Annotated in this window: 105 protein-coding genes and 2 pseudogenes (1 of these 107 running past the window's edge); 48 read left to right on the forward strand and 59 right to left on the reverse strand. The window is 67.9% G+C overall.

From position 1 onward, the window contains the following. Positions 1-105: 105 nt before the first annotated feature. Positions 106-1,269, reverse strand: coding sequence for a methionine adenosyltransferase (metK, locus tag ACFO0J_RS11610; RefSeq protein ID WP_376813252.1), 1,164 nt, complete (start codon positions 1,267-1,269; stop codon positions 106-108). A 287-nt stretch (positions 1,270-1,556) separates the two neighbouring features. Here metK and ACFO0J_RS11615 point away from each other — a divergent pair, with 287 nt between their 5' ends. The 5 genes from ACFO0J_RS11615 to xerC all read left to right on the forward strand — a co-directional run bounded on the left by ACFO0J_RS11615 (position 1,557) and on the right by xerC (position 5,993). After that, a complete protein-coding gene (locus ACFO0J_RS11615; protein WP_376813253.1) occupies positions 1,557-2,429 on the forward strand; it encodes a lysophospholipid acyltransferase family protein in 873 nt (290 codons plus the stop codon). Between the two features lie 80 nt (positions 2,430-2,509). Next, positions 2,510-3,400 carry a lysophospholipid acyltransferase family protein gene (locus ACFO0J_RS11620; RefSeq protein ID WP_376813254.1) on the forward strand — a complete coding sequence of 297 codons (891 nt, stop codon included), beginning with the start codon at positions 2,510-2,512 and terminating at the stop codon, positions 3,398-3,400. A gap of 34 nt (positions 3,401-3,434) precedes the next feature. Then, a complete protein-coding gene (dapF, locus tag ACFO0J_RS11625) occupies positions 3,435-4,307 on the forward strand; it encodes a diaminopimelate epimerase (RefSeq protein ID WP_376813255.1) in 873 nt (290 codons plus the stop codon). Positions 4,308-4,324: 17 nt separating this feature from the next. Next, positions 4,325-5,005 carry a DUF484 family protein gene (locus ACFO0J_RS11630; protein ID WP_376813256.1) on the forward strand — a complete coding sequence of 227 codons (681 nt, stop codon included), beginning with the start codon at positions 4,325-4,327 and terminating at the stop codon, positions 5,003-5,005. A 25-nt stretch (positions 5,006-5,030) separates the two neighbouring features. Continuing rightward, positions 5,031-5,993, forward strand: coding sequence for a tyrosine recombinase XerC (gene xerC, locus ACFO0J_RS11635; protein ID WP_376813257.1), 963 nt, complete (start codon positions 5,031-5,033; stop codon positions 5,991-5,993). 28 nt (positions 5,994-6,021) lie between these two features. Here xerC and ACFO0J_RS11640 read toward each other — a convergent pair whose 3' ends face one another. Genes ACFO0J_RS11640 through ACFO0J_RS11655 form a run of 4 tightly spaced genes read right to left on the reverse strand, consistent with a single transcriptional unit; the run spans position 6,022 to position 8,940 of the window. Further along, positions 6,022-7,164: a metal ABC transporter solute-binding protein, Zn/Mn family gene (locus tag ACFO0J_RS11640; protein WP_376813258.1), complete on the reverse strand. Its 1,143-nt coding sequence runs from the start codon at positions 7,162-7,164 to the stop codon at positions 6,022-6,024. After that, positions 7,164-8,066 carry a metal ABC transporter permease gene (locus ACFO0J_RS11645; protein ID WP_376813259.1) on the reverse strand — a complete coding sequence of 301 codons (903 nt, stop codon included), beginning with the start codon at positions 8,064-8,066 and terminating at the stop codon, positions 7,164-7,166. The genes ACFO0J_RS11640 and ACFO0J_RS11645 overlap by 1 nt, the downstream gene beginning before the upstream one ends. Then, entirely contained in the window at positions 8,066-8,806 is a 741-nt protein-coding gene (locus ACFO0J_RS11650; RefSeq protein ID WP_376813260.1) for a metal ABC transporter ATP-binding protein, read from the reverse strand. The genes ACFO0J_RS11645 and ACFO0J_RS11650 overlap by 1 nt, the downstream gene beginning before the upstream one ends. Beyond that, the gene (locus ACFO0J_RS11655) at positions 8,797-8,940 is read right to left on the reverse strand and encodes a hypothetical protein (RefSeq protein ID WP_376813261.1); all 144 of its coding nucleotides are present in this window, start codon (positions 8,938-8,940) and stop codon (positions 8,797-8,799) included. The genes ACFO0J_RS11650 and ACFO0J_RS11655 overlap by 10 nt, the downstream gene beginning before the upstream one ends. Positions 8,941-9,001: 61 nt before the next feature. Here ACFO0J_RS11655 and ACFO0J_RS11660 point away from each other — a divergent pair, with 61 nt between their 5' ends. The 6 genes from ACFO0J_RS11660 (at position 9,002) to hslU (ending at position 14,282) form a co-directional block, all read left to right on the forward strand. Beyond that, complete coding sequence (locus ACFO0J_RS11660) at positions 9,002-9,469, forward strand: Fur family transcriptional regulator (RefSeq protein WP_376813262.1); 468 nt, start codon at positions 9,002-9,004, stop codon at positions 9,467-9,469. A gap of 146 nt (positions 9,470-9,615) precedes the next feature. Beyond that, on the forward strand, positions 9,616-10,467 hold the full coding sequence (locus ACFO0J_RS11665) for a helix-turn-helix transcriptional regulator (RefSeq protein ID WP_376813263.1): 852 nt from the start codon (positions 9,616-9,618) through the stop codon (positions 10,465-10,467). Between the two features lie 148 nt (positions 10,468-10,615). After that, on the forward strand, positions 10,616-11,725 hold the full coding sequence (locus tag ACFO0J_RS11670; protein ID WP_376813264.1) for a CobW family GTP-binding protein: 1,110 nt from the start codon (positions 10,616-10,618) through the stop codon (positions 11,723-11,725). Between the two features lie 77 nt (positions 11,726-11,802). Next, on the forward strand, positions 11,803-12,243 hold the full coding sequence (gene dksA / locus ACFO0J_RS11675; protein WP_376813265.1) for an RNA polymerase-binding protein DksA: 441 nt from the start codon (positions 11,803-11,805) through the stop codon (positions 12,241-12,243). 160 nt (positions 12,244-12,403) lie between these two features. Further along, entirely contained in the window at positions 12,404-12,937 is a 534-nt protein-coding gene (gene hslV, locus ACFO0J_RS11680; protein ID WP_376813266.1) for an ATP-dependent protease subunit HslV, read from the forward strand. Between the two features lie 28 nt (positions 12,938-12,965). After that, entirely contained in the window at positions 12,966-14,282 is a 1,317-nt protein-coding gene (gene hslU / locus ACFO0J_RS11685; RefSeq protein ID WP_376813533.1) for an ATP-dependent protease ATPase subunit HslU, read from the forward strand. Positions 14,283-14,284: 2 nt separating this feature from the next. Here hslU and ACFO0J_RS11690 read toward each other — a convergent pair whose 3' ends face one another. Continuing rightward, positions 14,285-14,647, reverse strand: coding sequence for a copper-binding protein (locus tag ACFO0J_RS11690; protein WP_376813267.1), 363 nt, complete (start codon positions 14,645-14,647; stop codon positions 14,285-14,287). Between the two features lie 145 nt (positions 14,648-14,792). Here ACFO0J_RS11690 and ACFO0J_RS11695 point away from each other — a divergent pair, with 145 nt between their 5' ends. Together ACFO0J_RS11695 and ACFO0J_RS11700 are read left to right on the forward strand one after the other, a co-directional pair. Beyond that, positions 14,793-15,227, forward strand: coding sequence for a GNAT family N-acetyltransferase (locus tag ACFO0J_RS11695; RefSeq protein ID WP_376813534.1), 435 nt, complete (start codon positions 14,793-14,795; stop codon positions 15,225-15,227). Between the two features lie 62 nt (positions 15,228-15,289). Continuing rightward, entirely contained in the window at positions 15,290-15,841 is a 552-nt protein-coding gene (locus tag ACFO0J_RS11700; protein WP_376813268.1) for a cob(I)yrinic acid a,c-diamide adenosyltransferase, read from the forward strand. Here ACFO0J_RS11700 and ACFO0J_RS11705 read toward each other — a convergent pair. After that, positions 15,832-16,359 (reverse strand): carboxymuconolactone decarboxylase family protein, encoded by a 528-nt coding sequence (locus ACFO0J_RS11705; RefSeq protein WP_376813269.1) that lies wholly within the window; start codon positions 16,357-16,359, stop codon positions 15,832-15,834. The genes ACFO0J_RS11700 and ACFO0J_RS11705 overlap by 10 nt on opposite strands. Before the next feature lie 87 nt (positions 16,360-16,446). Then, the gene (locus tag ACFO0J_RS11710) at positions 16,447-17,772 is read right to left on the reverse strand and encodes an aspartate aminotransferase family protein (protein ID WP_376813270.1); all 1,326 of its coding nucleotides are present in this window, start codon (positions 17,770-17,772) and stop codon (positions 16,447-16,449) included. An 85-nt stretch (positions 17,773-17,857) separates the two neighbouring features. Between ACFO0J_RS11710 and ACFO0J_RS11715 the strand changes: the two genes are divergently transcribed. Further along, positions 17,858-18,721 carry a MurR/RpiR family transcriptional regulator gene (locus tag ACFO0J_RS11715; protein WP_376813271.1) on the forward strand — a complete coding sequence of 288 codons (864 nt, stop codon included), beginning with the start codon at positions 17,858-17,860 and terminating at the stop codon, positions 18,719-18,721. A gap of 10 nt (positions 18,722-18,731) precedes the next feature. Continuing rightward, on the forward strand, positions 18,732-19,769 hold the full coding sequence (locus tag ACFO0J_RS11720) for a C45 family autoproteolytic acyltransferase/hydolase (RefSeq protein ID WP_376813272.1): 1,038 nt from the start codon (positions 18,732-18,734) through the stop codon (positions 19,767-19,769). Here ACFO0J_RS11720 and ACFO0J_RS11725 read toward each other — a convergent pair. The 4 genes from ACFO0J_RS11725 to ACFO0J_RS11740 all read right to left on the reverse strand — a co-directional run bounded on the left by ACFO0J_RS11725 (position 19,753) and on the right by ACFO0J_RS11740 (position 23,201). After that, complete coding sequence (locus ACFO0J_RS11725) at positions 19,753-20,070, reverse strand: c-type cytochrome (protein ID WP_376813273.1); 318 nt, start codon at positions 20,068-20,070, stop codon at positions 19,753-19,755. The genes ACFO0J_RS11720 and ACFO0J_RS11725 overlap by 17 nt on opposite strands. Positions 20,071-20,126: 56 nt before the next feature. Further along, positions 20,127-21,212 (reverse strand): copper-containing nitrite reductase, encoded by a 1,086-nt coding sequence (gene nirK, locus ACFO0J_RS11730; protein ID WP_376813274.1) that lies wholly within the window; start codon positions 21,210-21,212, stop codon positions 20,127-20,129. 201 nt (positions 21,213-21,413) lie between these two features. Next, entirely contained in the window at positions 21,414-22,238 is an 825-nt protein-coding gene (locus tag ACFO0J_RS11735; protein ID WP_376813275.1) for a formylglycine-generating enzyme family protein, read from the reverse strand. A 66-nt stretch (positions 22,239-22,304) separates the two neighbouring features. After that, positions 22,305-23,201, reverse strand: coding sequence for a LysR family transcriptional regulator (locus tag ACFO0J_RS11740; protein ID WP_376813276.1), 897 nt, complete (start codon positions 23,199-23,201; stop codon positions 22,305-22,307). A gap of 113 nt (positions 23,202-23,314) precedes the next feature. On the opposite strand from ACFO0J_RS11740, the gene ACFO0J_RS11745 reads away from it, so the two are divergent. Together ACFO0J_RS11745 and ACFO0J_RS11750 are read left to right on the forward strand one after the other, a co-directional pair. Further along, entirely contained in the window at positions 23,315-23,929 is a 615-nt protein-coding gene (locus ACFO0J_RS11745; protein ID WP_376813277.1) for a nitroreductase family protein, read from the forward strand. Then, positions 23,926-24,774, forward strand: coding sequence for an EamA family transporter (locus ACFO0J_RS11750; RefSeq protein WP_376813278.1), 849 nt, complete (start codon positions 23,926-23,928; stop codon positions 24,772-24,774). Before ACFO0J_RS11745 ends, ACFO0J_RS11750 begins: the two co-directional genes overlap by 4 nt. 57 nt (positions 24,775-24,831) lie before the next feature. On the opposite strand, the gene ACFO0J_RS11755 is transcribed toward ACFO0J_RS11750, so the two are convergent. From ACFO0J_RS11755 to ACFO0J_RS11775, 5 genes are all read right to left on the reverse strand, one after another. Then, a complete protein-coding gene (locus ACFO0J_RS11755) occupies positions 24,832-25,623 on the reverse strand; it encodes an enoyl-CoA hydratase (protein WP_376813279.1) in 792 nt (263 codons plus the stop codon). Beyond that, positions 25,589-26,326: a lipoyl(octanoyl) transferase LipB gene (gene lipB, locus ACFO0J_RS11760; RefSeq protein WP_376813280.1), complete on the reverse strand. Its 738-nt coding sequence runs from the start codon at positions 26,324-26,326 to the stop codon at positions 25,589-25,591. The genes ACFO0J_RS11755 and lipB overlap by 35 nt, the downstream gene beginning before the upstream one ends. A 7-nt stretch (positions 26,327-26,333) precedes the next feature. Beyond that, entirely contained in the window at positions 26,334-26,609 is a 276-nt protein-coding gene (locus ACFO0J_RS11765; protein WP_376813281.1) for a DUF493 family protein, read from the reverse strand. 7 nt (positions 26,610-26,616) lie between these two features. Beyond that, on the reverse strand, positions 26,617-27,864 hold the full coding sequence (locus ACFO0J_RS11770; RefSeq protein WP_376813535.1) for a D-alanyl-D-alanine carboxypeptidase family protein: 1,248 nt from the start codon (positions 27,862-27,864) through the stop codon (positions 26,617-26,619). A gap of 100 nt (positions 27,865-27,964) precedes the next feature. Next, positions 27,965-28,609, reverse strand: a complete 645-nt coding sequence (locus ACFO0J_RS11775; protein ID WP_376813282.1) for an alpha/beta hydrolase — start codon at positions 28,607-28,609, stop codon at positions 27,965-27,967. A gap of 50 nt (positions 28,610-28,659) precedes the next feature. Here ACFO0J_RS11775 and ACFO0J_RS11780 point away from each other — a divergent pair, with 50 nt between their 5' ends. Together ACFO0J_RS11780 and ACFO0J_RS11785 are read left to right on the forward strand one after the other, a co-directional pair. After that, the gene (locus ACFO0J_RS11780) at positions 28,660-29,532 is read left to right on the forward strand and encodes a biotin--[acetyl-CoA-carboxylase] ligase (protein WP_376813283.1); all 873 of its coding nucleotides are present in this window, start codon (positions 28,660-28,662) and stop codon (positions 29,530-29,532) included. Continuing rightward, positions 29,529-30,353: a type III pantothenate kinase gene (locus tag ACFO0J_RS11785; protein WP_376813284.1), complete on the forward strand. Its 825-nt coding sequence runs from the start codon at positions 29,529-29,531 to the stop codon at positions 30,351-30,353. Before ACFO0J_RS11780 ends, ACFO0J_RS11785 begins: the two co-directional genes overlap by 4 nt. A 9-nt stretch (positions 30,354-30,362) precedes the next feature. Here ACFO0J_RS11785 and ACFO0J_RS11790 read toward each other — a convergent pair whose 3' ends face one another. Genes ACFO0J_RS11790 through ACFO0J_RS11825 form a run of 8 tightly spaced genes read right to left on the reverse strand, consistent with a single transcriptional unit; the run spans position 30,363 to position 39,591 of the window. Further along, positions 30,363-31,844, reverse strand: a complete 1,482-nt coding sequence (locus ACFO0J_RS11790; protein WP_376813285.1) for an N-acyl-D-amino-acid deacylase family protein — start codon at positions 31,842-31,844, stop codon at positions 30,363-30,365. After that, the gene (locus tag ACFO0J_RS11795) at positions 31,841-32,824 is read right to left on the reverse strand and encodes a MurR/RpiR family transcriptional regulator (protein ID WP_376813286.1); all 984 of its coding nucleotides are present in this window, start codon (positions 32,822-32,824) and stop codon (positions 31,841-31,843) included. The genes ACFO0J_RS11790 and ACFO0J_RS11795 overlap by 4 nt, the downstream gene beginning before the upstream one ends. Before the next feature lie 18 nt (positions 32,825-32,842). After that, positions 32,843-34,114: an amino acid deaminase gene (locus ACFO0J_RS11800; RefSeq protein WP_376813287.1), complete on the reverse strand. Its 1,272-nt coding sequence runs from the start codon at positions 34,112-34,114 to the stop codon at positions 32,843-32,845. Between the two features lie 41 nt (positions 34,115-34,155). Then, the gene (locus ACFO0J_RS11805) at positions 34,156-35,133 is read right to left on the reverse strand and encodes an ABC transporter ATP-binding protein (protein ID WP_376813288.1); all 978 of its coding nucleotides are present in this window, start codon (positions 35,131-35,133) and stop codon (positions 34,156-34,158) included. Next, the gene (locus ACFO0J_RS11810; RefSeq protein ID WP_376813289.1) at positions 35,130-36,146 is read right to left on the reverse strand and encodes an ABC transporter ATP-binding protein; all 1,017 of its coding nucleotides are present in this window, start codon (positions 36,144-36,146) and stop codon (positions 35,130-35,132) included. Before ACFO0J_RS11810 ends, ACFO0J_RS11805 begins: the two co-directional genes overlap by 4 nt. Beyond that, positions 36,143-37,048 carry an ABC transporter permease gene (locus tag ACFO0J_RS11815; protein ID WP_376813290.1) on the reverse strand — a complete coding sequence of 302 codons (906 nt, stop codon included), beginning with the start codon at positions 37,046-37,048 and terminating at the stop codon, positions 36,143-36,145. Before ACFO0J_RS11815 ends, ACFO0J_RS11810 begins: the two co-directional genes overlap by 4 nt. Then, on the reverse strand, positions 37,045-37,998 hold the full coding sequence (locus ACFO0J_RS11820) for an ABC transporter permease (RefSeq protein WP_376813291.1): 954 nt from the start codon (positions 37,996-37,998) through the stop codon (positions 37,045-37,047). Before ACFO0J_RS11820 ends, ACFO0J_RS11815 begins: the two co-directional genes overlap by 4 nt. An 18-nt stretch (positions 37,999-38,016) precedes the next feature. After that, complete coding sequence (locus tag ACFO0J_RS11825; RefSeq protein WP_376813292.1) at positions 38,017-39,591, reverse strand: ABC transporter substrate-binding protein; 1,575 nt, start codon at positions 39,589-39,591, stop codon at positions 38,017-38,019. Between the two features lie 150 nt (positions 39,592-39,741). Between ACFO0J_RS11825 and ACFO0J_RS11830 the strand changes: the two genes are divergently transcribed. The 5 genes from ACFO0J_RS11830 to galU all read left to right on the forward strand — a co-directional run bounded on the left by ACFO0J_RS11830 (position 39,742) and on the right by galU (position 42,852). After that, positions 39,742-40,128, forward strand: coding sequence for a RidA family protein (locus ACFO0J_RS11830; protein WP_376813293.1), 387 nt, complete (start codon positions 39,742-39,744; stop codon positions 40,126-40,128). Positions 40,129-40,155: 27 nt separating this feature from the next. Next, positions 40,156-41,124: a 2-dehydro-3-deoxygalactonokinase gene (locus tag ACFO0J_RS11835; RefSeq protein ID WP_376813294.1), complete on the forward strand. Its 969-nt coding sequence runs from the start codon at positions 40,156-40,158 to the stop codon at positions 41,122-41,124. Next, positions 41,121-41,771 (forward strand): 2-dehydro-3-deoxy-6-phosphogalactonate aldolase, encoded by a 651-nt coding sequence (locus ACFO0J_RS11840; RefSeq protein WP_376813295.1) that lies wholly within the window; start codon positions 41,121-41,123, stop codon positions 41,769-41,771. The genes ACFO0J_RS11835 and ACFO0J_RS11840 overlap by 4 nt, the downstream gene beginning before the upstream one ends. A 68-nt stretch (positions 41,772-41,839) precedes the next feature. After that, the gene (locus ACFO0J_RS11845) at positions 41,840-42,013 is read left to right on the forward strand and encodes a hypothetical protein (protein WP_376813296.1); all 174 of its coding nucleotides are present in this window, start codon (positions 41,840-41,842) and stop codon (positions 42,011-42,013) included. Beyond that, positions 42,013-42,852, forward strand: coding sequence for a UTP--glucose-1-phosphate uridylyltransferase GalU (gene galU, locus ACFO0J_RS11850; protein ID WP_376813297.1), 840 nt, complete (start codon positions 42,013-42,015; stop codon positions 42,850-42,852). Before ACFO0J_RS11845 ends, galU begins: the two co-directional genes overlap by 1 nt. Before the next feature lie 3 nt (positions 42,853-42,855). Here the strand turns inward: galU and ACFO0J_RS11855 are convergent, their stop codons facing one another. Both ACFO0J_RS11855 and waaC read right to left on the reverse strand, forming a co-directional pair. Further along, positions 42,856-44,181 (reverse strand): 3-deoxy-D-manno-octulosonic acid transferase, encoded by a 1,326-nt coding sequence (locus ACFO0J_RS11855; protein ID WP_376813298.1) that lies wholly within the window; start codon positions 44,179-44,181, stop codon positions 42,856-42,858. A 40-nt stretch (positions 44,182-44,221) separates the two neighbouring features. Continuing rightward, entirely contained in the window at positions 44,222-45,226 is a 1,005-nt protein-coding gene (gene waaC / locus ACFO0J_RS11860; protein ID WP_376813299.1) for a lipopolysaccharide heptosyltransferase I, read from the reverse strand. Positions 45,227-45,291: 65 nt separating this feature from the next. Here waaC and ACFO0J_RS11865 point away from each other — a divergent pair, with 65 nt between their 5' ends. Beyond that, positions 45,292-45,813 (forward strand): gamma carbonic anhydrase family protein, encoded by a 522-nt coding sequence (locus ACFO0J_RS11865; protein WP_376813300.1) that lies wholly within the window; start codon positions 45,292-45,294, stop codon positions 45,811-45,813. Positions 45,814-45,867: 54 nt separating this feature from the next. Here the strand turns inward: ACFO0J_RS11865 and ACFO0J_RS11870 are convergent, their stop codons facing one another. The 4 genes from ACFO0J_RS11870 to ACFO0J_RS11885 all read right to left on the reverse strand — a co-directional run bounded on the left by ACFO0J_RS11870 (position 45,868) and on the right by ACFO0J_RS11885 (position 49,914). Further along, complete coding sequence (locus ACFO0J_RS11870) at positions 45,868-46,923, reverse strand: glycosyltransferase family 4 protein (RefSeq protein WP_376813301.1); 1,056 nt, start codon at positions 46,921-46,923, stop codon at positions 45,868-45,870. 16 nt (positions 46,924-46,939) lie between these two features. Beyond that, positions 46,940-48,307, reverse strand: coding sequence for a bifunctional UDP-N-acetylglucosamine diphosphorylase/glucosamine-1-phosphate N-acetyltransferase GlmU (glmU, locus tag ACFO0J_RS11875; RefSeq protein WP_376813302.1), 1,368 nt, complete (start codon positions 48,305-48,307; stop codon positions 46,940-46,942). A gap of 181 nt (positions 48,308-48,488) precedes the next feature. Continuing rightward, positions 48,489-49,058, reverse strand: coding sequence for a PhaM family polyhydroxyalkanoate granule multifunctional regulatory protein (locus ACFO0J_RS11880; RefSeq protein WP_376813303.1), 570 nt, complete (start codon positions 49,056-49,058; stop codon positions 48,489-48,491). Positions 49,059-49,098: 40 nt separating this feature from the next. Then, a complete protein-coding gene (locus ACFO0J_RS11885; RefSeq protein WP_376813304.1) occupies positions 49,099-49,914 on the reverse strand; it encodes an NUDIX hydrolase in 816 nt (271 codons plus the stop codon). Positions 49,915-50,266: 352 nt separating this feature from the next. Here ACFO0J_RS11885 and coxB point away from each other — a divergent pair, with 352 nt between their 5' ends. The 5 genes from coxB (at position 50,267) to ACFO0J_RS11910 (ending at position 54,345) form a co-directional block, all read left to right on the forward strand. Then, positions 50,267-51,427 carry a cytochrome c oxidase subunit II gene (coxB, locus tag ACFO0J_RS11890; protein ID WP_376813305.1) on the forward strand — a complete coding sequence of 387 codons (1,161 nt, stop codon included), beginning with the start codon at positions 50,267-50,269 and terminating at the stop codon, positions 51,425-51,427. A gap of 85 nt (positions 51,428-51,512) precedes the next feature. Continuing rightward, positions 51,513-53,126, forward strand: a complete 1,614-nt coding sequence (gene ctaD / locus ACFO0J_RS11895; protein ID WP_376813306.1) for a cytochrome c oxidase subunit I — start codon at positions 51,513-51,515, stop codon at positions 53,124-53,126. 10 nt (positions 53,127-53,136) lie between these two features. Continuing rightward, positions 53,137-53,253 (forward strand): cytochrome oxidase small assembly protein, encoded by a 117-nt coding sequence (locus ACFO0J_RS11900; RefSeq protein ID WP_376813307.1) that lies wholly within the window; start codon positions 53,137-53,139, stop codon positions 53,251-53,253. After that, entirely contained in the window at positions 53,250-53,444 is a 195-nt protein-coding gene (locus tag ACFO0J_RS11905; RefSeq protein WP_376813308.1) for a DUF2970 domain-containing protein, read from the forward strand. The genes ACFO0J_RS11900 and ACFO0J_RS11905 overlap by 4 nt, the downstream gene beginning before the upstream one ends. A gap of 25 nt (positions 53,445-53,469) precedes the next feature. Beyond that, positions 53,470-54,345, forward strand: coding sequence for a cytochrome c oxidase subunit 3 (locus tag ACFO0J_RS11910; RefSeq protein ID WP_376813309.1), 876 nt, complete (start codon positions 53,470-53,472; stop codon positions 54,343-54,345). A gap of 94 nt (positions 54,346-54,439) precedes the next feature. On the opposite strand, the gene ACFO0J_RS11915 is transcribed toward ACFO0J_RS11910, so the two are convergent. After that, a complete protein-coding gene (locus ACFO0J_RS11915) occupies positions 54,440-54,655 on the reverse strand; it encodes a twin transmembrane helix small protein (RefSeq protein WP_376813310.1) in 216 nt (71 codons plus the stop codon). Between the two features lie 35 nt (positions 54,656-54,690). Between ACFO0J_RS11915 and ACFO0J_RS11920 the strand changes: the two genes are divergently transcribed. The 5 genes from ACFO0J_RS11920 to ACFO0J_RS11940 all read left to right on the forward strand — a co-directional run bounded on the left by ACFO0J_RS11920 (position 54,691) and on the right by ACFO0J_RS11940 (position 58,761). Further along, on the forward strand, positions 54,691-55,470 hold the full coding sequence (locus ACFO0J_RS11920; RefSeq protein ID WP_376813311.1) for an SURF1 family protein: 780 nt from the start codon (positions 54,691-54,693) through the stop codon (positions 55,468-55,470). Beyond that, entirely contained in the window at positions 55,467-56,084 is a 618-nt protein-coding gene (locus ACFO0J_RS11925; RefSeq protein WP_376813312.1) for an SCO family protein, read from the forward strand. Before ACFO0J_RS11920 ends, ACFO0J_RS11925 begins: the two co-directional genes overlap by 4 nt. Then, positions 56,084-57,121, forward strand: a complete 1,038-nt coding sequence (locus ACFO0J_RS11930; protein WP_376813313.1) for a COX15/CtaA family protein — start codon at positions 56,084-56,086, stop codon at positions 57,119-57,121. Before ACFO0J_RS11925 ends, ACFO0J_RS11930 begins: the two co-directional genes overlap by 1 nt. Positions 57,122-57,149: 28 nt before the next feature. Beyond that, positions 57,150-58,061 (forward strand): heme o synthase, encoded by a 912-nt coding sequence (gene cyoE / locus ACFO0J_RS11935; protein ID WP_376813314.1) that lies wholly within the window; start codon positions 57,150-57,152, stop codon positions 58,059-58,061. A gap of 91 nt (positions 58,062-58,152) precedes the next feature. Continuing rightward, positions 58,153-58,761 (forward strand): SCO family protein, encoded by a 609-nt coding sequence (locus tag ACFO0J_RS11940; RefSeq protein ID WP_376813315.1) that lies wholly within the window; start codon positions 58,153-58,155, stop codon positions 58,759-58,761. 10 nt (positions 58,762-58,771) lie between these two features. On the opposite strand, the gene ACFO0J_RS11945 is transcribed toward ACFO0J_RS11940, so the two are convergent. From ACFO0J_RS11945 to ACFO0J_RS12020, 16 genes and pseudogenes are all read right to left on the reverse strand, one after another. Beyond that, a complete protein-coding gene (locus tag ACFO0J_RS11945; RefSeq protein ID WP_376813316.1) occupies positions 58,772-61,417 on the reverse strand; it encodes a cation:proton antiporter in 2,646 nt (881 codons plus the stop codon). A 262-nt stretch (positions 61,418-61,679) separates the two neighbouring features. After that, complete coding sequence (rpoH, locus tag ACFO0J_RS11950) at positions 61,680-62,585, reverse strand: RNA polymerase sigma factor RpoH (RefSeq protein WP_376813317.1); 906 nt, start codon at positions 62,583-62,585, stop codon at positions 61,680-61,682. 114 nt (positions 62,586-62,699) lie between these two features. After that, positions 62,700-63,554, reverse strand: coding sequence for an endonuclease/exonuclease/phosphatase family protein (locus tag ACFO0J_RS11955; RefSeq protein ID WP_376813318.1), 855 nt, complete (start codon positions 63,552-63,554; stop codon positions 62,700-62,702). A gap of 9 nt (positions 63,555-63,563) precedes the next feature. Next, a complete protein-coding gene (gene aspS, locus ACFO0J_RS11960; RefSeq protein WP_376813319.1) occupies positions 63,564-65,354 on the reverse strand; it encodes an aspartate--tRNA ligase in 1,791 nt (596 codons plus the stop codon). Between the two features lie 31 nt (positions 65,355-65,385). Continuing rightward, complete coding sequence (locus ACFO0J_RS11965) at positions 65,386-66,036, reverse strand: DUF502 domain-containing protein (RefSeq protein WP_376813320.1); 651 nt, start codon at positions 66,034-66,036, stop codon at positions 65,386-65,388. Positions 66,037-66,048: 12 nt separating this feature from the next. Further along, entirely contained in the window at positions 66,049-66,336 is a 288-nt protein-coding gene (locus ACFO0J_RS11970) for an FmdB family zinc ribbon protein (RefSeq protein ID WP_376813321.1), read from the reverse strand. Positions 66,337-66,378: 42 nt separating this feature from the next. Beyond that, positions 66,379-67,656: a putative Na+/H+ antiporter gene (locus ACFO0J_RS11975; RefSeq protein ID WP_376813322.1), complete on the reverse strand. Its 1,278-nt coding sequence runs from the start codon at positions 67,654-67,656 to the stop codon at positions 66,379-66,381. A gap of 30 nt (positions 67,657-67,686) precedes the next feature. Then, on the reverse strand, positions 67,687-69,300 hold the full coding sequence (locus ACFO0J_RS11980; protein ID WP_376813323.1) for a GMC family oxidoreductase: 1,614 nt from the start codon (positions 69,298-69,300) through the stop codon (positions 67,687-67,689). Positions 69,301-69,423: 123 nt separating this feature from the next. Then, a complete protein-coding gene (gene ubiA / locus ACFO0J_RS11985; protein ID WP_376813324.1) occupies positions 69,424-70,377 on the reverse strand; it encodes a 4-hydroxybenzoate octaprenyltransferase in 954 nt (317 codons plus the stop codon). Beyond that, a complete protein-coding gene (locus ACFO0J_RS11990) occupies positions 70,374-71,579 on the reverse strand; it encodes an aminotransferase-like domain-containing protein (RefSeq protein ID WP_376813325.1) in 1,206 nt (401 codons plus the stop codon). Before ACFO0J_RS11990 ends, ubiA begins: the two co-directional genes overlap by 4 nt. Positions 71,580-71,785: 206 nt before the next feature. Continuing rightward, positions 71,786-73,843, reverse strand: a complete 2,058-nt coding sequence (locus ACFO0J_RS11995; protein ID WP_376813326.1) for an autotransporter outer membrane beta-barrel domain-containing protein — start codon at positions 73,841-73,843, stop codon at positions 71,786-71,788. 110 nt (positions 73,844-73,953) lie between these two features. Next, on the reverse strand, positions 73,954-74,658 hold the full coding sequence (locus tag ACFO0J_RS12000; RefSeq protein WP_376813327.1) for a response regulator transcription factor: 705 nt from the start codon (positions 74,656-74,658) through the stop codon (positions 73,954-73,956). After that, a complete protein-coding gene (locus ACFO0J_RS12005; protein WP_376813328.1) occupies positions 74,643-76,541 on the reverse strand; it encodes a sensor histidine kinase in 1,899 nt (632 codons plus the stop codon). The genes ACFO0J_RS12000 and ACFO0J_RS12005 overlap by 16 nt, the downstream gene beginning before the upstream one ends. A 34-nt stretch (positions 76,542-76,575) precedes the next feature. Continuing rightward, positions 76,576-77,451, reverse strand: coding sequence for a peptidoglycan DD-metalloendopeptidase family protein (locus ACFO0J_RS12010; RefSeq protein ID WP_376813329.1), 876 nt, complete (start codon positions 77,449-77,451; stop codon positions 76,576-76,578). Next, positions 77,438-80,071: a cyanophycin synthetase gene (cphA, locus tag ACFO0J_RS12015; RefSeq protein WP_376813330.1), complete on the reverse strand. Its 2,634-nt coding sequence runs from the start codon at positions 80,069-80,071 to the stop codon at positions 77,438-77,440. The genes ACFO0J_RS12010 and cphA overlap by 14 nt, the downstream gene beginning before the upstream one ends. 157 nt (positions 80,072-80,228) lie before the next feature. After that, positions 80,229-82,367 (reverse strand): annotated as a pseudogene (locus ACFO0J_RS12020) (cyanophycin synthetase); the annotation flags it as partial. Positions 82,368-82,376: 9 nt separating this feature from the next. Here ACFO0J_RS12020 and ACFO0J_RS12025 point away from each other — a divergent pair. From ACFO0J_RS12025 to ACFO0J_RS12035, 3 genes are all read left to right on the forward strand, one after another. Continuing rightward, positions 82,377-82,538: a hypothetical protein gene (locus tag ACFO0J_RS12025; protein WP_376813331.1), complete on the forward strand. Its 162-nt coding sequence runs from the start codon at positions 82,377-82,379 to the stop codon at positions 82,536-82,538. A gap of 74 nt (positions 82,539-82,612) precedes the next feature. Then, positions 82,613-84,871 (forward strand): cyanophycin metabolism-associated ABC transporter, encoded by a 2,259-nt coding sequence (locus ACFO0J_RS12030; protein WP_376813332.1) that lies wholly within the window; start codon positions 82,613-82,615, stop codon positions 84,869-84,871. Further along, on the forward strand, positions 84,861-85,421 hold the full coding sequence (locus ACFO0J_RS12035) for a cyanophycin metabolism-associated DUF1854 family protein (protein WP_376813333.1): 561 nt from the start codon (positions 84,861-84,863) through the stop codon (positions 85,419-85,421). The genes ACFO0J_RS12030 and ACFO0J_RS12035 overlap by 11 nt, the downstream gene beginning before the upstream one ends. 1 nt (position 85,422) lies before the next feature. Here ACFO0J_RS12035 and ACFO0J_RS12040 read toward each other — a convergent pair whose 3' ends face one another. The 4 genes and pseudogenes from ACFO0J_RS12040 to ACFO0J_RS12055 all read right to left on the reverse strand — a co-directional run bounded on the left by ACFO0J_RS12040 (position 85,423) and on the right by ACFO0J_RS12055 (position 88,742). Continuing rightward, a complete protein-coding gene (locus ACFO0J_RS12040) occupies positions 85,423-86,544 on the reverse strand; it encodes a hypothetical protein (RefSeq protein WP_376813334.1) in 1,122 nt (373 codons plus the stop codon). A 116-nt stretch (positions 86,545-86,660) separates the two neighbouring features. Further along, a complete protein-coding gene (locus ACFO0J_RS12045; protein WP_376813335.1) occupies positions 86,661-87,584 on the reverse strand; it encodes a patatin-like phospholipase family protein in 924 nt (307 codons plus the stop codon). Between the two features lie 90 nt (positions 87,585-87,674). Continuing rightward, positions 87,675-87,800: pseudogene (locus ACFO0J_RS12050) on the reverse strand (SDR family NAD(P)-dependent oxidoreductase); the annotation flags it as partial. Between the two features lie 12 nt (positions 87,801-87,812). Continuing rightward, the gene (locus ACFO0J_RS12055; protein WP_376813336.1) at positions 87,813-88,742 is read right to left on the reverse strand and encodes a LysR family transcriptional regulator; all 930 of its coding nucleotides are present in this window, start codon (positions 88,740-88,742) and stop codon (positions 87,813-87,815) included. Positions 88,743-88,894: 152 nt separating this feature from the next. Between ACFO0J_RS12055 and ACFO0J_RS12060 the strand changes: the two genes are divergently transcribed. Genes ACFO0J_RS12060 through ACFO0J_RS12070 form a run of 3 tightly spaced genes read left to right on the forward strand, consistent with a single transcriptional unit; the run spans position 88,895 to position 91,713 of the window. Beyond that, on the forward strand, positions 88,895-89,314 hold the full coding sequence (locus ACFO0J_RS12060) for a RidA family protein (RefSeq protein ID WP_376813337.1): 420 nt from the start codon (positions 88,895-88,897) through the stop codon (positions 89,312-89,314). A 60-nt stretch (positions 89,315-89,374) separates the two neighbouring features. Continuing rightward, the gene (locus ACFO0J_RS12065) at positions 89,375-91,042 is read left to right on the forward strand and encodes an HAL/PAL/TAL family ammonia-lyase (RefSeq protein ID WP_376813338.1); all 1,668 of its coding nucleotides are present in this window, start codon (positions 89,375-89,377) and stop codon (positions 91,040-91,042) included. Then, positions 91,039-91,713, forward strand: a complete 675-nt coding sequence (locus tag ACFO0J_RS12070; RefSeq protein WP_376813339.1) for a GntR family transcriptional regulator — start codon at positions 91,039-91,041, stop codon at positions 91,711-91,713. The genes ACFO0J_RS12065 and ACFO0J_RS12070 overlap by 4 nt, the downstream gene beginning before the upstream one ends. A gap of 4 nt (positions 91,714-91,717) precedes the next feature. Here ACFO0J_RS12070 and ssb read toward each other — a convergent pair whose 3' ends face one another. Both ssb and ACFO0J_RS12080 read right to left on the reverse strand, forming a co-directional pair. Next, positions 91,718-92,206, reverse strand: coding sequence for a single-stranded DNA-binding protein (ssb, locus tag ACFO0J_RS12075; protein ID WP_376813340.1), 489 nt, complete (start codon positions 92,204-92,206; stop codon positions 91,718-91,720). Positions 92,207-92,381: 175 nt separating this feature from the next. Next, positions 92,382-93,578, reverse strand: coding sequence for an MFS transporter (locus ACFO0J_RS12080; protein WP_376813341.1), 1,197 nt, complete (start codon positions 93,576-93,578; stop codon positions 92,382-92,384). A 148-nt stretch (positions 93,579-93,726) separates the two neighbouring features. Between ACFO0J_RS12080 and uvrA the strand changes: the two genes are divergently transcribed. Next, a complete protein-coding gene (uvrA, locus tag ACFO0J_RS12085; RefSeq protein ID WP_376813342.1) occupies positions 93,727-96,585 on the forward strand; it encodes an excinuclease ABC subunit UvrA in 2,859 nt (952 codons plus the stop codon). Positions 96,586-96,609: 24 nt separating this feature from the next. On the opposite strand, the gene ACFO0J_RS12090 is transcribed toward uvrA, so the two are convergent. Then, positions 96,610-99,333: a diguanylate cyclase gene (locus tag ACFO0J_RS12090; RefSeq protein WP_376813343.1), complete on the reverse strand. Its 2,724-nt coding sequence runs from the start codon at positions 99,331-99,333 to the stop codon at positions 96,610-96,612. Positions 99,334-99,480: 147 nt separating this feature from the next. Between ACFO0J_RS12090 and ACFO0J_RS12095 the strand changes: the two genes are divergently transcribed. From ACFO0J_RS12095 to ACFO0J_RS12115, 5 genes are all read left to right on the forward strand, one after another. Further along, the gene (locus ACFO0J_RS12095) at positions 99,481-100,164 is read left to right on the forward strand and encodes a response regulator (protein WP_376813344.1); all 684 of its coding nucleotides are present in this window, start codon (positions 99,481-99,483) and stop codon (positions 100,162-100,164) included. Further along, on the forward strand, positions 100,148-101,578 hold the full coding sequence (locus tag ACFO0J_RS12100; RefSeq protein WP_376813345.1) for a sensor histidine kinase: 1,431 nt from the start codon (positions 100,148-100,150) through the stop codon (positions 101,576-101,578). The genes ACFO0J_RS12095 and ACFO0J_RS12100 overlap by 17 nt, the downstream gene beginning before the upstream one ends. Before the next feature lie 89 nt (positions 101,579-101,667). Beyond that, positions 101,668-102,648: a Bug family tripartite tricarboxylate transporter substrate binding protein gene (locus ACFO0J_RS12105; protein ID WP_376813346.1), complete on the forward strand. Its 981-nt coding sequence runs from the start codon at positions 101,668-101,670 to the stop codon at positions 102,646-102,648. 18 nt (positions 102,649-102,666) lie between these two features. Further along, on the forward strand, positions 102,667-103,104 hold the full coding sequence (locus ACFO0J_RS12110; RefSeq protein ID WP_376813347.1) for a tripartite tricarboxylate transporter TctB family protein: 438 nt from the start codon (positions 102,667-102,669) through the stop codon (positions 103,102-103,104). Next, positions 103,101-104,654 (forward strand): tripartite tricarboxylate transporter permease, encoded by a 1,554-nt coding sequence (locus ACFO0J_RS12115; protein ID WP_376813348.1) that lies wholly within the window; start codon positions 103,101-103,103, stop codon positions 104,652-104,654. The genes ACFO0J_RS12110 and ACFO0J_RS12115 overlap by 4 nt, the downstream gene beginning before the upstream one ends. A 34-nt stretch (positions 104,655-104,688) precedes the next feature. Here ACFO0J_RS12115 and ACFO0J_RS12120 read toward each other — a convergent pair whose 3' ends face one another. The 4 genes from ACFO0J_RS12120 to ACFO0J_RS12135 form a co-directional block, all read right to left on the reverse strand. Beyond that, positions 104,689-106,041 carry a CoA transferase gene (locus ACFO0J_RS12120; RefSeq protein ID WP_376813349.1) on the reverse strand — a complete coding sequence of 451 codons (1,353 nt, stop codon included), beginning with the start codon at positions 106,039-106,041 and terminating at the stop codon, positions 104,689-104,691. A 149-nt stretch (positions 106,042-106,190) separates the two neighbouring features. Beyond that, positions 106,191-107,330, reverse strand: coding sequence for a deoxyguanosinetriphosphate triphosphohydrolase (locus ACFO0J_RS12125; RefSeq protein WP_376813350.1), 1,140 nt, complete (start codon positions 107,328-107,330; stop codon positions 106,191-106,193). A gap of 49 nt (positions 107,331-107,379) precedes the next feature. Next, positions 107,380-108,462 (reverse strand): 3-dehydroquinate synthase, encoded by a 1,083-nt coding sequence (gene aroB / locus ACFO0J_RS12130; RefSeq protein WP_376813351.1) that lies wholly within the window; start codon positions 108,460-108,462, stop codon positions 107,380-107,382. 15 nt (positions 108,463-108,477) lie between these two features. After that, on the reverse strand, positions 108,478-109,086 hold the full coding sequence (locus ACFO0J_RS12135) for a shikimate kinase (protein WP_376813536.1): 609 nt from the start codon (positions 109,084-109,086) through the stop codon (positions 108,478-108,480). Between the two features lie 159 nt (positions 109,087-109,245). Here ACFO0J_RS12135 and ACFO0J_RS12140 point away from each other — a divergent pair, with 159 nt between their 5' ends. Next, positions 109,246-111,626: the 5' portion of a penicillin-binding protein 1A gene (locus ACFO0J_RS12140; protein WP_376813352.1), read on the forward strand. It continues 76 nt past the right edge of the window; 2,381 of the gene's 2,457 nt are visible here — the first part of the coding sequence; the start codon lies at positions 109,246-109,248; its stop codon lies off the right edge, out of view.

Raw genomic sequence — 111,626 nt, forward strand, 5'->3', positions numbered from 1 at the left:
CTTCGACATGAAAAACACCCCAAAGGTTGGATCGGTGTCCAACTTTTGGGGGGCAGTTCATTGGGGGGCGCATTTTGCCTTGGGACGGCCCGTCGGCAAAATAGATCAGGCGGCGGCCTTGAGCGCCTGGATCTTGTCGGTGGCTTCCCAGCTGAATTCCGGTTCGCTGCGGCCGAAGTGGCCGTAGGCGGCGGACTTGGTGTAGATGGGGCGCAGCAGGTCGAGCATGTTGACGATGCCCTTGGGGCGCAGGTCGAAATGTTCGCGCACCAGGCGCGCGATCTGGTCGTCGGGGATCACGCCCGTGCCTTCGGTGTAGACCGTGATGTTGATCGGCTCGGCCACACCGATGGCGTAGCTGACCTGCACCTGGCACTGGCGGGCCAGGCCGGCGGCCACGATGTTCTTGGCCACGTAGCGCGCTGCATAGGCGGCGGAACGGTCGACCTTGGACGGATCCTTGCCGGAGAACGCGCCGCCGCCGTGCGGGCAGGCGCCGCCGTAGGTGTCGACGATGATCTTGCGGCCCGTCAGGCCGCAGTCGCCCTGCGGACCGCCGATGACGAACTTGCCGGTGGGGTTGACCAGGAATTTGGTCTTGTCCGTGAGCAGGCCGTCGGCGAAGACCGGGCGGATGATGTGTTCGATGACGGCGTCGCGGATGTCGGCCTGGGAGATGTCGGGATGATGCTGGGTGGACACCACCACGGTATCGACCTCGGCCGGCTTGCCGTCGACGTAGCGGAAGGTGACCTGGGATTTGGCATCCGGGCGCAGCCAGGGCAGACGGCCGTCCTTGCGCAGTTCGGCCTGGCGCTGCACGATGCGGTGCGCGTACCAGATCGGCGCGGGCATCAGGTCGGGGGTTTCGTCGCAGGCGTAGCCGAACATCAGGCCCTGGTCACCGGCGCCCTGGTTCAGGATGTCTTCCGGCGAACGGTCCACGCCCTGGGCGATGTCGGGGGATTGCTTGTCGTAGGCGACCAGCACCGCGCAGCCCTTGTAGTCGATGCCGTAGTCGGTGTTGTCGTAGCCGATGCGGCGGATCGTGTCGCGGGCGACCTGGATGTAGTCGACGTTGGCGCGCGAGGTGATCTCGCCGGCCAACACGACCAGGCCGGTATTGCAGAGGGTTTCGGCGGCAACGCGGGAGTTCGGGTCTTGTTCGAGCAGCGCGTCGAGGATGGCGTCGGAAATCTGGTCGGCGACCTTGTCGGGGTGGCCTTCGGAGACGGATTCGGAGGTAAAGAGAAAATCGTTGTTTGCCACAGCGATACGTCCTGTAAGAACGCCGGGTTGGCCGGCGAGAGGTTGAACGAAACGCGTTGCACCTCTGGATGTATCGGGGCGCGACGCTTTAGCGGAAAAAAGCCCGGACGGATTGCGCCGTCAGGTGATCGCTCCGCAAGTTGTCGGGTTAACTCAGCGATCCCCGCCATTTTAAGCGAAAATGGCGTTTGTCCCAAAGAAAGCATACCCCCGGTGTGGTGTTTGTGCGATGCGCGCATTCGCGCGGACCGCGTGGCGCGCCGGGGACAAACGCCACTCGATCCCTCATGCCGTTGTTCCTCGTCCGCCTGCTGGCCGCGCTGCCTCTGTCCTGGCTTCAGGCCATCGGCCGGCTGCTCGGCACGGTCGTCTACCTGTTCCCGGGCCGCTATCGCCGCCGCCTGAGGACCCACGCCGCGCAGGCCGGCTACACCGACCCGGCCTTCGGTCGCCGCGCGGCCGCCGAATCCGGCGCCATGATTCTGGAAATCCCCAAAGTCTGGTGGCGCACCCCGCAATGCCTGGCCCTGACGGGCGGCGACCAGGAATCCGTGGTGCGCGAGGCCCTGGCCGAAGGCCGGGGTGTGCTGTACCTGACGCCCCACCTGGGCTGCTTCGAGATCACCGCCCGCCACCTGACGCAATACGGTCCGCTGACGGTGATGTTCCGCCCCTCGCGCAGCCCGGTGCTGGACCCCATCGTCGAGTCCGCACGCGACATGCACAACCTGCGCGCCGTGCCGGCCAACCGCAACGGCGTGCGCGAATTCGTGCGCGCCTTGAAACGCGGCGAGGCCGTGGGCATGCTGCCCGATCAGGTGCCGCGCGAAGGCGACGGTGTCTGGCTGCCCTTCTTCGGCCGCTATGCCCTGACCATGACCCTGGCCGCGCGCCTGGCGCTGCAAACAGGCGTGGCCGTGATCCTGACCGCAGGCGAACGCCTGCCGGGCGGACGCGGCTGGCGCATCCACTACTTGCGCCTGGCCGAACCGCTGCCCGCCACGCCCGAAGCCCTGGCCGCCGCCATCAACCAGGCGATGGAAGCCTTGATCCGGCGCTTTCCGGAACAATATCTGTGGAGCTACAACCGCTACAAGATCCCGGATGATGCCCCGCCCATGCCTGAAGAACCTGCATCGGCGACGCATGGACCGGCTTGAGCGCCCGGTTTCCGCCCGACGGATCCAAAGATTCCCTGAGTACCTGGTCTCCATCGCTGCCCGATCCTGATTTTTCCGATATGGCTTTCGATAAAAAACCCCTGCTGCGCGCCGTCCTGGGCTATTTCGGCCGCTGTTCCGACCGCACGCGGCTGCGCTGGGGACGCCTCCTGGGGCGGCTGACGCCGCACCTGCTGCGCTCCCGCGCTCACATCGTCCGGGTGAACCTGGAGCGCTGCTTTCCCGACCTGGCGCCGGCCGAGCGGGACGCCCTGGCGCACCGCCATTTCCGCCTGCTGGCCCAGTCCGTCGTGGATCGGGGCCTGTGCTGGTTCGGCACGCCCGAGCGCATTCTGGACACGGTCGAACTGCATGGCGAACAGCATCTGCAAACGCTGCTGGACCAGGGGCGCCGCATCCTGATGTTCGCGCCGCACCTCATCGCCCTGGACGCCGCCGCCACGCGCCTGACCCTGTTTCTGAAGGAATCCGCCACGCTGTACACGCGCCAGAGCGACGCCGACGTGGACGAGATCGTGCGCCTGGGACGCGGGCGCTTCAACCAGGTCCACCTGGTCAGCCGCCACGACGGCGTGCGCGGCCTGATCCGGCATCTGCGCAAAGGCATTCCCGTGTACTACCTGCCGGACATGGATTTCGGCCGCCAGGGCAGCGCCTTCATCCCTTTTTTCGGCGTGCCCGCCGCCACCCTGCTGTCGGCCGCCCAGATCGCCGCCGCCTGGGACGCCGCGGTAGTGCCCGTCATCAGCCGCCTGGACCCCGACACGGGCCGCTACCGCGTGGACGTCGGCCCGCCGGTGGAGCGCTTCCCCGGTGAAGACGACCCCGAAACCGCCACCGCGCGCCTGAACACCCTGATCGAAGACGAGGTCCGCCGCGACCCGGCGCAATACTATTGGGTGCACCGGCGCTTCAAGACCCGGCCGGAGGGAGAGCAAGGGTTTTATTAGTCAATCCTTGCGTATTTGAGCGGATAATGTCCCGATGATCTGGAACTTCACCAAAATGCACGGCGCGGGCAACGATTTCGTGGTCCTGGACGGCGTGCGCCAGTCCATCGAGCTGACGCCTGTCCGCGCCCGGGCGCTGGCCGACCGGCATTTCGGCGTCGGCGCCGACCAGATCCTGCTGGTCGAAAACCCGCTGCACCCGGACGCGGACTTCCGCTACCGGATCTTCAACGCCGATGGCGGCGAAGTCGAGCATTGCGGCAATGGCGCGCGCTGCTTCGTGCGCTTCGTGCACGAACAAGGCCTGTCGCGGCGCAATCCGCTGCGCGCCGAAATTTCCACCGGGCTGATCGTGCTGCACGAAGCCGACGACGGCCAAGTCAGCGCAGACATGGGCCGCACCGCCTTTACCCCGCCGGACCTGGCCTTCGATCCGGCCGGCCTGGACACCCGGGGCTGCAGCGAAGACACCCTGTACCGGCTGGATCTCCCGCCCGAGGCGGGCGAGGTCTGGTGCTCGCTGGTGGCGATCTCCAACCCCCATGCCGTGGTCCAGGTGGACGACGTGGACACGCACCCCGTCGCCCGCCAGGGGCCCGCCATCGAATCCCACCCCCGCTTCGCCCAGCGCGTCAACGCCGGTTTCATGCAAGTGATTGACCGCCGCCACATCCGGCTGCGGGTCTACGAGCGCGGCGCCGGCGAGACCCTGGCCTGCGGCACCGGCGCCTGCGCCGCCGCCGTCGCCGGTATCCGGCGCGGCCTGCTGGACAGCCCGGTGCGGGTGGACACTCGGGGCGGCGCCCTGCAAATCGACTGGGACGGCCAGGTACTGCGCATGCAAGGCCCGGCGACCACGGTTTTTCATGGTCAAATCGACATCGACGCCCTGACCGCGACCCTCTGACTCACGGAAAAGCCCATATGACGCAGGATGCCTTCACCGCCCAGGACGTGGCGGACTATCTCAGCCGCAACCCCGATTTCTTCGAGGTGCACGCCGACGTATTCGCCTCGATGAACGTGCCCCACCCTCACCAGGCGCGCGCGATCTCGCTGGGGGAACGGCAGATTCTGACGCTGCGCGCGCGCGTCAAGGAACACGAACACCGGCTGATGCAGTTGCTGCACAATGCCGGCGGCAACGAACGCATCAACCAGTCGCTCATGCAGTGGTGCGCGCGCATGCTGGCCGAGCCCGACGCCGAGCGCATCCCGGCCCACATCATCCGCAGCCTGTCGGATCAGTTCGACCTCAGCGCCATCGCGCTGCGGGTCTGGGACCTGCCGGCGCTGGCGGACAGCGAGTTCGCCCAGGACATCGACGCCGACATCCGCGCCTATGCCGACACGCTGGAGCAGCCTTACTGCGGCCCGCGCAAGGACCAGGAACCCGCCCGCTGGCTGGCGTCCGAACCCGCTTCGCTGGCGATCCTGCCCCTGCGCACGGTGAACGGCGCGGCGCCGGTCGGCCTGCTGGTCCTGGGCTCGGACGATGGCGGCCGCTTCACGCCGGACATGGGCACGGCCTTTCTGTCGCTGATCGCCTCGCTGGCGGGGGCGGCCCTGGGGCGGCTGGCCCGGCCGGCGCCCGAAGCGGCCTGAGGCCGTACGCGGGGGGCCGGCGCTCATGGACGACGCGCTCACGGAAGCCTGGCTGGCCGAGCTGGGGGCGCAGCAACGCTATTCCGATCACACGATCGCCGCCTACCGCCGCGACCTGCGGGCGCTGCGGCAATGTTTTCCCGGCCAACCGCTGGACGCGCTGGACGAGGCCCGGATCCGCCAGGCCCTGGGGCGGCTGCATGCCTCCGGGCTGCAGCCCCGCAGCCTGGCACGCGCCCTGGCCGCCTGGCGCAGCTACTACGAATGGCGCGCCCCCGCCGCCGGCCTGACGCGCAACCCGGCCCACGGCGTGCGTGCGCCCCGCATTCCGCACAGCCTGCCCAAAGCCCTGTCCGTGGATCAGGCCCAGGCCCTGCTGGACCGCAGCCAGTTGCCGCCCGCCGAAACGCCGGTCGAACGGCGCGACATGGCGATGTTCGAGATCCTGTATTCCGGCGGCCTGCGACTGTCTGAACTGATCGGCCTGGACTGGCAGCCGGTGCGCACGCCGGGCCACGCGTCGCATAGCTGGATTCTGGCCGACGAGGGCGAGGCCGTCGTCCGGGGCAAGGGCGGCAAGACCCGCATCGTGCCGCTGGGGCGCCAGGCCCTGGCCGCCCTGCAGGCCTGGCTGGAAGTCCGCGACGGCATGCTGAACCCCAAGTCCGACGAAGACGCACGGGCCGCGCTGTTCCTGGGCGAACGCGGCCAACGCATCAGCCCGCGCGTGGTGCAGTTGCGTCTACAGGCCCTGGCGCAACGCGTCGGCCTGCCGCTGCACGTGCATCCGCACAGCCTGCGGCACAGCTTCGCCAGCCACTTGCTGCAATCCGCCCAGGACCTGCGCGCCGTCCAGGAATTGCTGGGACACGCCAATATCTCCACGACCCAGATCTACACCCGGCTGGACTTCCAGCACCTGGCCGCCAGCTACGACCAGGCGCATCCGCGGGCGAAGCGCAAGACGGAGGACAAGTCCGGACACTGAGCAGTCCCTGCGGATGAGGCGGGACTGCCTACGGCGCCTGAAACGCCTGCAGCAACTGCTGCGTATTCCAGCGGAACATGCCCAGATAGGTCGAGGCCTCGTGCCCCGGCAAGTCCAGCGTGTCCGCGTACAGCGCGCCGCCCGGCTTCACGCCGGTTTCGGCCGCGATCTGCTGCAAGGCGCGCGCGTTGCCGCCCTGCTCCAGGAACAGCGCCCGGATATGATGCGCGCGGATGCGTGTCACCAGATCCGCCATCGCGCGCGCGGACGGCTCCGCCTCGCTGGACAGGCCGACCACCGACAGGACCTCGATGCCGTAGGCCGCGCCGAAATAGCCGAAGGCGTCGTGCGAAGTCGCCAGCACGCGCCGGTCGGCGGGGACGGCCGCCAGTCGTTGGCGCCAGTCGGCATCGGCCCGTTGCAAAGCCTGCACATAGGCCTCGGCACGCGCCTCGTAGGCGGCGGCGTGGGCCGGATCGGCCTCGGCCAGCCCGCGCGCGATGTTGCGCGCATAGATCACGCCATTGGCCAGATCCTGCCAGGCATGGGGATCGACGCCGCCATGGTCGTGGGCCGCGTGATCGTGATCGTGATCGTGATCGTGATCGTGATCGTGATCGTGATCGTGGTCGTGGTCGTGGTCACCCGCATCATCCACATGCGCGTGGCCATGATCCGCCGCCCCGTGTTCATGCGCCTCACGCGCCGACTCCTCATCATCCAGGCGCCTGGGCTGCACGCCCCGCGAAGCCTCGATCACGGCCCCCTTGAAACCGGCCGCCTCGACCAGGCGCGGCATCCAGGATTCGAAACCCAGGCCGTTGACCACCAGCACCCGGGCGCGGCCCAGGGCGCGCGCATCCTTGGGCGTCGGCTCGAAAGTATGGGCATCACGCATCGGCCCGACGAGCACGTCCAGGCGGATGTCGTCCCCGCCCACCTCGCGCACGATGTCGCCCAGGATCGAGAACGAGGCCACCACGGGCAGGCGGGCGTCCTCGGACGCGCCTGCGGCCTGGACGGCTGACGGCGCGATGCCCACTGCCACGCACAGAGCCAGCGCGGTCCCCGCCAGCCACGCACCGAGCGCGCCCGGCCCTCGCCTCACAACCCGCGCACCGCCCTGCATCACCAAGCGCGGGCCGAGGACAAGCAATCGGTATTCTTTCATCAATGACCTTCCTTCATGGATTGCAACAACCGGGTACGGCGCGCGCGCGATTCACGCAGGGCCAGCAGGACGCCGCCGTGCGGCCCGAACGCGACCGAAATGAAATGGAGCACGCCCGCCGACAAAATGATGGCCGGCGAGGCAGGCACGTCCGCGTAGTAGGACACCAGCAGGCCCGCGTAGGACGCCAGGGCGCCCAGCGCAGCCGCCAGCACCATCTGGGCGCCCACCGGCCGCGCCCAGAACCGGGCCGCCGTCGCGGGCAGCATCATGATGCCCACCACCATCAGGGTGCCCAGCACCTGGAAGCCCGCCACCAGGTTCAGCACCAGCAGCAACAGGAAACCGATATGCGCCCAGGCCCCTGCCCGCCCCTCGGCACGCAGGAAGCCGGGGTCCAGGCATTCCACCGCCAGCACGCGCAGCAGCGCGGCCAGCGCCAGCAGCGTCACGCTGCTGACCACAGTGACCAGAATCAGGGCCGCATCGCTCAAGCCCAGCACCGTGCCGAACAGCACGTGGATCAGGTCCATATTGGTGCCTTTCAGGGACACCAGCAGCACCCCCAGGCCCAGGGACACCAGATAGAAAGCCGCAAAGCTGGCGTCCTCGCGCAGCGGCGTCATGCGCGACACCAGACCAGCCAGCACCGCCACCGCGACGCCGGTGACCAGTCCGCCCAGCGTCATGGCCGTCATGGACAGACCCGCCGTCAGAAAACCGACCGCCACGCCCGGCAGAATGGCGTGCGCCATGGCATCACCCATCAGGCTGAGGCGGCGCAGCACCAGGAACACCCCCAGCGGCCCGGCGGCGAAGGCCAGCGCCAAAGCGCCCGCCAGGGCGCGGCGCATGAAGCCGAATTCAATGAAGGGCTGCGCCAGCAGATTCCACAAGTCCATCAGGCGGCCTCCCCGGCGCACAGGTGGCGGGCCAGGTGCAGATTGGAGGCGCACAGCACCTGGCCGCTCTCGCCCCAGCCCACGACCTGCCCCGCCAGCAGCAGGGTCTGCGGAAAATAGGCGCGCACCATGTCCAGGTCATGCAGCACGGCGATCAGGGTGCGCCCCTCGCCATGCCATTGGTGCAACAGGGCCAGCAGATCCTCGGTCGTGGCCCGATCCACGGCGGCAAAGGGCTCGTCCAGCAGAATCACCCGCGCGTCGCGCAGCATCAGGCGCGCGAACAGCGCACGCTGCCGCTGGCCGCCCGACAGGGTATTCACAGGCTGACGGCCAAAACCGGCCAGGCCCACGGCGCGCAGCGCGGCTTCGACGGCGTCCCGGCCCGCGTCGTCCAGGCCGCGCCAGGCGCCCAGCCGATGCCAGGCCCCCATGGCCACCAGATCGAAGGTGCTGATGGGGAAATCGAGATCCAGTTCGGCCGACTGCGGCAGGCAGGCCAGATCGCCCGCAAGCGCCGGATCGATCCGGATGCGCCCCCGGGCGGGGTTCAGGCGACCCGAGATGGCCTTGACCAGCGTGGACTTCCCGGCCCCGTTCGGCCCCACCACCGCCGTCAAGGAGCCCTGGGGAAACACGCCGCTGGCATCACGCACCGCGATCCGGTCGCGCCAACCCAGCCAGACCTGCTGCAATTCGATGGCAGGCGGCGCCTCGCCGGGTGCCGGGCTCACCACCATTGCAACGCCCATCCGGTCAGCAGCCACAGGAATGCCACGGCCAGCGCGGCGCGGCGCATGCGCTGGCCGGCCGACATCAGCAGGGAAGAACCGCGATAGCGGCCCGGTCTGGAAAACAGGGAAGAGAGGGACATGATGATCCGTGGTCGGCGTCCGGGAGACGTCCAAGGTTTGTTATGTTATAACATAACCATCATGAACACGAAGGCCCATTCCCACACCCACACCGAGATCACCGCGCGCCTGGACACAGCCGAACGGCTCTGCGCCCAGCGCGGTTCGCGGTTGACGCCCCTGCGGCGCCTGGTGCTGGAAACGCTGCTGCGTCATCACGGCAGCCTCAAGGCCTACGAACTGCTCGACGCCCTGCGGGCCGCCCAGCCCGGCGCCGCGCCCCCTACGGTCTACCGGGCGCTGGACTTCCTGACGGAGCAGGGCCTGATCCACCGGCTGGACGCCATCAACGCCTGGAGCGCCTGTACTGACGCGGGCGGCCAGCCCCACGACGTGCTGATCGTCTGCACCCGCTGCGGCAATGTGGCCGAACTCAGCGACCCCGAGCTGGGCCGCCGTCTGGCCGACTGCGTCGCCCAGGCCGGCTTTACCCTGAGCGGCCAGGAAACCGAACTGCGCGCGCTCTGTCCTCGCTGCCGGCAAGGCTGAAACGCCGGCCGCGCGCCGGCCGATTGCTTTACTTCAACGGCGCAGCCCCCTATAGTCCATAAAAAAGCACCTGGGCGGCTCGGCGACGACCGACGGAACGCAAGACGGATGACTGCGGACCGCCCTCTGCACAGGGAGACTTCCACATGGCACTGGATACGAGCAGCCTGACGCGCCTGTCCGTCAATCTGTACGACGCCTGCTATGACGCCGGCGCCTGGCCGCTGGCCGCCCAGGCGCTGCGCGACTGCCTGGACAGCATGGCCGCCACCCTGGTCGTGCGCCAGGGCGCGGACTTCGAGACCGTGCACAGCGATTGCGACGCCGACTTCTCCCAACGGTACTGGCGGGATTTCTCCACGCAGGACCCCATGCTGACCGGCCCCGCGCCCGCCCACCGGATCTATTGCGACCAGACCGTCATGGACCGCTCCCGTTTTCAGCGCTCCGCCCTGTTCAACGACTGGCTGCGGCCGCAGGATCGCCACAGCATCCTGCTGATCAAGATCCCCGACGCACAGGGCGAAATCGCCGCCATCTTCGCGCTCAATCGGGGCGGTTCGCAGCCGTGCTACAGCACCGACGATCTGGCGGCCTGCCGGCAGATCGAACCGCTGCTGACCCATGCCGTCCGTCTCCAGGACCGGATCGCCCAATTGCGCGCGCTCGCGGAAACCAGCCGCCACGCTGCACACGGGTCAAGCCGCCTGGACCTCGACATGGACCGCCGCAGGCGGCCCCTGGATCAGGCCGCGGACATGCTGCTGGATCTGCCGCCTGACATCCGCCCGCATCTGCAATCCTTGTTCGACCTCAGTCCCAAGGAGGCCGATCTGGCCTACGCGCTGATGCGCGGCCTGTCCCTGCGCGAAGCCGCCCAGGAACGCCACGTCGGCCTGCCCACCGTGCGCAGCCAACTGGCCAGTCTGCTGCGCAAGACCGGCACGGCCCGCCAGGGTCAGTTGATCGCGCTGCTGGCTCGGGCAACGGCTGCGTAACATATTCTCCCTGGACGGTCTGCAGCCGAGTTTGCCCTAAACCCGGGCCTATGATGTAATCGCATGCTGATCGCCGCCCCCTTCACTGGAACGGTCACTTCTTCCCGGCATCCGGCTACGAGGACGGCGCATCGCACTCGAGGCCATCATGAACACTGCTCCATCCGCCGATTCTCTGATTCCCGTCACCGTACTCACCGGTTTTCTGGGGGCTGGCAAGACCACCCTGCTGCGCCGCATCCTGACGGAATTCCACGGCCAGCGCATCGCCGTCATCGAAAACGAATTCGGCGAAGAGAACATCGACAACGACCTGTTGGTTCAGGACAGCGACGAACAGGTCGTGGAACTGAGCAACGGCTGCGTCTGCTGCACGGTGCGCGGCGACCTGATCCGCACCCTGGGCGACCTCGCCGCCCGGCGCGCCGCCGGCGGCGTGCGCTTCGACCGCGTGATCATCGAGACCACCGGCATGGCCAACCCCGGCCCGGTCTGCCAGACCTTCTTCATGGACGACGACATCGCCGCCACCTACCGGCTGGACGCGGTCATCACGGTCGTGGACGCCAAGCACGGCATGGCCACGCTGGACCGCCAGGAAGAAGCCCAGCGCCAGGTCGGTTTCGCGGACCGCATCCTGGTCTCGAAAAAAGACCTGGTGAACGAGGCCGACTACCAGGCCCTGCGCGCCCGCCTGGTGCGGATCAACCCGCGCGCCTCCATCCAGCCCGCGAACTTCGGTGAAACCGATCTGCACGCCCTGCTGGACGTCAGCGGCTTCGATCTGGACGCCATCCTGGACATCGACCCGGAATTCCTCGCCGAGGAAGCCGCACACGACCACCACGGACACGACCATCACCACGGCCATGACCATCATGATCATGAGCACGACGACGAAGACGGCCATCACGCCTGCGGCCCCGACTGCGGACACGATCACCACCACGCCCATCACGACGACGAGATCGGCGCCTTCGTCTTCCGATCCAAGCGCCCCTTCGACCCGGAACGCCTGGAAGACTTCCTCAGCGGCATCGTCCAGGTCTACGGACCCGACCTGCTGCGTTACAAAGGCATCCTGTACATCAAGGGCATCAATCGCCGCATGCTGTTCCAGGGCGTCCACATGATGTTCGGCGCCGAACCCGGCAAACCCTGGCCTGCCAGTGAAAAACCGAATACCCGCATGGTCTTCATTGGCCGTAAACTGCCTCAGGACATCTTCACCCAGGGGCTCGAACAATGCCTGGCCTGAACTGCGCAACACCGCTGCCTCACCGGATCTTCCGGACGCGGCGGGCAGGGCCCGGCACATAAAAAAGAGGACACGACATGGCTACCAAATCCAGCACCAAGCCGCAGGGCAAGCCGCTTACGGAAAAAGAGCTGCTGGCGATGCCTGAAAAGGACTACATGAACGACGCCCAACTGGCGTTCTTCCGTGAACGCCTGCATCAGCTCGAACACGAAATCCTCACCAATGCGGGCGCCACGACCGAAAATCTGCGTGAAACCCAGTACGTGCCCGATCCGGCCGACCGCGCCACGATCGAGGAAGAACACGCGCTGGAACTGCGCACCCGCGACCGCGAGCGCAAGCTGCTGAAAAAGGTTCAGCAGTCCATCTCCCGCATCGACGCCGGCGAATACGGCTGGTGCGAGGAAACCGGCGAACCCATCGGTGTCGCCCGTCTGCTGGCCCGCCCCACGGCCACCTTGTCGCTCGAAGCGCAAGAGCGCCGCGAAATGCGCCAGAAGCTCTACGGGGATTGAATTCGGCGCCTGACCGCACCATGCTGCGTTGCAAATCTCGCGATAGTCGTACTATCGCTGCGATTTGCGCCTTGCCCGGCACGCCCGGGCATCCGAATTCCGACGGCTTGAATTTCCCCCTGGCCGCCCCCATGTGGTCTTCTCCACCCGAGAGGACCGCATGGAACAATTTCACGCCACCACCATCGTCTGCGTCCGGCGCGGCGAAGAAGTCGCCCTGGGCGGCGACGGCCAGGTCACGCTGGGCAATATCGTCATCAAGGGGACGGCCCGCAAGATCCGCCGCCTCTATCACGACAAGGTCCTGGCCGGTTTCGCCGGCGCCACGGCCGACGCCTTCACCCTGCAGGAACGCTTCGAGGCCAAACTGGAAAAACACCAGGGCCACCTGATGCGCGCCGCCGTCGAACTGACGCGCGACTGGCGCACCGACCGCGTGCTGCGCCGCCTGGAAGCCATGCTGATCGTGGCCGACCGCGAACACACCCTGATCCTGACCGGCAACGGCGACGTGCTGGAACCCGAACACGGCATCGCCGCCATCGGTTCGGGCGGCGCCTATGCCCAGTCGGCGGCGCGCGCCCTGCTGGACGCCACCGACCTGCCCCCCGCCGACGTCGTCAAGAAATCCCTGGAAATCGCCGGGGAGCTCTGCATCTACACCAACCAGAACCACATCGTCGAAACGCTCTAGGCCATTCCCCATGTCTGACGCTACCCCCATGACCCCCAAGGAAATCGTCTCGGAGCTGGACAAGCACATTGTCGGCCAGGACAAGGCCAAGCGTTCGGTCGCCGTGGCGCTGCGCAACCGCTGGCGCCGCCAGCAGGTGCCCGAGCCCCTGCGCCACGAGATCGTCCCTAAAAACATCCTGATGATCGGCCCCACCGGTGTCGGCAAGACCGAGATCGCCCGTCGTCTGGCCCGCCTGGCCAACGCGCCCTTCATCAAGATCGAGGCCACCAAGTTCACCGAAGTCGGCTACGTGGGCCGCGACGTGGACACCATCGTGCGCGATCTGGTCGAGGTCGCCATCAAGCAGACGCGCGAAACCGAGACGCGGCGCGTGCGCACCCAGGCCGAGGACGCCGCCGAAGACCGCATCCTGGACGCCCTGCTGCCGCCGCCGCGCAACGCCCACGGCGAACCCGAGCGCGAGGAAAACAACACCCGCCAGATCTTCCGCAAGCGCCTGCGCGAGGGCAAGCTGGACGATACGCAGATCGACATCGAGGTCGCCCAGACATCGCCGCAGATGGAAATCATGGCGCCGCCGGGCATGGAGGAAATGACCGAGCAATTGCGCGGCATGTTCGCCGGCCTGTCCCAGGGCAAGACCAAGTCGCGCAAGCTGTCCGTCAAGGAAGCCTTCCGCCTGCTGGTCGACGAAGAAGCCGCGCGCCGCATCAACGAGGAAGAACTGCGCACCCACGCCGTGACGCTGGCCGAACAGCACGGCATCGTCTTCCTGGACGAGATCGACAAGATCGCCGCGCGCCAGGAACAGGGCGGCGCCGACGTCTCGCGCCAGGGCGTGCAGCGCGACCTGCTGCCGCTGGTCGAAGGCACGACCGTCAATACCAAGTACGGCATGGTGCGCACCGACCACATCCTGTTCATCGCCTCGGGCGCCTTCCACCTGTCCCGGCCGTCGGACCTGATCCCGGAACTGCAGGGCCGCTTCCCGATCCGGGTGGAACTGGATTCCCTGTCGACCGAGGACTTCGTACGCATCCTGGGCGAGACCGACGCCTCGCTGACCAAGCAGTACCGCGCCCTGCTGGCCACGGAAGACGTCACCCTGGAATTCACCGAAGACGGCGTCCACCGCCTGGCCGAACTGGCCTTCGCGGTCAACGAGCGCACGGAAAACATCGGCGCCCGGCGCCTGTACACGGTGATGGAAAAGCTGCTGGAGGATCTGTCCTTCGAGGCGGCCAGCCCGGGCGCGGAAACCGTGGTGATCGACGCCGCCTACGTGAACGACAAGCTGTCCGAGGCCGCCGGCAGCCAGGACCTGGCGCGCTACGTGTTGTAGGACTAGTTTTTCTTCAACTCAACGATCCGGTACTGGCCGCCGGTCCGCTCGGCCGTGAAACTGACCTTGTCGCCCACCGCGATCCCCGCCAACAGCGCGGGATCCGTGTGGTAGACCAGGGTCATGGCAGGCAGGTCGAGCTTGCCGATGGCGCCATGGCGGATGGCGATCTTGCCGTCGGTCGCATTCACCCGCACGACCTCGCCGCTGGCGCTGGCGCTGGCCTGGACAGGCGCCGCCTGCGCGGCGGCGGGCGGGCTCCAGATACTGGCCGCCGCCAGCACCAGCGCACCTGCCGGGGCGCCTGCCACGGCCAGGGCGCCGAAAGCCGCCGCAAACCGGGCGCACAGAGCACGAAAACGCATGGGCTAAACTCCTTGGTTTTCCCGGGGATGTTCCGCCAGGGCATCCCCAGCATACCGCGAAACAGAGACTCTCTTGCCTACCCCCGTCCCCGGCTACGACCTGCGCCCCGCCACCGCATCCGACATCCCCGCCATCCACGCCCTGATGCTCGAAATGGCGGAATTCGAGAAGCTGACCGATATTTTCCAGGCCACGCACGAGAGCCTGAACCACAGTTTCTTCGGCCCGGAGCCGGCTGCACGCGGCCTGGTCATCACGACGACCGAGGATCCGGCCACGCCCATCGCCTACATCATGTGGTTCCACAACTACTCCAGCTTCCTGGACCGGCGCGGCCTGTACCTGGAGGACGTGTACATCACCCCCGCCCACCGGGGACGCGGCCTGGGCGGCTGGGTGCTCAAGCACCTGGCGGCGCTGGCCGTGGAACTGGGCTGCGGCCGCTTCGAGTGGGTGGTGCTGGACTGGAACGAGAACGCCATCGAGTTCTACAAGCACCACGGCGGCGAGATCCTGGACGACTGGCGCGTGGTGCGCGTCACCGGCGACGCGCTGCGGCAGTTGGCCGGACAAGACTGAGCTGGTCTGAGCAGGACCGGGCACGCGCGCCTCACTTTCCATCAAACCCATCGGGAGTTCCCATGTCGATCCGCGTTTCCATCGTCTCCACCCGCACCGGCGATGACGGCACCACCGGCCTGGGCGACAAGACCCGCGTGCCCAAAGACGCCCCGCGCATCACCGCGCTGGGCGACGTGGACGAGCTGAACAGTGCGATCGGCCTGTGGCGCACGGAGGCGCTGCCGGCCGAGGTGGACGCCCTGCTGAACCGCATCCAGCACGATCTGTTCGACCTGGGCGGCGAACTCTGCATCCCGGACTGGACGGCGCTCAAGAACGAGCACGTGCTGCGGCTGGACGAAGCCCTGGCGCACTACAACGCCGAACTGGGTCCGCTGCAGGAATTCATCCTGCCCGGCGGCTCACGCGCCGCCGCCCACGCCCACATGGCCCGCACCATCGCCCGTCGGGCGGAACGGTCCGTGGTGACGCTCGCGCGCCAGGAAACCGTGAACCCGCCCGTGCTGCATTACCTGAACCGCCTGTCCGACCTGTGCTTCGTGCTGGCGCGCTATCTGAACCGGGCGGCGGGGGTGCCCGATACGCTATGGGAGCGGGACGATCAGCGCTGATCGTCCGAATGCACCTGCAGCGCCTCTAAAAAGCGCGACACCATGTTGTAGGCCGCGATGGTGGCCGTCAGCTCCACCAGTTCCTGGTCCGGGAAATATCCCCGCACGGCCTGGAACACGGCATCGGGCACCTGCACGGCGCGCGTCATCACGTCCGCGTACGCCAGCACGGCGCGTTCGCGCGCATCGAACAGATCCGCCGGGATGGTGTCCAGGGCCAGCGCATCGAGCTGGTCCTGACGCAGCCCCTCGCGCAGGGCGATGGGCGCGTGCTGATCGGCCTCGTAGGGTGCGCGGTTCAGGTGTGCGATGCGCATGATGACCAGTTCGCGGGTCGCGCCGTCCAGGCTGCAATGGTGGCGGATGGCGGTCAGATAGGTCAGCCAGCCCTCCGCCGCAGGAGGACTGTGCAGCAGCATCTGGTACAGGTGCAGCACGCTGCCGCGCTCGGCGACGATGCGGTCCGCCAGCGCGGCCGCCTTGCCCCGGCTCAGGTCGGCGTAGTCGATTCGGGCCATGAAATTCTCCGGAAATATCCCCGGCCCATAGGCCGGAGGCAAAAACAGGACCACGCGGTCCGGGCTCGGCCCGGACACGCGCCACGATCAAACCGGCAGCACCTGGCGCACCGTGCGGTCCAGCCGCGCAACGATCTCGTCGATGTCCGCCGCCGTGCAGATGAAGGGCGGCGCCAGCAGCACGTGATCCCCGTGGACGCCATCGATGGTGCCGCCCATGGGGTACATCATCAGGCCGTTCTCCATGGCCTGGCGCTTCAGCTTCGCATGCGTCTTCAAGGCCGGGTCCAGCACCGACTTGTCGGCCCGGTCGCGCACGAACTCGACGCCCACGAACAGGCCGCGTCCGCGCACGTCGCCAATGTTGGGATGATCGGCGAAGACTTCGCGCAGGCGCGCCCGCAACTGTTCGCCGCGTGCCAGGACATTGGCGAGCAGACCATCGCGCTCGATCACCCGCTGCACCGCCAGGGCGGCGGCGCAGGCCGTGGCGTGGCCCATATAGGTATGGCCGTGCTGGAAGAAGCCGCTGCCGTTCACGATGGTGTCGTAGATGCGGCGGCTGGCCAGCATGGCGCCGATGGGCTGATAGCCCGCCCCCAGGCCCTTGGCGATGGCCAGGATGTCCGGGGCGACGCCGTCCTCGGCGCAAGCGTACAAGTGGCCGGTGCGCCCCATGCCGGACATGACCTCGTCCAGGATCAGCAGCACGCCATGCCGGTCGCAGACTTCGCGGACGCGCTGCAGATAGGTCCGCACCGGCGCCAGTGCGCCGGCCGTGGCGCCGACCACGGTTTCCGCCACGAAGGCCGCCACCCGGTCCGGACCGATTTCCAGGATTTTTTGTTCCAGTTCGTCGGCCAGACGGGACGCGTATTGTTCCTCGGTCTCGTCGGGCCGCTGATCGCGGTAGGGGTAGCAGGGCGAGACGTGATGCGCAGGCGCCAGCATCGGCAGGAAAGGCTCGCGCCGCCAGGCGTTGCCGCCGATGGCCAGCGCGCCCAGCGTATTGCCGTGATAGCTTTGGCGGCGGGCGATGAACTGGCTGCGCTGCGTTTCCCCGCGCTCGACGAAATACTGACGGGCCAGCTTCAAGGCCGCCTCGACCGCCTCGGACCCGCCGGACACGAAATAGACATGGTCCAGATCCCCCGGCGCCCGGCTGACCAGGAAATCCGCCAGGTCTTCGCACACCTGGGTGGTGAAGAAGGACGAATGGGCATACGCCACCTGATCCAGTTGCGCCTTGATGGCGGCGATCACGTCCGGATGTCCATGCCCCAGGCAGGACACGGCCGCCCCGCCCGAGGCGTCCAGGTACTGGCGGCCCTCCTGATCGAACAGGGAAATTCCCTGGCCGCGCACGGCCTGCTTCAGCGTATGCTGGGGGTTGCGATGAAATACATGAGTCATGATGATGCCTCAACGAATGTTTCATGTATCATAGATCACGCAACAGATAAATCAAGCAATCAGGCATTCTTTTTGATGACACGTCATGTCGGCACCACAGTCCCTGGATGAACTCACGCGCCATATCCAAGCCCTGTATCCGGACCTCAGCCCTCAATTCCAGGCAGGCGCCCGCTACCTGATCGACCACCCGACCCAGGTCTCGACCCTGTCGGCGCGCAAGCTGGCCGCCCTGGCCGGAGTGCAGCCGGCCACGCTGGTGCGGCTGGCCCAGCACCTGGGCTACGCCGGCTGGGACGCCCTGAAGACCGTCTTCACCCAGGAACTCCACTACCCCGGCGCCTACTCGGCGCGCGCCCGATCCCTGGTCCACCGCCCGGAATCCGACCAGGCCGCCTGGCAGGCCGCCACCCATCAGCAGATCCTCAATCTGCAGGCGCTGGAAACCGCCAATCAGGCCGTCCTGACCCAGGCGGTGGCCTTGCTGGCGGGCGCCCGGCGCATCATGATCGCCGGCTTCCGGTCCTGCCATCCCGCGGCGCTCAGCCTGCGCTATCTGTGCAGCCTGTTCCGCTCCGGCGCGCATCTCTTGCATGACACCAGCGGCGCGCTGAGCCTGGATGCGTACCATCTGCAGCCCGAGGATACGGCGGTGCTGATCGGCTACGCGCCCTACTCGCGCGAGGTCATCGAGCTGGCCGAGGCGATCCGCCCCCAGGGCTGCCGCGTGCTGGCCCTGTGCGACAGCCGGCTGGCGCCGATGGCGCTGCACGCCGACTGCGTGCTGACCTTCCCCACGCTGGGGCACTCGTTCTTCCCATCCACCGTGGCCCTCCAGGCGCTGGTGGAAATGCTGGCCCAGCAACTGCTGGTCCGCTCCGGCGAGCATGCCCTGACCGAACTCAACCGGACTGAAGCCCGGCTTCACGCCACCGGCGCCTATCAATGAACGACCCGAAATGAACGACGCGATCCCCCTCCGCTCTCCTGAACTGCAGCCGGTCGAAGCCCGCGGCTCACACCGCGAGGTCGGTCGCGCCCTGGGGCGCTGGGGGGCCGAGGCCTGCCACCGTCACCTGATCCATTCGGACGCCTGGGCGCAGATCATGGCCTGCCGCGACCAGCCGGAAATCCCGGCGATGCGGGCGCTGCTGCGCCAGGCTTTTCCCTGGATCGAGGATGAACTGACTGGCCTGGCCGAGGGCCTGGAGCTGCCGCCCGACGAGGTTTTCCTGTGGAACTGCCGCGGCGACCTGTGGGCGCTGGCCCCCGACGGCTGCACCACGGTGCTGGCGCCGCAGCGCCTGAGCCACAACGAGGACGGCGATCCAGGCTTCGCCGGGGCCTGCGGCCTGGTCGATGCGCGCCCCGACGGCGCGCCCGCCTTCGCATCCTTCGTCTATCCGGGCTCGCTGCCGGGCCACACCTTCGCCGTCAATGAAACCGGCCTGGCCATCACGGTCAACAATATCCGCGCCCGCCGGACCAAGGCCGGCATGCCCCGCATGGTCTTGTGCCGCGCGCTGCTGGCTGCGGGATCGGCCGGCGAAGCGGTGTCGATCCTGCAAGCGCACCCGCGCATGGGGGCTTTTCACCTGGGCCTGGGGCAGGCCGGGGCCGCGCACACCTGGAGCGTGGAATTCAGCCACATGGCCGTGTCTGTCCGACCCGTGACCCAGGCAGCGATCCTGCACGCCAACCATGCCGTGCACGGTGCGCAGGAAGACCTGCCTCAGGTCATCACCGCCTCGTCGTCGCACCGCCAGACGCGCGGCGAAGCGCTCCTGGAACAAGGGGCGGAAGCACGGGCCGTCCTGGCCGACACCGGCGACGCCGCCGAGCCGATCCTGCGCCGCTCGCCCGACGACACCGACCAGGAAAACACCCTGGCCACCGCCGACATCGATCTCAGCAAAAACACCGCCCGATGGGCGGTGTACGCTCCCGGCGCGGCCGAGCCGCATTACCGGTTCGAGAACATTACTGCACTCGGCTGACCATGTATTCCACGGCGGCGCGCAGCGCAGCGTCGTCGGCCTTGGTGCCGCCACGCGCGGGCATCGCGCCCTTGCCTTGCACCGCCACGGTCATCATCTCGTCCATGCCCTTGGCGATCAGCGGCGCCCAGGCTTGCTTGTTGCCGAGTTTGGGCGCATTGGCAGCCCCCGTGCTGTGACATGCCACGCAGGCGCTCTTGTAGAGCTTTTCTCCGGCCTGCAGGCTGGCGGCATCACCGGCCATCGACAGAGCCGGCAGCAGGGCCAGGGACAGGGCGGTCACACTCACGATCTTGATCATTTGTCTATCTCCGATATGCGGGGGCGGTCTCCAGGACCGCCCCTGGTACTGATGGCTTACTTCTTGATGGCGGTGGGGGCGACGACCTGCTTCATCAGATCGTTGTTCCACGTGCCTTCGACCTTGACGTGACCGGCAGCGCCCAGTTCAAACGCTTCGATCAGGTTGTGGTTGACGTAGGCGTAGATGCCGGGCTGCTTGAACTTGTAGATCATCGCGCCGGTCGTGCCGCCCGGAATGAACCAGGTTTCCAGATTGACTTCCGGCTTGTTGGCGAACTTGCCCGTGCCCCAGACGTAGTCGCCGTGCCCGCCGATCAGGTGCGGACGCGTGTCGCGGTTGGCCGTGGAGTGGATGAACATCACGGTCTCGCCCACCTTGGCCGTCAAGGCGCCCGCGCCGGTCAGCGCGCCCTTCTTGCCGTTGAAGACGATGTGCGACGGGATCAGGCCGCGCATCACCTCGGTGGTGTCGCCGTAGCTTTCCAGGGCGGTGTCGTACTCCTTGTACTTGCCGTCGGCATCCTTCGGGATGTACAGGTCGAATTCACCGATGGTGTAGACCTTGTCGTACTTGATCGACTTGCCGTTGCCGTCCTTCAGGCCGTCGCGCGGCAGCACCATCAGGGTGCCGCTCATGCCGGACACCACGTGCCAGGGCACCATGCCTTCGGGCGCGCAGTGGTAGATGAACGTGCCGGTGCGGTCGGCCTTGAAGCGCAGGACGGTTTCCTCGCCCGGCTTGATCTTGGTCAGCGCACCGCCGCCCAGCGCGCCGGTGGACGCGTGAAAGTCGATGTTGTGTTCCAGGGCGTTGGTGCCCGGGTTGATCAGGGTGAGCTGAACGTAGTCGCCCTCATGCACCACCATGGTCGGACCCGGCATGGTGCCGTTGAACGTCATGGCCTGCAGGGTCGCGCCGGACTCTTCATCGATGACGATCTTCTTTTCTTCGATGGTCATCGTGAATTCGACGACACGCGGCTTGGCCTTGGTGGCCTGCTCGTGCTCCATCACGTGGGGCGGCGCAACCAGCACGGGCTTGATGTGCTCAAGCTTGTCGGCGGGATCGGCCAACGCAACACCTCCAGCCAGCAACGATGCCAGCGCGGTGGCGGCCATGCACAGACGGAATACCTTCATGTTCAACTCCCTGATTTGACGTTTCGTCTTTGACGTGTCGTTTTGTTCGACAGCTTCATCTTGTCATGGCCTGGGTTAACCCTTATTGCGCTGGATCAACCCCGTTCAGGCGATATTCAGACTTCGATCAAACAGTTGATTTACCGCAAACCTTTCCGCTCCTGGCGAGGCATTCCCGCCACAGCGGGTCTTGCCGCGCGTTCAGTCTTCGCGCACCAGGCGGAAGCCCAGATTGGCCGGCGGCAGGCCGATGGAGCACGCCCCATTGCGCGGATCGCGGATGAAGTCGGCCATGGCGGCGATGTGAGCGCCCGCCAGGATGCGCACGCCGCAGTTCTCGCGCGGCGCCAGCGGCAGCGCGCCTACGCTGTGGCTGGCAAAGCAGGTGTCCGTCCATTCCCAGACATTGCCGCCCATATCGCTCATCCCCAGCGTGTTGACACCGAAATGCCCGAACGGCTGGGGGGGCTTGATGCGGCCCTGGCTGCGGGAAATTTCACGGTCGTATTCGGCCAGCCAGCGCGCGGAGGGATTGTCGGGGTCCGAAGGCAGGGCGCCGTCTTCACGGTAGCGGTCGGCGGCGGCGCGCACCCATTCGGCGTAGACGGGCAGCCGCCAGCGCTGGCCGGTTTCCCGCGACAGCCACTCGGCATAGGCGGTGGCATCGGCCCAGCTGACGCCCACGGCAGGCAGGTCGGCGGCCGCCAGATCCCGGAAGCCCTTGTCCAGGCGCTTGCAGGCGCCCGCCTGCACGCAGCGGGCATATTCCGCCTGGCTGACCTGGCGGCGCATGATGGCGCGGCCGTCCTCGACCCGGCCCTGAACGCGGGGCGCGTCCACCGGACGCCCCTGGTCCAGGAATTCGCCGGCCGCCTGATAGGTGAATGCGCCGCCCGGGATGGCGACGACGTCGATCACGCCGGCCTGCGCCGGTGACGCCATCCAGGCGCCGGCGGCCAGCAGGCAGGCGGCGAGTCGTTGCAGTAAAAGCGCCGGGGCGGGCCGTGCGCCCGAGTTCGTGGTCATGAGTCAGGCTCCATTGCGGGACCCTTTCATTGGACACGCAGATGCGGCGCGGCGCCTTGTCCAAACTCAAATCATCGTCGCATCAAATGTCTCTGCCAGAAAATCCAGGAACACACGGACCTTGGGCGCCAGATGCCGACGCGAGGGGTAGACGGCGTAGAGCGTGGTGGTGACGCTGCGCCAGTCCTCCAGCACCGCCTGCAAGCGCCCCGCCCGCAGATCCCGCTCGACGTAAGGGCGGGGCACCAGGCTCAGGCCAAAGCCCGCCCGCAGCGCATCGCACACCGCCAGACTGGACGACACCGAATACCGGGACCGGACGGTGACCTGTTCGGTCCGCGCGCCTTTGCTGAACGTCCAGGCGTCCGCATGTCCCGACAGGCTGAAGCGCACGCATTCATGCGCCTTCAGGGCGGCAGGCGACGTCGGTGCGCCCCGGGCCTGGAGATAGGCCGGCGCGGCGCACAGCACATGGGGCATGTCGGCCAGGCGGCGGGCCACCAGGCTGCTGTCTTCGAGCTGATCGCTGCCCCGGATCGCCAGGTCGAAGCCTTCCCGGACCAGGTCGACCCGCCGGTCGTCCAGCCGCAGATCAAGGCGCAGGTCCGGATAGCGCCGCAGAAAATCCGGAATGCGGGTGGACAGCCAGGTCATGGTCACGGTCATGGGTGCGCTGACCCGCAGGACGCCGCCGGGGTCGGTGCGCGCCAGGCCCAGGGCCTCGTCCGCCTCGGCCAGGGCGTCCAGGCCTCGCACGACGTGCTCCAGGTAGATCCGGCCCTCTTCGGTCAGTGTCTTGCTGCGCGTCGTCCGCTGGAACAGCCGCGCTCCGAGATGCGCTTCGAGTTCAGCAATGTTCTTGCTGACCGCCGCCGGCGACAGCCCGAGCCTGCGCCCGGCCTCGGCGAAGCTGTCCCGTTCCGCGGCCTCGCGGAACACGCGCAGGGCAATCTGGCGATCCATGGCTTTATTATCAACTGATAGTCAATTATTCATTCATATTTTATGGCATTATCATTCAGCAGAAGATTAAATACACTGGGGCCATGAACCTGAACAACACCCCAGAGCACGCCATGACACATCCCGCCATCGCCCTGATCGAACAACGCGCCTCGGCCAACCATTTCGATCCTTCGCACCAGCTCGAACCGGACGAGATCCAGCGCCTGGTCCAACTGGCCACCCGGGCGCCCACCGCCTACAACCTGCAAAACTGGCGCTTCATCGCAGTGCATACGCCCGAATCCAAGCGCCTCTTGCGCGCGCTGTCCTACGACCAGGCCAAGGTCTCCGAGGCAGCCGCCACCTTCATCGTCTGCGGCCAATTGCCCGACGCGCAGGCGCTCGCCCGCCGGCTGCGGCCTTTCGTCGAATCAGGTCACATGCCCGCCACGATGGCGGCGGCCTGGCAGGCGGACGCGCAGACCAAGTACGCCGACGAGCGGATGGCCCGAGACGAAGCCATCCGCTCGGCCTCCCTGGGCACCGCGACGCTGATCCACGCAGCCACCGCGCTGGGCCTGGCCTCCAGCCCGATGATCGGCTTCGACGAGGCGGGCGTGGCGCAGGCTTTTGGCCTTGCAGACCATGAACTGCCCGTCATGCTGGTGCCCATCGGCCGCGCCGCGCCGGGCAACTGGCCGCAGAAACCCCGCCGGCCGCTGGCCGAAGTCCTGGACATCGCATGAAGACGACCCGCGCAGACCTGTGGCTCACGGCCAGCGCACCCGCCATCTGGGGCAGCACCTACATCGTCACCACCGAGCTCCTGCCGGGCTTCCCCCCCATGACGGTCGCCCTGCTGCGCGCCCTGCCCGCCGGGCTGCTGCTGCTCCTGATCGTGCGGCGGCTGCCCTCCGGCATCTGGTGGCTGCGCAGCCTCGTGCTGAGCGCGCTGAACATCTCGATCTTCCTGAGCCTGCTGTTCGTGGCGGCCTACCGGCTGCCCGGCGGCGTCGCCGCCACCGTGAGCGCCATCCAGCCGCTGCTGGTGGCTTTGCTGGCTCCCGCACTGCTGGGCGGCCCGCTGCGCCCCGCCTCGCTGGTGGCGGCCCTGACCGGCCTGGGCGGCGTGGCCCTGCTGGTGCTGACGCCGGACGCGACGCTCGACGGCCTGGGTATTGCGGCGGGACTGGCCGGCGCGGCCTCAATGGCGCTGGGCAATGTTCTGGCGCGCCGGTGGCAATCGTCCGTCCCGATGCTGACGATGACGGCCTGGCAGCTCAGCCTGGGCGGCCTGATGCTGATTCCCCTGGTCCTGGCCTTCGACCCGGCACCGCCCGCGCCGACAGCGCTCAACGGGCTGGGACTGGCCTGGTTGAGCCTGATCGGCGCCGCGCTGACGTATGCCCTCTGGTTCAGGGGGATCGGCCGCCTGAGCCCGGTGCTGGTGTCCTCGCTACTGTTCCTCAGCCCGCTGACGGCCGTCCTGCTGGGCTGGCTGTTCCTGGGCCAGGCCCTGACGCCGCCGCAGATCGCCGGGGTGATCGTGGTTGCCGGCAGTCTCTGGCTGAGCACCCGGCAACCCAGATAGACCGCCCCCGGGAAACTGCCGCGCCCGGCCTCGCGCCGGGCATGCTTGCGCCTGGCGTCAGCGGCCGCGCCACTGCGGCGGGCGCTTCTGCATGAAGGCGTCGATGCCCTCGCCCACGTCGTCCGCCATCATGTTCTGCGCCATGACGCCGGCCGCGTAGTCGTAGGCCTGATCCAGCGGCAGGCCCAGTTGCCGGTAGACCATGGCCTTGCCGGCACGCACCGCCACCGGGCTCTTGGACAGGATGGCATCCACCAGCCCCTGCACCGCCTGATCCAGCTCGGTATCGGGCACGGCGTGATTGACCAGGCCGCGCTCGACCGCCTGGCGGGCACTGATGAACTGGCCCGTCACTAGCATTTCGAAGGCGTTCTTCAGCGGCACGTTGCGCGTCAGCGCCACCGCCGGCGTGGCGCAGAACAGACCGACGTTGATGCCGGACACCGCCAGCCGCGCGCTGTCGGCAGCCACCGCCAGATCGCAACTGGCCACCAGTTGGCAGCCGGCGGCGGTCGCCGTGCCATGGACCCGCGCAATGACCGGCACCGGGCAGCGCGCGATGGACTGCATCAGCCGGCCGCAACGGCCGAACAGGTCCTGGTAGTACGCCTGATCGTCGGCATGGCTGCGCATCTGCTTCAGATCGTGTCCCGCGCAAAAGGCGCGGCCGCTGGCGGCCAGCACCACGACCCGCAGGTCCGCGTCGTCCAGGCAGGCGTCGAAACACGCCTGCAATGCCGCCAGCATTTCCTCGGACAATGCGTTGAACTGGTCGGGCCGGTTCAGCGTCAGGGTCAGCACGCCGTCGCGGCGTTCAACCAGCACCAGATCGGTCGGGGTCTGCGTCATGTGAGTCTCCTTGTCGGCCCGCGGCACGCCAGGCGGCCGCGAAGATTTCCGCCAGCCGGTTCCCGGTCGCGGTCAGGTCGGCTTCGATGCCGCACGCCCGCACATCCACCGTCTGCAGGCCCTCGTAGCCGCAGGGGTTGATGCCCAGAAAGGGACCGAGGTCCATGGCGACGTTCAGGGCCACGCCATGATAAGCGCGGCCATTGCGAATCTTGATCCCCAGTGCGGCGATCTTGGCCAAGGCGTCTCCCCGGGGCTGCCGCAGCGACGACTGGGGCACGTAGATGCCGGGCGCGCCGGGCTTGCGGCAGGCGTCCGCCACGCCCAGTTCGGCCAGCATATCCAGCACGGTCTGTTCGAGCAGGGTGACGAATTCCCGCACGAAGACGCCACGGCGGCGCAGATCCACCAGGGTGTAGAGCACCACCTGGCCCGGCCCGTGATACGTGACCTGCCCGCCCCGGTTGGCCTGGACCACCGGGATGCCGTGCGGATTGAGGATGTGTTCGGGCTTGCCCGCCTGGCCCAGGGTGTAGACCGGCGCGTGTTCCACCAGCCAGAGTTCGTCAGGCGTGTCGTCGCCGCGCGATTCGGTGAAATCCTGCATGGCCTGCCAGATCGGCAGGTAGGGGGCGGGACGGTCCAGCCAGCGTGTTTGAATGTCCGCCTGCGTATCCGCCGGCCGGTCCGCGGGTGCGTCCATGACTGCCCTACAGCACCACGGACACCATCTCGTGCCCGTGCAGGGCGCGGTACAGCGCGTCCAGCTGCTCGCGCGAGGTGACGCGCACCGTCAGGGTCAGGCCCAGGTAATTGCCGCTGGCGCTGGGGCGGATTTCAATCGTATCGGGATCGAACGCGGGATCGAAGCCCAGCGCGATCTCGGCCATGAGGCGCGCGAAATCGTCGTGCGACTTCCCCATGACCTTGATGGGGAAGTCGCAGGGGTATTCGATCAGGGAGTCTTCGGGGCGGATCGGGTTCATGTCGCCATTATTCGAACATCAGGCGGACTTTGTCCAGCAGCCGGCCAAAGAAACCGGCCTCTTCCACCGAATGCAGCACCAGCAGCGGCCGGCGATCCAGTTCCTTGCCGTCCAGGCTGATCACCAGCGAACCGGCCTGGGCGCCCTCGGTCAGGGGCGCCATCAGCGGCTGGGTGTAGCGCGCCTCGGTCTTGATGTCGTCGGCGCGGCCGCGCGGCACCGTCACCCACAGGGCGTCGGACAGGCCCAGTTCAGCGGTTTCAGTAGCGCCTTCCCAGACGCGCGCGGACACGGCCGGCTTGCCCTTGTCCAGCAGCTTGACCGTGTCGAAGTTCTTGAAGCTCCAGTTCAGCAGCTTCAGGCTGCTTTCGGTGCGCGCGGCATCGCTGGCCGCCCCGACGATCACCGAGACGACACGCCGGCCGTCGCGCAGCGCCGTGGCCACCAGGCAGAAGCCTGCCGACTGGGTGTGGCCGGTCTTCAGGCCGTCGACCGTGGAGTCGGCCCACAGCAGGCGGTTGCGGTTGCTCTGCTTGATGTTGTTGTAGGTGAATTCCTTCTGGCTGTCGTAGTGCCGGTATTGCGGAAAGCGCTGCACCAGCGCGCGCGCCAGGATCGCCAGGTCCTCGACCGTGGTCATGTGGTCGGGGTCGGGCAGGCCAGGGGCGTTGGTGAAGTGCGTGTGCTTCATGCCCAGGGCCTTGGCCTGCTGGTTCATGAGCGCGGCAAAGGCCGATTCGCTGCCGGCGACGGCTTCGGCCAGCGCCACGGTGGCGTCATTGCCCGACTGCACCAGCATGCCCTGCAGCAGATCGTCCACCGACACGTCCGTGTTCGGATTGATGAACATGCGCGAGCCTTCGGTCTTCCAGGCCTTCTCGGACACGTGGACCTTCTGGTCGAGCTTCAGCCGGCCGCTTTCCAGCGCCTCGAAAATCACATAGGCGGACATCAGCTTGGTCAGGGACGCCGGTTCGACGGCTTCCTGGGGATTCTGGGCCGCGATGACCTGGCCGCTGGTGGCGTCCAGCGTCAGCCAGGCCTTGGCGCCCAGGGTCGGCGCGGGAATGTTCGACAAATTGCTGACCATGTCGATCCCGGCCGGGGCCTGCGCCGCCGCAGCCGCGGGCGCCGCGGGCTCGGACGCCGCCTGCGACCAGGCTGCGCCAGGCACCAGCAACGAGCAGGCCAGCGCCAGAGGCGCCAGGCGGGAACGACGGAGGGGCAGGAAGGCAGTCATGGGCATGGGCGGCAAAAATTGGGAAAGAAACGACAAGCGCCCATTATAGGCAGGGCAAAAAACCGCCACGCCCGTGCGCCTCGGGCAATTCGAGACAAAACGCAAGCAACTGAAACTACAACCCGGCCAAGCCGGATTGAACGATCTGCCGCAGGACCAGCAGCTTGCCGTGGAAGAAGTGGCCGGCATCCGGCACGACGGTCATGGGCAATTGATGCGCCCGGGCGAAATCCATGCCTTCGGACAGGGGCACGACCTCGTCGTGCTCGCCATGGACCATGAGCGTGTCGGACGGCATGGACAAGGCGCGGTGGCGGAAACGTTCGACCGCGCAGCCGATCAACATCAGGCGGGCCGGCAGGGGCAGGCCCCGGTCGCCCAGTTCGGCATATAACTGGGCCGCCACCGCCGAACCGAATGAAAAGCCCGCCAGCACCCAAGGCCCCGAGGCCGCCTGCGGCCAGGCCTGGAAGACGTGCTCGACGACGGCCGCCATGTCGGCGGTTTCCCCGTCGCCCCGGTCGAACGCGCCCTGCGACGCGCCCACGCCCCGGAAATTGGGACGGACGGCCAGCAGGCCGTGCTGCACGCACGCACGCGACACCGTGGTGACGATCTTGTTGTCGCGGGTGCCGCCATGCAAGGGGTGCGGATGCAGCACCAGCGCCCAGCCCGATGGCGTGTCTTCCGGGTGATCCACGGTGTACTCGATCAGACCGGCCGGACCCTGGCATGTGGCTTGTTCTGTGCGTAAACTCATGGCTGCGCGGTTTCCGTTTCCCTGTCTGCTCCAGACCTCATTCTACCCATATGACCGGCTCACCCCACGATCCCGCCAGCGCCCTGCCGTCTCCCGAGGCCCTGACCGGCGCCCTGCGCGAGGCCCTGCCGCAATTCCGGCAAGTGGACTGGGTCGAACAAACCGGATCGACCAACGCCGACCTGCTGGCGCGCGCGCGCCGCGAAGGCGGGCCGCCGGACCGGCCCTGGCTGCTGGGCACGCACTTGCAGTCCCAGGGGCGCGGACGCGCCGGCCGCACCTGGCAGAACCGCGTCGATGCCAATCTGATGTTCTCCTGCGCCTTCGACGTGTTCCTGCCGGCCCGCCGCTTGCCGACCCTGGCGCCCCTGATCGGCCTGGCGACCTGCCAGGCCCTGCGCGCACGCCTGGAACCCCATCAGCGTGCGCGCCTGACCATGAAATGGCCCAACGACCTGCTCTGGGACCAGGCCAAACTGGCCGGCATCCTGATCGAATCGACCCGCTCGGGCGCCGCCCAGACCGCCGACCACCACCTCATCATCATCGGCATGGGCCTGAACCTGAACGACGCCCGCGCCCTGTCGCAATCCCTGGACCGGCGCATCGCGGACTGGGCCGAAATCGCGGCCGACGATCCTGTCGCCGCACGCACCTCGGCCGCTGAACTGACCGCCTGCGCGGCACGATCCTGGTACGACGCGCTGAACCACGTCACCGCCCATGGCTTTGCCGACCTGCCCGCCCGCTACGCGGAAGTCGACGGCCTGGCGGGCCGCATGCTGGACGTGCTCGACGACGGCCACCTGCGGCACACGGGCGCGGCCTGCGGCATCGACGCCGACGGCCGCCTGCTGCTGCGCAACGCCGAGGGCGTCCAGGCCATCACGGTCGGCGAGATCTCCGTGCGGCTGCAACGATGACCCTGCTGGTCGACGCCGGCAACACCCGGGTCAAGATCGCCTGGCTGGCGCCCGGGGCCTCCCGGCGCGCAGGCCCGCCCCTGATCCTGGCGCACACCGAACTGTCTGGCTTGGCCACGCGCCTGGATTTCACGCCGCGCCGCATCCTGGGTTCCAACGTCGCCGGCGGCGAGGTACGCGACCGGCTGGAACAGGCCTGCCGCGCCGCCTGGAACCTGCCCGTGCGCTGGCACGACGCCCGCGACGGGCACGATCTGCTGGTGAACGGCTACCGCCAGCCGGCCCGATTGGGGTCCGACCGCTGGCTGGGCTTGCTGGGCCTGCTGCAGCACGTCCGCGACGAACCCGCCTGGCAGGCGGGCGCCCCCTGCGTCCTGGCCAGCTTCGGCACCGCCACCACGATCGATACCCTGGCCTGGCAAGCGCAGGCCGACGGCACACGCCGCGCCGCCTTCATCGGCGGATTGATTCTGCCGGGCGCGGCCCTGATGGCCCGCAGCCTGTCTCAAGGCACGGCCGACCTGCCCCTGGCCCGGGGCGAGCCCGCCGATTTCCCGACCGACACCGATGCCGCCATCATCAGCGGCATCGCGGCCGCCCAGGCCGGGGCGCTGCTGCGCCAGCGGCGTCTGGCCGCCGACACCAGCCCCGGCGCCGAACCGCTGCTGTTCGTCAGCGGCGGCGACTGGCCGCGCGTACAAGGGGAATTGTCTGCCGCACTGGCGCGCACGGCCCCGGCCGCCGCCCAGCCGCACTGGCTGGACAGCCCCGTGCTGGACGGACTGGCCAGCCTGGCGGCCCGGGACGCACTGGCCGGCTGAACCGGCCAGTCAGGCCAGGCCCTGAACCGTCTGGCGCCGCACGAAACGGCCGCCCCGTTGCGGCTGCACCCCGTCGGCCTCTGTGTAGCCGAGCACGCCGTTGACCCAGACCGCCTCCACGCCGTCGCTGACCTGCATGGGAGCTTCGAAGGTGGCGTTGTCCTTGATGCGGGCGGGATCGAACACGACCACATCGGCGGCCTTGCCCTCGGCCAGCACGCCCCGGTCGCCCAGGCGGAAGCGCCGCGCGGACATGCCGGTCATCTTGTGCACGGCCTGCGGCAGGCTGAGCACGCCCTTTTCCCGCCAGTACTGCGCCAGCACGCGCGGAAAGGCGCCCCACAGGCGGGGATGCGGGCGCTCGTCGTTGGGCAAACCGTCCGAGCCGATCATGGACAGCGGATGCGTGATGACACGCTGCACGTCGTCCTCGCGCATCTGGAAATAGCAGGCGTTGCCGGGCTTGAGCGCGACGCAGGCGTCGTATTCGGCCATGCCCCATTCGGCCGCAATATCGCGCAGGTAGCGCCCCGCCACTTCGGGATGCGGTTCGCTGCGGGTGATCAGGATGTCGATCACACCGTCCACCAGGTCTTCGCGCAGCACGGTGGACCCCGCCGTATAGGGATACACATCCATCGCCAGTTCCTGCCGGCCGGCCAGTTCGTCCACCAGCGGCAGGGTCTGCAAAGTCCGGCCCCAGTTGGCCGAGCCCGCGCATTTGTGATGCGACAGCACCAGCGGCAGCCCGGCCTGGCGGGCGGTGCCCGCGGCCTCCATCATGGCCTCCAGAATGTCCTTCAGTTCGTCCCGGATGTGCGTGGCATACACCCCGCCCTGCGCAGCGGCCTCGCGGGCCACGGCCACCAGTTCCGGCACGTCGGCGGCATAGGCCTCGCGGTAGAAGACGCCGCTGGACAAACCCAGGGCGCCCGCGTCCATGGCCTCGCGCATGTCGTCGGCCATCGCGGCGCGCTCCTCGACCGTGGCGGGACGGTCCAGATCCGCCACGTGCTTGATGCGCAGCGCCGTATGCCCCAGCAGCGCGGCGATGTTGACGGCGGGGCGGACGGCATCCACCGCGGCCGCGTAGTCGCGGAAGGTCGCGTAGCGATATTGCCGGTCGCCCAGCAGCGACAAGGGCGCGGGGGGCTGGTCGGTCACCACCGGCGCCAGCGAAATGCCGCAGTTGCCTGCGACCACCGTCGTCACGCCCTGTGAAATCTTGGGCAGCATGTCCGGCGTGTTCAGCACGGCGGCATCATCGTGCGTATGCACGTCGATGAAGCCGGGGGCGATCACCTTGCCCCGGCAATCGTGCATCCAGGGCTTCTCGCCCATCCAGGCCCGCACGTCGGCGCGTGTCTCACGCGCCTGCGCGGGATACACCGCGACGATGCGATCGTCCTGCAGCCACACATCGCCCGTAAACGAGGGTTCGCCCGTGCCATCGACCACGGTCCCGTCCTTCAACCACACTCTGTTGCTCATCGTTTTGCCACCTTGGGTCGCGCCTTCGTGCCGGCCGTGCCGGGCCCGGCGTCCTTGCCGTCGCCGCGCCGCGCCTGCACGGGCTGCTGGAACCCCATGTATTCGTAGCTGTCGAAGCCATGCGTCTCCAGCAGACGCTTGTATTGCTGCATGCCGCCGATCACGCGCGGCCCCAGGATCTGGGCCAGCCGCACCATCAGGATCTCGATGACCATCAGATGCGCCAGATAGGCTTCCGTGCCCACACGCATCACCGCGTCCTGCGGCACCGAGACCGGCAGCAGCAGATCGGCCAGATCGGCCAGCGGCGTATCGGGCTGCGTCAGCGCCACCACCGTGGCGCCATGCTCCTGGGCGAACCGGGCCGCTTCCAGGGTGTAGGGCATGCGGCCCACGTGCGAAATCACGAAGGCCACGCCGCCCTGGCCCAGGGTGGACGCCGACACCAGTTGCTGGTGTGCGTCGAAGATCGCGTTGGCCGTCAGGCCCAGCCGGAACAAGCGGCTTTGCAGTTCCTGCGCCATGAAGGACGAGGCCGCGCCGACGGAATAACAATCGATGCGCGAAGCCTGGGCCATCGTGGCGGCCACGTCGTCGATCCCGCCCGGATTCAGGCTGCGCCCCAGATGGGTCAGCGCGCTGGCGGCGGCATGCGTGATCTTGCTGATGACTGCGTCGGTGGAGTCCCCGGCCTCTACGCTGCGGTGCAAATGCGATCCCGATACCGCCAGCGTCTGCGCCAGCGCGACCATGAACTCGCGCACCGAATCAAAGCCGAAGCGGCGGCACATGCGCACGATGGTGGGCATGGACACGCCGGCCTGCGCGGCCAGTTGCTCGACCGTGGCAAGCACCGCCGCGCCCGGATCTTTCAGGATGACGTCGACCACCTGTCGCTGCGCCTGCGGCAAGGCATCCTTTTGCCGCTGCAAGAGCTGCAAGGTCAGCAGCGGGGCGTTCACCGGCATGATGTCATGCATGAGGGGCACCGGCAGGACTCAGAACCGCGTCTCGACTGCATCGACGATCGTCCAGGCATCGTCCACCACCGGCATCCAGCGCCACTTGTCGAAGGTGGTGCAGGGGTGGGAGATGCCCAGCGCGACCCGGTCGCCCACGGCCGGGACGGCCTGCGACGGATCGAAACGCAGATAGGCGTGCTGGTCGTTCAGGGCGCTGATCTTCCAGGATGCGGGCGCGTCCTGCGCCTGCCGGGCGCCGCGCGGCGCCCAGCGCTGAACGGACGGCAGTTCCAGGTCATAGGAAATGTCGCGCCGGCCGCAGGTCAGCAACGCCAGACCCGGCTCGGGCACGGACTGCACCATGGCCCAGACCTCGAGCGCGGCCTGCAGCGAATCCTGCAAGCCCCCGCGCTGTTCCACCAGCTTGAGCAGGCGCTGATAATTGCCATGATCATGCGTCACGTAGCAGCCTGAACGCAGCACGCCCAGAAACGGCCGCGCCAGACCCGCGCCCTGCAGCAGCGGCATCACCAGATCGAAAATGGCCGAACCGCCGGCGCTCAGGATCGGCTCGTCCGCGGGCAGCAGCCCCTGCGCATCGCAAGCCGCGACGATCTCGACCACGCGGCGCACGAGTTCCGTCACGGCAGGCACGTCGTGCGCGCTGTCGCACTTCGTCAGCCCGCCTTCGTAGCATTCGATGCCGCCCAGGCGCGCCGCCGGGCTGGCCTGGATGGCCCGGGCCAATTCCAGCGCCTCGGCGGACGTCCGCACGCCGGTCCGCTGGCCCGGGATGCCCACTTCCAGCAACACATCGAAAACCCGCCGGCCGCCGCGCCCGCGCGCCCAATCCTCGATGCCGCGCAACTGCGCAAGGGAATCGACCAGGAACCACACCCGCAAACCCTCGTGCCGGGTGAGCAGGGCATCGAGTCCGTCCAGGTCGGCGGGCGCCACGACCTGATTGGCGATGATCGCGCGGCGCATGCCCGCCTCCAGCCCGACGGCAAGCTGATGGATCGTCGCGAAGGTCAGTCCCCAGGCGCCGCCCCGCAATTGCAGATCGAACAACTGGGGCGACATGGTGGTCTTGCCGTGCGGCGCGAAGGCAACGCGACGGCCCTGGGCATAATCCTGCATCCAGCGCACATTGTGTTCCAGGGCCGAGCGGCGGATCACGGCCAACGGGTAAGGCAGATCGTCCGCCAGCACGTTCCAGCCGCGCTCGGCGATGCGCGAAGCCTGCACGGGCGAGGCGGCGAGCGGAAAGCTCTTATGGTGGCGATCAATCAGAAAATCCGGATGCATGACGGTGGTCTCTCTTGTTGCGTATGACGTGTTGCGTGCGTTTATTGCGCCTTCCAGCAAGCCTGCAGATGCCCCTCGCCCACGACGCGCAACTGCATGTCGGCCTGGGCGCACCGGCTTTCCGCCAGCGGGCAGCGGGTGCGGAACACGCACCCGCTGGGCGGGTTCTTGGGGCTGGGCAGATCGCCCGACAGCAAAGGGATTTCGCGGCGTTGCGCCGGATCGGGAATGGGCGCCGCCGCCAGCAAAGCCTGTGTATAGGGGTGACGCGGCCGGGCGTACAAGGCTTCCGTCGGAGCGACCTCGATCACGCGGCCCAGATACAGTACCACTACGCGGTCGCACAGGTATTCCACCACATCCAGATCGTGCGAAATGAACAGCAGCGTCAGGTTCAGGCGCTCTTTCAGTTCGCCCAACAGATTGACCACCTGGGCCTGGATGGACACATCGAGCGCCGACAGCGGTTCGTCGGCGACGATGAAGCGGGGCTCCACCGCCAGGGCGCGCGCAATCCCGATGCGCTGGCGCTGCCCGCCGGAAAACTCATGCGGAAAGCGTTCTGCGTGCTCGGGCCGCAGGCCGACCTGTTCCAGCAGTTCATCGATGCGCTTTTGCCGCGCCGCGCCCGGCGCCAGGCCGTGGGTGGACAGCGCCTCGCCCAGCACGTCGCGGATGCGCATGCGCGGGTTCAGACTGGCATAGGGGTCCTGGAAGATGATCTGGATATCCGCGCGCAGCGGGCGCAAGGCGCCCTGGCTCAGCCGCGCCAGATCGACCTCGCGCGTCTCGTACCGGTAGAGCAGGCTGCCGTCGGTCGGCTCGATCAGGCGGGTCAGCATGCGGCCGATCGTGCTCTTGCCCGAGCCCGATTCCCCCACCAGGCCCAGCGTTTCTCCGGGCAGGATGTCGAACGACACGTTCTGCACCGCGCGCACCGCGCCGGGGCCGACGCCGAACTGCTTGCTCAGGTTCTGGATGCGCAGCAAAGGCGCTGCGGATGCCGGGGTTTGCGTCATGCCGTTTCTCCCGCGCGAATGCAGCGCACCTGGCGCAGAGGCCAGCGGTCCGCGTTGATCACCTCCAGGGCCGGCATCGCCGCGTCACAGGCGTCCAGACGCCGGCTGCAGCGCGGCGCAAAGGCGCAGCCGGGCGGCGGCGCCAGCGGACTGGACACCTGTCCCGGGATGGCGTCCAGCCGGCGGCGCAGCACCCCGGCGCCTGCCTGCCGTTCGCGCTTGCGCGCCACACCCGGCAGGCAGCCCAGCAAGCCCTGGGTATAAGGATGGCGCGGCGCGGCGAACAGGTCGTGCACGCCGGCGGTCTCGACGATGCGGCCCGCGTACATCACGGCGATCGCATCGGCGTATTGCGCCACCACACCCAGATTGTGCGTGATGAACAGGACGCTCATGCCCGTCTCCTGCTGCAGCCGCCCCATCAACGACAGGATCTGCGCCTGGATGGTGACGTCCAGCGCCGTCGTGGGCTCGTCGGCGATCAGCAGGGTCGGATTGCAGGCCATGGCCAGCGCGATCATCACGCGCTGCGCGGCCGCGGGGATCTCCACCAGCTCCAGCATGCGCCGGGCATGGGCCAGGGCGCCGGTCTTGTCCAACCCCATGTGCAGGCGCACCGACTCGGCGATCTGCTCGCCCACCGTCAGCACCGGATTCAGGCTGGTCATGGGCTCCTGGAAGATCATGGCCAGTTCGTTGCCGCGCAAGCCGCGCAGCGCCTTCTGGTCGAGCCGCAGGAGATCGACGCTGCGGCCGTCGCGCAGCACGAAATGCGCCTCGCCCTCGATCCGGGCATGCGAGGTCTTGGCATGCAGCCCCATCAGCGACAGGCTGGTGACCGATTTCCCCGAACCGGATTCGCCCACCAGCGCCAGCGTCTGGCCCGGCATGAGCCGGAAGCTGACGTCCGCCACGCTCTGGATGCGCCCGTCCTCGGTGGCGAAGGAGGTGGACAGCGCGCGCACGTCGAGCCGGGGAGCGGCCTGCGAGGGAACAGACTCGTGAGCCGTCATGATTTCTGCTTCAGTTTGGGGTCGAACAGATCGCGCACGCCGTCGCCCAGCAACTGCAGCGACAAGGCAGTAAGCACGATGGCGATGCCGGGCGCGAGGATGGTCCAGAACGCCTGGTCGGCATATTGCAGACTGCCGGTGATCATAGTGCCCCAGGTGGGGATCTCGGGCGGCACGCCCACGCCCAGAAAGGACAGCCCCGCCTCGGCCAGAATCGCGTAGGCGAAGATGAAGGTCACCTGCACCAGCACCGGCGAGAGCAGATTGGGCAGGATGTGGCGCCACAGAATCATCGGTGTTCTCACGCCCAGCGCCCTGGCGGCGTCGACGAACAGCAGCTCGCGCAGCACCAGGGTGGAGGCGCGCACCACACGCACCACACGCGGCGTGTAGACGATGACCAGCGCCAGAATCACGTTCCACAGAGAAGCCCCCAGGATCGCCACCAGGGCGATGCCCAGCAGGATGTCGGGAAACGCCATCATGGCGTCCACCAGGCGCATCAACGGCGCGTCCAGCCGGCGGAAGTACCCTGCCAGCATCCCCAGCGCCGTGCCCAGCACCACCGCGCCCAGCGCCGTGAAGAAGCCGATCATCAGCGAATAGCGAGCGCCGTGGATGATGCGCAGCATCACGTCGCGGCCCAGTTCGTCGTTGCCGGCCCAATACGCCCACGAAGGCGCATGCAGCCGCATGGCGAGGTTCATGTCGCCGGGGTCGGCGTCGGTCAGCATCGGGTAGAACACCGCCACGACGACCGTCAGCAGCAGGACGAGGGCGGAGACCAGCACGACCCGGCGGGCGAACAGCCGCCGCAGGGCCTTCACCCAGGGCGCGCGCGGCTTGCCTGCCCGCGCGCGGGCGGGCGGGACGCGCTGGACGGAGGAAGACGACGCGCTCATGACGAGCCCCCCAGACGGATGCGGGGGTCGACCACGGTATAGAGCAGGTCGATCGCCAGGTTGATGAACACATAGATCGCGGCGATCACCAGCAAGGTGCCCTGGATCACGGGGTAATCGCGGCGCAGCACCGCGCGCACCACCAGATTGCCCACACCGGGCAGATTGAACACCGTCTCGGTCACCACGGTGCCGCCGATCATCAGCGCCAGGGTCAGCCCCAGCACGGTGACGATGGGCACCAGCGCATTGCGCAGCACGTGCTTGATGAGCACCACGCTTTCGGCCAGGCCCTTGGCGCGCGCGGTGCGCACATAATCCTCGCCCAGGATGTCGAGCACCGAGGCGCGCGTAAAGCGGATCACCAGCGCCGAATTGAGCACGCCCAACACGATGGACGGCAGCAGCAGGTGCTGGACGCGGTCGCCCATCGGCGCCCCCGGATCGCCATAGCCCGAGGCCGGGAACCAGCCCAGGTGCACGGCAAAAACCTGGATCAGGATCAGGCCGAACCAGAAGCTGGGAATGCTGGCGCCCAGCATGGCCACGGTGCTGACGATCTGGTCGCCCCGGCTGCCGCGCCAGACGGCGGCCGCCATGCCGCAGGGCACGCCGATGCCGGCCGCGATCGCCACCGAGAACAGGGCGAGGAACGCGGTCGGTTCGGCCCGCTCGGCCAGCGCATGCAAGACCGGCATCTGCAGGAAAATCGACTGCCCCAGATTGCCGCGCAGCACCTGACCGATCCACAGCACGAACTGCGTGAAAAGCGGCTGGTCCAGCCCATACTGCACGCGCGCGGCAGCGATGTCGGCGGCCGTGGCCTGGTCGCCCAGCAGCAGCGCCACCGGATCGCCCGAGGCCAGGCGCGTCAGCAGGAAGACCAGCACGGCGACGATGGCCAGCACCAGCACCGCGCCGCCCAGGCGCCTGATCAGGAAACTCAGCATCGGAGCGCTCCGGCCCGCCTATTGGGCGAGTGAAGTGTTCCAGAAGAACGGCCAGGTGGCCGGCGTATAACCCTGCAGCTTGGCCGAGCGCGCCGACAGGCCATTGAAGCGGCCCACCTCCACGAACGGCACCTCTTGATAAACCAGTTCCTGCACCTGGCCCCACAGCGGACCGCGCTTGGCCACGTCCGGCTCGCCGTTGAAGGTCGCCAGCGCCGCTTTCTTGGTGTCGGTCTCCCACCAGCCGGGCGCGCCTTCACCCAGTTGCGGCGGCGACAGCATGGGCTCGGGGAACAGACCCGAGTGCGTGACGTAGATGTCCCACAGCTTGGGATCGTTGCGGCGCTGCACCAGCGTCGCCCAGTCCACCACCATCAGGTCGGTCTTGAAGCCGGCGCGCTTGAGGTGCTCTGCCATCACCAGCGCCATGTTGTAGTGGAATTCGTACTGGCGGCTGACCATGATCCGGACGGGCTCGTCCTTGTAGCCGGCCTTGCCGGCCTGGGACTTGGCCAGCTTCGGATTCTTCTGGTTGTAGAGCGCCGCGCCCGCGTCGGAGTAGAAGGGCGTGCCCTTGGGGAAGAAATTGGGCTCGGCGGTGAAGAAACGCGGGTCGCCGAAACCGGCCATCAGCATCTCGGCCTCGCCCATGGCGGTCTGCACCGCCTGGCGCATCGGCTGGCTGGCCAGCACGCCTTCCTTGGTGTTGAACACGATGTAGGGGAAACCGAAGTCCTGCGTCAGGATCGGCACCACGTCAGGCCCGGCCTTTTCCAGGCGGCCTATCGACTCGACCTGCAACAGGTCGGCGTAATGGAACTGGCCGGCGAGCGCGCCTTCCAGGCGCGTCGTCGCATTGGGCACCGGCACGAAGCGCAGCTCATCGAGCAACGCCTCGCGCTTGCCGGCGTAACCGCTGGCGGGCTCGCTGCGCGCCGCATACTCGTCGAAACGCGCGAACACCGTGTACTGGTCGGGCTTGCGTTCCTTGAGCTTGTAGGGCCCGGTGCCGACGATGTCCGTCAGCGGATTGGCGATGGCTTCCTTGGGCATGATGCCGGCCATGCCGCTGGGCATGGCCAGGTGCGCCAGCAGCGGCGCGTAAATGGTCTTGAGCTGGATTTCCACCGTCAGCGGCCCCTGGGCGGCGATGCCGGCCACGACCTGCCCCACGGCCTTGCCGCGCGCGGACACCGCCATCCAGCGTTGCAGCGAGGCCACCACGTCGTCGGCGCTCATGCCCTTGCCGTTGTGGAACTTCACGCCCTGGCGCAGCGCGATGGTATAGGTCTTGCCGTCGGCCGAGATCGCGGGCATGGCATCGGCCAGCATGGGCTGGATGTTCCACTGCCCATCGAAGGTGTAGAGCGGCTCGTAGACGTGCTGCATCACCGTGCCCACCAGATCGGTCGGCGTGGTCATCGGATCCAGGCTCTGCAACTCGCCGATCATGGCGAGGTTGGCGGAACCGCCCCTGACGCTCGCCTGCGCGCGAACGGATTCCAGGGGGAGGCTCATACAGCCGGCCGCCAGCAGGGCGGAGACCAACAGACGACGACGCGTCATTTGCGGAAACAGGGGGTATGCGTTCATGGGCTGTCGCCTTCCATCGAGTCAGACGGTTTAGGAAAATAATTTAGGAAAATAAATTACATCCACAACCACGAAAAACCGTTCTATCATTTAAAAAAGCGTTTTTCGTGCTTTGTTTATGTAATGTTCTTACATTCAGGAGCTTATGTCATGCCGGTAATTACCCTAGGCCAGTCCCCCATCGCATCCGATCGCCAGTCGCGCCCGCTCTCGCCCGCCGTGCGCGCGGGCGATTTCGTCTTCGTGTCGGGCACCGTGCCCACCGACGACCAGGGCCAGGTCGTGCCCGGCGGCATCGAGGCGCAGACCCGCCAGGTGTTCCAGCGCCTGGAAGCCGCGCTGGCGCTGGCAGGCTGCACCCTGCAGGACGTCGCCAAGGTCAATGTATGGCTCGATGATGCGCGCGACTTCGGCAGCTTCAACCGCGTGTACATGGAATGCTTCGGCGATCACCGCCCCGCCCGCTCTACGGTGGAATCGCGCCTGATGATCGACGCCAAGGTCGAGATCGACGTGACGGCCTACAAGCCGCTGTAAGGCTCTGACTGACCCGCGGACCCGCCCGTGCACGACATCCCGACGCCGCCTCCGCGCGGCCCGCAGGACGCCCACCCCCGCCTGCTCGCCATCGACTGGGGCACCACCTCGTTGCGCGGCGTGCTGATCGGCGCGCACGGCCGGATCGTCGCACGGCGCGCGCTGCCGCATGGCATCCTGCACGTGGCGCCGGACGGTTTCGCCTCCGCCTTCGAACAGCATTTCGGCGACTGGCTGGAGCAGGCGCCCGCACTGTGCCTGCTCTCGGGCATGATCGGCAGCCGCCAGGGCTGGCAAGAGGCGCCCTACTGCCCCTGCCCCGCCGGCTTCGATGCCCTGTGCCGCAACCTCGCATGGCTGCCCGCCGTGGGCGGCGTGCCCATCGCCATCGTGCCCGGCATGAGCGTGGCGCCGCTCGGCGGTGTGGACACCGTCGCCGGCGTCCCCGATGTGATGCGCGGCGAGGAGATCCAGGTCTTCGGCGCGCTGCGGCTCATGCAGCGGCGCGACGGCCTGCTGGTGCTGCCCGGCACGCACAGCAAATGGGTACAGGTGCAGGACGGCGTGATCACCCGCTTCAAGACCTTCATGACGGGCGAGCTGTTCGCCCTGCTCACCCGTCATTCCATCCTGAGCCGGACCACGGACGTCCAGGCGTCCCTGAACGAAACCGCTTTCGTGCAGGGCGTGCAACGCGGCCTGCGGGACGAAGCGCTCGGCCACCTGCTGTTCGGCGTGCGCGCGCTCAGCCTGTTCGACACGCTGGATCCCGCCCGGTCGTCCAGCTATCTCTCGGGCCTGCTGATCGGCCAGGAACTGCGCGACATGCGGCCCGCCCCCGGGGACACGGTCGCGCTGATCGGCAATGACGCGCTGGCCCTGCGCTACCGTCTGGCCCTGGCGCAGTTGTCCTGCGACACGGTCGTCTTCGGCGACGAGGCCACCTGGGCCGGCCACCAGGCCGTCCAAACACATTTGACGGAGACCGCCGCATGAACACCCCGCCCCCCCTGCATCAACGCTATGCCGAACTCAAGGCCCGCCTGCCGCTGATCGCCATCCTGCGCGGTCTCCGGCCGGCCGAGGCCGTCACCATCGGCCAGTCGCTGCACGACGCCGGCTTCCTGCTCTGGGAAGTGCCGCTGAACTCCCCCGATCCGCTCGCCAGCATCACGGCCCTGCGCACCGCCTTTCCCGACGTCCTGGTAGGCGCCGGCACCGTGCTCACCCCGGCGCAGGTTCGCGACGTGCACGCCGCCGGCGGGCAACTGATCATCTCGCCCAATGCCGATCCCGCGGTGATCGACGAGACCGTCAGGCTGGGCCTGATCAGCCTGCCCGGCATCCTGACGCCGACCGAGGCCTTCAGCGCACTGGCGCATGGGGCGCACGGCCTGAAGCTGTTCCCCGCCGAGCAAGCCTCACCCGCCGTCGTCAAGGCGCTGCTGGCCGTGCTGCCCCAGGGTTGCGACCTGTTCCCCGTAGGGGGTATCGCCGCCGGCACGATGGCCCCCTGGGTCCAGGCGGGCGCCACGGGGTTCGGGATCGGCTCGTCGCTGTACAAGCCCGGCAAAAGCGCGCCGGCCGTCCAGGAGGACGCGCAGGCCTTCGCGCAAGCGTGGGCCGCGCTGCGAACGGCCTGAGCGCCGTCGGGATATCCGAACCCCGCTGATATACTGGCGGATATCCCTTTTTCCATCCAGGCTGACGCATGCGTTTCCTGCTGATTCTCGCCGTCATCGCCAATCTGGCGCTGCTGGCCTACGGCCAGGGCTTCTTCGGCCCGCCGCCGGCCGAACAGGGGCGCACCCCCCGGCCGCTGTCGCAACGCAACCAGCAGATGCTGACGCTGGGCGCGCCCATTCCTCCCGCCGCCACCCCCTGATGAAACCGATCCGCAAAGCCGTCTTCCCCGTCGCGGGCCTGGGCACCCGTTTCCTGCCGGCCACCAAGGCCATGCCCAAGGAAATGCTGCCGGTCATCGACAAGCCCCTGATCCAGTACGCCGTCGAAGAGGCCCTGGCGGCAGGCATCACGGAACTGATCTTCGTCACGGGCCGCCACAAGCGGGCCATCGAGGACCACTTCGACCGCATGCCCGAACTGGAAGCCGAACTGGAAGCCAAGGGCAAGCAGGCGCTGCTGGACACGGTCCGCACCGTGCTGCCGCCGCACGTCCACTGCATCTATACCCGCCAGGCCCAGCCGCTGGGCCTGGGCCATGCCGTGCTGTGCGCCGAGCCCATCGTCGGCAACGAGCCCTTTGCCGTGCTGCTGGCCGACGACCTGCTGGACGCCGACACCTCCGTCACGCGCCAACTGGTGGACGCGGCGCATCAGCACAACGGCAGCGTGCTCGCCATCCAGACCATCGACCCGGTCGATTCACGCAAATACGGCATGATTGCCGGCACGGCCGTCGACGCGCGCAACACACGGGTCGAGCGCATCGTGGAAAAACCCGCACCGCAGGACGCGCCCTCGAACCAGGCCGTCGTCGGCCGGTACATCCTGGAGCCCGAAATCTTCGACCACCTGCGCCGCACCCGGGCCGGGGTCGGCCAGGAAATCCAGCTCACGGACGCCATCGCCGACCTGCTCAAACAACGCCGCGTGCTGGCCCACCGCTACGACGGGGTCCGCTACGACTGCGGCAGCAAAGAAGGCTTCTTCCAGGCGACCCTGGCGCTGGGCCAGAAATACCACGGCCTGACGCCGGTCTGAGCCTCAGGGCCGCAACAAAGCCTCAACCCCATCCACCACGCGCGCCACTGCCCCGGCATGCTGCCGGACCCAGTCGCGCGCGGTCTCGCCCATGCGGTGCAGGCCGGCCGGATCATCCAGCCAGCGCACGGCCTGGCGCACGGCCTGATCCGGATCGGCCGCCCGGGCGATGGCGCCGGCGGCCAGGGCATCACCCACGGCCTGTTCGAAGTTTTCCGTGTGCGGCCCCACCAGCACCGGCCGCCCCTGGGCGCTGGCCTCGATGAAATTCTGGCCGCCCAGCGGCGCAAAGCTGCCGCCCACGATCGCCACCTGGGCGCAGGCGTAGTACCAGGCCATCTCGCCCAGCGTATCGCCCAGGATCACGACCGCATCGCGGCACGCCTGGACGGCCGGGCTGCTGTCGTCCCCCAGTTCCAGCAGGTGGCTGCGCCGCACGTGCGGCAGGCCGGCGGCCTGCAGCAGTCCGGCGGCATCCTCGAAACGCTGCGGATGACGCGGCACCAGCATGAACAGCAGCGGCGGACCGGAATCGTCGCCGCGTGCGCGCCGCTGTCCGATCTCGCGGCGGATGGCCTCGACAAAGGGCGCATCCTCGCCTTCGCGGGTGCTGGCAATCACCACGACTCGACGGTCCAGCCGGGCGGCAAAGCCCGCGCCCCGCTTCATCCGCTCATGATCCAGCCGCAGATCGAACTTGAAATTGCCCGACACGGCGACCTGCCGCGCGCCGGCCTGCTCCAGGCGCCGGGCATCCGTCAGCGACTGGGCATAGGTGCGCGTCAGCGCACCATAGGCGGGCCGCAAGAGCGCGCCCAGCCGCACCGTACTGCGCAGCGAGGCGGCCGACATGCGGGCGCTGGCCAGCACCAGCGGCACGCCGGCGCGCGCGGCGGCATGCACCAGGTTGGGCCAGACCTCGCGCTCAATCAGCACCCCGACCGCCGGACGGTGGTGACGCATGAAACGGCGCGTCGCCCCCGGAAAATCGTACGGCAGCCAGTCCTGGCGCAGCCGGCCATCGGCCAGTTCCGCCGCATAGACGCGCGCGCCTTCGGCCCGGCCCGTGGCCGTCATGTGCGTCAACAGCACCCGATGGCCGCGATCCAGCAGCGCCCGGATCAGCGGATGGGCGGCCCGGGTCTCGCCCAGGCTGACCGCGTGGACCCAGACGGCGCCGGGTTCGCCTTCGGCACGTCCGTAGCGGCCGAACCGCACCGCGCCCAGCACCGCCCAGCGGCCTCCGGCGCGGCGGGCGCGCAAGGCCATCCAGCCCAACAGCAGGGGAGACAGGAGGACCAGCAGCAGCGAATACAGTACACGCATCATGCGCTCCCGCGCGGCCGGCCGCGCAACGCGTGGACCAAGCTCAGGCCCCGCCCATGAGGGCCGGGGCTTCCGCCCTGGACGGACTGGCACGGGCCTCGTCCAGCGCCTCGGCGATGGCGGCCCGCACGCGCCCGGCATCGGGCGCCTGGCCGCGTTCGCCCAGGCTGGCCGTGTAGGCCGGTCCTTGCAGCGGCGTGCGCACCGGGGTCGAGGCCTTGTAAATGCCGATGGTCGGACGGCCCAGGCCGGCGCTCAGGTGCGTCAGGCCGCTGTCCAGGCCCACCATGATGCGCGCCCGGGCCAGTTGATCCGCCACCTGGCGCAATCCCATGCGAGGCAGGACGACCGCGTCCGACCGCCCCTGGATCAGTTCCCGCGCACGCGCCTGTTCGGCCTCGTTGCCGGCCAGCAGGCGCAGCGCCAGGCCGCGTCCCTGCAGATCATCGAAGACCTGCTGCCAGTCAGCCTCCGGCCAGAGCTTGTCATCGCGGCTGGCCGAGGGCATGATCAGGGCCGCCGGCTCGATCTCCACCCCGTCGGTCAGGGCCTGCAGGCCGAAATCCGGCGGGCCTTCGACCGCGTAGCCGAAGGCCGCCGCCGCCAGGGTCCGCTGGCGGATGATGGCCGGCTGCCAGAATTCCACCCGATGGCGCACGTCGTAGAACAGCGAGGCCAGCGGCTCACGCGCCGATTTCCAGTCCAGCCCGTGGCGCACACCGCGCGCCTGGCGGACCAGCCAGATCGATTTCATCAGGGCCTGCATGTCCAGCACGACGTCATAGCGGCGCTCGCTCAGGGTGGCGCGCAAGGCGGCGCGTTCGCGGCGCGTATCGGTCGCCCACCAGTGCCTGCGCCAGCGTCGGTGCGCGACGCGGATGACTTCGTGCACGGCCGGATGCCAGGAGGGGATGTCGGCGAAGGATTCCTCGGCCAGCCAGTCGATCAATGCGCCCGGCACATGCCGGGCGATGTCGCTGATGGCGGGCAGCATGTGCACCAGATCCCCGAGCGAGGACGTGCGTACGATGAGGATGCGTGTCGTCATGGCGCGATTATAGGGCGGCACGGGCGTGCTACCATCGAAACAAGACCCCGCCCGGAGACTGTCCGATGACTTGCTACGCCCTGGGGGACCTGGTCCCGAACACTGACCCGTCCACCTTTATCGCAACCGAGGCCACCCTGATCGGCGCCGTCACGCTGCAGGCCGGCGCCAGCGTCTGGCCCGGCGCCGTGATCCGCGCCGACAATGCGCCCATCGTCATCGGCGAAAACAGCAACATCCAGGAAGGCGCCGTGCTGCACGTGGACCCCGGCAAGCCGCTGCGGGTCGGTCGCAACGTCACGGTGGGCCACCAGGCCATGCTGCACGGCTGTACGATCGAAGACGGCGCGCTGATCGGCATCCAGGCCGTGGTCCTGAACGGCGCCGTGATCGGCCGCCACAGCCTGGTCGGCGCAGGCGCGCTGGTCACCGAGGGCAAGACCTTTCCGGAACGATCGCTGATCCTGGGCTCACCGGCCAAGGTGGTGCGCACCCTCAGCGACGAAGACGTCGCCGGCCTGGAGGCCAGCGCCCGCAGCTACACCGAACGCGGGCAGCTTTTCCGCGAAACGCTGCGGCCGCTGTAAAACCCGCCGCACGGCTTTGCGGCCGGCCGTCACCGGGTGCGGGTTGCAGGCCTGCTACACCCGCCGCAGCCCGCGATACAGGCTTTCGTAGCGCGCCACCATGGCGGGCACGGCGTATTCCCGCGCCGTCATCTCGCGCGCGCGTTCGCCCATGTCCCGGGCGGCCTGCGGATGATCCAGCACCCAGGCCAGACGGCGCGCCAACGTGGCGGCATCGCCCGCCGGCGCCAGCAGGCCCCGATCCGGGGCCAGGATCTCGCGGTGCCCGCCGACCTCCGTCGCAACCACCGGCAGTCCGGCCAGACAGGCGTCCAGCACGCTGGTGCCCAGGGCCTCGAAGCGCGAACTGCTGACGTAGGCCTCGGCCAGCGCCAGCGCATCAGCCACTCGGGACAGGAAACCCGCGAAGCGGTAGTGATCGCCCAGTCCCAGTTCGGCCACGCGCGCGCGCGCTGCATCGGCCGCCGCGCCATCCGCGCCGCAATGCAGGCACAGCACGTCGGGATGGTCGCGGCGCAGCCTGTCGATCGCATCGATCAGCGTCAGCGGGTCCTTTTCCGGGCTGAGCGCCGCCGCCGTGACCAGCACGCGGCGGCCCTCCAGGCCAAAGCGCGTCCGCAATTCGTCCACGCCGTGCGGATCGGCCGGCACGGCCTCGACCGCGCTGGGGATGACGGTGACGGGCAGGCCCAGCGCCCGGGGCGCCGCGGCGGCGGCCTCGCTGATCGCCACCAGCGCGTCGACACGCGTCCACTTCCAGCGGTGGCGGTCCGCCGCGCCGGGAGCATCAAACGCGGTGCGGCGCGTGAACACCAGCGCGGCGCGCAGCAGCGGCCGCAGGACGGCCAGCAGGCTCATGGCCTGTGCCGTCTGCGCATGCAACACGTCGTAACGCCAGCCCTGCGTCAGCAGCACGCGCGCCAGCCCCGGAGCCCCCCGGCAGCCCATCACCGGAATGCCTTCGGCGGCGGCCCGTTCGGCCAGAGGACCGCCCGCGCGCGCCGCCAGGGCGACCTCGTGGCCGCCCTCGTGCAGGCCGCGCAAGGTGAACAGGGTCTGGCGTTCGCCGCCCCGCCAGCCTTTTTCCAGATTCAGATGCAGGATGCGCATGGCGCCCCAGACGGTGTCAGGACTTGCGCGTCGGCCGCTTCCAGCCCGCCACCGACTGCTGCCGCGCCCGCGACAGGGTCAGTTCGCCCGCAGGCGCGTCCTTGGTCAGGGTCGTGCCCGCGCCCAGCGTGGCGCCCTTGCCGACCCGCACGGGCGCGACCAGTTGGGTGTCCGAGCCGATGAAGGCATCGTCCTCGATCACGGTCTGGAACTTGTTGACGCCATCGTAGTTGCAGGTGATGGTGCCCGCGCCGACGTTGACGCGCTCGCCGATCTCGGCGTCGCCCAGGTAGGCCAGGTGGTTGGCCTTGGATCCTCGGCCCAGACGGGTTTTCTTCAGTTCGACGAAATTGCCCACGTGGGCGTCCGGGCCGATGTCGGCACCCGGCCGCAGCCGGGCATAGGGGCCGATCCGGGCGCCTTCGGCCACCCGGGCGCCTTCGACGTGGGTGTAGGCGTCCAGCGTGGCAGCAGGACCGATGCGCGCGTCGCGGATCACGCAATGCGGCCCGACGCGCACGCCGTCGGCCAGGTGGACCTCGCCTTCGAAGACGCAGCCCACGTCGATGAAGACGTCGCGCCCGCAGACGAGCGAACCGCGCAAGTCGAAGCGCGCCGGATCCGCCAGGGTGACGCCTTGTTCCAGCAGCACGCGCGCCTGCTCGCCCTGCCAGACGCGTTCGAGCTGGGCCTGCTGCACGCGGCTGTTGACGCCCAGCGTTTCCCAGCCTGCCGACGGCTGGGCGTGCGACACCGGCACCTCATCCGCCACAGCCAGGCCGACGATGTCGGTCAGATAGTATTCGCCCTGGGCGTTGCGGTTGTCGATCCGGCCCAGCCAATCCCGCAGCGCCGCCGTGGGCGCAGCCAGAATGCCGGTGTTGACCTCGCGCAGGGCCAGTTCATCGGGGCCGGCGTCCTTGTGTTCGACGATGCGGCGGATGCGGCCCTGATCGTCGCGCACGATGCGGCCGTAGCCGGCGGGATCCGCCAGGGTCTCGGTCAGCAGCGCCAGGCCCTGGCCGCGCGCCTGCAACAGCGCCCGCAAGGTGTCCGCGCGCACCAGCGGCACGTCGCCGTACAGCACCAGGCTGACGTCGTCCGCATCGCCTTCCAGCAACTGGGGCAAGGCCTGCATCACCGCATGCCCCGTGCCCAGTTGGGGCTGCTGCAGGGCAAAGCACAGATCCTGCCCCGCGAAAGCCGCCTGAACCCGTTCGGCCCCGTGGCCGGTGACGACCACGATCCGGTCGGGCGACAACGCGCGCGCCGAATCCAGGACGTGGGCCAGCATGGGCTTGCCGGCGATCGGATGCAGGACTTTGGGCAGATCGGACTGCATGCGCTTGCCCAGGCCGGCGGCCAGAATGATGATGTTCAGCATAAGAAGGTGTGGATGAGGCTGGACATGGAGTAGCCCCTGCGGGCTATTCCATGCCTGACGAATCGGAGCCGCTTGCAAGCGGCGACGTGGATAAGGCTGGACAGAGGATTCCCTGCGGACTGCCCTGTGCCTGACGAATCGGAGCGCCTTGCAAGACGCGACGTGGGGAGGCCGGCCAAGACTAACGGCGGGTAGTCTTCTTGGCCGGAGCCTTGCGAGCCGCCGAGGCAGCCGTTTTCTTGCGGGCCGGGGCGCGCTTTTTGGCGGGGACCATGGCCTGCTCGGCCGATTCGGCCATGCCCTGCAGGCCGGCGGCGGTCGCGCTCGACAGTTGTTCGAACTGCTGCTGCACCATATTCCACCAGTCGCCCGCCGCGCGGGCGTAGTCCGCACCGGCCTCGTCCGTCTTGCCGGCGGAACCGGCCGCCGCCGCACCCGGGAAGGCGCCCCCGGCGAAGGACTTGAGCGTGCTCAGGGTGCTGCGCTGGATTTCCATCCCCTGGATGGTGTTGGCCAGCATCGTGGCGTTCAGTTGCAGCCAGTTCTGCACCGTCTGCAGCTCACGGATGCGCTGGTCGAGTTCTTCGACCGACATCGGCGTCAGTTTCGCCGCGTCCAGGCCGCCGGCACCCGCCATGTTCTGCCAGGCCTGACGCATCATGTCCAGGCCGGCGAACAGCGGATTGCGGGCGGCTTCGCCCTGCTGGCCGAAGCCGGGCATCACGAAAGGATTGGTGGAGTCTTGCGCCATGATGGATTGCCTCCGCCGGCACCATGCCGGGATGATTGGATTAGAACGCCGCCCCGCCGGGCGCGGCCTGCAAACGGTGCCGCAGCGAATCCAGGATGGCCAGCTCGGCTTCCAGCGTGAAGGCGCCATGCATGATCATATCCCACAGCTCGGGCATCGCCAGGCAGCGGAATTCCAGGACTTCGCCGTCCAGATTGCGGGGCGCCGCCCCCGCATCCAGCACGCAATCGCTGAGCAGCACGTTCTCGACCTGATAGCCGTCGTCCAGGCGGCGGTGCATGCGCAGCACCGTGCGCAGCGGGCCGTGCGCCGCCAGCGCCACGGCCGGCAGGCCGGCTTCTTCGAAGGTTTCGCGCAGCAGCGCGGATTCAGGGTCTTCGCCCGCCGCGACCAGGCCGCCCGACAGCGTATCCCACAGGCCGGGATCGGTGGATTTGTTCAAGGCGCGGCGCGCCACCCACAAGCGGCCGTCCGGCGACCAGCCATTCAGGTGCACCGCCTGCGTCAGCAGGCCTAGAGGCCGCACGGCGCCGCGCTCGATGCGCGCCAGCGATCGGCCTTCGGCCATGACATCCAGCAGTTCGTCCCGCCAGGCGCGGATGCAGCCCGCATCCCGCAACGCCAGCGCCACCCCGCGCAGCACGGCGTCGAGGTTCAGTCGCGCAGTGGGCGCAGCCGTGAAATGCACGGCCTCGGGCTCGATGTGGACGCCTGGCAAACCCGCGACGGCCGCCTGCGCAGCCGGCCCGATCCAGCCCCCGACCCGGCCCGCGATGGTGGCCGGCCGGGCGCCTGCGGGCGGCAATTGCTGGGCGCGACGAATCAGGCGCGCATTGCGCGCCTGAAGGTCATCCAAGGCAAAGGCCGCTGAAGAAAAATCCATCCGGGCATTGTAGTGTATGCATGGCTGGATGCATGCACGGATCGTGGCGGATGCATGCACAAGCAGCATACAAGCCGCATCCACGCGCGCTGAGGGATTGGTGGAAACCCGGAAAAGCCTACAAAGGGAGCAGGGGCGCGCCTGTACAAGCCTCGGGCAGTGGCTATAATCCCTTCAGGTTTATAAGGGTACCCAGGCCACAGCACCCGCAGTTCATTGTACGGTCTGGCGATCCAACCATGTGTGCAGGGCCCGGTTGTTCTCCCGCTTTTCTTTGATGAAGGTCAACCGGCCCTAGGAAATACACGCCAAACAAAGGGACAACATGAAGATGGTCAGAGGGACGTTGGGCATGATCGCGCTGTCGTGGGCGACAGTTGCCGGGGCGCAGGTTCAGGATATGCCGGGAGGCCCGGGGGTCAACCAGCTCAACCTCCACACCGGGGTCACGCCCATCGCGCGGGAAATCTATTCCCTGCACTGGATGATGTTGATCATCTGTACGTTGATTTTCATCGGCGTATTCGGCGTGATGCTGTATTCCATCATCCGCCACCGCAAAGACAAAGGCTACAAAGCCGCCAAGTTCGAAGAGCACCTCGGCCTGGAACTCACCTGGACGGTGATCCCCTTTCTGATCATCATCGGCATGGCCATCCCGGCCACCCGTACCGTGGTCGCCATGAAGGACACCTCCAGCGCCGACCTGACCATCAAGGCCACCGGCTACCAATGGAAGTGGGGGTATGAATACCTCGACGGACCGGCGACGGGGGTGCGCTTCCTGTCGAACCTGACCACGCCGCAGGACCAGATCAACGGCAAGGCGCCCATCGGCAACACCTACCTGATGGAAGTCGACCATCCCATGGTGGTGCCGGTCAACCAAAAAGTCCGTGTCGTGCTGACGGCCGACGACGTGATCCACTCCTGGATGGTGCCCGAACTGGGCGTCAAGCAGGACGCCGTCCCGGGCTTCCTGCGCGACACCTGGTTCCGCGCGGACAAGCCGGGCACCTACCGCGGCCAGTGCGCCGAACTCTGCGGCAAGAACCACGCCTACATGCCGATCGTAGTCGAGGTCAAATCCCAGGAAGACTACGCCAAGTGGGTCGAAGAGCAAAAGACGGCCATGGCCGCCGCCGCCGAAGACCCGAACAAGACCTGGTCCAAGGACGAACTGATCGCCAAGGGCAAGGAAGTCTTCTCCACCACCTGTGTGGCCTGCCACCAGGCCAACGGCCAGGGCATCCCGGGGACTTTCCCGGCCCTGAACGGGGACACCAAATACGTGCTGGCGCCGATGAAAGGCCAGATCGAAACCGTGTTGAACGGACATCCGGGCACCGCAATGGCCGCCTTCCGCGACCAGCTCAGCGACACCCAGATCGCCGCAGTCATCACGTATACGCGCAACGCCTGGGACAACGCCGGCAAGGGTCCCGACCCTGTCGTCCAGCCCTCGGACGTCAAGGCCCTGCGCTGAACCGGCCCGCAACCCACACGGCGAAACCACACGAATTTTCCTCGCGCCGCCCGGAAGGCGGCGCGCCCCAGGAAGGAGGCATTCAATGAGCAGCGTTACGGTCGACCACATTCCGCCCCACAGCGGGCATGACGAACACGCCCACCACCACGCCCCGACGGGCTGGCGGCGCTGGGTGTTCGCCACGAATCACAAAGACATCGGCACGATGTATTTGATCTTCTCGTTCTGCATGCTGCTGGAGGGCGGTACGCTGGCCCTGCTGCTGCGTACGGAACTGTTCGAACCCGGCATCCAGTTCTTCCAGCCCGAACTGTTCAACCAGTTCACCACCATGCACGGGCTGATCATGATTTTCGGCGCGATCATGCCCGCCTTCGTGGGCTTCGCCAACTGGATGATCCCGCTGCAGATCGGCGCGTCCGACATGGCTTTCGCGCGGATGAACAACTTCAGCTTCTGGCTGCTGCCGGTGGGCGCGATCCTGCTGACGACCTCGTTCTTCGTGCCGGGCGGGGCCAACGCCTCGGGCTGGACGATGTACGCGCCGCTGTCGCTGCAGATGGGTCCGGGCATGGACTTCGCGATCTTCGCCGTGCACATCCTGGGCGCCTCGTCCATCATGGGCGCGATCAACATCATCGTCACCATCCTGAACATGCGCGCCCCCGGCATGAGCCTGATGAAGATGCCGCTGTTCTGCTGGTCCTGGCTGGTCACGGCCTACCTGCTGCTGGCCGTGATGCCGGTGCTCGCCGCCGCCGTCACGATGCTGCTCACCGACCGTCACTTCGGCACCCACTTCTTCAACGCCGCCGGCGGCGGCGACCCGGTGCTGTACCAGCACGTGTTCTGGTTCTTCGGCCACCCCGAGGTCTACATCATGATTCTGCCGGCCTTCGGGATGGTGTCGCAGATCGTGCCGACCTTTGCCCGCAAGCGCCTGTTCGGCTACGCGTCGATGGTGTACGCCATCTGCGCCATCGCCATCCTGTCGTTCCTGGTGTGGGCGCACCACATGTTCACCACCGGCATGCCGGTCACCGCCCAGTTGTTCTTCATGTACGGCACGATGCTGATTTCCATCCCCACCGGGGTCAAGGTCTTCAACTGGACGGCCACCATGTGGCGCGGCGCCATGACCTTCGAGACCCCGATGCTGTTCGCCATCGGCTTCATCTTCGTGTTCACCATCGGCGGCTTCACCGGCCTGGTGGTCGCGGTCGCCCCGATCGACATCCAGGTCCAGGATACCTATTACGTGGTGGCGCACTTCCACTACGTGCTGGTGGCCGGATCGCTGTTCGCCCTGTTCGGCGCCACCTATTACTGGCTGCCGAAATGGACCGGGACCATGTACGACGAGCGCCTGGGCAAGTGGCACTTCTGGATGACGATGATCTCGTTCAACATCACCTTCTTCCCGATGCACTTCCTGGGTCTGGCCGGCATGCCGCGCCGCTACGCGGACTACTCCGCGCAGTTCACCGACTTCCACCAGATCGCCACGATCGGCGCCTTCTGGTTCGGCCTGTCGCAACTGCTGTTCGCCTACATCGTGATCAAGTCGGCGCGCGGTCACGGCGCCCCGGCGGCGGCCAACCCCTGGGAAGGCGCCGAAGGTCTGGAGTGGACGGTGCCCTCGCCCGCGCCCTACCATACCTTCGTGACGCCGCCCCAATACGAGGCCAGCCACTGAGATGGATGAGATGACCCCAGAGCAACGCCGCCGCAATCGTCGCACCGGATGGGTCCTGGCCATATTCGCCATCGCCATCCTGGTGTGGACCTTTGTGCGCGCCAACCTGTGGGGAATCGAATCATGACCGAACCACGCAACACCTTCCTGCGCTCGATGCGCACGGTCGCCTGGGCGTTCCTGGGGCTGCGCAAGCGCTCCGGCCACGAAGAGGACCTGTCACATCTGCGCCCGTCACACATCATCGTGGCGGGCCTGATCAGCGGGGCGGTGTTCGTATTGCTGCTGATATTGGCCGTGCGCATGGCGACGGCCTAGAAGACGAATCCAGAGGAGAACAACGATGACGACCGCCCAGATGGCTCACGCCGGCGAGGCCCCCTACTACTACGTCCCGCCAGATTCGGTCCACCCGATCCGGGCCAGCCTGAGCATGCTGGCGACCCTGGTCGGCGCGGCCCTGTGGGTCAACAGCTATGCAATCGGCCCCTGGCTCGTCCTGGCCGGCATCCTGTGCCTGTTCGTGGTGCTTTTCGGCTGGTTCGGCGACGCCATCCACGAGTCCGAAACCGGCATGAACAGCCAGCGCATCGATCACTCCTACCGCTGGAGCATGGCCTGGTTCATTTTCTCCGAGGTCATGTTCTTCTCGGCCTTCTTCGGCGCGCTGTGGTACACCCGCGAAGTCTCCACGCCGTGGCTGAGCACCCTGGACTCCCAGACCCTGCTGTGGCCGGGCTTCAGCGGCACCTGGCCTAACCAGGGCCCGGCGGGCACCGTCGCCCCCTTCCAGACCGTGGGGCCGTTCTGGCTGCCCACCATCAACACCGCGCTGCTGCTGTCCTCCGGCGTCACCCTGACCATCGCCCACCACGCCCTGCGCGCGGCGCACCGGTCCAAGGCGATCTTCTGGCTGGGCCTGACGGTGGTGCTGGGCTTCACCTTCGTGGCCTGCCAGGCGTATGAATACCACCACGCCTACACCGAGCTGAACCTGCGTTTCTCCTCGGGCGCCTACGGCGCGCTGTTCTACATGCTGACGGGCTTCCACGGCTTCCACGTGATCCTGGGCGCCACCATGCTGACCGTGATCTGGTTCCGCCTGGTGCGAGGCCACTTCACGGCCGAACATCACTTCGGCTTCGAGGGCGCCGCCTGGTACTGGCACTTCGTGGACGTGGTCTGGCTGGGCTTGTACATCTTCGTGTACTGGCTGTAAAAATCTGTTCTGGCGGGCTGCGATACCTTACGGCGCGCGGCCTGGATTTCTCAGGCACGGCAATGGTCTGAACAGACTGTTGCCGTGTTTGGTTTTACTTTCCGGTCCCGACCTGCAAGCCCGTCGCATCGATCCACCCCAGCGCATGCGCCAGCAGCAGGAACAGGAACAACAGGATCGACAAGCCCACCCGCCACGTCAGGGCCCAGGCCATCCGGTCTGTGCGGCCCCGGTCCTGCATGAGATACTTCATGGCTGAACCCAGGCTGACCAGCACCCCCAGGAACAGCACGACAATCAGAATTTTCATGAACACTCCCCGCAACACCAGGATGTAAGCATCGTATGACCTCGCCGCAACCCGCAACCCGCACCAAGGCCGTCCTGGCCCTGATCCTGCTGGCGCTGGCGGGTGCGGCCTGCATCAGCGCCGGGCTCTGGCAGTTGCGCCGCGCCCACGAACGCGAAGGGCTTCTGGCCGCCATCGAAGCGGGCCGGCAGGCGCCGCCCCAGGTGCTTGATGCGCAACACCGCGACGGCCCCGACTGGCACCCGGCCAGCGCCCGAGGGCACTGGCTGAATCCGCTTACTGTACTCCTGGACAATCGCAACCTCAAAGGTCAGCCCGGCCTGTGGGTGGCGACGCCGCTGGAACTGCAAGACGCCCCCGGAACCGCCGTGCTGGTGCTGCGCGGCTGGGTCGCCCGGCCGATGCCGTCCGCCGCGCTGCCGGACCTGAATGCCGCCGCCGGCACCGTCCAGGTCCAGGGCACGCTGCTGCATCGGGTCCCCCGCCTGTTCGACCTGGGCAGCCTCAGCGGCCGATCCGGCAATCCCCTGCCGCACCCTTTTCCCGCCGCCGACGGCAAACCGCCCGCCGTGCAAAACCTGCCGCTGGACACACTGGCCGCCGCCACCGGCCTGAACCTGCTGCCGGTCGTGCTGCAACAAGCGCCCACGCACGACGCGGATCTGATCCAGGACTGGCCCGGCCCCTCGACGGACGCCGACCAGAACTACAACTACGCCCTGCAATGGTTCAGCTTCGCCGCAATCGCACTGATCGCGGCCGGCTTCACGGTCTGGCGCATGCTGCGCCGCCCCTCACCTTCCGAACACGCATGACCACTGCCTCCCCCCCTGCCCGCGCCCGTTCCGTCCGCCCCCTCATTGCCGTCCTGCTGGTCTGCCTGGCGCCGGTGGTGTTCGCCCTGCTGGCCTACTACATGCCGTCGCTGGGCCTGCGCCCGGATTCGCGCACCCGCTACGGCCAACTGATCGAGCCGCAGCGCCCCATCCCTAACGATCTGGCGTTGCGGGACGCGCAGGGCCAGCCCTACGACCTGAACCAGCTCAAGGGCCAGTGGCTGCTGATCAGCACGGGCCCCGGCGCCTGCCCGGAATCCTGCGTGCGCGGGCTGTTCGTGCTGCGTAATTCCCACGCCAGCCAGGGCAAAGAAGTCGATCGCCTGGAACGCGTCTGGTTCATCACCGACGACGCGCCCGCCGCCGCTGTCGTCGGCGATGCCTACGTCGGCACGCACGTCCTGCGCGCCGACCCCGCCAAGCTGGCGGCCTGGCTGGCGCCGGGCGCCGCCGACCCCGCCGCCGAACTGGCGCAGGGCTTGTGGATCGTCGACCCCCTGGGCCACCTGATGATGCGCTTCCCCGACGCGCAACAACCCGAAGCCGTGCGCGACGATCTCCGCACGCTGCTGAAGAACTCACGGATCGGTTGATGGACCGCCTGCTCACGCGCTATCGCAGGCTGGTGTTCCTGGCCTGGTTCCTGACGCTGGACCTGATCATGTTCGGCGCCTTCGTGCGCCTGACCGATTCCGGCCTGGGCTGCCCCGACTGGCCGGGCTGCTACGGCCATCTCAGCCCCCTGGGCGCCGGGGACCACATCCGCGCCGCCCTGGAGGCCATGCCCTACGGCCCGGTCAGCGCCTTCAAGGCCTGGATCGAGATGATCCACCGCTACGCCGGCGCCATCCTGGGCCTGATGATCATCGGCATCGCCGTGTACGCCTGGCGCCTGCGCCGCCTGCCGGATCGCAGCCCCGTACTGGCCGGCTGCGTGCTGATCATGGTCTGCATCCAGGGCGCGTTCGGCGCCTGGACCGTCACCCACCGGCTGATGCCGCTGGTGGTCACGACGCACCTGGTGCTGGGCATGAGCCTGCTGGCCCTGATGACCTGGCTGGCCGCGCGGGAAAAACACCACGCCCCCGTGCCCGCCGATCCGGGCGCCGGGCGCGCCTGGATGATCCTGGGGCTGGCCGTGCTGTTCCTGCAGGTGGCGCTGGGCGGCTGGGTCAGCACCAACTACGCGGCCCTGGCCTGCATGGATTTCCCCACCTGTCACGGCGCCTGGGTGCCGCCCATGGATTTCCGCGAGGGCTACGCCCTGCTGCGCGGCCTGGGCCAGCTCTCGTCCGGCGAGCTCATTTCCCAGGACGCGCTCACCGCCATCCACTGGACGCACCGCAACTTCGCCTTCCTGGTCATCGCCCTGCTGGGCGTGCTGGCCTGGCGCTGGCGCCGCACCCCGGGCCTGGCCGGCCCGGCGCGCCTGCTGCTGGCCCTGCTGGCCCTGCAATTGCTGACGGGGCTGACCACGATCTTTTTCCAATGGCCGCTGCTGATCGCCGTGATGCACAACGGCGGCGCCGCCGGCCTGGTCCTGGTGGGCGTCACGCTGCTGTGGCGCCTGTCCCGGGCCGGAAAAATCGACGCCCAGGCAGGGAAACCCATTAGACGGAGCGCACCCTGACGCCCCCGGAAGCGCCTAGAATCCTACTATGACCACCGCCACTGCCGCCCCCCGCCGCACCCCCTCCCTGCTGCGCCAGTACCTGACACTGACCAAGCCGCGCGTCACCCAACTGGCGGTGTTCTGCGCGGTGATCGGCATGTTCCTGGCGACCCCCGGCCTGCCCGACCCCTGGCTGGCCGTGAACGCCACGGCGGGCATCTGGCTGCTGTCGGCGGCCGCCTTTTCCATCAACTGCCTGGTCGAACGCGAAACCGACGCACGCATGCTGCGCACGGCGCGGCGCGGCACGGCCTCCGGCCAGATCGGCAGCCACCAGGTCCTGATGATGGCGGGCGTCCTGGGCGGCGCCGGCATGTGGATCCTGTACACCCAGGTCAACGCGCTGACCATGTGGCTGACCTTCGCCAGCTTCGTCGGCTATGCCCTGATCTACACCGCCATCCTGAAGCCTCTCACGCCGCAGAACATCGTCATCGGCGGCCTGTCGGGCGCGATGCCGCCGGCCCTGGGCTGGGCCGCCATGGCCGATGCCGTCCCGGCCGAGGCCTGGCTGCTGGTGCTGATCATCTTCATCTGGACGCCGCCCCACTTCTGGGCGCTGGCCCTGTACCGCCATCACGACTACGAAAAGTCCGGCCTGCCCATGCTGCCGGTGACGCACGGCCAGAATTTCACCCAGCTGCACATCCTGCTCTACAGCATCGCCCTGTTCGCGGCGTCCGTGATGCCCTACGTCGTGCGCATGAGCGGCCCCGCCTACCTGGCCGCCGCCTGCCTGCTCAGCGGCCGCTTCGTCTGGCAAGCCTTTGCGCTATATCGAAACTACTCGGACGCCAAGGCGCGTAAACTGTTCCATTATTCGATCCTGTATCTGTCGCTGCTGTTCGCCGCGCTGCTGCTGGATCACTGGGTCGGCCTGACCCTGGGGAATTTCTAGACGGATTTTCACCCGGCCCGGCCCAGCGGATACCCGACCGGAACGCGCCACGGCGCCGTCCCGGCCGATTCACCGATCTGGATGATGGACCATGCCGTTTTCAATCCCGCGCCGCAGGCTGCTGGCCGGTGCGCTTGCCACCCTGCCCCTCGCCCTGGCCCTGCCGGGCTGCTCCCCGAAAGCCGAACCCCTGGCCTTCGAAGGTAACGACATCAGCGGGACCCACCTGGGACGCGACCTGGACATGGTCGACACCACCGGCCGGCAGCGCACGCTGGCGGACTATCGGGGCAAGGTGCTGATGGTGTTCTTCGGCTACACCCAATGCCCGGACGTCTGCCCCACCGCCATGGCGCAGGCGTCCCAGGTCATGGAGCTGCTGGGCGACAAGGCCCGGGACGTGCGTGTCCTGATGGTGTCGGTGGACCCTGCACGCGACACGCCCGACGTCCTGGCCGCCTATGTGCAGGCCTTCGACCCGTCTTTCATCGGCCTGACGGGCACGCCGGAACAACTGGACAAGACCGCACGCTCCTTCAAGGCTTTCTACGCCAAGGAAGCCGGCCCGTCGCCCGATCACTACGCCATGAACCACTCGTCGGCCTTCTATCTGCTGGACCGCGAGGGCGAGGCCCGCGCCCTGCTCGGGCCGTCGCTGACGCCCGAGGACATGGCGCACGACATCAAGCTGCTGCTGTAGGCCGGGCGGCTCAGGCTGCCGTCGGCGGGCCGGCCGGGTTCGGCGCGGCCTGACTCAGATCCTCAGGACTGGCCTCGTCCGCGGCCAGGGCTTCCTCGGCGTCAGCCGGCGCTTCATCCGTTGCAGCCCTGGCCAGATCCGGCAAAGGCTCGTGCTGGCGCTCGCCCGACTCGAACTGCCGCCAGACCTCCACGGCCCGCAGGCGCTGACGGACGATCAGGTCGATCTTTTCGCGCAGCATCGGGTATTGCTCCTGCAGGCGCTTGAAGTCACGTTCCTGCAGCATCAGCAGGCGGCTGTAGCCCAGTGATCGCGCGCGCGCCTGAAAATCGTCACCCATGGCCAGCGCCATTTCACCGAAGATCTGGCCGCTGCCCAGTTCCGCCGTGGTGCCGTCGGGCAGATCCAGGACGACGGCGCCCGAGGCCACGAAATACATGGCGTGGGTGCGGCCGAAGCGGGTATGGATTTCCTGCCCCGGCATGATCAGGCGGGGCTTGAGCACGCGGCGGATGGCCGCCATGGTGCGCTCGTCCATGCCCTCGAACATCGGCACCCGCTGCACCAGCGACGCCGCGCTCATGGTGATGTCCAGCACGCCGCTTTTTTCCAGCGCGCCCCAGCGCGCATCCGTCTGCTGGATCAGGTCGGAATAGGTTTCCCCGCTGATCAGGTTGTGCGCCAGCATGTCGCGGTAGCGGATGCGTTCCATGGCGCGCGCCATGCGCCCGAGATAGGCTTCCTGGAGATACTGGGCGTAATTGGGATATTGCAGCGCCAGGGCCTGCAGCGCGCCTTCCAGCAGCGTCAGGCGGCGCTGGTGCGCAGCCACGATGATTTCCGTGACCTCCAGCCCCAGCAACGGCTGCACGTCGGTGCGGGCGAACTGGATCAGGCGCCGCGCCACCGACCATTTGCACATCAGGTTCGTGAAACGCTGGGCCAGTTCCCGCACCAGCCAGCCCTGCCAGCCGGTCAGGTGATGCAGGCGCAGCGCCAGGCGCAAGGACCGCGAATAGCGCAGATCGCCTTCGATCGCCGCCTCGAAGCCCAGCAGCCCGCCCGATCGCACCGCATCCCCCAGCCGCTCGGCGCGCGCCAGCAGGGACTCGGCGGTGCGCCAGTCCACGACCTGGGCCTTGAGGGTCTCGAAGAACATTTCTTCTTCGCGGCCCGCCAGCATGCTCATGCCGACCGCGACCTTCTGGTTCAGGGACAACTGGTTCACCTGCGACGCGTCCACGCCGGCCTGGCTGGCGTCGAACACCGCATGCAGGCGATCCAGCACCTCGGTGCCGATATGCTCGTGATGGGCGATGTCGTCGATCTTCAGGCGCAGGGCCTCGAGTTCCACCACCTGCGCCTGATCGCGCAGGGTGCGGTCCACCGGCGAGAGCTGGTTCAGCCCCAGGCGATGGATCAGGGGCCGCAGCGTCAGGCCGTTGATGAACAGCGTCATGAGCACGAAGCCGGTCGTGGCCACGGCGATGAACTGGCGCGCCTCATGCGGTACCGCCGGCTGTTCGGTGACGGCCAGGGCCAGGGCCAGGGACACGGCCCCGCGCAGGCCGCCCAGCAGCATCACGGCCCGGTAGGACGGACTGACCTCGGTGCTGAGCCGCAACCGCCCCAGCAGGGGCAGCAGGCCGTAGACGATCACCGCGCGCGCGCACAGCGTGACGATGAACACGACCAGGATCAGCAGGACTTCCATCCAGGTGATTTCCGCCATCATGCGCGGGATCAGCATGGCGGCGAACAGAAAGATCAGGGAATTGGCCCAGAAGCCGAACTGCGCCCAGGCGCCCTCGAGCTGCTCGAAGGTCGTGGGCGACATGCGGGTGCGGCCGCTGGAGCCCACCACCAGACCGGCGATCACCGTGGCCACCACCCCCGACACGCCCAGGTAGTGTTCGGCGATGAAGAAGGTCAGGTAGGCCAGCGCCACGGTCAGCGTGACTTCGGCCGTAGGCCAGCCGCGCAGCCAGCGGAACAGTTCGATGGCCGCTCGCCCCATGACCAGGCCGGCCAGGCCGCCGCCCAGGAAGCTGACCAGGAAGCCGCTGAGAATGTCCGTGATGGCGGGCGTGGTGCCGCCGAACAGGATGCTGAGCAGCACCGAGTACAAGGCGATCGAGGCCGCGTCGTTGAACAGGGCCTCGCCCTCGACCAGGTTCGTGAGGCGGCGCGGCGCACCGACCTCGCGGAAGATGCCCACGACCGCCACCGGGTCGGTGGTCGCCACGATGGCGCCCAGCATCAGGCAGACCACCAGCCCGTAGGTGGAAATCGCCGCCAGCGAGAAACCGACGGCCACGGTGCAGACCACGACGGCCACGATGGCCATCACCAGGATCGGGCTGATGTCGTCCATCAGCCGCCGCAGATTCGTCGCCAGCGCCGTCTCGAACAGCAGCACGGGCAGGAACACGAACAGAAAGGTCTCGGAGGAAATCTCGAAGTGCTGCAGGGTGTCGAGGAAGTCGGCCACCACGCCCGGCGCCCAGCCGTGCACGTGGATGATGACGCCCAGGACAAAGCCGACGATGGCCAGCAGCACGGAATACGGCAATCGCAACCGCCCCGCCAGAGGGGGCATGAAGGACACCAGAGCCAGGAGGCCGGCCAGGCCAAATACAAGAAGGCCGATTTTCATGAGGAAGCGCGCTCAAATCATCTGGCTGATATGTTACAGGCCCAGGGGATCGGCTTCCTAGAAAAAATGTATGAAAAAAAAGAGGGATGCCAGACGGCATCCCATGAACATCCGCTTCGATAGGGAGGGGAAGAGGAGAAGCAGAAGCGGACGACAGAACGTTGAGGCCGGCGTGGCCGGCGTGCGCTCATGTCAGATTAGTCCGCGCCCGATGCTGAAAGTTCACGATCGGGGGCGGAGAAGTGCAAAAGAATGTGACTGCTCAGGCGGGCTCGAAATCCGCCTGCTGCCCGCTCAGGGCGACACGCAGTTTTTTCAGGGCGGCGGCTTCGATCTGGCGGACGCGTTCGGCGGAAATGCCGTACTCGGCAGCCAGTTCGTGCAGCGTGGCGCCGCCATCGTCGGCCAGCCAGCGGGCGCGCACGATGTGCTGGGAGCGCGCGTCCAGGGACGACAGGGCGTGTTCCAGGCCCTCGCCCTGCAGGGCGTCCATGCTGCGGCGCGCCAGCACCTGGGCGGGTTCCTGGGCCTCGTCGGCCAGCCAGTCGGAGGGCGCGTAGCGGTCCTCGTCGTCGGCCGGGGCATCCAGGGCGAAATCGCCGCCCGACAGGCGGACTTCCATTTCGGCGACGTCTTCCGGGCGCACGTCGAGTTCGCGGGCGATGTCGGCCACCTGATCCGGGGCCAGGCTACGGCCGTCGGGCCGCATGCGGCGCAGATTGAAGAACAGCTTGCGCTGCGCCTTGGTGGTGGCGATCTTGACCAGACGCCAGTTGCGGATCACGTATTCGTGGATTTCGGCACGGATCCAGTGCACGGCGAACGACACCAGGCGCACGCCACGGTCGGGATCGAAGCGGCGCACGGCCTTCATCAGGCCGATATTGCCTTCCTGGATCAGGTCGGCGTGCGCCAGGCCGTAGCCCAGGTACTGGCGGGCGATGGACACCACCAGCCGCAGGTGCGACAGAATCAGGTCGCGCGCAGCGTCCAGATCGTTGTTGTCGCGCAGGCGCCGGCCCAGGTCGGCTTCCTGTTCGGCAGTCAGCATCGGCAAGCGATTGACGGTGCTGATGTAGGCATCGATGGTACCGAGCGCTCCGGGGTTGGCGATCGCCAGCGAAAGCTGCGACGGCGCGAGCGACAGGGCGGATGAGGAGGGGGTCATGGTGACAAGAACCTCGTACAGAACGCAATGATGTTAGCACTCCATGAGCAGGAGTGCTAATTCCAAGGTAACGAATGTTAGTCCGTCGGGCGGCGGGAAAGTTCCCCGAAAACCTCAGGGCAGTTCGAGTTCCGCCACCAGCGGCGCATGGTCCGACAGCTTCTTCCAGGGCAGGCCGTGCAGCACCCGCGCGCGGCGCACGGCAAAACCGCGCTGGTAGATGCGGTCCAGCCGCAGCCAGGGGAACACGGACGGGAAAGTGCGCGGCGGCGGTGTCAGGCGCGCCGCATGGCCGTTCATGGACAGTTCGGGCATCGGGCGCAGCGCCTGCCCCGGCAGCCAGGCCAGGCGTTCGCGCAGGCGCGACACGGTACGGCGCAGCCGGTAGATCTCGTCCGTCCCCTGCGGGGCGGCGGCGAAGACCTCGACCAGCCCGAGCTGTTCGACGAACAGCGGCGCCAGGCGGTTGGTCCAGTCGTTGAAGTCGCCCGCGATCAGCAGCGGTTCGTGCGCGGGCACCAGGCGCTGGATCCGGTCGGCCAGCGCCTGCACCTGACGCGAGCGTCCGCCCGCCAGCAGGCCCAGGTGCACCACCAGGCAGTGCACCGGCACGTCGCCGACCCGCACCACGCCGTGCAGCAGGCCGCGCTGCTCCAGGCGGTGGTCGGAGACGTCCTGGTTTTCGTAATACAGGATGGGATAGCGCGACAACAGCGCATTGCCGTGGTCGGTGGTGTGGCGCACGGCATTGCAGCCGTAGGCGGCCTGCATATGCAGGGCCGCCGCCAGGGATTCGTGCTGCGCGTCCAGGCTGCTGCGGATCTGGTTGCGGCCCTGGACTTCCTGCAGGAACAGCAGGTCGGGCCGCAGGCCGTACAGGCCCAGCCGCAGGTCGGCCAGCGATTCCCGTCCACCCGTGGCCGAACGGCCCTTGTGGATGTTGTAGCTGACGACCCGCAGGATGGGCATGGCCCCGCCTTACTTGGCTTCCGTCTGACGCAAGCGGATGTGCAGTTCGCGCAGTTGCTTCTCGTCCACGGCCGAGGGCGCCTGCGTCAGCAGGCACTGGGCGCGCTGCGTCTTGGGGAAGGCGATCACGTCGCGGATGGATTCCGCACCCGCCATCAGCGTCACCAGGCGGTCCAGGCCGAAGGCCAGGCCCCCGTGCGGCGGCGCGCCGTACTGCAGGGCGTCGAGCAGGAAGCCGAACTTCAGGCGGGCTTCTTCCTCGTCGATCTTCAGGGCCTTGAAGACCTTGCTCTGGACGTCGGCGCGGTGGATACGCTCGGAACCGCCGCCGACTTCCCAGCCGTTCATGACCATGTCGTAGGCGCGCGCGATGGCCTTGCCCGGATCGGTTTCCAGCAGATCCTCGTGGCCCGGCTTGGGGCAGGTGAAGGGGTGGTGAGCGGCCGTGTAGCGGCCTTCGCCCTCGTCGTACTCGAACATGGGGAAGTCCACCACCCACAGCGGCTTCCAGCCCGGCTCGAACAGCCCGTTGGCGCGGCCGAATTCGCTCTGGCCGATCTTCACGCGCAGGGCGCCGATGGCGTCGGCGACGACCTTGGCGCGGTCGGCGCCGAAGAAGATCAGGTCGCCGTTCTGCGCACCGGTGCGCTCGATCAGGGCGCGCAAGGCGTCGGCGTGGATGTTCTTGACGATGGGCGACTGCAGGCCCTCGGGGATCGAGGCGGCGTCGTTGACCTTGATGTAGGCCAGGCCGCGCGCGCCGTAGATGCCGACGAACTGGGTGTAGGCGTCGATCTCGCTGCGCGGCATGCCGCCGCCGCCGGGCACGCGCAGGGCCACCACGCGGCAGGCCGGGTCATTGGCCGGGCCGGCGAAGACCTTGAAGCCCACGTCGCGCATCAGATCGGCCACGTCGGTGAATTCCAGCTTCACGCGCAGGTCGGGCTTGTCCGAACCGAAGCGGCGCATGGCTTCGCTCCAGCTCATGACGGGGAATTCGGGCAGCGCGACGTCCAGCACCTGGCGGTAGATCTCACGCACCATGCCTTCGAAGATCTCGCGGATCTGGACTTCGTCCAGGAAGGAGGTTTCGCAATCGATCTGGGTGAATTCCGGCTGGCGGTCGGCGCGCAGGTCTTCGTCGCGGAAGCACTTGGTGATCTGGTAGTAGCGGTCGAAGCCGGACACCATCAGCAGTTGCTTGAACAACTGCGGCGACTGGGGCAGCGCGAAGAATTCGCCCGGGTTCACCCGCGAGGGCACCAGATAGTCGCGCGCGCCTTCGGGCGTGCTGCGGGTCAGCATCGGGGTTTCGATGTCGACGAAGCCCAGGGCGTCCAGATAATTGCGCGCCACCATGGACACGCGGTAGCGCAGCATCAGGTTGCGCTGCATCTGCGGACGGCGCAGGTCCAGCACCCGGTGCGTCAGGCGCGTGGTCTCGGACAGATTGTCGTCGTCCAGTTGGAACGGCGGCGTCACCGAGGCATTGAGGATCTCGATTTCGCGGCAGAGGATCTCGATCTCGCCCGAGAGCAGGTCGGCATTGGTGGTGCCTTCGGGGCGCAGGCGCACCAGGCCGGTGATCCGCAGGCAGTATTCGTTGCGGATGCGCTCGGCGGTCTCGAACGCGGCCTTGTTGTCCGGGTCCACCACCACCTGGGCCAGGCCCGCGCGGTCACGCAGGTCGATGAAGATCACGCCGCCATGGTCGCGGCGACGATGCACCCAGCCGAACAGGGTCACGGTCTGGTCGAGGTGGGCTTTGGATACCTCGCCGGTATAGCAAGTGCGGTTCAAGAATGGCTCCGTCAGAGGGATTGTTCGAGTTTCAATGGGACTGCTCGCCGGGGGTTTCCACGGCGGGCAGATCCATCTGTGTCTGGGGCGGCAGGCCGGGCGGCGCCACCACGCCCATGGACACGATGTATTTCAGTGCGGTTTCCACCGTCATGTCGAGCACCTGGACATCGGCGCGCGGCATCATCAGAAAGAAGCCCGACGTCGGGTTGGGTGTCGTAGGCACATAGACGCTGACAAAATCGCCGTCCAGCAATGCGGCAATCTCGGCGCTGGGGGTGCCGGTCAGGAAACCGATGGTCCAGGCGCCCTGGCGCGGATACTGCACCAGCACGGCCTCGCGGAAGGCCTGGCCGTTGGGCGCGAACACGGTGTCGCTGACCTGCTTGACCGAATTATAAATGGAGCGCACCAAAGGGATGCGCCCCAGCAGGGATTCCCAGCGCGACAGGATGGCGCGGCCGATGAAATTGGCGCAGAACAGCCCCGTGACCAGGATCACGACCAGGACCAGGACCAGCTCGAAACCCGGGATCGAGATCCCGAACAGGGCTTCGGGCGACAGGAACTTCGGCACCAGGGAGCCGAGCGTGCGGGCCAGCACGGCCAGCACCCAGACGGTGGCCACCAGCGGCAGCCAGATCAGCAGGCCGGTGATGAAGTAGCGTTTGAGAAAGCGCATGGTCCCGGGGCGTCAGCTTGACGTCGCAGCCGGCGGCGTGCCGCCGGAGGCAGGCGCCGGCGCCGGGCTTGACGAGGCGCCGCCTGCCGGCTCGGCGGATTTGGGGGCGGCTTTGCCGCCCCCGCGGAAATCGGTTTCGTACCAGCCGGAGCCCTTGAGGCGGAAACCGGCGGCCGTCACCTGTTTTTCATAGGTTTCCTGACCGCAAGCCGGGCAGGTCGTGAGCAGCGGGTCCGAGATTTTCCGCAGCACGTCCTGCTCATGGCCGCACTGGCTGCAACGATAGGCGTAGATAGGCACAGCAATTCCAAAAGAATCAACCGCTTGGATTTTAATCCTTATTTAGGAGAACGAATTCGGCAGCAGGAACATCACCGCCGCGATCAGCGTCGGCACGGCAGCAGCGCCGAGCAGGCGCAGCGGCGAGATGGTGCCGTCGCCGAAGCAGCCCTTCAGGATGGAGAAGCCGGCCGGGTTCGGCGCATTGGCGATCACGGTCAGACCGCCGCCCGTCACCGCGCCGGCCACCAGCATGTAGCGCCAGAGCTCGCCCGTGCCCTCGACCAGCGAGCCCAGATAGGTCAGGGCCGCGTTGTCGGTGACCGCCGTCAGGGCCGTCGCCCCCAGGTACAGGACGAAGGGCGACAAACCGCCCAGCAGATCCTGGAGCCACCACTGCTGCAGGCCGCCCAGCACCACCAGCCCCGCCAGGAAGAAGCCGACCATCAGGCCTTCGCGCAGCAACAGGGGGGACTGATGCCGCCGGTAGGCATGGGCGTAGCCGATGAACAGCACCAGCAGGGCCATGAAGATCTGCATGTGATGCGAAGACAGCACGACGCCCACCAGGAACAGCACATGCACGGCCATGACCACGGGGGACACCGGCGGGCGGCGCTCGCCCTCGTCTTCCTGGACGCCGATGCTGCCGTTGAGCAGGAAGCGCCGGCAGATCAGTGTCAGGATCAGGCCATTGAGCAGCACGGCAACCACCGCGCGCCAGCCGAAATGGGTCGCCATGAAGGCCGTGTCCCAGCCGAAGGTCTGGGCCACCATCAGCACCGGCGGCGCGGCGTAGGCCGTCAGCACCCCGCCGATGGACACGTTGACGAACAGCACGCCGACGGTCAGGTATTTGAAGCCGTCCTGGCCCTGCCGGCAGAAATAGGCCTGGCGCAACAGCAGGGCCGCCAGGGTCATGGCGGCCGGTTCCGTGATCAGCGAACCGGCCAGCGGCACCAGCGTCATGATGACGAAGAAGCGCGACAGCTCACGGGCCACCGGCAGCAGCCGTGAGACCAGATCGACCAGGATGCGGACCAGCTCGATGATGGGCCGGCTGGCCGCCACCACCATGATCACGAAGACGAAGGCCGGCTCGGTGAAGTTGCGCGTATCGAGGTATTCGACCGCCCCCTTCACCCCCAAGGTCAAGCCCATCCACACGAACAGCACACAGGCCCAGACGCCGAACACGGCCTCGACCTCGGACAACAGGTGCCACAAACCGGCATGCGTGCCGCCCCGGTTGGCCAGACGGGCGAAAACGGGGACGGAGAAAGTGTGAATGATGGCGATGGCAAACAGAATGCTTGCCACGACCTCGGTATGACTGACCATGTCCGGGTCCTGTATGAAAGGCTAAGGGGATCAGGCGCTGCCCAGGATCAGGCGCGCGCCCTTTTCGGCAATCATGATCGTCGGCGAATTGGTATTGCCCGAGGTGATGACCGGCATGATGGATGCGTCGATCACCCGCAGACTTTCGAGGCCCCGGACACGCAGTTCCGGGTCCACTACCGCCAACGGATCGACGCCCATTTTACATGTCCCCACCGGATGGAAAATGGTGGTGCCGATATCGCCTGCCGCAGCCTCCAGCGCCTGCTGGGTCTGGACCGTTTCGCCCGGCAGATATTCGCTGGGGTGATAGCGCGCCAGGGCGGGCTGGGCCATGATGCGCCGCGTCAGTCGCAGGGCATCGGCCGCCACGGCGCGGTCTTCCGGGGTCTGCAGATAATTGCAGAGGATGTCCGGCGCATCGGCGGCATTGGGCGAGACGATGCGCACGTAGCCCCGGCTGCCGGGCTGCAGATTGCAGACCGAGGCCGTCAGCGCCGGGAAGTCGTGCAGCGGATCGCCGAACTTGTCCAGCGACAGGGGCTGCACGTGGTATTCCAGATTGGGGCGGGGCCGCGACGGATCGGAGCGCGCGAAGGCCCCCAGTTGCGAGGGCGCCATGGACAGCGGCCCGCTGCGGAACAAAGCGTATTGCAGGCCCATCGAGGCCTTGCCCCACCAGGAATGCGCCAAAGTATTCAGGGTGCGGGCGCCTTGCAGGCGGTAGATCGTGCGTAATTGCAGATGGTCCTGCAGGTTCTCGCCCACACCGGGCAGGTCCAGCACCATCGGGATACCGAGTTTGCGCAGGCGTTCGGCGGGGCCGACGCCGGACACCTGCAGCAACTGCGGCGATCCGATCGCCCCGGCCGCCAGGATCAGTTCCCGCCGCGCCACGGCCTGCAGGCGACGGCCGTCCACCACACAATCGACGCCGGTCGCGCGGCGTCCGGAAAAACGGATGCGCTCGACCCGGGCGCCGGTCATCACGCGCAAGGTGTCCCGGTGCATGACGGGGCGCAGAAAGGCCTTGGACGCGTTCCAGCGCACGCCCCGGCGCTGGTTGACCTCGAAATAATTGCAGCCGGCGTTGTCGCCCCGGTTGAAGTCGTCGGTGCGTTCGATGCCCGCCTGGGCGGCGGCTTCACGGAAAGCGTCCAGCACCTCCCAGCGCAAGCGCTGGGGCTCGACCCGCCAGGTGCCCGAGGCGCCGTGAAATTCGCCGGCCCCGGCGTGGTGGTCTTCGACGTCGCGGAACAGCGGCAGCACGTCGTCCCAGGCCCAGCCCGGATTGCCCAGCGCCACCCAGCCGTCGTAATCGGCGGCCTGGCCCCGCAGATAGAGCATGCCGTTGATCGAAGACGAACCGCCCAGCACCCGGCCGCGCGGATAGCCCAGTGATCGGTAGTTCAGGCCCGGATCGGGCTGAGTGTGATAGCACCAGTCCGTGCGCGGATTGCCGATGCAATACAAATAGCCGACGGGAATGTGGATCCAGCGCCAGTCGTCGGCGCCGCCCGCCTCCAGCAGCAGGACCCGGTGTTCACGCGACAGGCGGTTGGCCAGCAAGCAGCCGGCTGAACCGGCCCCCACGATGACATAATCGAATTCCAGCGGGGCGGCGTCCGGCGTTTCTGCGGTCATGGTGTTCGTCTCCTGCGGGGCCGTCGAGCGGCCTCGTCATTTTGGAAACAGTCTATCCGCAACGCCGGAGCGGCGCCAGAGAGGCCGCAGAATCGCCTGCAGCCGCGCCCCCCGCCTGCCCCTCTATAGCCAGGGCCGCAGCACCGTACCGGCCAACGCGGCCGCGATCAGCAGCACGCCCACCTGCATATTGGAACGGAACAGGCGCAGCCCGCGTTCCGGGTGACGCACGTCGAAGACGCACATCTGCCAGATGAAATGCGCGATGATGACGGCCATGACCAGGTAGTAGGGCCAATCCAGGCCCATGCCCCAGCCGGCCGCCAGCCACAAGGCCGCCGTGGCGGCGTACATGCCGCCGATCCAGACCTTGCCCTGGTCGCCGAACCGCATGGCGACCGATTTCAGGCCCAGCATGCGGTCATCGCGCAGATCGATGTAGGCGTAGATGGCGTCGTAGCCGATCTGCCACAACACCGCGCCAAACCACATGGCCACGGCGGTCCAGGGCACGATGTCGCGCGTGTCGGACCAGGCCATCAGCATGCCCCAGTTGAAGGCCGCCCCCAGCACGGCCTGCGGCCAGTAGGTGTAGCGCTTGCACAAGGGATAGATCACCACCAGCGGCATCAGCGCCAGGGCCAGCCAGCGGCTATAGGCATTGATGGCCAGCAGCAGGCTGGCGCTGACCAGGATCTGCGCGGCAGCGAACCACAGCGCCGCCCGCAGCGTGAGCTGGCCGCTGGTCAGGGGGCGAAAACGGGTGCGTTCGACGCGGTGATCGAAATCCCGGTCGAAGATATCGTTGAAAGTGCAGCCCACGCCGCGCATCAGCAGCGCGCCCAGCGAGAATATGACGAGGCGCCACAGCGTCGGCCAGCCATCAGCCGCCTGCACCAGCGCGGCCAGCGCCGGCAGCAAGGTCAGCCAGGTGCCGACGGGCCGGTCCAGCCGGCACAGACGCGCATACGGCCCCCAGGACGCGGGCAGCCAGCGGGCCACCCAGTCATCGAAACGCATGTCCGACAGGTCGGGACCAGTCCGCTCCGTGCCGGTGGGGGTGCCGCCTGCCGTCATCCGCGCGCGGGCGCCGGACCGATCAGTTCGCCCAGCGTGCGCACGCCGGCGCGGATGCGGTCCTCGGGCACGGTGACGAAACTGAGGCGCAGGGTGTTGGTCGGCGCATTCACCGCATAGAACGGCGCGCCCGGCACGAAGGCCACATTGCGCTGGATCGCCGCCTGCAGCAATTGCGTGGTGTCGATGGAGTCACGCAGCGTGACCCAGATGAACATGCCGCCTTCGGGGCGCGTCCAGTGGGCGTCGGACGGGAAATATTCCTGCAGGGCGTCGAGCATATAGCCGCATTGGCGTTGGTAAAGCTCGCGCACTTTCGGCAAATGTTCACGCAGGAAGCCGCTGCGCACGGCCTCGTACACCGCCATCTGGGTCACCGACGCGGTGTGCAGGTCGGTGGCCTGCTTGATCTGCACCAGCTTGGAGATGATGTGGCGCGGCGCCACGACGTAGCCCAGACGCATGCCGGGCGCCAGCACCTTGGAGAACGTGCCCAGGCGGATGACGGTCGCGCCCACAGGGCGGCCCAGTTCGAGCAGGCCGGGCTGCGGCTCGCCCGCGTAGCGCAGTTCGCCGTAGGGGTCGTCCTCGATGATGGGCAGGCCCGCGCGGGCGCAGCGTTCGACCAGGGCCTGGCGGCGCGCCTGATCCAGCGTCAGGCCGGTAGGGTTCTGGAAATTGGGCAGCACGTAGATGAAGCGCGCATCGCGCACCAGATCGTCGCTCAGGGCGTCGGGCACCAGGCCCAGCGCGTCGGTGGGCACGGCCCGGTATTCCGGCTGGAATTGGGAAAACGACTGCAAGGCGCCCAGGTAGCTGGGGGCCTCGACCAGCACGGGCGAGCCCTCGTCGATGAACAACTTGCCCAGCATGTCCAGCGCCTGCTGCGAACCCGACACGATCAGGACTTCTTCGGGATCGATGGTCAGCCCCGGACGCGACAGATCCTGGGCCACCCACTCGCGCAAAGGCGTGTAGCCTTCGGTGCGGCCGTACTGCAGCGCCGTGGCGCCCTGGGTGGCCAACACTTTGTCAAAGGCCGCCCGCAGCTCGGGAACCGGAAAGCCCGCAGGCGAAGGCAGGCCGCCGGCAAACGAGGTGACCTCGGGCCGTTCGGTGATCTTGAGGATTTCGCGGATGGCCGAACTGGTCAGCTGATTGGCGCGTTGGGAAAAAAGCGTGCGGGAAACGGACGTGTCCATGATTGATTCCGAATGGGAGCCTGCCTTGTGGGCCGGTCGATTGGAAAACGCCGGCCAGCCCGGATCCGCGGGCGGTCGGCGCAGATGAAGCCTTATATATTAAATCAAGCGCGACCGGGTCGCCATGGCCATGCGTCTATAAAACACGCCCGGACACGGAAAATCCCAGGGGGCTGCTCCATCCAGGCAGGCAAAGGTAGAGGCCGTTAAAACACCCACATCAGCTTCGCCGTTCCGCCCAAGCCTTCGCGCATGCCGGTATAGGCTTGCACGCCCAGGCCCACGGTCAGCGGGCCGTCGGCTTTGGGCTTCATGTCGAAGCCCAGCTCGAACACGCCGGTGTCGCCTTTCAGGCTGGGCGAAGGCGTGTCCAAGCCATAGGTCGTGGCGCGGGCTTTGCCGTCGAATTCGTGTTCCCAGGCCGCGCCGACGTAGGCGGTGATCTGCTCGGTCATGGCGCGGTTCACGCGCACGCCCAGGCGGGTGCGGAAGGAGTCCATGGCCTTGAAGGTGTAGGGGTCGCCCGCAATCGCCACGGAATCGCTGTCCTGGTGCGTCCAGAAACCCTTGGCGTAGGCATCCAGCGAGGTCTTTTCGTTCAGCGGCAGAAGGTAGCCGGCGCCCAGGTGGGCGCCATAGTACAGAGCGGAGGTGTCGTAGGATGCGTCCTTGCTGCCGATCATGTCGCGGCTGCGCCAGTCGGAGGACACCTGGCCGACGCGCAGCGAGCCTTCGGCATAAGGACCGGCCTGGCCCGCGCCCGCCCAGTCGCGGCGCAGCAGCACGCCGCCGCCGAAGTAATGGCTCTTGCCGGAGCCGTGCACGGCGGGTTGGCTGGAGAAGCGGTTGTAGGTGTCGTAGCGGCCATAGCCGCCCTCTAGGAAGACACCGGCCATCCACTGGCCGGTCGCGGCCTGATAGCGTTTGGCCGCGCCGAGCATGACGCTCAGACCCGTGGTGTCCACGTGGGAACCGGAGTGGTAGCGGGATGTGCCGCCGGCAGTAGCGCCGAAGGTGGCGGCGCCGCTGACGCCTTCAGTGGCCGCCGCAGCGCGCGCCATGCCGGCGCCGCCGGCCAGGTCACCGGCTTGCGAAGCCAGGGCCATGGTGCCGGCGCGGCCTTCTACGGGGGCCTTGGTTTGCTCCAGGACGGTCGCGCCGCTGCCGCCTGGCTCGCCGGAGGCGACGGTGGCATAGAGCTTTTTCTTGTCGTCCGACACGGAGACATCGAAGGCGTATCCCAAGGACACCCCCTGATAGCCCGTCATGCCGGCACGCTGGATTGAAGCGTCCGTGGTCAGGCCGCTGTCGTTACGAATCAGGGTCACCTGATCGTCCTTGCGCAGCACGTTGCCGCCCGCCGCCAAAGCGACGCCGATTTTGGCGTTGGTCAGGTCAGTGCCCGCCGTATCGTTCAGGGTCAGGGCCGTGGCGCCCGCCGTCACGTCGGCGGGCAGGATGAAGTGGTATTCCTGGAAATCCCGGACGTTCTTCGCCGTCAGGCCGGTCGTGCGGATTTCCAGGACATTGCCGGAACTGGTGCCCGCGCCGCCCGGGGTGACGAACCCGCCATACAGGACGCTGTTCGTCAGCGTGGGCGCACCGTCCAGGACGATGCGGTTGCCGGACAGACGACCGCTCCGGCTGACACCGCCATAGACATCCCCCTGGATCGTGGCGGCGCCACTGACCAGAACGCGGTTATCACTGACGTCGCCGGTATAGCTATAGCCGCCTCTGACGGAACCGTTGACGACGCCACCCGAAATCGCGACCCGATTCCCGGTCGCGGGCCCGCTCTCGCTGTGCCCTCCTTCCACCCAGCTTGCAATGCCTCCGCCGGTATTCACGGTGCCGCCGATCATGATGACCTGATTGCCCGTCACCAGGCCGCTGTCTGACAGTCCGCCGATCACTCCGGCGCCCACGCCCCCGGACTGCATGATGACCTGGTTCCCGGTGACGGTTTCACTGCCGGTGCCATAGGCACCCACCACCAGCCCCCCAGCGCCATCGATGATCGTCACGCGCCTGTTCTCGAGCTCGCCCGAGCCGGCGCCGCAGGCGCCCAGGTAACTGTTATCCGGCGCGACATTCGACGCTGCACCGCACGAGGGGGCATAGCTCTCGTGGTACCAGCTCCCGCCCGTATTCAGACTGTCTGCGGCCTGCACCGGCAGACTGAACGCCAACGCAACGGCCAGCGCCAGCGCGTGCGGCGGCCCTAGACGCTCATTGCACGCAGTGTGGTGAATGCGGTTCATGCGGTCCTCGTCCCGTCCGGTCCAACCATGTGATCGGTCGAGTGTAGGAAGGGCGCGCGCAAAAACCTTGCAAAAGATTACAACCGTCTCAAGCCGCAAACAGCTCGGCTTTATGGGCGATCGATCACGACGGCACAGCCGAGCTGGTAGCCGTATTTGCGAATGGCGATCAAGGGATGGTCGGCCGCACCGACCCTCACCAGCTTGCGGCGCAAGCGGCTCATCGGCACTTCCAGCGCGTTTTTGCCCGGAGTGTCCAGCCAACCCAGCTGGTCCAGCAATTGCCAGGTCTCCAGGCGCCGGCCCGGCGCGCGCACCAGCGCGGCGAGCAGGGTCGCCTCTTGCGAGGTCAGCGGCGTCTCACCGGCCGGACCGCGCAGCCGCATCCGCTGCAGGTCCAGGCTGAACCCCTGGGGCGGCAGAGACTGCAATGGCTGCACGCCCGGCAGCCGTTTGCCCAGCGCAGCCACCGAGGCACACAGTTCCTCCACCGACACCGGCTTGGTCAGGTAGACGTCGGCTCCGCTTTCGTAGGCGCCCAGCTTTTGATCCAGCCGATCGCGCACGCTGACGACGATGACGCCCAGGCCGGGGTGAGACTGCTTCAGGCGCCGCGCCAGGCTCAGGCCGTCCTCGCCCGGCAGGTTGATATCCACCACGATCAGGTCGATGGCCTGGCTGCCCAGGCATTCCTGCAGGGACTCGGCGCTCTCGACCCCGGTCACGCGGTGTCCGTGGCTTTTCAGCGCCTCGACGGTGATGAAGCGCAGCGCTTCGTGGTCCTCGACCACGACGATGTTCAGGCAGGTATCCATAAGGTGAAACGTGCGCGCTGATGGACCGGTTCGTAGACCAGTCGGCCGGCCAGGCGATCAGCCAAGTGGCGGATCAGGTACAAGCCCAGACCCGAGCCGGTGTATTGATGGGCGTGGGGGCTGCGATAGTACTTGTCGAACAAGCGATCCGGGTCGGGCAGCCCGGCCGGGCCGGGCGGATTGTCGATGATGAAGCGCACATGCGGCCGGCCATCCAGCGCATGCAGCTCGAGGCGGCATTCGATGGTCGAACCGGACGCGGAATACTTGAGCGCGTTGTCGATCAGATTGGACAGAATGATCTTCAGCAGATGCCGGTCGCTCTCGATCGTGGGCAGCGGTTCGGCGGACAGTCCGATCCGCGCCGGCGTCCGGCAGGAGGCCAGGGTTTCGGCCAGCAGTTCGTCCAGGCGGCACGGCTCCAGGCGCGGCGCGAAACGGCCCTGCTCCAACTGGTCCAATTGCCGGCAGCGTTCGACCACCGCGTCCATGTCGGCCAGCGTCGCCAGCGCGTGGCGCCGGCTGTCGTCGGATGCATCGGGCAACTGCAACACCAGCTTCGCCGCCGCGATCGGCGTTTTCAATTCATGCGTCAGCATGTCCATGAAGCGGGCCTGTTCGTCGGCGCGCTGGCGCTCCGCGTCGAGCAGTTCCCGGGTCACTGCCGTATCCGTCTCGGCGCGCTGCCGCGCTTCGGACAGGCCGCGGATACGCAGGTGCAGGATGGCGCCCATCACCAGCGCGGCCACCACGCCCTGGCTCAGCGGCGCATCGACGATCCACTCAACGCGCGAGGACAACAAGCCGACCAGCGGCAGCATCATGATGCACAGCGCGAGCGCTTGCAGCCAGACCAGTCGGCCGACGATGCGGCGCTCCCGCTCGGGGCCGCCCCGCATCGACAGCGCGATCAGGGGCGCCGCCAGCGCGAGCATCAGGACGATGTTGCTGCTGATCTGCAGCGCGAGCCGGGCCTGCCCGAGGGCCAGCAGACACAGATTGACGACACACAGCAGCATCGCGGCATCGAGCAGGCGCACCCCCAGGGTTGATGCGGCGTAGCCCCGGAACATGGCGCGATAGAACAGCACGCCGCTGAACACGCTGAACAGCACCAGAATGCTGGTCAGCGTGTCGCCCCACTGCGCCTGCCCGGCGGGCATGAAATGCGCCAGATAGCCGTTCAAGGCAATGAATGACGCCGTCTGCGCCCCCAGATACAGCAGGAACACCGCTGCCAGACGCGAGCGCAGACCGATCAGCCCGTACAGCGCCAGCACGGCCATCGCCAGCATGACACCCAGGTACGCCATATGGATGAAGTGGCGGTTCAGATCGTCGGCGCGCGCCTCGGCGGGCGTCAGCGCCTGCACGGCCAGCAGCGCGCTGCTGGTGGTCTGCAGGCGCAGGTAGTAGGTGGTTTCGGCCTGCAAGGGCTCCATGCCGAACCCCAGGGTCGTCGCCGGGCGATCCGCGTTCACGTGACGATCACCGGTCAGACGCTCGAGCCAGGTCCCCGGATGCCCAGGATCAGGCGCATACAGCGCGACCTCATCCAGAAACGTCGGCCGGATGCGCAGTTCAAAACGGTCGCCGTCCGGCGGCGGACGTACGGTGATGCGCAGCCAGTGCGCGGCGTCCGAGAAACCGGCCACCAGGATGGGGCCCGCGGTCTTGAAACGCCCCGCCTCCCAGGCCGCCGCAGCGTCCTGGATCTCCAGGCTGCCGCCGGGATCCGTCATCACGGCCCGCGACGTGACCAGGTCGTCGGCATAGGCCGGCGCGCCCCACACCGCCACCCACACGGCCAGCAGCAGGCCGATGCAGCGGACGCGAATCGAACAGACATGAACCGATCGCATGAGGCGCAGGGAGTGGAGCATGGATCGGATCATGTCGAGTCCCGGCGCGCCCGCCCTACGGCCGCTTCGCCGCGCCGATGAAAATCGCGGGATCCACCCGCGCGTCGTTCAGGCTGACGTTCCAGTGCAGATGCGGCCCGGTGGCGCGGCCGGTGGCGCCCACCTTGCCCACCACGGCGCCGCGTGCGACTTCGTCGCCGACCTTCACGCCGATCACCGACAAATGGCAGAACATGCTGATGAAGCCCTGCCCGTGATCGACGAACACGGTCTTGCCGTTGAAGAAATAATCCCCCACCAGGACCACGCGGCCGGCGGCCGGCGCCTTGACGGGGGTGCCGGCCGGCACGGCGAAATCCAGCCCGGAATGCGGGTTGCGCTCTTCGCCGTTAAAGAAGCGCCGCAAGCCGAACGGGCTGGACAGACGTCCGCCGACGGGCCGGTCCAGCAGCACGTTGCTGGGCACGACACCGTCCCGGTAGCTGCGGTAGGCGTCCGTTTGCAAGGCGAGTTCGCGTTCGATCCGCTTCAGGTCTTCAGGATCGGGCGTGACCTGACGACGGTTCTTCAGCGTGATGTGCTGGGCCGCGTATTCCTTGGCGCGGACCTGGAACGCAGCCTCGGGGCCGCCTTGCACCTGCAGAGTCTGACGGCCCGGCTTGGTGCTCAGGGGGATGCCCACCAGGGCGATCCACTGCTTGTCGCTGTCGCGGATCACCATGACGCGCCGCCCCTGATAGCTGGCCGGCGGCGCTCGATCGGCCGCCCCCAGGGGCACCGCCGCCACGCCGCCCGGCACGGGCACGTTGAGCGTGCGCGCGACATAGCCCTGCGCATTGGCCGGCACGGCCCCCAACAGGGTCACGACCCACAGCGCCAGACCGATGGCCAGACGCGACAGACTTGAACGACGGATACTACGGATAGGCATGCGCGCGCACTTGTTCCTCTTTGGCGGGAATTGTATCCATAAGCGCGTCGCCCCGGGGTTCGACCCGCCGGGCGATGTGGGCCAGGGCCTCCTCGACCTGATCGATCAGGACCAGGCACAGGTCGCCGGGCTCCAGGGCGTCCAGCGCGGTGTCGATGGCCAGGAATTCGCCGTGGATCTCCTGCAAGCGGCTCATGCGCCGGGCCGCGCCCAAGCCCTCGCGCAGCAAGGCCAGGACCTCTCCATCGCCGCGTCCGCGCTGGCACTGGTCCTGGTACAGGACGACCGAGTCGAACACGTCGCCCAGGATTTCCGTCTGGCGGCGGATGTCCTGGTCGCGCCGGTCCCCCGCCCCGCTGATCACCACGGTGCGGCGGCGCGCAGGCATGGCCTCGACGGCCTCGACCAGCGCCAGGATCGCGTCCGGGTTGTGGCCGTAGTCGGCGATCAGCGTGGCGCCCCGATGCTCGAACACATTGAAGCGGCCCGGAACAGTCCCGGCATCGCTGACGAAGGACGCCAGACCCGCCTGGATGCGCACCCAGTCCACGCCCATGGCCCAGGCCGCCGCAGCGGCCGCCATGGCGTTCTCGACCTGAAAGCCGATGCTGCCCGCGCGGGTCAGGGGCACGGCCGCGAGCTCGATGCGCGTTTCGAGGCCGTCTTCCGCGAACACCAGATCGCCCTGATGCACGAACACCACCCGGCCGCCTTGCGCCCGGTGGGTCTCGATCACCGGATGGCGGCCATCCCTGGCGAAGAAAATGATCTGGCCGGGACAACTGGATGCCATCTGGGCGACGATGGGGTCCTGGGCATTGAGGACGGCCGTGCCCGTCGGCGCCACGTTCTCGACGATCACGCGCTTGACGATGGCCAGGTCCTCGACCGTGCTGATGTAGTTCAGGCCCAGATGGTCGCCGACCCCGAGATTGGTCACCACGGCCACGTCGCAGCGGTCGAAGCCCAGGCCCTCGCGCAGGATGCCGCCGCGCGCGGTCTCGAAGACCGCCATGTCCACGTCCGGGTGCAGCAGCACGTTGCGCGCGCTGCGCGGGCCGCTGCAGTCGCCTGCGTCGATGCGCCGGGCGCCGATGTAGACGCCGTCGGAATTGGTCATGCCCACGCAGGCGCCCGACTGGGCGCACAGATGCGCGAGCAGGCGCACGGTCGTGGTCTTGCCGTTGGTGCCGGTCACCGCCGCCACCGGCACCCGGCCGTTGTCGCTCGCGGGGTACATCATGTCGATGATGGCGGCGCCTACGTCGCGCCCCGTGCCGAAGGACGGACTCAGGTGCATGCGCAGGCCGGGCGCCGCGTTGACCTCGACGAAGCAGCCGGTCTCCGGCGTCAGCGGCTGGTAGACGTTGCGGCTCACCAGATCGATGCCGCAGACGTCCAGGCCCACCATGCGCGCCGCCGTCACGGCGCTGGCCGCCAGGTCCGGATGCACATGGTCGGTCACGTCCGTGGCGGACCCGCCCGTGCTCAGGTTGGCGTTGTTGCGCAACACCACGCAGACACCGGGCGCCGGCACCGAGTCGGGGCCGCAGCCCTGGGCGGCCATCGTTTGCAGGGCGATCTCATCGAGCCGGATGCGCGTCAGCGACGTGCCGTGGCCCTCGCCGCGCAGCGGGTCCTGGTTGATCTGCTCGACCAGCTCCGCGATGGTGCGATGACCGTCGCCCACCACCTGCGGCGGATCGCGCCGCGCCGCGGCGACCAGGCGGTCGCCCACCACCAGCAGGCGGAAATCGTGGCCGGGGAAATAGCTTTCGACCAGCACGCCCGAACCGTGGGCGCGCGCCACGGCGTAGGCGGCCATCACCGGCTCACGGCCTTGCACGTTCACCGCCACGCCCTTGCCCTGATTGCCGTCCAGCGGCTTGACCACGACCGGCCCGCCGATCTCCTGGGCGGCGGCCCAGGCGTCTTCGGCATCGTCCACGCAGCGGCCCCGGGGGACGGAAACGCCGGCCGAGGCCAGCAGTGATTTGGTCAGGGCCTTGTCCTGGGCGATGGACTCGGCAATGGCGCCGCTGGCGTCAGTCTCGGCCGCCTGGATGCGGCGCTGGCGGCGGCCCCAGCCGAACTGCACCAGACTGCCTTCGGTCAGCCGCCGATAGGGGATGCCCCGGCGCGCGGCGGCCTGCACGATGGAGCCGGTGCTGGGTCCCAGCCGCACGTCTTCATACAGGGCTTTCAGCTCGGCGATCACCGGCCCCACCTCAAAGGGCTCGTCGCGCAGCGTGGCCATGCACAGGGCCAGAGCCTGGTCGAACGCCAGCCGGCCGACATCCTCCTCGACGTACTCGATCACCACCTGGTAGATGCCTGCGTCCAGGGTCTGCGCACTGCGGCAGAAGGCGACCGGGCAGCCTGCCTGGGTCTGCAACCGCAAGGCGGCGACCGCCAGGATGTGTGCCAGCGAATGGTTGCCCTCCAGGCCCGGGGGCCGCGGCAGGTCAATGTCCGGAAAGCGCGCGCGCAAGCGCGTTTCGAACGCCTCCATATCGCCGATCGCGCGCTCGCTCTCGGAGCAGGCGACGACGGCCTCGATCGCCGTCTGGCGCGACCACAGATTGGGCCCGCGCAGGGCGCGTACTCGGGAGACTTCCATGATGACCAATGTCCTCGGAGGGTAGAGTGGCCGACGGACGTCCCGCCGGACCGGGAAAAATTCAGGGTCGGTGTGTCCGTGCCATCAAGGCCGCATCCGGGCGCGCCAGGTCTCAGGCGGCGAGCGGGGTCGGGGTCTCGCCCGGCTGCACCCGGGCGTTCCAGGTTCTCAGGCCGATGCGCATGCGCTCGACATCCAGGCCCAGGGCCCAGACCACGGCCAGCGCCGCCAGCACGGGCGCAGGACCGTCGGCGTCGATCGCCGGGGCGAGTTCGTCGAGACCGATCACCGGGATCTGGATGCCGCCCTCGATCAGCACCGCCACGCCGCCCAGCACGGACACGGCGCGACCGCCGCCTTCCAGGTGGGCACGCAGCGCGCCGCCATCCGCATCCAGCCCGTAGAACAGCACGCCGCCATCGCACAGCGGCGCCAGTTCCACCGCCATGGGATCGTCGGCGTTCAGGACGGCCGCCCCGTCCCGCAGGACCACGTCCACCTGGGTGCGGAAGATCCGCGCCAGTTGCTCCGGCGCTTCCATGTAGAACTCCGGCCAGGTGACGTCCGGAGCGATGCCGGTGACGACGCCGATCTGGCAGCGGTCGTAGGCCAGGCCCTCGCCCAGGATAGCGCGGCCGCCGTTCTCGATCACGGCATATTCAACCGCCCGGTTCAGCAGGACGCGGCGCGCCGCCTCCCAGTGGGCGGAATCCTGCGTCGTGACCTGGGCCGCCCCCATGAACAGCCCTTCGGACGAGGCCAGGCCGACCGCGCGCCCGGTCAGGCGCAGCAGGTGGGCCACCAGATGCGCAACCGGCGTGGTGCCCCGGCTGCCGCTGATCCCGATCACCGGGATGCGCCCATCCTCGGGCGCGGGAAACAGATCGTCGATGATGGCCTGGCCGACCGGCCGGGGCTTGCCTGCGGCGGGCTTCAGGTGCATCAACAGGCCGGGACCGGCGTTGACCTCGACGATGGCCGCCCGCTGCTCGGCCATGGGCCGGGAAATGTCGAGCGCCACCAGATCGATGCCGGCGATGTCCAGCCCGACCACGCGGGCCGCCAGCGCCACCTGCTCGGCCACGTCGGGATGCACCTCGTCGGTGACGTCGATGGCCACGTTGCCGCTGCGCTGCACAAGCACCGCGCGGCCGCGCTCGGGGACGGCGTCGCCGTGCAGGCCCTGGCGTTCCAGTTCCAGACGGGCCGCCGAATCCAGGCGGATGAAGTTCAGGGGATGGTCTTCGTCGCGGCCCCGCCGCGGGTCGGAATTGAGCTGGTTCTCGATCAGTTGCAGCACGGTGGATGCGCCATCGCCCACCACCATCGCGGCCTCGCCGCGCGCGGCGGCTACCATGCGCCCGCCCACCACCAGCAGGCGGTGCTCGTCGCCCTGGATGAAGCGTTCGACCATGACGCCGCTGCCCTCGTCCACCGCCACGGCATAGGCGGCCTCGATCTGTTCACGCGTGTTCAGGCAGGTGAACACGCCGCGTCCATGATTGCCGTCCGACGGCTTGACCACCACCGGCAGCCCCAGGTCCTGCGCCACGTCCCAGGCGTCGGCGGCGCTGTCCACCAGGCGGCCTTCGGGTACGGGTACGCCGCAGGATTGCAGCAGCCGGCGGGTCAGGTCCTTGTCGCGCGAGATGCTTTCCGCAATGGCGCTGGTACGGCTGGTCTCCGCCGTCCAGATCCGCTGCTGGCGGGCGCCGTAGCCCAACTGCAGCAGATTGGCGTCGCTCAGGCGGATCGCCGGAATGTCGCGGTCGTCGGCCGCATCCACGATGCAGGCCGTGCTGGGTCCGAGGCTGAGGGAGTCGGCCAGGTCCTTCAGGCGCTCGATCGCGCCGGCCACGTCGAAAGGCCGGTCCTCGATAGCGGCCATCACCAGGTCGCGCGCGGCATACAGCGCCTCGCGCGTCAGGGGCTCATGCCAAGCGCGCACGATGACCTTGTAGACGCCTCGCAACGGTGTTTCCCGCGCGCGTCCCAGCCCGCCCGGCATGCCGGCCAGGCTTTGCAGTTCCAGCGTGACGTGTTCCAGGATGTGGGCCGGCCAGGTGCCCTCGCGCACGCGCTTGAGGAACCCGCCGCGTTCGCCCACGCTGCAGCGGTGCTCGACCAGGGACGGCAGCCAGGCGCTCAGGCGTTCGTAGAAACCGGGGATGAGATTGGACGGACAATCCTCGAGATCGTGGATGTCCACCAGCGCCTCGATGACGGGTCGGTAGGCCCAGATGTTCGGCCCCCTCAGATGCACCATATTGAGAAACTCAATATTCTTTTCGTTCATGATCGAACCATGCGTCAAGGTGCCGGGGCCGGCGAAAGCGGTCACCTTTTTTGGAGACCGCTGAAAAACATCGGCACACATATTAATCTCGCTGTTATTGCGCAGTACAGAAAAAAAGTTGAAAATTGTGACGCGATTTTCCCTGCTGAAAGCCTCCTGAACGCAGCCTGACAGGCCCCTGAACGCCGCCCGATCTCAATCCCGATCCGCGACCCTTTTCTTCCCCTTCCCGACCCCCCTCGTTCATGCCGGGCTTCCCCACCGATTCTTCATCAGCCGATCCCTATCCGCTGGGCTTGCCCGAGCCGTGGCGCACGGTTCTGGCCACGCAACTGACCACCGATGAACGTGTCCTGGGCTGGCTGCGCACCGACCTGGACGCCCACCTGCGCTACGGTGACGGGCTGATCGTCCTGACCGACCGCCGCTGGCTGGCCTGCGGGGCGGATGCCCAGGCCAGCCGGTCCTGGCCGCTGCGCCCCGACCTGGAGGCGCGGCTGCACGACTACGCCGGCGTGGGCAGCCTGGAGCTGACCGACGCCCATGCCCGCCTGGCGCGCTGGCGCTACACGCTGGAACGCCAGCCCGAAGCCCAGCGCCTGGTGGCCGCCTGGCAGGCCCTGCGCGAACCGGCGCCACCCGGCGCGGTCCCCGGCACGCCCGAGGCGCCCGCCGCCGACCCCGGGCCGGCCGCGCCGCGCGCCAGTTCCCTGTTCCGTCTGTGGCGCTTTGCCCGTCCCTACAGCCGGCAACTGACCGTCGGCCTGCTCCTGACACTGGCGGCCACGGCAGCCTCGCTGGTTCCGCCCTACCTGACCATGCCGTTGATGGACGACGTGCTGATCCCGTTCCAGAACGGGGTCCCGATCGACTACCACCGGGTGACGCTTTACCTGGGCGGCCTGCTGGCGTCCTCGATCCTCGCCTGGGGCTTGGGCTGGGCGCGCAGCGCCATCCTCGCCTGGGTCAGCGAACGCATCGGCGCCGATCTGCGCACCGCCACCTACCAGCACCTGCAGCAACTGTCCCTGCAGTATTTCGGCGGCAAGCGCACCGGCGACCTGATCGCCCGCATCGGCTCGGAGTCCGACCGCATCTGCCTGTTCCTGTCCCTGCACCTGCTGGACTTCTTCACCGACGTGCTGATGATCGTGATGACGGCCGCCGTGCTGCTGGCGATCGATCCGCTGCTGGCGCTGGCGACCCTGGCGCCGCTGCCGCTGATTCTGTGGATGATCCACTGGGTCCGCGATCGCCTGCGCCACGGCTTTGAAAAGGCCGACCGCGTCTGGTCGGAGATCACCAACGTGCTCGCCGACACCATCCCCGGCATCCGCGTGGTCAAGGCCTTCGCCCAGGAGCGCCGGGAAGTCGCGCGTTTCCGTGAAGCCAACGACCGCAACCTGGTGATCAACGACCGCGTCAACGCCCTCTGGTCGCTGTTCACACCCACGGTCACGCTGCTGACGGAACTGGGCCTGCTGGTGGTGTGGATCTTCGGCATCTGGCTGGTGTCCCGGGGTTCGATCACGGTCGGCGTGCTGACCGCGTTTCTGGCCTACATCAGCCGCTTCTACGTGCGCCTGGACTCCATGAGCCGCATCGTCTCGACCACCCAGCGGGCTGCGGCGGGCGCCAAGCGCATCTTCGACATCCTCGACCACGTCTCCAGCGTGCCGGAGCCCGCCGCGCCGCACCGCGCCGAGCACGTCGCGGGCCGCATCGAACTCAGCCACGTCAGCTTCCGCTACGGCAGCCGCACGGTGATCCACGACCTGAGCCTGGACATCGCCCCGGGCGAGATGGTCGGCCTGGTCGGCCACAGCGGCTCGGGCAAGAGCACCCTGGTCAACCTGATCTGCCGTTTCTACGACGTATCCGGCGGGGTGATCCGCCTGGACGGCACGGACATCCGCCGCTATGCCATCGCCGACTACCGCCGCCGCATCGGCCTGGTGCTGCAGGAACCCTTTCTGTTCTACGGCACGGTGGCGGAAAACATCGCCTACGGCCGCCCCGACGCCGGCCGCGCGGAGATCGTCGCCGCCGCCCGCGCCGCCCATGCCCACGAATTCATTCTGCGCCTGCCGCAGGGCTACGACTCCCTGGTCGGCGAGCGCGGACAGGCCCTGTCCGGCGGCGAGCGCCAGCGTATCTCCATCGCCCGCGCGCTGCTGATCGACCCGCCCATTCTGATCCTGGACGAAGCCACGTCCTCGGTGGACACCACCACCGAAAACGAAATCCAGAAGGCGCTGGACAATCTGGTGCGCGGCCGCACGACGATCTCCATCGCCCACCGCCTGAGCACGCTGCGCGAGGCCGACCGTCTGGTCGTCATGGATCGGGGCCGGATCGTGGAGATCGGCCGCCACGAGGAACTGCTGGCCCGCGACGGCGCCTATGCCCGACTGCACCGCGCCCAGCAGCAGGGCGAGTCCCCGGCCGCACCGCCCGGCTGGGACGAAACCGATGACATTGACGAGGCCCTGGATGCGTCCTGATCCCGTTCCACCTGCGCCTGTTTCGCCTGCGCCTGTTTCGTCCGCAACTGCCGAGGGCACCCTGCGCGGGAGCAAGCCGCCCGCCGTCCGCCCCGACTGGTCACTGACGCGCGACGCCTACGGCAGGCTGGTGCTGGTCCGCCCCGGGCATCACGACGCGCCGGTGACGCCGGTGCGCAGTTTCCCCATCCACGCGCCGGACGAGAGCATCGCCCTGGTCGGCGCCCAGGGCCAGGAACTGGCCTGGATCGAGCGCCTGGACGCGCTGCCGGCCGACACGGGCCGCCTGGTGGACGAGGAACTGGCCCAGCGGGAATTCCGGCCGGAAATCCTGCGCATCCGCCATGCCTCGACCTGGGCGACGCCCAGCCACTGGGACGTGGACACGGACCGGGGGCCAACCCGGCTGACGCTGAAGGCCGAAGAAGACATCCGCCGCCTGACGGCCGGCGCCCTGTTGATCGCCGACGCCCACGGCGTGCAGTTCCTGGTGCGCGACATGATGGCGCTGGACAAGACCAGCCGCCGGATTCTGGACCACTTTTTGTAGTTCAGGCCGTGGCGGCCAGGCTCGGCAGCCCCAGATCCCAAGTGCCCGGCAGCAGGCAGCGCAACGCCTCGCGCGAGGCGTCGATACAGCCGCCCTCGGCATAGACGCCGCCCGGATCGCGCAGACGCATCATGCGTGACAAGATGCGCGATGTCGCCGCCGGGTCGGCCAGGGATTCCGCCACCCGCGCATCGACCACCGACTCATCCATCCACGGCCGGGCGCCGTCGTGCCGCAGACCGTCGCGCCAGTGGTAGAGCTCTACGCACTTCGACGCCAGGGTATAAGGCTGGCCGGGCTTCCAGAAGTTCGTGAAACGGCCCGAGCCCAGGTAGAACACCCAGGACCCCTCGTAGCCCTCGACTTCGGCCGAGGCGGCGTCCGGATTGCGGAACCACAGCCGGTCGCCCGGAACGTAGTAACGGGGCGGCAGCGGCGCCTGCAGCGACCCGTATTCCCGCAGGAACACGTCATGAAAGGCGCCCGACTGGATCGCCCTGGTGCGCCATTGGCACTGCAGCACCCCCAGCGCCGCCGGGTGGCTTTCAGCCAGTTCCTGGGCCAGCGCCAGCAGCAGCACGTATTCCGTCGCCCGGTAGCATGAAAAGGAAAATAGCCGGCCCGACACATCCGGCCACAAGGTGCGCTCCAGCGAAGGAATCAGTTCGTAGCCGGGCTTCAGCACGAAACCGGTCTCCTCGGTCCAGGACCAGCACTCGGGCCGCTCGGCCTGCTCGGTGTCAAAAGCCAGCACGGTGCGCCGCGCAGCCTGGACGATGCGGCGGCGTACACGCACGGCGGCGGCCAGTTCGTCCGCGCTGGGGAATTCGAACCGCAGCGGCGAGCCCAGCAGGGTGACGAAGATCTCTTTTTCCAGATCGGTGTCGCGCGCGTCCGGGTCCAGCCCCAGGGCCTGCGCGATCCCCGTCGTGTCGCCGCCAGGCATCCAGCGCTCGACTGCGCTCCGGCTCAGCCGCAGGTCCCGATACGCCCCCAGGGCGTCGATCCCATGCGTTTCCTCGACCGCGCCGGCCCAGCGATCATCGGACAGCCAGACCGACAGGCCCCGGACGCCCTCGCCCGCCAAAGGGCCCCGGATACGCACACCCTCAATCGCACTCACGGTGCCCGCCTTCGCTGGAAATGGAAAAACAACATGCTAAAGAGAAGCGGACGGAGCGAACGTAACCGATGGATACTGGGTCCTTTGGGGTGCGGCACACCGGCCTGCCCGGAGACTTACAAGGCCTTGCCGACCACGTCCCGCAGTTCCGGCAGCACCCGCCGCGCGGCCCGTTCGCCCTCGTCGATCGCGCCGGCGGCGCGGTGATAGTCCATCAGGGCGAAATCCGCCAGCCGGGGCCGGATCAGCACGTCCGCCGGTTCTCCCGCGAGGCGGCTGCGCGTGATGCGCACCTGCATGATGTTCAGGCTAATGCTCAGCACATCGAAGATCGACGGCATGTCGGGCGCCGTCGGCGTGCCGCCCTTGCCGCCCCCGAAACCCAGCGGCAGCCTGCTCAGCATCGAGGCGAGCGCGCCGGAAGGCGGCGTCTCGGACGCGCCGGGTTCCGCCGGCGGCGCTTCCGGTTCGAGACGCCGTCCGATCAGATCCGAATTCAGATCCACCGCGATGACGATGTCCGCCCCCATCGCGCGGCACAGAGACACGGGCACCGGATTCACCAGGGCGCCGTCGACCAGCAGGCGGTCCTCGCGCCGCGCAGGCGTGAACAGGCCCGGCAAGGCGGCGGAGGCCCGCACCGCATCGATGACGGAGCCCTCGCGCAGCCAGACCTCGCGCCCGGACACCAGTTCCGTGGCCACCGCCCCGTAGGCCTTGGGCAGGCTGTCGATCGTCTTGTCGTCCAGATGCGAGCGCAGAAAGGAAAACAGCCGCTCGCCAGGGATCAGCCCGCCGCTGACGGTGAAATCCAGCAGGCCCACGACGCCCTGCCAGGTCAGCCCCCGCACCCAGGCCTCGAACTTTTCCAGTTGCCCGTCCGCGTAGGCCGCGCCGACCAGCGCGCCGATCGAGGTCCCGCAGACGATATCCGGTGCAATGCCGGCCGATTCCAGGATGCGGATGACGCCAATGTGCGACCAGCCGCGCGCCGACCCGCTGCCGAGAGCCAGTCCAATCCGAGGGCGGGATGTGCGCATGGGAACTCCTTTTCAGTGAGATCGTAGGCAATCAAGAGGCGAGTTTCAAGAACCGCTTGTGGAAGACAAACCCGCAGCACCCGCACGCTTCACGGTGATGCCGCGCGGACCGAAATCACGAGCCAAGCCTCGGGCCAATCCCTGCAGCGCCGATTTGCTGAGCGCATACGCGGCCATGCCAGGCACGGGCATCCGGTCTCCATTCACCGACCCGATGATGAGGCAGAACTATTCGATCTGATCGCCGCGCTTGCTGGCGATCAGGGCGGCGATATGCTCGGCGGTCCAATCGACGAATGCCTCCAGCCTGGCGCTCATGCGCCGACTCGGATGAAACACGGCGTGTAGAGGCATGGGATCGAGCTGCCAGTCCGTCAGCAGCCGCACCAGCGCACCCTGCGCCACAGCGTCACTAGCCATATAGTCCGGCAGCCAGACCACCCCCAGGCCCGCCACACCCGCCGCAAGGTAGGCATTGCCGTCATCCACAGCCAGACGATGCGTGCTGCGCACATGGACAAGCTCCTGGCCTCGACGCATCGCGTAGGGGAAGTGCTGGTTTTTGTGGGCCCACAGGTAACCGACGACCTGATGGGGGGATGCTTCCAGTTCGCCTGGATGGGTCGGTTGTCCGGCGCGGCGCACGTATTCAGGCGAGGCATAGGTCTGCAGGCGCAGTTCACCCAAGCGTTTGGCAACCAGTGACTGATCGGAGATCGGGCCGCCGCGGATGACGCAGTCGACGTTCTCGTCCAGCAGGTCGACCGTCCGGTCGCTGACCCGCATGATGACCTGGATGCGGGGGTAGCGCGCATGAAACGCAGGCAGGGCGGGGATCAGGATCATCCTGGCCAGCGGGCTGGGCACATCGACACGCAACGGCCCCTCGGCCAGCCAGTGCGCCTGCGCGACGCTGTTTTCCGCATCTTCAACGTCTGCCAATAACCGGATTACCCGTGCGTAGAATGCGGCGCCGGCGTCCGTCACCTTGACCTTGCGCGTGGTCCTGCTGAGCAGTTTCACCTGCAGGCGCGACTCCAGCTGCTGCACCCATTGCGTGACCGTCGTCCGGCTGACGCGCATCGTTTCGGCCGCTTTGGTGAAGCTGCCTGTCTCTACGACGCGCGCAAACGCCTGCATGGTGTCAAAGCGATCCATGATTCATCTGAAAATTTTGACAGTCATTGTTTGGATTTTACAAACACAGATGAATCCATGGAGAGGTTTATCGGTCTCGCGCAGCGCACTAGAGTGACTGCTTTGTTTTCCATGACGGACGGCCGTGCGCCGTCAAGCGAGAGACATGAGCCATGAGCACATCCCGTGACGTTGTATTTCCGATGGGCCGTCAGGCCCTGTATGAGCGCAACCGCTACTCCCCCGCTGTCCGCTCGAACGGATTCCTCTTCGTATCAGGCCAGGTCGGCAGCCGCGATGATGGGTCAGTAGAGCCGGAACTGGAGACACAGATCCGCCGCGCCTTTGACAACCTCGACGCGGTGCTCCAGGCCGCCGGCTGCACATTCGACGACGTGGTCGATGTCACCGTGTTTCTTGTGGACCCGGAGTCCACGCTCGACACGGTCTGGAAAGTGCTGCCGGAATACTGGGGCGATGCCCCTCATCCTGCCTTGACGGGGATCGGCGTCACCTGGCTGTACGGCTTCCAGTTCGAGATCAAGGTGATCGCCCGTTTGCCAGACGCCATCGAGCTTGAAAAGGGCCTTTGATTTGTACCACACAAGATCGATTTCATAGATAATCTACTATTTCAGCACTGGAGATTCAACATGAAATCGCGCACAGTCATTCTGGACGGCGCCGGCTTGAGTGCTGATGCCGTCGTCGCCGTCGCGCGGCACGGCGCGGTCGTTGAACTCGCAGACACCGCCCGCGCGGCGCTGGCCGAGACGCGCCAGTACATCGAAGCGCACTGGCTGCAGGAAGACGCCCCCCTGATGTATGCCTTCAACACCGGCGTGGGCGCGCTCAAGAGTCAGCGCATTGCACCGGATGAGATCTCCACCTTCCAGGCGAGCCTGATCCGTTCGCACTCGGCCGGCACGGGCGAACCCATGCCTGCCGAAGTCGTTCGCGCCATGATGGTCTTGCGCGCCAATGCCTTCGCCAGCAACCATTCAGGCGTGCGCGTCGAGATACTGGATCGGCTCATCGCGATGCTCAACCTGGGCATCACACCCGTTGTGGCGTCCAAGGGCAGCGTCGGCGCGAGCGGCGATCTCGCGCCCCTGGCCCTGATGAGCGGGGCGCTGATGGGGCTGCCGCAGAGCCGGGTGACGTTCCGCGGCGAGGAAATGCCCGCGTCACACGCCTTTGAACTTGCCGGCCTTGCACCAACCCTGGACGTTCAGGCCAAGGACGCGACGGCCCTGATCAACGGCGCGACGGCCTCGCTCGCCTATGCCGTGCTCACGGCTCACGATGCGCGTGAGCTGTTGACCCACGCCACGATTTCGATGGCGATGTCCTTAGAGGCGCTGCGCGGTGAACTGTCGTGCTTCGAGGATCGCGTCATGCAAGCGCGTCCGCATCGCGGCCAGCGACAGGTCGCTGCGGCGATTCGACGGCTGGTGGCCGGCAGCCAGCGCTGCACCGAGCCGGCGCGGCAAGTGCGCTTGCGCAGCACGCCCGGGCTTGACGACGGCCCGAAAAGCGGCACGCCTCATGCGCCGCCGCTCGCGCCGCGCATCCAGGACGTCTATTCGCTGCGTTGCGTGCCCCAGGTCCACGGGCCGGTGCTCGATGCGCTCGACTATGTCGACGGCATCCTTGCAACCGAGATGAACAGTGCGACGGACAACCCCCTCATCTTTCCGCAAGCCGAAGGCTACGCCATTATTTCGGGCGGGAACTTCCACGGGCAGTACATCGCCCAGGCCATGGATCTGCTCGCGCTGGCAGTGACGGACCTGTCGGCCATCTGTGATCGGCGCAGCGCACGCCTGATCGACCCGGCCTGCAACTTCGGCTTGCCGGCCAATCTGATCGCTCAACGGCCGGGCATCAACACCGGCTTCGCGGTGGCCCAGAGCATGGGCACTGGCCTGGTGCTGGAAAACATGGGCTTGTGCAGTCCCGCCAGCGCCACCAGCCTGCCCGCCAAAGGCAACACCGAGGATCACATCAGCAACTCGTGCTTCGCCGCACGGCGCACGCGCACCGTGGTCGAGAACGCGCAGGCAATCGTGGCTGTTGAACTGCTGCTCGCTGCGCAGGCCCTGGATCTGGCCGACCGCGACTTGTCGGCCTTTCCCGTGGGCGCCGGGACGGCGGCCGCTCAATCGGCGGTACGCGCCATCGTGCCCGCCATGCTGGCCGATGACCGTTGGCTTCACGATGATCTTGAGCGGCTCAAGGCGCTGCTGACCAGCGACCAACTGCGCGCCGCCGTTCAAGCCGCCTGCGGCCCCCTCTGGCAGGCTCAGGAGACCGCATGACGATGCCGGACGACGACACCTTGCCCGCGCGCATCGCGCGCACGCTGGTGGATCGCATCGTCACGGGGCAATTGCGCCCCGGCGAGAGGGTCAGGCAGGATGCCCTGGCCGCCGAGTTTGGCGCCAGCCATGTGCCGGTCAGGGAAGCCTTCCGTCAGGTGGAGGCGCGCGGCCTGCTGGTGAGCGAGCCTCGCAAGGGCGTGCGCGTGAGTTTGCTGGATGAAGCTTCCGTCGTGGAGATCAGCCACATGCGGGGTGCGCTGGAGCCCCTGGCCTTGCGCCACGCCATGCCCGTCATGACGGCGGCCGACATCGAACTCGCCCAGGCCGCGATCCATTCGGGCGCCCAGGCGCAGAGCATGCAGGATTGGGAAGCCGCCAACCGCGCCTTCCACATGGCGTTGTACCGGCCCTGCGCCATGCCCCGTCTGCTCGCCAGCATCGACATGCTGCACGAATCGCGCACGCGCTATATGTACGCTACCGCGTCCTGCGTGGCCTGGGATCCAGGCTCGCAGCGCGAGCACCGGCAACTGCTCTCTGCCGTACGCAAAGGCGATGTCGAACGGGCCTGCCGGCTGCTGGAGGCGCACATCGCCGACGCCGGGGAGACCCTGATACAGGGTCTGGAGGCCTGGCGTTCAATCGCCGCCAGGAATCCGGTCAGGTGAACCTTCAGAACGGAATATCGTCGTCCATATCGCCCAGGTTGCTGGCCGGGGCCGCCGCCGGGGCGGCGGGACGCGGCTGCTGCTGTTGCGGCGCGCGGCGGGCCGGCGGCTGGGAGAAGCCGCCCGAATCGCCGCCGCCCATCTCGCCGCCGCCTTCGCGGCCGCCCAGCATCTGCATCTGGTCAGCGACGATTTCGGTGCTGTAACGATCAGCGCCGGTTTCCTTGTCCTGCCACTTGCGGGTCTTGAGGCGGCCTTCGACGTAGACCGAGCGGCCTTTCTTCAGGTATTCGCCGGCGATTTCAGCCAGGCGGTTGTAGAACACCACGCGGTGCCATTCGGTTTCTTCGCGGCGGTCGCCGGAGGCCTTGTCCTTCCATTGGGACGTGGTGGCGATGGACACGTTGCAGATGGCGGCGCCGTCCGGGCTGTAGCGGACTTCGGGGTCGCGCCCCAGGTTGCCGACGAGGATGACTTTGTTGACGGAGGCCATGGTGGAAAATCCTGTAGTTGAACGATGTGGCTGCCATTATCGTGGACGATGATCGCGCATGCCGCATCGAAATGCGTCAAATGATCATTATCGCCCAGGCGGGATTACCCCTACAAGCGCCCCCGCAGCCGACCACTTTACACGTCCGGCAAGACCGGCGCACCCCGTCGCCGGCTCAACGCACGGGCTTGGCCCCGCGCGCCGTGTACAGCCAGACCGCCGCCAGCATGGCGCCGGTCCAGAACACCATGGAGGTGCCGCCGGTGCGCGCCAGGATCCCCCCCAGCACGCCGCCGGCGAACACGCCCAGGGACTGGGCGGTGTTGTAGAAGCCCAGCGCCAGGCCCTTGTAGGCGGGCGGCGCCACGCGCGACACCAGCGAGGGCTGCAGGGCTTCCAGGATGTTGAAGGCCACGAAAAAGAGGACGAAGGCGACGACCACCAGCCAGAAGGAATCCGTCAGCCAGGGCAACGCGCCCAGCACCACGGCCAGGCCCAGCACCGCCCATTCGAGCGCGGGCTTGTGGGCCTTGCGCGTTTCGGTATAGAAAACCGCCGGCACCATCAGGACGAACGATGCCAGGATGACCGGCAGGTAGACCTGCCACAGGCTGGCGGAATCGTAGCCGCCCAGGCGGCCCAGCAGGCCGGGCGCCACCATGAACAGCGACATCAGGATGAAGTGCAGGCAGAAGACGCCGAAATTCAGGCGCAGCAGGTCGCGGTGGCCCAGCACGTCATGCGCCGTGGCCTGGACGATGTCGGCCTCGGAGCGCGGCACGTCCGGCACGAAGAACATGGCGATCAGCAGGCAGGCGAAGCCCAGCAGGCTGATGGCCCAGAACAGCCCCGACAGGCCGAATTCGCCCACCAGCAGGGGCGAGAGCACCAGCGACAGGGCGAAGGAAATGCCGATGGAACCGCCCACCATGGCCATGGCGCGGGTGCGGACCTCGGGGCGGGTGGCGTCGGCGATCCAGGCGGTGATGGCGGCCGATACGGCCCCCAGCCCCTGGATCACGCGCCCGACCGTCACCCAGTCCACGTCATTGGTCAGGGCGCAGATCACCCCGCCGACCACGAACAGCAGCATGCCGAACACGATCACGGGCCGGCGTCCGTAGCGGTCGGACGCCATGCCCAGCGGGATCTGCATGATGGCCTGGGTCAGGCCGTACGCCCCCAGGGCCAGCCCCACCCGCGCCGGATCATCGCCCCCGGCCAGGGTGCGCGCCGCCACGGCGAAGATCGGCGTCAGCAGGAACAGGCCCAGCATCCGCGCGGCGAACAGGGTCGCCAGGGCGATGCTGCTGCGCCTTTCCAGGGGAGTCAGCCGGAGCGCAGGCGAGCGCGAACGGGAGGATGCGGACATGGGGAGCGCCAAAAGAGGGGAAGCTGCGCGTTATAGTATCAAGTTGGCCTTTGAAAAACCTGAACTCCCCCAGAGTCCCTCTGGGTAAGCCGCATGCGAGTCCGGGCATCCAGGACGCATGAACAAACCTGCCACACAGCACACAAGCATGGACGCCATCAGCATCCGCGGCGCGCGCACCCACAATCTGAAGAACATTTCGGTCGATCTGCCCCGGCGCAAGCTGGTCGTGCTCACGGGCCTGTCCGGGTCGGGGAAATCGTCCCTGGCCTTCGACACCCTGTATGCCGAGGGCCAGCGCCGCTACGTCGAAAGCCTGTCGGCCTATGCGCGGCAGTTCCTGCAGATGATGGACAAGCCGGACGTGGACGTGATCACCGGCCTGTCGCCCGCGATCGCCATCGAGCAGAAGACCGCAGGCCACAATCCGCGCTCGACCGTGGGCACGGTCACCGAGATCCACGACTACCTGCGCCTGCTGTACGCCCGGGTCGGCACCCCCTACTGTCCGGATCACGATCTGCCGCTGCGCGCGCAAAGCGTCAGCCAGATGGTGGACCAGATCCTGTCGCGCCCCGAGGACACCCGCGTGGCTATCCTGGCGCCGGTGGCCCGCGCCCGACAGGACGACCTGACGGCCGAATGCCGCCGCCTGCAGGCCCTGGGTTTCATCCGGGTCCGCGTCAACGGCGACATCCAGTCGCTGGACGGCGGCGCGCCGCCGGCCGCGCCGGACGGCCCCTGGGACCTGGACGTGGTCGTCGACCGCCTGCGGGTACGGCCCGACAGCCGCCAGCGGCTGGCCGAAAGCTTCGAGACCGCGCTGGAACTGGCGCAAGGCCGCGCCCTGGCGCTGGATCTGGACACCGACCAGGAACAGGCGTTTTCCGCGGCCTACGCCTGCCCGGTCTGCGCGCGCGGCATGGGCGAGCTGGAGCCGCGCCTGTTCAGCTTCAACAACCCGGCCGGCGCCTGTCCGACCTGCAACGGCCTGGGCCAGGTGGAATCCTTCGACGCGGCGCGCGTCGTCGCATTCCCCGAACTGAGCCTGGCTGCGGGCGCCATCCACGGATGGGACCGCCGCAACGCCTTCAGCTACGCCATGATGGCCAGCCTGGCGCAACACTACGGCTTCGACCTGGACACGCCTTTCCAGACGCTGGAGCCGGCCGTGCGCGACCACATCCTGCACGGCTCCGGCGAGCAGGAGATCGCCTTCCAATACCTGGGTGAAGGCGGCGTGCCCACGCTGCGGCGGCATGCCTTCGAGGGCGTCATCCCCAATCTGGAACGGCGCTGGCGCGAAACCCACTCCAACGCCGTACGCGAGGAGCTGGGCCGGCTGCGCCACCTGATCCTCTGCCCGGAATGCCGGGGCGCGCGCCTGTGCTCCGAAGCCCGCAACGTCCTCATCGGCCAGGACCCCGGGCCCGGTGAACGGCGCGGCCGCGCCCTGTACGACATCGAATCCCTGTCGCTGGCCGACTGCCGGCAGTGGTTCCTGGACTGGGCGCCGGACGGCGCCCGGCGCGAGGTCGCCGACCGCATCATCCAGGAAATCCGCGCCCGGCTGGACTTCCTGGTCAACGTGGGGCTGGGCTACTTGTCCCTGGACCGGGGCGCCGACACCCTGTCCGGCGGCGAGGCCCAGCGCATCCGCCTGGCCAGCCAGATCGGCTCGGGCCTGACCGGGGTGATGTACGTGCTCGACGAGCCTTCCATCGGCCTGCACCAGCGCGACAACCACCGCCTGATCGAGACCCTGCGGCAATTGCGCGATCTGGGCAACAGCGTGATCGTGGTCGAACATGATGAGGACATGATCCGCGCCGCCGACCACGTGCTGGACATGGGTCCGGGCGCCGGAGAACAGGGCGGCTGCGTGATCGCCCAGGGCACCCCGGCGGAAATCATGGCCCAATCCCAGTCGCTGACCGGCCAGTATCTGGCGGGCGTGCGGCGGATCGCCATCCCGCAGCGCCGCCCGGTCGGCCCGGACCAGGCCTGGCTGCGCGCCCTGGGATGCCGGGGCCACAATCTGCAAACCGTCGACCTGGCCATCCCGGTGGGCCGCCTGACCTGCGTCACCGGCGTGTCGGGATCGGGCAAATCCACCTTGATCAACGACACCCTGGTCACGGCCCTGGCCCAGGCGCTGAACCGCGCCCAGGCCGACCCCGCCCCGCACGACCGCATCGAAGGCCTGGACGCTTTCGACAAGATCATCAGCGTCGACCAGAACCCCATCGGCCGCACGCCGCGCAGCAACCCGGCGACCTACACGGGCCTGTTCACGCCGATCCGCGAACTGTACGCGGGCGTGCCGGAAGCCCGCCTGCGCGGCTACGACCCGGGGCGCTTTTCCTTCAACGTCAAAGGCGGGCGCTGCGAAGCCTGCCAGGGCGACGGCGTGGTGCGCGTGGAAATGCACTTTCTGCCCGACATGTACGTGCCTTGCGAGGTCTGCGAGGGTCGCCGCTACAACCGCGAAACCCTGGACATCCGCTACCGGGGCCTGTCCATCAGCGAGGTCCTGGACCTGACCGTGGCCCAGGCCCTGGATCTGTTCCAGGCGGTGCCCACCGTGGCCCGCAAGCTGCAAACCCTGATGGACGTCGGCCTGTCCTACATCCGCCTGGGCCAGAGCGCCACCACCCTGTCCGGCGGCGAGGCGCAACGCATCAAGCTGTCCCAGGAACTGTCCCGGCGCGGCTCGGAGCGCACCCTGTACGTGCTGGACGAACCCACCACCGGCCTGCACTTCCACGACATCGAGGTGCTGCTGGACGTGTTGCGGCGCCTGGTGGACAGCGGCAGCACCGTGCTGGTGATCGAACACAACCTGGACGTGATCAAGACCGCCGACTGGATCGTGGACCTGGGCCCCGAAGGCGGCGCAGGCGGGGGACGGATCGTCACCCAGGGCACGCCGGAAACCGTCGCCGCCGCGCCCGGCAGCCATACCGGCCGATGGCTGAAGGACGTGCTGGCGCCGCGCGGCGCCTGAACGCCCTTCAGGACTGCAGGCCCCTCACGCGAGCGGCGGGCCGGCCCCGTCCGCCACCGCGTCCGCGCGGGCGGTCTCGACGCGGTTGCGCCCCCCGGCCTTGGCCCGATAGAGCGCGGCATCGGCCCGGCCGACCAGGGTTCCGGCCCCATGGGCGTCGTCCAGATCCAATTCCGCCACGCCGACGCTGATCGTGACCCGGCCCGACAGACCGTGCTCATGCGCGATGGCCAACGCCTCGACGGCGTCCCGGATCAGTGCCGCCAGGCCTTGCGCCGCGTCGAGGTTCAGGCCCGGCAGGATCAGGGCGAACTCCTCGCCGCCGTAGCGTGCCGCCAAGTCCCCCGGACGGCGCACGGAATCGAGCAGCACCCGGGCCACCTGGCTCAACACGACGTCCCCCGCCGGATGCCCGTACTGGTCGTTGTAATGCTTGAACCAGTCCACATCCAGCATCAGCAGGCTCATCGGCAGCCGGCTGCGGCGGGACCGCTCGCTTTCCCGCGCCAGCACCTCGTCGAAATGGCGGCGGTTCGCCAGCCCGGTCAGGCTGTCGGTCAGCGACAGACCGACCAGGCGCTGATTGGCCTCGACGAGCGCCTGCGTGCGCTCGGCCACCTGGCGCTCCAAATCCCGGGCGTGGCTGCGCTGCCGGTCGGCCATGCGGTCCAGGGCCTGCGCCAGGACGACGATCTCGCGCACCGGGCTGCGGACCGAGGGGCCGCGCAGGCCCCCGCCCTCGGCAAGGTCTTCGGCCCAGCGGCTGAGGGACAACAAGGGGCGCGACAGCCACCAGGCCGCCACCAACGCGGCCGCGACCCCGACCACCCAGAAACCCAGGATCAGCAGGCCGATGCGGTTCAGCGCCCGTTCGGCCGGTTCGGCGTAGCGGCTCTCCGGCAGCGCCAGCGCAACCGTCAGCAAAGGGCCATCCGGCAACTGGATCGACTGCCAGCGGGCGGAGTAGCGGCGGCCCTCGATATCCAGAGACTGCCGGCCCGAGCCGCGCCCCGAATGCAGAATGGGCGCACCGATCAGGCGGATTTCAGGCGCCTCGCTCTGATCGGCCTGCACTCGGCGGACCTGGCCGTCCTCCAGGCGATAGATCGGCGCCCCGTCGGAGCTGGCGAGCAGCGTCCCGCCGGACTCGATCAGGAAGGCGATCCCGCCGATCCGGACCATTTCCGCCCTGAGGACCTGGCTGATCTGAGACATCGCCACGTCGGCCCTCAGGACACCGGCCAGATGACCGGCCTCGTCGCGCAGGGCCACCGACATGCCCATGCCCATGTCCTCGAACAGGCCGCCCGGATCGTCCACGGTATAGCGGTAGGCCGGATACCAGCGCAGGCTGTCGGCCTGCAGCGCAGCCTCGTACCAGGGCCGGCTCCGGGGGTCGTAGCGCACGTCACTGCCCACCGACGTGCTGCGCCGGTTGTCGTCGTCCACGCGGTCGATGCGCAACACCCCGCCCTCGCGGGGATCGACCTGCAGGATACGCAGGCCGCGCTCATCGCCCAGCGGGGGGCGGCCCGCCGACAGATAGCCGCCATCCGCCATACCGACGGACAGCAGCGTCAACAGCGGTTGCTGGCGCAACTGCAGCAGAAAGCTGTGCAGCAGATCCTCACGGCGATCCAGGTCGATCAGCCCGCTCTTGAACAGGCTGGCGTTGAAAGCCGCCGCCGCGCGCGGCACCTCGAAAAAATCGGCGACCTTGTCTCTGAGCTGATCAGCCAGTTCATCGACCTGCTGCCGCTCCAGATCCTCGACCGCCTGGAGCGAGGCCGTGAACACCAGCCAGCCCGCCAGGCCGACCATCAGCGGCATGGGCGCCAGGGTGATGATCAGCAGCAGTGTCCGCAGAGACGCCTGCCCATCCCGGGCGGTTCGTCCGCCGGACAGGGGACGCCAGACCCCCTGGTGATACAGCACCGCCAGCAGCAGGAGCAGCGTCACCGAAGCCCCCACCCCCCGGATCAGCCAGATGCGCGCAGGGTCGTAGGCCAGACCGTCCTTGGGCACGGCGGCCAATTCCCAGGTGACGCCCGGCAGCACGATCGTCGTCTGTGCATGCGGCAGATCGAACAAGCCGGGCGCACCGAACAGGCCGACTGCAGGCTGGCCGTCGGCCTCGCGGCTGCGAATCGCCAGGTCAAGGTCGGCCTCGGCGCCGATCAGACCGGCGCGGCGCAAGGTGTTTTCCAGGTCGACCGTGAGGGCCGTCATGCCCCGGTAACCGCCGCCGGCGGCCGGCGCATCGAAAATCGGCATGCGAAAAATCAGGCCGGGCCGCCCCGTCTGCACCAGGCGGGTCGTCCCGTCGATCACCGGCTCGCGGTGCCGGATCATGTGATTGATCTTGGCCATGAACTGGGGCCGCAGGCTGTAGTCCAGGCCGATGACGGGCTCGTTGCCGGCGATCGGGTAGACCCACTCGATCCGCAGCTTGTGGACGAAGACGATGCTGCGGATATCCGGCCGGGCCTGCGCCATGCCGGGCGCGATCTCGTGGAACGGCTTCTCTTCGGCGCCAGGCGCGGCGGCCAGCGCGGCGGCCAGGCGCTCGTTCAGGCCCTGCAGCGCCTGCAGGTCGTCCCTGAGGCGGGCGGCTCGTTCGTCGAGCTGCCGACGCGCGCCGGCCATGAGACGCGTCTCGCTGCGGGAGCGATCATAGGCTTCGGTGCCCAGCACGGCGGCAACGCCCAGGAGCAGCAGCAGGATCACGACGAACAGCGGACGCTTCACCCCGGACCTCCGGCACCCAAGCGTGACTTCACTTCAATTTCCGGCAGTTTCGCATTTGATTACCCTTTGCGCCAGAGAGTAGTACCCCCACGCTGCGCAGCCTGCGGGGTCGTGCAAATCCGCGCGTCAGATTCTATGATGACCAGCATGCGCATCCTGCTGATCGAAGACGAATCCGAACTGGCCGCGTGGCTGGCACGCGGCCTGGCCCGCCACGGCGGGTTCATGGTCGACTGGGCCGACGATGCCGAGCTGGCCGAGCGCCGCCTGGCGGTCGAGGAATTCGACGCCATCATCCTGGACCTGGGACTGCCGGGGATGGACGGTCATGAATTCCTGCGCCGCCTGCGCGGGCGCGACGATCGCTGCCCGGTGCTGGTGCTGACCGCACGCGATTCGCTGTCCGAACGCATCGGCACGCTGCACGAAGGCGCCGACGACTTCATGCACAAGCCCTTCGCCATCGGGGAACTCGAAGCCCGGCTCAATGCACTGATCCGGCGCAGCCGGGGCCGCGAGCATCCGCGCTGGACCCTGGGCGACCTGGTGCTGGACATCGGCAGCCAGCGCTTCCTGCACGAGGACCAGGCGCTGAACCTGTCGCCCCGGGAATACGCGGCGCTCAAGGTCCTGATGCAGAAGGCGGGCGAACCGGTCACCAAGCAGCAGATCCTGGAACGCATCAGCCCGGACGACACGACGATCAATCTGGAGGCCATCGAGGTCCTGGTGCACCGGCTGCGCAAGAAGCTGACCGGCACCGACGTGCAGATCGTGACGCTGCGCGGCATGGGCTACTGCCTGGAACCGGCGCATGACGCGCCCGGCTGAACGCCGCCCCGGCAGCCTCCGGTCCCTGCTGCTGTGGATCCTGGTGCCGGCGCAGATCACGGTCCTGAGCCTGGCCCTGTGGTTTTCCAGCAGCCAACTGCACCAGCAGGTCGACCTGGCCTACGACCGGTCCCTGGCGGGCGCCCTGCGCGCCATCGACCACAACATTTCCACCGCCAGCGGCGGCCTGGCCGTGGAACTGCCCTACCTGATGCTCGAGTTCTTCGAGCTGACCGCCAACGATTCGGTCTACTACCGCATCCTGACCGAAGACGGCCTGGCCGACATCGGCAACCAGGACCTGCCGCTGCCCGATGCGCGCCTGCCTTCGAACAGTCCGGTGTTCTACGACCGCGACTACCTGGGCGCCTCGATCCGCATCGCCGCCCTGGCCCGCCCCATGGCGCCGCCGCTCTACGGACAAAAGACCGGCCGGGTCATCGTCATGGTGGGCGAGGATCGCAGCGGCCGGGACCAGGTCATCCGCGACCTGATGATCCGCAACATCGTGCGCGACCTGATCGAGGTGCTGGCCTCCACCGGCCTGATCGTCGTCGGGGTGCTGATCGGCCTGCGGCCGCTGACGCGCCTGTACCGCAAGCTGAAAGGCCGGGCCCACGACGACCTCAGCCCGATCTCGGCGCCGGAGCTCCCCCGCGAAGTCCGGCCGCTGGTGGACGCCGTCAACCAGCACGTCGCCCGCCACGCCCGCCAGGCGCGCCGGCAGCGCCAGTTCCTGGACGACGCCTCGCACCAGTTGCGCACGCCGCTGGCGGTCCTGCACACCCAACTGGACTACGCCTTGCGCGAATCCGATCCCGCCGAAGCGCGCGCCGCCCTGCTGGCCATGCGCGGCGGCCTGGACCAGGCGCAGCGCACCGCCGCGCAGATGCTGGCGCTGGCCCGCGCCCGGGACACCGATGCCCGCGACGGCCCGCCGCAGACCGTCGCACTGACGGCCCTGGCCCAGGACGTCATCCGCCAGCTCTACAGCCTGGCGCGCCAGAAGCGGCAGACCCTCGCGCTGGAGGGCGGCGAGCTCGGCATCACGGTGACCGGAATCGAATGGCTGCTGCGCGAGGCGCTCGTCAACCTGCTGGACAACGCCATCAAGTACACGCCCGAGGGCGGCGCCGTCACGCTGCGCATCGAACGCACGCCCGACGGCGCCATCCTGAGCGTGCGCGACACCGGCCCGGGCATGACCGAGACCGACATCCGCAAGGCGGGCCGGCGCTTTCGCCGGGGGCAGGCCGGCAAGCGCAGCCACGGCGCGGGCCTGGGCCTGGCCATCGTCCACACCATCATGCAACGGCACGGCGGCGTCCTGCGCATCGAGCCCGCCGACCCCGGCGTCCAGGTCTCGCTCGTGTTTCCCGTGGATGAGGGTTTTCCCGCGAAATCGTCTTTTTGAAAGCCGGCGGAAAGCTTGGCAGGCCTAAGGTGTCGCCAACGCGCGCCGGGCATGCCGTCGGCGCGCTCCTCATACCAAGGAGACCCGCCATGAAATCCCGTTCCTTATCGCTGCTGCTGGGCGGCGCCCTGCTGGCGCTGGGCCTGTCGGCCCACGCGGCCCCGAACAAGCCCGAATGCATCGCGCCCGCCAACCCCGGCGGCGGCTTCGACCTGACCTGTCGCCTGGCCCAGGAAGGCCTGAAGGCTTCCGGCGCCCTGTCCGACCCGATGCGCATCGTCTACATGCCCGGCGGGATCGGTGCCGTGGCCTATAACCACGTGATCGCCCAGAAGCCGGCCGATGCCAATTCCATCGTGGCCTTCTCCGGCGGCTCGCTGCTGAACCTGGCCCAGAAGAAGTTCGGCCGCTACAACGTGGACGACGTGCGCTGGCTGGCCGCCGTGGGCGCCGACTACGGCGTGGCCGTGGTGCGCGACGACTCGCCGTACAAGAACCTGAAGGATCTGATGGCGGCTTTCAAGCAGGACCCGAGCAAGATCGTGCTGGGCGCCGGCGGCACCGTCGGCAGCCAGGACTGGATGAAGGCGGCCCTGACGGCGCGCGCGGCGGGCGTGGACTACCGCAAGATGCGCTTCGTGGCCTTCGAAGGGGGCGGCGATGCGATCACCGCCCTGCGCGGCGGCCACATCCAGGCCTATATGGGCGACGCGGCCGAAGCCTTCACCATGCTCGAAGGCGGCGCCCCGATCCGCGTCCTGGCCGTGTTCAACGACCAGCGCCTGCCGGGCAAGCTGGCCGCCGTGCCCACCGCCCAGGAAGAAGGCTTCGACATCCAGTGGCCCATCATCCGCGGCTTCTACGTGGGTCCGAAGGTCTCCGACGCCGACTATCAATGGTGGGTGGACGCCTTCGACAAGACCCAGGCCGACGCGTCCTTTGCCGCCATCCGCGACAAGCAGGGCCTGTTCCCCTTCAACAAGTCGGGCGCCGAACTGGACAAGTACGTCAAGGAACGCGTCGCCGACTATGCCAAGCTGGCCAATGAGTTCGGCCTGATCCGTCAATAAGCCAGACCGGACCCCGCCATGAGTGATCGCACCCTGGGCTTCTGCGCCCTGATCTTCGCCGGCCTGATGGCGTGGTTCGGCCACGACCTGCAAGCCCCCTTTTCCTACGAACCGGTGGGCCCGCGGGCCTTTCCGCTGCTGATTGCCCTGATCATCGCCCTGTGCGGCGCCTGGCTGATGTTCAAGCACTGGCATGCGCACCGCAAGGGCGAAGCCATCGACTGGCCGCGCCTGCTGTTGATGGTGGTCTACATCTTCGGCTACGCCATGCTCTTTGAAACGCTGGGCTTCATCGTCGCCACCGCGCTCGTCACCGTGCTGATCGGCCGCCTGTTCGGCGGCGCCTGGGGCAAGATGATCCTCGGCGGCGTCGTGATGAGCGTGCTGTTCTTCCTGCTGTTCGACCGGGCGCTGGACGTCGTGCTGCCCCTGGGTCTCCTGGAGTTCCTGTCATGAGCCAGATCCTCGACCATCTGAGCATCGGTTTCGATGTCGCCTTTTCCTGGATGAACCTGCTGGTCGCCGCCCTGGGCGCCTTTCTGGGCACCCTGGTCGGCGTGCTGCCGGGCCTGGGGCCGATCAACGGCGTGGCCATGCTCATCCCCATCGCCTACGCCCTCAACCTGCCTCCGGAAACCGCGCTGATCCTGCTGGCGGCCGTGTACGTGGGCGCCGAATACGGCGGGCGCATCAGCGCCATCCTGATCAACGTGCCGGGCGAGGCCAGCGCCATCATGACCACGCTGGACGGCTATCCGCTGGCGCGCAAGGGCCTGTCCAACGTGGCCCTGTCGCTGTCGGGCTGGTCGGCCTTCTGCGGCGCGATGGTGTCCACCCTCGGCGTGATCCTGCTGGCGCCTTTGCTGGCCCGCTGGGCCCTGGCCTTCGGCCCGGCCGAATATTTCGTGCTGATCGTCTTCGCCTTCTGCTGCCTGACCAGCCTGCTGGGCAACCAGCCGGTCAAGGGCACGCTGTCGGCCATGCTGGGCCTGGCGATCGCCACGGTGGGCGTGGACGCCAATTCCGGGGTCTACCGCTACACCTTCGATTCCGTCCACCTGTTCGACGGCATTGATTTCGTGGTCGTGGTGATCGCACTGTTCGCCATTGCCGAACTGCTGGAACTGCTGGAATCCGCCGTGCGCGGCGAATCCCCCGAAGTCCCGCCCAACGAGCGCAAGCTGTTCAATCTGCAGGAACTGCTGTTCACCAAATGGACCGTGCTGCGCAGCTCCATCCTGGGGTTTTTCATCGGCGTGCTGCCGGGCGCAGGGGCCAGCGTGGCTTCCGCCGTGGCCTACTCCAACGAAAAACGCTACCAGGAAGGCCGTGATCCCGACGCCTGCTTCGGTGAAGGCGACCTGCGCGGCGTGACCGCGCCGGAAGCCGCTTCGACCGCGTCGGCCGTGGGTTCCTTCGTGCCCATGCTGACCCTGGGCGTACCCGGCTCCGGGACCACCGCCGTGATGATGGGCGCGCTGACGCTCTACAACATCACCCCGGGCCCGGTGCTGTTCGACACCAAGCCGGAACTGGTCTGGGGCCTGGTCGCCTCGCTGTTCATCGCCAACGTGCTGCTGTTCCTGATGAACATTCCCATGGTGCGGGTCTTCTCGAAAGTGCTGTCGCTGCCGAACTGGCTGCTGGTGCCCGGCATCCTGTGCATCAGCTACATCGGGGTGTACGCGATCAACGCCGGCACCTTTGACCTGACCATGGCCGCCTTCCTGGGCCTGGTCGGCTACCTGCTGCGCAAGGGCGGCGTGCCCATGGCGCCGATGGTGCTGGGGGTGGTGCTGGGGGACATGATGGAACAGAACCTGCGCCGCGCGCTGTCGATCACCAACGGCGAACTGCACATTCTGTGGGACAGCCCGATCGCCCTGGGTCTGTGGATCGTCTCGCTGTGCATCGTCGTCATCCCGCCGCTGATGCGCATGCGCCGCGCCAGGCGGCGCGCGCAGGGCAAGGCCGTCGGCGACGACCTGATCGCCTCGGACGACTGAAACACCTGGCCCGACCGGGCGCTCCGGCGCCGGGTCACCCCCAGTCCGGCGGGCTGCTGCGCAGGTCGCACGCCGGCCAATCCCAGCCCCAGCGGGCGCCCGCCACACGGCAGGGCGCCCGCAGTCTTTGCGCGGGCCCCCAGGCGGTCGGCTCGATCGCCGGATCATAGGCCGCATCGGGCGCCATCCCCAGGATGGATGCGGTGTCCGGCGGGGCCTCGGCGGCATCCTGCAGCAACCGCGCCATCCGGGCCAGCGAGACCCGCCAGCCGCCGCCCAGGCCGGTCTCGCGGCGCAGCGTCAGGCCGCGCAGCGCGCAGGCCGCCATCAGATAGCCCGCCGACTGGTCCAGCGCCTGAACCGGCAGGGGATCGGGCGCTGCGCCCTCGCCCGCCCAGGCAATGCCGGCGCTCATCTGGACCAGACTGTCAAAGCCCCGGCGCCCCCGCCAAGGCCCGCTCCAGCCCCAGGCGTCCAGGCAGACGTCCACCAGACCGGGCCGTATGACCTGGCGCGTCTCGGCATCCAGCCCCAGCGCATCCAGCGCGCCGGGCCGATAGCCATGGACCAGCACGTCGGCCCGGGCCAGCAGTTGCCGGAACCGCTCGCGTCCTTCGGGACGGCGCAGGTCCAGGAAGGCGCAGCGCTTGCCTGCGGTGACCTCGGGCACCATGCCCGGCTCGGTCCAATCCGCCGGGTCCAGGCGCAGCACCCGGGCGCCATAAGCGGCCAGAAAACGCGTCGCCGTGGGCCCGGCCAGCACGCGGGTCAGGTCCAGCACGCGAATGCCCGCCAGCGGCCGCCCGGGGTCCGGGTCGTCCAGCCAGCCGGCGTCCGGCGCCCCGGCCAGTCCGGTCAGGCAGTGGACGAGCGGTTCCGCCGCCACGGCGCGGCCCTGTGGATGGTCACGCCAGGCTGCGGGCGCGCGCAAGGCGGCCGCGCAGGCCCCGCCTTGCACGACGGCTTCTTCCAGCGCCTCGGCGGACCACCCCCGGACCCGCCGTGCCACGGCGTCGCGCGCCGCACCGTCCGGCAGTTCCAGGACCGCCAGGATGGCGCGGCGATGGTGGACCGCGTTGGCATGCAGGCGTATCCAGCCGTCCCGCGCAGCGTAGTCGCCCGTGACGGCGTCGCGCACGTTCGGCCGCTCCCAGCCCAACGGCCGGATGCTGAAGCCAAACCACCACGAAGCCAGCGCCCGGTCGATCTCGACCGCAGGCGGCGCTTCGGGCCGCGCCCACCGCGCCAGCATCAGCGCGGCCGTACCGATGCCGGCGCAGGCCAGATCACTGACCGGATAGCGCGCAGACAGGCTCGCACTGCCGTGGACTTGCAGCGTGCCGGGCGACGCGTCCGAGCCGAGTGCGGTGAGTATCTGTTGAAGCATCGTTCGCTCTCCGTTCGGGAACCGTCTTCAGCCGTGGCATCCCTCCACCTCGCAGTCTGCAGACTGCTCGGATTCGTCTGGCATCAGACAGTCCGTAGAGGACTGTCTGATGTCCCGCCTCATCCGCAGTGGACTGTTTCGTGTCCGAGCTAATCCATCCTGTAGATGGCCCGATGCTCGCGGATCGCATACCGATCCGTCATGCCGGCGATGTAGTCGGCGATCGCGCGCGCCTGGGCCATCGGGTCGTCGCGCCGGTATTCGTCGGCCAGCAGCCGGGGATCGTCCTGGAACGCGACGAACAGCTCTCGCACGACACGCCGGGCCTTGCTCGTCATGCGCATGACCTGGAAATGCCGGTACAGGTTCTTCAGCAGGAACTGCTTCAGCGCATCGGCCTGGGCGCGGATGTCTTCGGAGAAGGCCGCCAGCGGCGGACCGGCCCGGACCTCGTCCACCGATTGCGGCCGCAGGCCGGCGATGCGGTCCGCCGTGGTGCGCGTCAGATCCTGCACCAGCGTGTTGATCATGGCGCGGATGACCTCGGACACCAGCCGTTTGGGGTCGGCGTCCGGATAGCGGCGCAGCACCTGCTCGTGATGCGCGGCGAAGATGTCCAGGTGCAGCAGTTGCGGCAAGGTGATCAGGCCCGAGCGCAGGCCGTCGTCCACGTCGTGGTTGTTGTAGGCGATCTCGTCGGCCAGGTTGGTCAGCTGGGCCTCCAGAGACGGCTGGGTGCCGTCCAGGAAACGCGCGCCGACCTCGCCCAGCCGCCGCGCATGGGCGCGCGAGCAATGCTTGAGCACGCCCTCGCGGGTCTCGAAGCACAGGTTCAGGCCATTGAAGGCCGCGTAGCGTTCTTCGAGCTCGTCCACCACCCGCAGGCTCTGCAGGTTGTGCTCGAAGCCCCCGGCCTCGGGCGCCAGCTCGCGCAGGCAGGCGTTGAGTTCGTCCTGGCCCGCGTGGCCAAAGGGCGTGTGGCCCAGGTCGTGGGCCAGGGCGATGGCCTCGGTCAGGTCTTCGTCCACGCCCAGATTGCGCGCCAGCGTGCGGGCGATCTGGGCGACCTCGATGCTGTGCGTCAGGCGGGTGCGGAACAGGTCGCCTTCGTGGTTGAGAAAGACCTGGGTCTTGTATTCCAGCCGGCGAAAGGCCGAGCAATGGATGATGCGGTCACGGTCGCGCTGGAAGTCGGTGCGGCCCGCGGGCGGCGGCTCCGGGTGGCGGCGTCCCCGGGAAGCCTCCGGGCGGCAGGCGTAGGGCGCGGGATCAGTCCGGCGGGTCGTCATGCTTCGATGCCTCCCTGGATGACGCGCCTCTTGTTTCAGCAGGCGCGCGTTAAACAGTCTGCGCGGCGTCCGGCAGCAGCGGCCGCACCCGATCGTCGGCCACCGCCCGGACCTCGGCCCGCCCCAAAGCCGGCAGCAGCACGTAGCGGATCTGCCGGCCTTCGTTTTTCTTGTCCACCCGCATCAGGTCCAGCCAGCGGTCGGCGCCCAGAGCGGGCGGCTGGACCGGGCAGCCGATGGCCGCCACCAGCGCGCGGATGCGGTCCACGGCCCCGGCGTCCAGCCCGCAGACCCGGGCGGACAGTTCCGCCGCCATGACCATGCCGCAGCCCACGGCCTCGCCGTGCAGCCACTGGCCGTAGCCCAGGCCGGATTCGATGGCGTGGCCGAAAGTGTGACCGAAGTTGAGGATGGCGCGCAGGCCGGATTCGCGTTCGTCCTGGGACACGACCCAGGCCTTGAGTTCGCAGGAACGGCGCACGGCGTGCCGGATGGCCTGCTCGTCGAGCGCGCGCAGAGCGCCGACGTGGGCCTCGCACCAGGCGAAAAATTCGGGATCGGCGATCATGCCGTACTTGATGATCTCGGCCAGGCCGGCGGAGATCTCCCGGGCCGGCAGCGTCGCCAGGACGCCGGGATCGATTTCCACGGCCAGGGGCTGGTAGAACGCCCCGATCATGTTCTTGCCGCGCGGGTGGTTGATGGCCGTCTTGCCGCCCACGGACGAATCCACCTGGGCCAGCAGCGTCGTCGGCACCTGAACGAAACGGATGCCGCGCATGTAGCACGAAGCCGCGAAACCGCCGATGTCGCCCACCACCCCGCCGCCCAGGGCCACCAGCACGGCCTTGCGGTCCAGGGTCGCCGCCAGCAGCGCGTCGAAGATGCGGTCCAGGGATTCCCAGGTCTTGTGCTGTTCGCCGTCAGGCAGTTCGATGAACTGCAGCGGCTTGCCGGCGGCCTGCAGGGCCGCGCGCAGCCGATCGCCATACAGCGCGCCCACCGTCGTATTGGTGACGACGGCGATCGCCGTGGCGTCGGCCGGAATGCTGTCCGCAACGGCGTCCAGCCGTCCCGCGCCGATATGAATGGGGTAGCGCCCGCCGGGCGTCTCGACCTGGACTGTGTGCATGGGTTCCGATGAGTCCTATTCTGTAAGAGGCGCCTGGACTGCGGTCAGGGGCGCCGGGGCCGCCGGCTGGGCAGGCAGCAGGGGCAGCAGGTTGCGCAGCACCTGGGCCACCGGCTGGTCGCCCGTGTCCAGCGTGACGGCGGCCACGCTTTCGTAGATCGGTTCGCGCTGGGCCAGCAGATCGACGATGCGCTGGCGCGGATCGTCGGCGCGCAGCAACGGCCGGTTGCGATCCCGGGCCACGCGCCGGTAGAGTTCGTCGGCCCCGGCCCGCAGATAGACGACGCAACTGCGCTCGCTGAGCATGCGACGGTTTTCCTCGGCCAGCACGGCGCCGCCGCCCGTCGCCACGACCAGGTCGGAGCGGCGCGTATATTCATCCAGCGTGGCCGTTTCGCGGCGGCGGAAGCCCGCCTCGCCCTCGATGTCGAAGATGGTGGCGATGCGCACCCCGCAACGCGCCTCGATGACATGATCCAGGTCGACGAATTCGCGCCCCAGCGCCGCCGCCAGTTGGCGGCCGATCGTGGTCTTGCCCACCCCCATCATGCCCACCAGGCAAATCGGCCGCGCGCCGCCCTGCCCCTCGGGGGGCATTCGGGTCGAATCGGTGGCGCATTCCATCGTCATGGCGGGGCATCGGGCGGTTTGTTTGCGTGTATTATCGCATCAGCCGGCGCCGCCGCCGGTGACCCGGCCGGCCACGCCCGCGCGCACATCCTGTTACACAGACTCCGTCCCCGCCTCCTGGCCCGCTCCGGCCAGGGCTTACAATCGCCTCTGATGAAATCCACCACTACCTCCTCCAAGCAGAAGGCCCCGGCGGCCCGCTCCTGGTTCACGCGGTTGGTCCTCAAGGCGATCGTGCTGTTTGCCGGCCTGGGCCTGTGCGGGGCGCTGCTCCTGAGTCTGGCGCTGGCGCTGGCCTGGCCCAATCTGCCGGACCTGACGGCGATGATCGACTACCGGCCCCGCGTGCCGCTGCGGATCTACACCGCCGACAAGGTCCTGATCGGCGAATTCGGCGAAGAACGCCGCAACGTCCTGCGCTTCGACGAGATTCCGGACGTCATGAAGTCCGCCATCCTCGCGGCAGAGGATGACCGTTTCTACCAGCACGGCGGCATCGACTGGACGGGCGTGCTGCGCGCCGCCCTGGCCAACACCATCCACATGTCCAAGACACAGGGGGCCAGCACCATCACCATGCAGGTGGCGCGCAACTTCTACCTGTCGTCGGAAAAGACCTACACGCGTAAATTCTACGAGCTGCTGCTGACCTTCAAGATCGAGGCCACCCTGACCAAGGATCAGATCCTCGATCTCTATATGAACCAGATCTTCCTGGGTCACCGGGCCTATGGCTTCGCCGCCGCCAGCCGCACCTATTTCGGCAAGCCGCTGGCCGACATCTCGCCGGCCGAAGCCGCCATGCTGGCCGGCATCCCCAAGGCCCCGTCGCGCTTCAACCCGATCTCCAACTTTGAACGCGCCAAGGCGCGCCAGGGCTACGTGCTCAGCCGCATGCGCAGCCTGGGCTACCTGACGGACGCCGAATACCAGCGCGCCGTGGACCAGACCATCGTGATCCGCTCGGCCGCCAACACACCGGGCGGCCGCTACGGCGTGCACGGCGACTACCCGGCCGAGCTGGCCCGCCAACTGCTGTACGGCGTCTACCAGGACGACATCTACTCGCGCGGCTTCAACGTCTACACCACCATCGACTCCAAGGGCCAGGAAGCCGCCTACCAGGCCGTGCGCGCAGGCATCCTGGACTACACCCGCCGCGCGCCCTACACCGGCCCCGAGGAAAACGTCACCCTGCCCCAGGGCATCGAATCCAACCCCGAAGCGCTCAACGACCTGATCGACGAGCAGCAGGAAAAGCACCCCGACAACGGCGATCTGATGATCGGCATCGTCCTGTCGGCCAGCCCGACCGAGGTCCGGGTTGCCCGCAGCGCCAGCCAGATCATCGACATCACCGACAAGCGCGCCCTGCGTGTCGTGGCGCGCGGCCTAGTCGCCAATGCCAAGGACGCCGTACGCATCCAGCGCGGTTCGGTGGTCTACGTGCACCAGACGGCGGAATACTGGGAACTGATCAACAAGCCCTCCATCCAGGCCGCCCTGGTCTCGCTGAGCGCCCAGGACGGGGCCATCCAGGCCATGGTGGGCGGCTTTGACTTCGACGAGGGCAAGTTCAACCGCGTCACCCAGGCCTGGCGCCAGCCGGGCTCGTCCTTCAAGCCCTTCATCTACGCGTCCTCGCTGGAACGCGGCCTGACGCCCGCCACGCAGATCTCGGACGAACCCTTCTCGCTGACGGCGGAACAGACCGGCTCCAAGGCCTGGAACCCCAAGAACTACGGCCGCTCCTACGAGCCCATGCTCACCATGCGCCAGGGCTTGTACAAGTCCAAGAACATGATCTCGATCCGCATCATGCAGGCCGTGGGACCCCAGTACGTGCAGGATTACGTCACCCGCTTCGGCTTCGACCGTTCGCGCCAGCCGGCCGTGCTGCCGCTGGCCCTGGGCGCCGGCAGCGTGACGCCGCTGCAGATGGCCGGCGGCTATGCGGTCTTCGCCAACGGCGGCTACCGCGTGCCGCCCTACCTGATCGATTACGTCACCGACAGCACCGGCAAGATCATCATGCGTTCACGGCCGACCGTGGCCGGCGACACCCTGGCGCGCGTGGTCGATCCGCGCACGGTCTACGTCATGGACGACATGTTGCGCGGGGTCGCCACCTTCGGGACCGGCGCGCGCGCCCACCGCGAACTCAAGCGCAACGACATCGGCGGCAAGACCGGCACCACCAACGACTCCCAGGACGCCTGGTTCGCCGGCTTCAATCCGAAACTGGTCGCCGTGGCCTGGATGGGCTTCGACCAGCCCAAATCCATGGGCCAGGGCGAAACCGGCGGCGGCGCCGCCCTGCCCATCTGGGTGGACTATATGCGCGTCGCCCTGGCAGGCCAGCCGGAAATCCCGCCCGGCCCCATGCCCAGCGGGCTGACGCGCATCGACGGCGACTTCTATTTCAGTGAATTCCCGCCGGGCACGGCCATCGCCCGTGTCGGCCTGCCCGCGCCGGGCGATCCGGTGCCAGGCGCGCCCGGCGGCGGCCTGGACGGCATCGGTACGCTGCTCGA

It is taken from the genome of Castellaniella hirudinis, assembly GCF_042651965.1.
In the GTDB taxonomy this organism is placed as follows: Bacteria; Pseudomonadota; Gammaproteobacteria; order Burkholderiales; family Burkholderiaceae_B; genus Castellaniella; species Castellaniella hirudinis.

What these genes read in the sequence shown, in the direction of transcription:
- ACFO0J_RS11900 (WP_376813307.1), top strand. Translation starts at nt 53,137, where the DNA reads ATGACCCCAGAGCAACGCCGCCGCAATCGTCGCACCGGATGGGTCCTG.
- ACFO0J_RS12035 (WP_376813333.1), top strand. Translation starts at nt 84,861, where the DNA reads ATGCGTCCTGATCCCGTTCCACCTGCGCCTGTTTCGCCTGCGCCTGTT.
- ACFO0J_RS11740 (WP_376813276.1), bottom strand. Translation starts at nt 23,201, where the DNA reads ATGGATCGCCAGATTGCCCTGCGCGTGTTCCGCGAGGCCGCGGAACGG.
- ACFO0J_RS12065 (WP_376813338.1), top strand. Translation starts at nt 89,375, where the DNA reads ATGAAATCGCGCACAGTCATTCTGGACGGCGCCGGCTTGAGTGCTGAT.
- ACFO0J_RS11855 (WP_376813298.1), bottom strand. Translation starts at nt 44,181, where the DNA reads ATGATGCGTGTACTGTATTCGCTGCTGCTGGTCCTCCTGTCTCCCCTG.
- ACFO0J_RS11655 (WP_376813261.1), bottom strand. Translation starts at nt 8,940, where the DNA reads ATGTCCCTCTCTTCCCTGTTTTCCAGACCGGGCCGCTATCGCGGTTCT.
- nirK (WP_376813274.1), bottom strand. Translation starts at nt 21,212, where the DNA reads ATGAAGGTATTCCGTCTGTGCATGGCCGCCACCGCGCTGGCATCGTTG.
- ACFO0J_RS11830 (WP_376813293.1), top strand. Translation starts at nt 39,742, where the DNA reads ATGCCGGTAATTACCCTAGGCCAGTCCCCCATCGCATCCGATCGCCAG.
- hslV (WP_376813266.1), top strand. Translation starts at nt 12,404, where the DNA reads ATGGAACAATTTCACGCCACCACCATCGTCTGCGTCCGGCGCGGCGAA.
- ACFO0J_RS11965 (WP_376813320.1), bottom strand. Translation starts at nt 66,036, where the DNA reads ATGCGCTTTCTCAAACGCTACTTCATCACCGGCCTGCTGATCTGGCTG.
- ACFO0J_RS11790 (WP_376813285.1), bottom strand. Translation starts at nt 31,844, where the DNA reads ATGAGCAACAGAGTGTGGTTGAAGGACGGGACCGTGGTCGATGGCACG.
- ACFO0J_RS12120 (WP_376813349.1), bottom strand. Translation starts at nt 106,041, where the DNA reads ATGCTTCAACAGATACTCACCGCACTCGGCTCGGACGCGTCGCCCGGC.
- ACFO0J_RS11920 (WP_376813311.1), top strand. Translation starts at nt 54,691, where the DNA reads ATGACCTCGCCGCAACCCGCAACCCGCACCAAGGCCGTCCTGGCCCTG.
- hslU (WP_376813533.1), top strand. Translation starts at nt 12,966, where the DNA reads ATGACCCCCAAGGAAATCGTCTCGGAGCTGGACAAGCACATTGTCGGC.
- ACFO0J_RS11715 (WP_376813271.1), top strand. Translation starts at nt 17,858, where the DNA reads ATGTCGGCACCACAGTCCCTGGATGAACTCACGCGCCATATCCAAGCC.
- ACFO0J_RS11650 (WP_376813260.1), bottom strand. Translation starts at nt 8,806, where the DNA reads ATGGTGGTGAGCCCGGCACCCGGCGAGGCGCCGCCTGCCATCGAATTG.
- ACFO0J_RS12025 (WP_376813331.1), top strand. Translation starts at nt 82,377, where the DNA reads ATGCGTCAAGGTGCCGGGGCCGGCGAAAGCGGTCACCTTTTTTGGAGA.
- ACFO0J_RS12055 (WP_376813336.1), bottom strand. Translation starts at nt 88,742, where the DNA reads ATGGATCGCTTTGACACCATGCAGGCGTTTGCGCGCGTCGTAGAGACA.
- rpoH (WP_376813317.1), bottom strand. Translation starts at nt 62,585, where the DNA reads ATGACCCCCTCCTCATCCGCCCTGTCGCTCGCGCCGTCGCAGCTTTCG.
- ACFO0J_RS11665 (WP_376813263.1), top strand. Translation starts at nt 9,616, where the DNA reads ATGGCACTGGATACGAGCAGCCTGACGCGCCTGTCCGTCAATCTGTAC.
- ACFO0J_RS11615 (WP_376813253.1), top strand. Translation starts at nt 1,557, where the DNA reads ATGCCGTTGTTCCTCGTCCGCCTGCTGGCCGCGCTGCCTCTGTCCTGG.
- ACFO0J_RS11755 (WP_376813279.1), bottom strand. Translation starts at nt 25,623, where the DNA reads ATGACGCAGACCCCGACCGATCTGGTGCTGGTTGAACGCCGCGACGGC.
- ACFO0J_RS11775 (WP_376813282.1), bottom strand. Translation starts at nt 28,609, where the DNA reads ATGAGTTTACGCACAGAACAAGCCACATGCCAGGGTCCGGCCGGTCTG.
- ACFO0J_RS11795 (WP_376813286.1), bottom strand. Translation starts at nt 32,824, where the DNA reads ATGCATGACATCATGCCGGTGAACGCCCCGCTGCTGACCTTGCAGCTC.
- ACFO0J_RS11745 (WP_376813277.1), top strand. Translation starts at nt 23,315, where the DNA reads ATGACACATCCCGCCATCGCCCTGATCGAACAACGCGCCTCGGCCAAC.
- dapF (WP_376813255.1), top strand. Translation starts at nt 3,435, where the DNA reads ATGATCTGGAACTTCACCAAAATGCACGGCGCGGGCAACGATTTCGTG.
- ACFO0J_RS11695 (WP_376813534.1), top strand. Translation starts at nt 14,793, where the DNA reads ATGCTCGAAATGGCGGAATTCGAGAAGCTGACCGATATTTTCCAGGCC.
- ACFO0J_RS11640 (WP_376813258.1), bottom strand. Translation starts at nt 7,164, where the DNA reads ATGAAAGAATACCGATTGCTTGTCCTCGGCCCGCGCTTGGTGATGCAG.
- ACFO0J_RS12060 (WP_376813337.1), top strand. Translation starts at nt 88,895, where the DNA reads ATGAGCACATCCCGTGACGTTGTATTTCCGATGGGCCGTCAGGCCCTG.
- ACFO0J_RS11945 (WP_376813316.1), bottom strand. Translation starts at nt 61,417, where the DNA reads ATGAAAATCGGCCTTCTTGTATTTGGCCTGGCCGGCCTCCTGGCTCTG.
- ACFO0J_RS11725 (WP_376813273.1), bottom strand. Translation starts at nt 20,070, where the DNA reads ATGATCAAGATCGTGAGTGTGACCGCCCTGTCCCTGGCCCTGCTGCCG.
- ACFO0J_RS11845 (WP_376813296.1), top strand. Translation starts at nt 41,840, where the DNA reads ATGCGTTTCCTGCTGATTCTCGCCGTCATCGCCAATCTGGCGCTGCTG.
- ACFO0J_RS12005 (WP_376813328.1), bottom strand. Translation starts at nt 76,541, where the DNA reads ATGCTCCACTCCCTGCGCCTCATGCGATCGGTTCATGTCTGTTCGATT.
- ACFO0J_RS11800 (WP_376813287.1), bottom strand. Translation starts at nt 34,114, where the DNA reads ATGCATCCGGATTTTCTGATTGATCGCCACCATAAGAGCTTTCCGCTC.
- ACFO0J_RS12080 (WP_376813341.1), bottom strand. Translation starts at nt 93,578, where the DNA reads ATGTCCGCATCCTCCCGTTCGCGCTCGCCTGCGCTCCGGCTGACTCCC.
- ACFO0J_RS12045 (WP_376813335.1), bottom strand. Translation starts at nt 87,584, where the DNA reads ATGCGCACATCCCGCCCTCGGATTGGACTGGCTCTCGGCAGCGGGTCG.
- ACFO0J_RS11765 (WP_376813281.1), bottom strand. Translation starts at nt 26,609, where the DNA reads ATGAACCCGATCCGCCCCGAAGACTCCCTGATCGAATACCCCTGCGAC.
- ACFO0J_RS11785 (WP_376813284.1), top strand. Translation starts at nt 29,529, where the DNA reads ATGACCCTGCTGGTCGACGCCGGCAACACCCGGGTCAAGATCGCCTGG.
- ACFO0J_RS11720 (WP_376813272.1), top strand. Translation starts at nt 18,732, where the DNA reads ATGAACGACGCGATCCCCCTCCGCTCTCCTGAACTGCAGCCGGTCGAA.
- ACFO0J_RS11990 (WP_376813325.1), bottom strand. Translation starts at nt 71,579, where the DNA reads ATGGACACGTCCGTTTCCCGCACGCTTTTTTCCCAACGCGCCAATCAG.
- ACFO0J_RS11705 (WP_376813269.1), bottom strand. Translation starts at nt 16,359, where the DNA reads ATGGCCCGAATCGACTACGCCGACCTGAGCCGGGGCAAGGCGGCCGCG.
- waaC (WP_376813299.1), bottom strand. Translation starts at nt 45,226, where the DNA reads ATGACGACACGCATCCTCATCGTACGCACGTCCTCGCTCGGGGATCTG.
- ACFO0J_RS11840 (WP_376813295.1), top strand. Translation starts at nt 41,121, where the DNA reads ATGAACACCCCGCCCCCCCTGCATCAACGCTATGCCGAACTCAAGGCC.
- ACFO0J_RS11995 (WP_376813326.1), bottom strand. Translation starts at nt 73,843, where the DNA reads ATGAACCGCATTCACCACACTGCGTGCAATGAGCGTCTAGGGCCGCCG.
- ACFO0J_RS11915 (WP_376813310.1), bottom strand. Translation starts at nt 54,655, where the DNA reads ATGAAAATTCTGATTGTCGTGCTGTTCCTGGGGGTGCTGGTCAGCCTG.
- ACFO0J_RS12115 (WP_376813348.1), top strand. Translation starts at nt 103,101, where the DNA reads ATGAGCCAGATCCTCGACCATCTGAGCATCGGTTTCGATGTCGCCTTT.
- ACFO0J_RS11690 (WP_376813267.1), bottom strand. Translation starts at nt 14,647, where the DNA reads ATGCGTTTTCGTGCTCTGTGCGCCCGGTTTGCGGCGGCTTTCGGCGCC.
- ACFO0J_RS12125 (WP_376813350.1), bottom strand. Translation starts at nt 107,330, where the DNA reads ATGACGACCCGCCGGACTGATCCCGCGCCCTACGCCTGCCGCCCGGAG.
- ACFO0J_RS12105 (WP_376813346.1), top strand. Translation starts at nt 101,668, where the DNA reads ATGAAATCCCGTTCCTTATCGCTGCTGCTGGGCGGCGCCCTGCTGGCG.
- cyoE (WP_376813314.1), top strand. Translation starts at nt 57,150, where the DNA reads ATGACCACCGCCACTGCCGCCCCCCGCCGCACCCCCTCCCTGCTGCGC.
- ACFO0J_RS11805 (WP_376813288.1), bottom strand. Translation starts at nt 35,133, where the DNA reads ATGACGCAAACCCCGGCATCCGCAGCGCCTTTGCTGCGCATCCAGAAC.
- ACFO0J_RS12100 (WP_376813345.1), top strand. Translation starts at nt 100,148, where the DNA reads ATGACGCGCCCGGCTGAACGCCGCCCCGGCAGCCTCCGGTCCCTGCTG.
- cphA (WP_376813330.1), bottom strand. Translation starts at nt 80,071, where the DNA reads ATGGAAGTCTCCCGAGTACGCGCCCTGCGCGGGCCCAATCTGTGGTCG.
- ACFO0J_RS11750 (WP_376813278.1), top strand. Translation starts at nt 23,926, where the DNA reads ATGAAGACGACCCGCGCAGACCTGTGGCTCACGGCCAGCGCACCCGCC.
- ACFO0J_RS12070 (WP_376813339.1), top strand. Translation starts at nt 91,039, where the DNA reads ATGACGATGCCGGACGACGACACCTTGCCCGCGCGCATCGCGCGCACG.
- ACFO0J_RS11820 (WP_376813291.1), bottom strand. Translation starts at nt 37,998, where the DNA reads ATGCTGAGTTTCCTGATCAGGCGCCTGGGCGGCGCGGTGCTGGTGCTG.
- ACFO0J_RS11925 (WP_376813312.1), top strand. Translation starts at nt 55,467, where the DNA reads ATGACCACTGCCTCCCCCCCTGCCCGCGCCCGTTCCGTCCGCCCCCTC.
- ACFO0J_RS12000 (WP_376813327.1), bottom strand. Translation starts at nt 74,658, where the DNA reads ATGGATACCTGCCTGAACATCGTCGTGGTCGAGGACCACGAAGCGCTG.
- ACFO0J_RS11630 (WP_376813256.1), top strand. Translation starts at nt 4,325, where the DNA reads ATGACGCAGGATGCCTTCACCGCCCAGGACGTGGCGGACTATCTCAGC.
- xerC (WP_376813257.1), top strand. Translation starts at nt 5,031, where the DNA reads ATGGACGACGCGCTCACGGAAGCCTGGCTGGCCGAGCTGGGGGCGCAG.
- galU (WP_376813297.1), top strand. Translation starts at nt 42,013, where the DNA reads ATGAAACCGATCCGCAAAGCCGTCTTCCCCGTCGCGGGCCTGGGCACC.
- ACFO0J_RS11905 (WP_376813308.1), top strand. Translation starts at nt 53,250, where the DNA reads ATGACCGAACCACGCAACACCTTCCTGCGCTCGATGCGCACGGTCGCC.
- aroB (WP_376813351.1), bottom strand. Translation starts at nt 108,462, where the DNA reads ATGCACACAGTCCAGGTCGAGACGCCCGGCGGGCGCTACCCCATTCAT.
- ACFO0J_RS11870 (WP_376813301.1), bottom strand. Translation starts at nt 46,923, where the DNA reads ATGCGCATCCTGCATCTGAATCTGGAAAAAGGCTGGCGGGGCGGCGAA.
- ACFO0J_RS11940 (WP_376813315.1), top strand. Translation starts at nt 58,153, where the DNA reads ATGCCGTTTTCAATCCCGCGCCGCAGGCTGCTGGCCGGTGCGCTTGCC.
- ACFO0J_RS11815 (WP_376813290.1), bottom strand. Translation starts at nt 37,048, where the DNA reads ATGAGCGCGTCGTCTTCCTCCGTCCAGCGCGTCCCGCCCGCCCGCGCG.
- ACFO0J_RS11700 (WP_376813268.1), top strand. Translation starts at nt 15,290, where the DNA reads ATGTCGATCCGCGTTTCCATCGTCTCCACCCGCACCGGCGATGACGGC.
- ACFO0J_RS11620 (WP_376813254.1), top strand. Translation starts at nt 2,510, where the DNA reads ATGGCTTTCGATAAAAAACCCCTGCTGCGCGCCGTCCTGGGCTATTTC.
- ACFO0J_RS11780 (WP_376813283.1), top strand. Translation starts at nt 28,660, where the DNA reads ATGACCGGCTCACCCCACGATCCCGCCAGCGCCCTGCCGTCTCCCGAG.
- ubiA (WP_376813324.1), bottom strand. Translation starts at nt 70,377, where the DNA reads ATGACGGCAGGCGGCACCCCCACCGGCACGGAGCGGACTGGTCCCGAC.
- ACFO0J_RS11825 (WP_376813292.1), bottom strand. Translation starts at nt 39,591, where the DNA reads ATGAACGCATACCCCCTGTTTCCGCAAATGACGCGTCGTCGTCTGTTG.
- glmU (WP_376813302.1), bottom strand. Translation starts at nt 48,307, where the DNA reads ATGCTGAACATCATCATTCTGGCCGCCGGCCTGGGCAAGCGCATGCAG.
- ACFO0J_RS11710 (WP_376813270.1), bottom strand. Translation starts at nt 17,772, where the DNA reads ATGACTCATGTATTTCATCGCAACCCCCAGCATACGCTGAAGCAGGCC.
- ACFO0J_RS12095 (WP_376813344.1), top strand. Translation starts at nt 99,481, where the DNA reads ATGCGCATCCTGCTGATCGAAGACGAATCCGAACTGGCCGCGTGGCTG.
- lipB (WP_376813280.1), bottom strand. Translation starts at nt 26,326, where the DNA reads ATGGACGCACCCGCGGACCGGCCGGCGGATACGCAGGCGGACATTCAA.
- ssb (WP_376813340.1), bottom strand. Translation starts at nt 92,206, where the DNA reads ATGGCCTCCGTCAACAAAGTCATCCTCGTCGGCAACCTGGGGCGCGAC.
- ACFO0J_RS12030 (WP_376813332.1), top strand. Translation starts at nt 82,613, where the DNA reads ATGCCGGGCTTCCCCACCGATTCTTCATCAGCCGATCCCTATCCGCTG.
- ACFO0J_RS11980 (WP_376813323.1), bottom strand. Translation starts at nt 69,300, where the DNA reads ATGACCGCAGAAACGCCGGACGCCGCCCCGCTGGAATTCGATTATGTC.
- ACFO0J_RS12135 (WP_376813536.1), bottom strand. Translation starts at nt 109,086, where the DNA reads ATGGAATGCGCCACCGATTCGACCCGAATGCCCCCCGAGGGGCAGGGC.
- ACFO0J_RS11660 (WP_376813262.1), top strand. Translation starts at nt 9,002, where the DNA reads ATGAACACGAAGGCCCATTCCCACACCCACACCGAGATCACCGCGCGC.
- ACFO0J_RS11670 (WP_376813264.1), top strand. Translation starts at nt 10,616, where the DNA reads ATGAACACTGCTCCATCCGCCGATTCTCTGATTCCCGTCACCGTACTC.
- ACFO0J_RS12010 (WP_376813329.1), bottom strand. Translation starts at nt 77,451, where the DNA reads ATGCCTATCCGTAGTATCCGTCGTTCAAGTCTGTCGCGTCTGGCCATC.
- coxB (WP_376813305.1), top strand. Translation starts at nt 50,267, where the DNA reads ATGAAGATGGTCAGAGGGACGTTGGGCATGATCGCGCTGTCGTGGGCG.
- ACFO0J_RS11975 (WP_376813322.1), bottom strand. Translation starts at nt 67,656, where the DNA reads ATGGTCAGTCATACCGAGGTCGTGGCAAGCATTCTGTTTGCCATCGCC.
- dksA (WP_376813265.1), top strand. Translation starts at nt 11,803, where the DNA reads ATGGCTACCAAATCCAGCACCAAGCCGCAGGGCAAGCCGCTTACGGAA.
- ACFO0J_RS11810 (WP_376813289.1), bottom strand. Translation starts at nt 36,146, where the DNA reads ATGACGGCTCACGAGTCTGTTCCCTCGCAGGCCGCTCCCCGGCTCGAC.
- ACFO0J_RS11930 (WP_376813313.1), top strand. Translation starts at nt 56,084, where the DNA reads ATGGACCGCCTGCTCACGCGCTATCGCAGGCTGGTGTTCCTGGCCTGG.
- ACFO0J_RS11735 (WP_376813275.1), bottom strand. Translation starts at nt 22,238, where the DNA reads ATGACCACGAACTCGGGCGCACGGCCCGCCCCGGCGCTTTTACTGCAA.
- ACFO0J_RS11645 (WP_376813259.1), bottom strand. Translation starts at nt 8,066, where the DNA reads ATGGACTTGTGGAATCTGCTGGCGCAGCCCTTCATTGAATTCGGCTTC.
- uvrA (WP_376813342.1), top strand. Translation starts at nt 93,727, where the DNA reads ATGGACGCCATCAGCATCCGCGGCGCGCGCACCCACAATCTGAAGAAC.
- ACFO0J_RS11955 (WP_376813318.1), bottom strand. Translation starts at nt 63,554, where the DNA reads ATGCCCATCCTGCGGGTCGTCAGCTACAACATCCACAAGGGCCGTTCG.
- ACFO0J_RS12110 (WP_376813347.1), top strand. Translation starts at nt 102,667, where the DNA reads ATGAGTGATCGCACCCTGGGCTTCTGCGCCCTGATCTTCGCCGGCCTG.
- ACFO0J_RS11910 (WP_376813309.1), top strand. Translation starts at nt 53,470, where the DNA reads ATGACGACCGCCCAGATGGCTCACGCCGGCGAGGCCCCCTACTACTAC.
- ACFO0J_RS11865 (WP_376813300.1), top strand. Translation starts at nt 45,292, where the DNA reads ATGACTTGCTACGCCCTGGGGGACCTGGTCCCGAACACTGACCCGTCC.
- ACFO0J_RS11880 (WP_376813303.1), bottom strand. Translation starts at nt 49,058, where the DNA reads ATGGCGCAAGACTCCACCAATCCTTTCGTGATGCCCGGCTTCGGCCAG.
- ctaD (WP_376813306.1), top strand. Translation starts at nt 51,513, where the DNA reads ATGAGCAGCGTTACGGTCGACCACATTCCGCCCCACAGCGGGCATGAC.